Source organism: Pseudomonas sp. AC211, from assembly GCF_979258055.1.
Window position 1 is genome coordinate 3,146,211 of sequence record NZ_OZ409830.1, and the last position, 112,472, is coordinate 3,258,682.

At 60.7% G+C, this 112,472-nt stretch carries 101 protein-coding genes and 9 pseudogenes (2 of these 110 cut by a window edge); 58 read left to right on the forward strand and 52 right to left on the reverse strand.

Annotation, left to right across the window (positions count from 1 at the left end):
* Positions 1 to 506, forward strand: partial view of an arginine-ornithine antiporter gene (gene arcD / locus ACZZZP_RS14770; RefSeq protein WP_463383235.1) — the 3' end only. 922 nt of this gene lie to the left of the window's left edge; only the last 506 of its 1,428 coding nucleotides appear in the window; the start codon falls outside the window, past its left edge; its stop codon occupies positions 504 to 506.
* A 61-nt stretch (positions 507 to 567) separates the two neighbouring features.
* Here arcD and ACZZZP_RS14775 read toward each other — a convergent pair whose 3' ends face one another.
* Entirely contained in the window at positions 568 to 1,326 is a 759-nt protein-coding gene (locus ACZZZP_RS14775; protein WP_463383236.1) for an SDR family NAD(P)-dependent oxidoreductase, read from the reverse strand.
* Between the two features lie 30 nt (positions 1,327 to 1,356).
* On the reverse strand, positions 1,357 to 2,802 hold the full coding sequence (locus ACZZZP_RS14780; protein WP_463383237.1) for an MFS transporter: 1,446 nt from the start codon (positions 2,800 to 2,802) through the stop codon (positions 1,357 to 1,359).
* Positions 2,803 to 3,013: 211 nt separating this feature from the next.
* Here ACZZZP_RS14780 and ACZZZP_RS14785 point away from each other — a divergent pair, with 211 nt between their 5' ends.
* Positions 3,014 to 3,883: a LysR family transcriptional regulator gene (locus tag ACZZZP_RS14785; RefSeq protein WP_463383238.1), complete on the forward strand. Its 870-nt coding sequence runs from the start codon at positions 3,014 to 3,016 to the stop codon at positions 3,881 to 3,883.
* Between the two features lie 70 nt (positions 3,884 to 3,953).
* Here ACZZZP_RS14785 and estP read toward each other — a convergent pair.
* Positions 3,954 to 5,880 (reverse strand): annotated as a pseudogene (gene estP / locus ACZZZP_RS14790) (esterase EstP).
* Positions 5,881 to 6,190: 310 nt separating this feature from the next.
* Here estP and ACZZZP_RS14795 point away from each other — a divergent pair.
* Positions 6,191 to 6,610, forward strand: a complete 420-nt coding sequence (locus ACZZZP_RS14795) for a carboxymuconolactone decarboxylase family protein (protein WP_463384726.1) — start codon at positions 6,191 to 6,193, stop codon at positions 6,608 to 6,610.
* A 43-nt stretch (positions 6,611 to 6,653) separates the two neighbouring features.
* Positions 6,654 to 7,040, forward strand: a complete 387-nt coding sequence (locus ACZZZP_RS14800) for a MerR family transcriptional regulator (protein WP_463383240.1) — start codon at positions 6,654 to 6,656, stop codon at positions 7,038 to 7,040.
* Here the strand turns inward: ACZZZP_RS14800 and ACZZZP_RS14805 are convergent.
* Both ACZZZP_RS14805 and ACZZZP_RS14810 read right to left on the reverse strand, forming a co-directional pair.
* Positions 7,027 to 7,647 carry a LysE family translocator gene (locus ACZZZP_RS14805; RefSeq protein WP_122494810.1) on the reverse strand — a complete coding sequence of 207 codons (621 nt, stop codon included), beginning with the start codon at positions 7,645 to 7,647 and terminating at the stop codon, positions 7,027 to 7,029. The genes ACZZZP_RS14800 and ACZZZP_RS14805 overlap by 14 nt on opposite strands.
* A 1,273-nt stretch (positions 7,648 to 8,920) precedes the next feature.
* A complete protein-coding gene (locus ACZZZP_RS14810; protein ID WP_463536646.1) occupies positions 8,921 to 9,502 on the reverse strand; it encodes a hypothetical protein in 582 nt (193 codons plus the stop codon).
* A 482-nt stretch (positions 9,503 to 9,984) separates the two neighbouring features.
* Here ACZZZP_RS14810 and ACZZZP_RS14815 point away from each other — a divergent pair.
* Positions 9,985 to 11,240, forward strand: a pseudogene (locus tag ACZZZP_RS14815) (DUF3300 domain-containing protein).
* Positions 11,241 to 11,253: 13 nt separating this feature from the next.
* Positions 11,254 to 12,155, forward strand: a pseudogene (locus ACZZZP_RS14820) (DUF2950 domain-containing protein).
* 24 nt (positions 12,156 to 12,179) lie between these two features.
* Here ACZZZP_RS14820 and ACZZZP_RS14825 read toward each other — a convergent pair.
* Together ACZZZP_RS14825 and ACZZZP_RS14830 are read right to left on the reverse strand one after the other, a co-directional pair.
* Positions 12,180 to 12,548: a helix-turn-helix domain-containing protein gene (locus tag ACZZZP_RS14825; protein WP_241000559.1), complete on the reverse strand. Its 369-nt coding sequence runs from the start codon at positions 12,546 to 12,548 to the stop codon at positions 12,180 to 12,182.
* Positions 12,545 to 13,867: a HipA domain-containing protein gene (locus tag ACZZZP_RS14830; RefSeq protein WP_463536647.1), complete on the reverse strand. Its 1,323-nt coding sequence runs from the start codon at positions 13,865 to 13,867 to the stop codon at positions 12,545 to 12,547. Before ACZZZP_RS14830 ends, ACZZZP_RS14825 begins: the two co-directional genes overlap by 4 nt.
* Positions 13,868 to 14,067: 200 nt before the next feature.
* On the opposite strand from ACZZZP_RS14830, the gene ACZZZP_RS14835 reads away from it, so the two are divergent.
* Both ACZZZP_RS14835 and ACZZZP_RS14840 read left to right on the forward strand, forming a co-directional pair.
* Positions 14,068 to 14,454, forward strand: a complete 387-nt coding sequence (locus ACZZZP_RS14835; protein WP_463383243.1) for a GFA family protein — start codon at positions 14,068 to 14,070, stop codon at positions 14,452 to 14,454.
* A gap of 140 nt (positions 14,455 to 14,594) precedes the next feature.
* The gene (locus ACZZZP_RS14840; RefSeq protein ID WP_122493588.1) at positions 14,595 to 14,924 is read left to right on the forward strand and encodes a DHCW motif cupin fold protein; all 330 of its coding nucleotides are present in this window, start codon (positions 14,595 to 14,597) and stop codon (positions 14,922 to 14,924) included.
* 328 nt (positions 14,925 to 15,252) lie between these two features.
* Here the strand turns inward: ACZZZP_RS14840 and ACZZZP_RS14845 are convergent, their stop codons facing one another.
* Positions 15,253 to 15,789 (reverse strand): hypothetical protein, encoded by a 537-nt coding sequence (locus ACZZZP_RS14845; protein WP_463383244.1) that lies wholly within the window; start codon positions 15,787 to 15,789, stop codon positions 15,253 to 15,255.
* Positions 15,790 to 16,174: 385 nt separating this feature from the next.
* Here ACZZZP_RS14845 and ACZZZP_RS14850 point away from each other — a divergent pair, with 385 nt between their 5' ends.
* Positions 16,175 to 17,086, forward strand: coding sequence for an ADP-ribosylglycohydrolase family protein (locus tag ACZZZP_RS14850; RefSeq protein ID WP_463383245.1), 912 nt, complete (start codon positions 16,175 to 16,177; stop codon positions 17,084 to 17,086).
* A gap of 287 nt (positions 17,087 to 17,373) precedes the next feature.
* Here ACZZZP_RS14850 and ACZZZP_RS14855 read toward each other — a convergent pair whose 3' ends face one another.
* Positions 17,374 to 18,078 (reverse strand): FadR/GntR family transcriptional regulator, encoded by a 705-nt coding sequence (locus ACZZZP_RS14855; RefSeq protein ID WP_463383246.1) that lies wholly within the window; start codon positions 18,076 to 18,078, stop codon positions 17,374 to 17,376.
* Positions 18,079 to 18,350: 272 nt separating this feature from the next.
* Here ACZZZP_RS14855 and ACZZZP_RS14860 point away from each other — a divergent pair, with 272 nt between their 5' ends.
* The 4 genes from ACZZZP_RS14860 to ACZZZP_RS14875 are packed head-to-tail and all read left to right on the forward strand — an operon-like array spanning position 18,351 to position 21,177.
* Positions 18,351 to 19,136 (forward strand): transporter substrate-binding domain-containing protein, encoded by a 786-nt coding sequence (locus ACZZZP_RS14860; RefSeq protein ID WP_463383247.1) that lies wholly within the window; start codon positions 18,351 to 18,353, stop codon positions 19,134 to 19,136.
* 13 nt (positions 19,137 to 19,149) lie between these two features.
* Positions 19,150 to 19,815: an amino acid ABC transporter permease gene (locus ACZZZP_RS14865; protein WP_463383248.1), complete on the forward strand. Its 666-nt coding sequence runs from the start codon at positions 19,150 to 19,152 to the stop codon at positions 19,813 to 19,815.
* A complete protein-coding gene (locus ACZZZP_RS14870; protein ID WP_206000607.1) occupies positions 19,812 to 20,462 on the forward strand; it encodes an amino acid ABC transporter permease in 651 nt (216 codons plus the stop codon). The genes ACZZZP_RS14865 and ACZZZP_RS14870 overlap by 4 nt, the downstream gene beginning before the upstream one ends.
* Positions 20,449 to 21,177, forward strand: coding sequence for an amino acid ABC transporter ATP-binding protein (locus ACZZZP_RS14875; RefSeq protein ID WP_463383249.1), 729 nt, complete (start codon positions 20,449 to 20,451; stop codon positions 21,175 to 21,177). Before ACZZZP_RS14870 ends, ACZZZP_RS14875 begins: the two co-directional genes overlap by 14 nt.
* Here ACZZZP_RS14875 and ACZZZP_RS14880 read toward each other — a convergent pair.
* Positions 21,174 to 21,713 (reverse strand): DUF3833 domain-containing protein, encoded by a 540-nt coding sequence (locus ACZZZP_RS14880; protein WP_463383250.1) that lies wholly within the window; start codon positions 21,711 to 21,713, stop codon positions 21,174 to 21,176. The two genes, ACZZZP_RS14875 and ACZZZP_RS14880, sit on opposite strands and share 4 nt — an antisense overlap.
* 179 nt (positions 21,714 to 21,892) lie before the next feature.
* Between ACZZZP_RS14880 and ACZZZP_RS14885 the strand changes: the two genes are divergently transcribed.
* Complete coding sequence (locus tag ACZZZP_RS14885) at positions 21,893 to 22,774, forward strand: alpha/beta fold hydrolase (protein ID WP_463383251.1); 882 nt, start codon at positions 21,893 to 21,895, stop codon at positions 22,772 to 22,774.
* 142 nt (positions 22,775 to 22,916) lie between these two features.
* Here the strand turns inward: ACZZZP_RS14885 and ACZZZP_RS14890 are convergent, their stop codons facing one another.
* The 5 genes from ACZZZP_RS14890 to ACZZZP_RS14910 all read right to left on the reverse strand — a co-directional run bounded on the left by ACZZZP_RS14890 (position 22,917) and on the right by ACZZZP_RS14910 (position 27,348).
* Positions 22,917 to 23,186, reverse strand: a complete 270-nt coding sequence (locus ACZZZP_RS14890) for a hypothetical protein (protein ID WP_206000595.1) — start codon at positions 23,184 to 23,186, stop codon at positions 22,917 to 22,919.
* A 276-nt stretch (positions 23,187 to 23,462) separates the two neighbouring features.
* On the reverse strand, positions 23,463 to 24,392 hold the full coding sequence (locus tag ACZZZP_RS14895) for an alpha/beta fold hydrolase (RefSeq protein WP_463383252.1): 930 nt from the start codon (positions 24,390 to 24,392) through the stop codon (positions 23,463 to 23,465).
* A gap of 72 nt (positions 24,393 to 24,464) precedes the next feature.
* Complete coding sequence (locus tag ACZZZP_RS14900; RefSeq protein ID WP_463383253.1) at positions 24,465 to 25,103, reverse strand: ferric reductase-like transmembrane domain-containing protein; 639 nt, start codon at positions 25,101 to 25,103, stop codon at positions 24,465 to 24,467.
* A gap of 194 nt (positions 25,104 to 25,297) precedes the next feature.
* A complete protein-coding gene (locus tag ACZZZP_RS14905) occupies positions 25,298 to 26,611 on the reverse strand; it encodes an ATP-binding protein (protein WP_463383254.1) in 1,314 nt (437 codons plus the stop codon).
* Positions 26,608 to 27,348, reverse strand: coding sequence for a response regulator (locus ACZZZP_RS14910; protein ID WP_122493599.1), 741 nt, complete (start codon positions 27,346 to 27,348; stop codon positions 26,608 to 26,610). The genes ACZZZP_RS14905 and ACZZZP_RS14910 overlap by 4 nt, the downstream gene beginning before the upstream one ends.
* Before the next feature lie 271 nt (positions 27,349 to 27,619).
* Between ACZZZP_RS14910 and ACZZZP_RS14915 the strand changes: the two genes are divergently transcribed.
* From ACZZZP_RS14915 to ACZZZP_RS14930, 4 genes are all read left to right on the forward strand, one after another.
* A complete protein-coding gene (locus tag ACZZZP_RS14915) occupies positions 27,620 to 27,898 on the forward strand; it encodes a DUF2790 domain-containing protein (protein ID WP_463383255.1) in 279 nt (92 codons plus the stop codon).
* Positions 27,899 to 27,948: 50 nt separating this feature from the next.
* Positions 27,949 to 29,160, forward strand: a complete 1,212-nt coding sequence (locus tag ACZZZP_RS14920; protein ID WP_463383256.1) for a cytochrome c biogenesis protein DipZ — start codon at positions 27,949 to 27,951, stop codon at positions 29,158 to 29,160.
* Between the two features lie 265 nt (positions 29,161 to 29,425).
* Positions 29,426 to 30,427 (forward strand): NADP-dependent oxidoreductase, encoded by a 1,002-nt coding sequence (locus ACZZZP_RS14925; protein WP_463536648.1) that lies wholly within the window; start codon positions 29,426 to 29,428, stop codon positions 30,425 to 30,427.
* 29 nt (positions 30,428 to 30,456) lie between these two features.
* Complete coding sequence (locus ACZZZP_RS14930; protein ID WP_463383258.1) at positions 30,457 to 31,269, forward strand: SDR family NAD(P)-dependent oxidoreductase; 813 nt, start codon at positions 30,457 to 30,459, stop codon at positions 31,267 to 31,269.
* Positions 31,270 to 31,339: 70 nt separating this feature from the next.
* Here ACZZZP_RS14930 and ACZZZP_RS14935 read toward each other — a convergent pair whose 3' ends face one another.
* The 3 genes from ACZZZP_RS14935 to ACZZZP_RS14945 are packed head-to-tail and all read right to left on the reverse strand — an operon-like array spanning position 31,340 to position 33,403.
* On the reverse strand, positions 31,340 to 32,182 hold the full coding sequence (locus ACZZZP_RS14935; RefSeq protein ID WP_463383259.1) for a DUF3618 domain-containing protein: 843 nt from the start codon (positions 32,180 to 32,182) through the stop codon (positions 31,340 to 31,342).
* Positions 32,179 to 32,610, reverse strand: a complete 432-nt coding sequence (locus ACZZZP_RS14940) for a phage holin family protein (protein WP_463383260.1) — start codon at positions 32,608 to 32,610, stop codon at positions 32,179 to 32,181. The genes ACZZZP_RS14935 and ACZZZP_RS14940 overlap by 4 nt, the downstream gene beginning before the upstream one ends.
* A 1-nt stretch (position 32,611) precedes the next feature.
* Positions 32,612 to 33,403: a hypothetical protein gene (locus ACZZZP_RS14945; RefSeq protein WP_463383261.1), complete on the reverse strand. Its 792-nt coding sequence runs from the start codon at positions 33,401 to 33,403 to the stop codon at positions 32,612 to 32,614.
* A gap of 89 nt (positions 33,404 to 33,492) precedes the next feature.
* Here ACZZZP_RS14945 and ACZZZP_RS14950 point away from each other — a divergent pair, with 89 nt between their 5' ends.
* Genes ACZZZP_RS14950 through arsH form a run of 3 tightly spaced genes read left to right on the forward strand, consistent with a single transcriptional unit; the run spans position 33,493 to position 35,032 of the window.
* Positions 33,493 to 33,834, forward strand: coding sequence for a metalloregulator ArsR/SmtB family transcription factor (locus ACZZZP_RS14950; RefSeq protein ID WP_463383262.1), 342 nt, complete (start codon positions 33,493 to 33,495; stop codon positions 33,832 to 33,834).
* A 27-nt stretch (positions 33,835 to 33,861) separates the two neighbouring features.
* The gene (locus tag ACZZZP_RS14955; RefSeq protein ID WP_463383263.1) at positions 33,862 to 34,332 is read left to right on the forward strand and encodes an arsenate reductase ArsC; all 471 of its coding nucleotides are present in this window, start codon (positions 33,862 to 33,864) and stop codon (positions 34,330 to 34,332) included.
* Positions 34,333 to 34,345: 13 nt separating this feature from the next.
* Positions 34,346 to 35,032, forward strand: a complete 687-nt coding sequence (gene arsH / locus ACZZZP_RS14960; protein WP_122493609.1) for an arsenical resistance protein ArsH — start codon at positions 34,346 to 34,348, stop codon at positions 35,030 to 35,032.
* A 34-nt stretch (positions 35,033 to 35,066) separates the two neighbouring features.
* Here arsH and ACZZZP_RS14965 read toward each other — a convergent pair whose 3' ends face one another.
* Both ACZZZP_RS14965 and ACZZZP_RS14970 read right to left on the reverse strand, forming a co-directional pair.
* Positions 35,067 to 35,789 (reverse strand): SDR family oxidoreductase, encoded by a 723-nt coding sequence (locus tag ACZZZP_RS14965; protein WP_463383264.1) that lies wholly within the window; start codon positions 35,787 to 35,789, stop codon positions 35,067 to 35,069.
* A 63-nt stretch (positions 35,790 to 35,852) separates the two neighbouring features.
* On the reverse strand, positions 35,853 to 36,695 hold the full coding sequence (locus ACZZZP_RS14970) for a type 1 glutamine amidotransferase domain-containing protein (RefSeq protein WP_463383265.1): 843 nt from the start codon (positions 36,693 to 36,695) through the stop codon (positions 35,853 to 35,855).
* Positions 36,696 to 36,812: 117 nt separating this feature from the next.
* Between ACZZZP_RS14970 and ACZZZP_RS14975 the strand changes: the two genes are divergently transcribed.
* The 3 genes from ACZZZP_RS14975 (at position 36,813) to ACZZZP_RS14985 (ending at position 39,106) form a co-directional block, all read left to right on the forward strand.
* Positions 36,813 to 37,730: a LysR family transcriptional regulator gene (locus ACZZZP_RS14975; RefSeq protein WP_463383266.1), complete on the forward strand. Its 918-nt coding sequence runs from the start codon at positions 36,813 to 36,815 to the stop codon at positions 37,728 to 37,730.
* Between the two features lie 79 nt (positions 37,731 to 37,809).
* Complete coding sequence (locus ACZZZP_RS14980; protein WP_463383267.1) at positions 37,810 to 38,085, forward strand: DUF1652 domain-containing protein; 276 nt, start codon at positions 37,810 to 37,812, stop codon at positions 38,083 to 38,085.
* A 73-nt stretch (positions 38,086 to 38,158) separates the two neighbouring features.
* Positions 38,159 to 39,106 (forward strand): hypothetical protein, encoded by a 948-nt coding sequence (locus tag ACZZZP_RS14985; protein ID WP_463536649.1) that lies wholly within the window; start codon positions 38,159 to 38,161, stop codon positions 39,104 to 39,106.
* Between the two features lie 67 nt (positions 39,107 to 39,173).
* Here ACZZZP_RS14985 and ACZZZP_RS14990 read toward each other — a convergent pair whose 3' ends face one another.
* The gene (locus tag ACZZZP_RS14990) at positions 39,174 to 40,196 is read right to left on the reverse strand and encodes an AraC family transcriptional regulator (protein ID WP_463383270.1); all 1,023 of its coding nucleotides are present in this window, start codon (positions 40,194 to 40,196) and stop codon (positions 39,174 to 39,176) included.
* A 141-nt stretch (positions 40,197 to 40,337) separates the two neighbouring features.
* Here ACZZZP_RS14990 and ACZZZP_RS14995 point away from each other — a divergent pair, with 141 nt between their 5' ends.
* On the forward strand, positions 40,338 to 41,237 hold the full coding sequence (locus ACZZZP_RS14995) for a fatty acid desaturase family protein (protein ID WP_463383271.1): 900 nt from the start codon (positions 40,338 to 40,340) through the stop codon (positions 41,235 to 41,237).
* Between the two features lie 74 nt (positions 41,238 to 41,311).
* Here ACZZZP_RS14995 and ACZZZP_RS15000 read toward each other — a convergent pair whose 3' ends face one another.
* Positions 41,312 to 41,830 carry a hypothetical protein gene (locus ACZZZP_RS15000; RefSeq protein WP_463383272.1) on the reverse strand — a complete coding sequence of 173 codons (519 nt, stop codon included), beginning with the start codon at positions 41,828 to 41,830 and terminating at the stop codon, positions 41,312 to 41,314.
* Positions 41,831 to 42,113: 283 nt separating this feature from the next.
* Between ACZZZP_RS15000 and ACZZZP_RS15005 the strand changes: the two genes are divergently transcribed.
* The 3 genes from ACZZZP_RS15005 to ACZZZP_RS15015 all read left to right on the forward strand — a co-directional run bounded on the left by ACZZZP_RS15005 (position 42,114) and on the right by ACZZZP_RS15015 (position 45,498).
* Positions 42,114 to 43,106 carry a zinc-dependent alcohol dehydrogenase family protein gene (locus tag ACZZZP_RS15005; RefSeq protein ID WP_463383273.1) on the forward strand — a complete coding sequence of 331 codons (993 nt, stop codon included), beginning with the start codon at positions 42,114 to 42,116 and terminating at the stop codon, positions 43,104 to 43,106.
* 162 nt (positions 43,107 to 43,268) lie between these two features.
* Positions 43,269 to 44,183: a LysR family transcriptional regulator gene (locus ACZZZP_RS15010; protein ID WP_463536650.1), complete on the forward strand. Its 915-nt coding sequence runs from the start codon at positions 43,269 to 43,271 to the stop codon at positions 44,181 to 44,183.
* Between the two features lie 355 nt (positions 44,184 to 44,538).
* The gene (locus ACZZZP_RS15015; RefSeq protein WP_463384728.1) at positions 44,539 to 45,498 is read left to right on the forward strand and encodes a LysR family transcriptional regulator; all 960 of its coding nucleotides are present in this window, start codon (positions 44,539 to 44,541) and stop codon (positions 45,496 to 45,498) included.
* Here ACZZZP_RS15015 and ACZZZP_RS15020 read toward each other — a convergent pair whose 3' ends face one another.
* On the reverse strand, positions 45,499 to 45,960 hold the full coding sequence (locus ACZZZP_RS15020) for a RidA family protein (RefSeq protein ID WP_463383275.1): 462 nt from the start codon (positions 45,958 to 45,960) through the stop codon (positions 45,499 to 45,501).
* Positions 45,961 to 46,179: 219 nt separating this feature from the next.
* Here ACZZZP_RS15020 and ACZZZP_RS15025 point away from each other — a divergent pair, with 219 nt between their 5' ends.
* Positions 46,180 to 46,584 carry a helix-turn-helix domain-containing protein gene (locus tag ACZZZP_RS15025; protein ID WP_463384729.1) on the forward strand — a complete coding sequence of 135 codons (405 nt, stop codon included), beginning with the start codon at positions 46,180 to 46,182 and terminating at the stop codon, positions 46,582 to 46,584.
* Positions 46,585 to 46,732: 148 nt separating this feature from the next.
* Here ACZZZP_RS15025 and ACZZZP_RS15030 read toward each other — a convergent pair whose 3' ends face one another.
* From ACZZZP_RS15030 to ACZZZP_RS15045, 4 genes are all read right to left on the reverse strand, one after another.
* Positions 46,733 to 47,263 (reverse strand): DUF1569 domain-containing protein, encoded by a 531-nt coding sequence (locus ACZZZP_RS15030; RefSeq protein ID WP_463383276.1) that lies wholly within the window; start codon positions 47,261 to 47,263, stop codon positions 46,733 to 46,735.
* A gap of 242 nt (positions 47,264 to 47,505) precedes the next feature.
* Positions 47,506 to 48,327: an SDR family NAD(P)-dependent oxidoreductase gene (locus ACZZZP_RS15035; RefSeq protein WP_463383277.1), complete on the reverse strand. Its 822-nt coding sequence runs from the start codon at positions 48,325 to 48,327 to the stop codon at positions 47,506 to 47,508.
* Entirely contained in the window at positions 48,324 to 49,241 is a 918-nt protein-coding gene (locus ACZZZP_RS15040; RefSeq protein ID WP_463383278.1) for an alpha/beta fold hydrolase, read from the reverse strand. The genes ACZZZP_RS15035 and ACZZZP_RS15040 overlap by 4 nt, the downstream gene beginning before the upstream one ends.
* On the reverse strand, positions 49,238 to 50,719 hold the full coding sequence (locus tag ACZZZP_RS15045) for a flavin-containing monooxygenase (RefSeq protein ID WP_463383279.1): 1,482 nt from the start codon (positions 50,717 to 50,719) through the stop codon (positions 49,238 to 49,240). The genes ACZZZP_RS15040 and ACZZZP_RS15045 overlap by 4 nt, the downstream gene beginning before the upstream one ends.
* An 83-nt stretch (positions 50,720 to 50,802) precedes the next feature.
* Here ACZZZP_RS15045 and ACZZZP_RS15050 point away from each other — a divergent pair, with 83 nt between their 5' ends.
* The gene (locus tag ACZZZP_RS15050; RefSeq protein ID WP_463383280.1) at positions 50,803 to 51,471 is read left to right on the forward strand and encodes a TetR/AcrR family transcriptional regulator; all 669 of its coding nucleotides are present in this window, start codon (positions 50,803 to 50,805) and stop codon (positions 51,469 to 51,471) included.
* Positions 51,472 to 51,508: 37 nt separating this feature from the next.
* On the opposite strand, the gene ACZZZP_RS15055 is transcribed toward ACZZZP_RS15050, so the two are convergent.
* Positions 51,509 to 52,801 carry an MFS transporter gene (locus tag ACZZZP_RS15055; protein ID WP_463536651.1) on the reverse strand — a complete coding sequence of 431 codons (1,293 nt, stop codon included), beginning with the start codon at positions 52,799 to 52,801 and terminating at the stop codon, positions 51,509 to 51,511.
* A 145-nt stretch (positions 52,802 to 52,946) separates the two neighbouring features.
* The gene (locus ACZZZP_RS15060) at positions 52,947 to 53,501 is read right to left on the reverse strand and encodes a hypothetical protein (RefSeq protein ID WP_463383282.1); all 555 of its coding nucleotides are present in this window, start codon (positions 53,499 to 53,501) and stop codon (positions 52,947 to 52,949) included.
* Between the two features lie 144 nt (positions 53,502 to 53,645).
* On the opposite strand from ACZZZP_RS15060, the gene ACZZZP_RS15065 reads away from it, so the two are divergent.
* The 9 genes and pseudogenes from ACZZZP_RS15065 (at position 53,646) to ACZZZP_RS15105 (ending at position 62,593) form a co-directional block, all read left to right on the forward strand.
* Positions 53,646 to 54,542 (forward strand): LysR family transcriptional regulator, encoded by an 897-nt coding sequence (locus ACZZZP_RS15065; protein ID WP_463383283.1) that lies wholly within the window; start codon positions 53,646 to 53,648, stop codon positions 54,540 to 54,542.
* Positions 54,543 to 54,775: 233 nt separating this feature from the next.
* The gene (locus ACZZZP_RS15070) at positions 54,776 to 55,129 is read left to right on the forward strand and encodes a hypothetical protein (protein ID WP_122493634.1); all 354 of its coding nucleotides are present in this window, start codon (positions 54,776 to 54,778) and stop codon (positions 55,127 to 55,129) included.
* Between the two features lie 325 nt (positions 55,130 to 55,454).
* Positions 55,455 to 56,708, forward strand: a complete 1,254-nt coding sequence (locus ACZZZP_RS15075; protein ID WP_122493635.1) for a phospholipase D family protein — start codon at positions 55,455 to 55,457, stop codon at positions 56,706 to 56,708.
* 418 nt (positions 56,709 to 57,126) lie between these two features.
* Positions 57,127 to 57,897: pseudogene (locus tag ACZZZP_RS15080) on the forward strand (PAS domain-containing protein); the annotation flags it as partial.
* Positions 57,898 to 57,999: 102 nt separating this feature from the next.
* A pseudogene (locus ACZZZP_RS15085) lies at positions 58,000 to 58,437 on the forward strand (methyl-accepting chemotaxis protein); the annotation flags it as partial.
* A 322-nt stretch (positions 58,438 to 58,759) separates the two neighbouring features.
* Positions 58,760 to 59,350: an SMI1/KNR4 family protein gene (locus ACZZZP_RS15090; RefSeq protein ID WP_463383284.1), complete on the forward strand. Its 591-nt coding sequence runs from the start codon at positions 58,760 to 58,762 to the stop codon at positions 59,348 to 59,350.
* 131 nt (positions 59,351 to 59,481) lie between these two features.
* A complete protein-coding gene (locus tag ACZZZP_RS15095) occupies positions 59,482 to 60,351 on the forward strand; it encodes an AraC family transcriptional regulator (RefSeq protein ID WP_463383285.1) in 870 nt (289 codons plus the stop codon).
* A 364-nt stretch (positions 60,352 to 60,715) separates the two neighbouring features.
* Complete coding sequence (locus ACZZZP_RS15100; protein ID WP_463383286.1) at positions 60,716 to 61,486, forward strand: SDR family NAD(P)-dependent oxidoreductase; 771 nt, start codon at positions 60,716 to 60,718, stop codon at positions 61,484 to 61,486.
* Positions 61,487 to 61,861: 375 nt separating this feature from the next.
* Positions 61,862 to 62,593, forward strand: a complete 732-nt coding sequence (locus ACZZZP_RS15105; RefSeq protein WP_463536652.1) for a hypothetical protein — start codon at positions 61,862 to 61,864, stop codon at positions 62,591 to 62,593.
* A 147-nt stretch (positions 62,594 to 62,740) separates the two neighbouring features.
* Here ACZZZP_RS15105 and ACZZZP_RS15110 read toward each other — a convergent pair whose 3' ends face one another.
* Positions 62,741 to 63,628: a LysR family transcriptional regulator gene (locus tag ACZZZP_RS15110; RefSeq protein ID WP_463383288.1), complete on the reverse strand. Its 888-nt coding sequence runs from the start codon at positions 63,626 to 63,628 to the stop codon at positions 62,741 to 62,743.
* Between the two features lie 68 nt (positions 63,629 to 63,696).
* Here ACZZZP_RS15110 and ACZZZP_RS15115 point away from each other — a divergent pair, with 68 nt between their 5' ends.
* Positions 63,697 to 64,071 (forward strand): cupin domain-containing protein, encoded by a 375-nt coding sequence (locus ACZZZP_RS15115; RefSeq protein ID WP_463383289.1) that lies wholly within the window; start codon positions 63,697 to 63,699, stop codon positions 64,069 to 64,071.
* Between the two features lie 211 nt (positions 64,072 to 64,282).
* On the opposite strand, the gene ACZZZP_RS15120 is transcribed toward ACZZZP_RS15115, so the two are convergent.
* Positions 64,283 to 64,705, reverse strand: coding sequence for a VOC family protein (locus ACZZZP_RS15120; RefSeq protein ID WP_122493644.1), 423 nt, complete (start codon positions 64,703 to 64,705; stop codon positions 64,283 to 64,285).
* Positions 64,706 to 65,120: 415 nt separating this feature from the next.
* On the opposite strand from ACZZZP_RS15120, the gene ACZZZP_RS15125 reads away from it, so the two are divergent.
* From ACZZZP_RS15125 to ACZZZP_RS15135, 3 genes and pseudogenes are all read left to right on the forward strand, one after another.
* Positions 65,121 to 65,729, forward strand: a complete 609-nt coding sequence (locus tag ACZZZP_RS15125; protein ID WP_463383290.1) for a hypothetical protein — start codon at positions 65,121 to 65,123, stop codon at positions 65,727 to 65,729.
* A 206-nt stretch (positions 65,730 to 65,935) separates the two neighbouring features.
* Positions 65,936 to 66,382 carry a hypothetical protein gene (locus ACZZZP_RS15130; RefSeq protein ID WP_463383291.1) on the forward strand — a complete coding sequence of 149 codons (447 nt, stop codon included), beginning with the start codon at positions 65,936 to 65,938 and terminating at the stop codon, positions 66,380 to 66,382.
* Between the two features lie 416 nt (positions 66,383 to 66,798).
* Positions 66,799 to 67,421 (forward strand): annotated as a pseudogene (locus ACZZZP_RS15135) (cell wall hydrolase).
* 252 nt (positions 67,422 to 67,673) lie between these two features.
* On the opposite strand, the gene ACZZZP_RS15140 reads toward ACZZZP_RS15135, so the two are convergent.
* The 7 genes from ACZZZP_RS15140 to ACZZZP_RS15170 form a co-directional block, all read right to left on the reverse strand.
* Complete coding sequence (locus tag ACZZZP_RS15140; RefSeq protein WP_463536653.1) at positions 67,674 to 67,967, reverse strand: hypothetical protein; 294 nt, start codon at positions 67,965 to 67,967, stop codon at positions 67,674 to 67,676.
* Positions 67,936 to 68,715 (reverse strand): hypothetical protein, encoded by a 780-nt coding sequence (locus ACZZZP_RS15145; protein ID WP_463536654.1) that lies wholly within the window; start codon positions 68,713 to 68,715, stop codon positions 67,936 to 67,938. Before ACZZZP_RS15145 ends, ACZZZP_RS15140 begins: the two co-directional genes overlap by 32 nt.
* A gap of 265 nt (positions 68,716 to 68,980) precedes the next feature.
* Complete coding sequence (locus ACZZZP_RS15150) at positions 68,981 to 69,487, reverse strand: hypothetical protein (protein WP_463383295.1); 507 nt, start codon at positions 69,485 to 69,487, stop codon at positions 68,981 to 68,983.
* 466 nt (positions 69,488 to 69,953) lie between these two features.
* Positions 69,954 to 73,397 (reverse strand): GAF domain-containing protein, encoded by a 3,444-nt coding sequence (locus ACZZZP_RS15155; protein WP_463383296.1) that lies wholly within the window; start codon positions 73,395 to 73,397, stop codon positions 69,954 to 69,956.
* 142 nt (positions 73,398 to 73,539) lie between these two features.
* Entirely contained in the window at positions 73,540 to 74,256 is a 717-nt protein-coding gene (locus ACZZZP_RS15160) for an SOS response-associated peptidase (RefSeq protein WP_463383297.1), read from the reverse strand.
* 114 nt (positions 74,257 to 74,370) lie between these two features.
* Complete coding sequence (locus ACZZZP_RS15165; protein WP_463383298.1) at positions 74,371 to 75,564, reverse strand: GAF domain-containing sensor histidine kinase; 1,194 nt, start codon at positions 75,562 to 75,564, stop codon at positions 74,371 to 74,373.
* Between the two features lie 63 nt (positions 75,565 to 75,627).
* Positions 75,628 to 76,596, reverse strand: a complete 969-nt coding sequence (locus ACZZZP_RS15170) for a GlxA family transcriptional regulator (RefSeq protein ID WP_463383299.1) — start codon at positions 76,594 to 76,596, stop codon at positions 75,628 to 75,630.
* Between the two features lie 114 nt (positions 76,597 to 76,710).
* Between ACZZZP_RS15170 and ACZZZP_RS15175 the strand changes: the two genes are divergently transcribed.
* Entirely contained in the window at positions 76,711 to 77,352 is a 642-nt protein-coding gene (locus ACZZZP_RS15175) for an HD domain-containing protein (RefSeq protein ID WP_463383300.1), read from the forward strand.
* 21 nt (positions 77,353 to 77,373) lie between these two features.
* Here the strand turns inward: ACZZZP_RS15175 and fabF are convergent, their stop codons facing one another.
* Positions 77,374 to 78,648, reverse strand: coding sequence for a beta-ketoacyl-ACP synthase II (gene fabF, locus ACZZZP_RS15180; RefSeq protein ID WP_463383301.1), 1,275 nt, complete (start codon positions 78,646 to 78,648; stop codon positions 77,374 to 77,376).
* Positions 78,649 to 79,495: 847 nt separating this feature from the next.
* Positions 79,496 to 80,980, reverse strand: a complete 1,485-nt coding sequence (locus ACZZZP_RS15185) for an efflux transporter outer membrane subunit (RefSeq protein ID WP_463383302.1) — start codon at positions 80,978 to 80,980, stop codon at positions 79,496 to 79,498.
* A gap of 175 nt (positions 80,981 to 81,155) precedes the next feature.
* Here ACZZZP_RS15185 and ACZZZP_RS15190 point away from each other — a divergent pair, with 175 nt between their 5' ends.
* The 3 genes and pseudogenes from ACZZZP_RS15190 to ACZZZP_RS15200 all read left to right on the forward strand — a co-directional run bounded on the left by ACZZZP_RS15190 (position 81,156) and on the right by ACZZZP_RS15200 (position 86,087).
* Positions 81,156 to 82,265, forward strand: coding sequence for an efflux RND transporter periplasmic adaptor subunit (locus ACZZZP_RS15190; RefSeq protein ID WP_463536956.1), 1,110 nt, complete (start codon positions 81,156 to 81,158; stop codon positions 82,263 to 82,265).
* Positions 82,262 to 85,358, forward strand: a pseudogene (locus ACZZZP_RS15195) (efflux RND transporter permease subunit). The gene ACZZZP_RS15190 and the pseudogene ACZZZP_RS15195 overlap by 4 nt, the downstream one beginning before the upstream one ends.
* 96 nt (positions 85,359 to 85,454) lie before the next feature.
* Positions 85,455 to 86,087, forward strand: coding sequence for a TetR/AcrR family transcriptional regulator (locus ACZZZP_RS15200; protein ID WP_463383304.1), 633 nt, complete (start codon positions 85,455 to 85,457; stop codon positions 86,085 to 86,087).
* Positions 86,088 to 86,224: 137 nt separating this feature from the next.
* Here ACZZZP_RS15200 and ACZZZP_RS15205 read toward each other — a convergent pair whose 3' ends face one another.
* Positions 86,225 to 86,686, reverse strand: a complete 462-nt coding sequence (locus ACZZZP_RS15205; protein ID WP_463536655.1) for an MFS transporter — start codon at positions 86,684 to 86,686, stop codon at positions 86,225 to 86,227.
* 57 nt (positions 86,687 to 86,743) lie between these two features.
* Here ACZZZP_RS15205 and ACZZZP_RS15210 point away from each other — a divergent pair, with 57 nt between their 5' ends.
* Positions 86,744 to 86,917, forward strand: a complete 174-nt coding sequence (locus tag ACZZZP_RS15210; protein WP_463536656.1) for a hypothetical protein — start codon at positions 86,744 to 86,746, stop codon at positions 86,915 to 86,917.
* 110 nt (positions 86,918 to 87,027) lie between these two features.
* Here the strand turns inward: ACZZZP_RS15210 and ACZZZP_RS15215 are convergent, their stop codons facing one another.
* On the reverse strand, positions 87,028 to 87,993 hold the full coding sequence (locus tag ACZZZP_RS15215; RefSeq protein WP_463383307.1) for an alpha/beta hydrolase fold domain-containing protein: 966 nt from the start codon (positions 87,991 to 87,993) through the stop codon (positions 87,028 to 87,030).
* Positions 87,994 to 88,000: 7 nt separating this feature from the next.
* A complete protein-coding gene (locus ACZZZP_RS15220) occupies positions 88,001 to 88,363 on the reverse strand; it encodes a DUF5064 family protein (protein WP_463383308.1) in 363 nt (120 codons plus the stop codon).
* A 231-nt stretch (positions 88,364 to 88,594) separates the two neighbouring features.
* Between ACZZZP_RS15220 and ACZZZP_RS15225 the strand changes: the two genes are divergently transcribed.
* From ACZZZP_RS15225 to ACZZZP_RS15240, 4 genes are all read left to right on the forward strand, one after another.
* Complete coding sequence (locus ACZZZP_RS15225; RefSeq protein WP_463383309.1) at positions 88,595 to 91,150, forward strand: bifunctional diguanylate cyclase/phosphodiesterase; 2,556 nt, start codon at positions 88,595 to 88,597, stop codon at positions 91,148 to 91,150.
* Between the two features lie 465 nt (positions 91,151 to 91,615).
* The gene (locus tag ACZZZP_RS15230; protein WP_463383310.1) at positions 91,616 to 93,154 is read left to right on the forward strand and encodes an AMP-binding protein; all 1,539 of its coding nucleotides are present in this window, start codon (positions 91,616 to 91,618) and stop codon (positions 93,152 to 93,154) included.
* A 10-nt stretch (positions 93,155 to 93,164) separates the two neighbouring features.
* Positions 93,165 to 94,328 carry an acyl-CoA dehydrogenase family protein gene (locus ACZZZP_RS15235; protein WP_463383311.1) on the forward strand — a complete coding sequence of 388 codons (1,164 nt, stop codon included), beginning with the start codon at positions 93,165 to 93,167 and terminating at the stop codon, positions 94,326 to 94,328.
* Between the two features lie 79 nt (positions 94,329 to 94,407).
* Positions 94,408 to 95,706 carry an MFS transporter gene (locus ACZZZP_RS15240; RefSeq protein WP_463383312.1) on the forward strand — a complete coding sequence of 433 codons (1,299 nt, stop codon included), beginning with the start codon at positions 94,408 to 94,410 and terminating at the stop codon, positions 95,704 to 95,706.
* Here ACZZZP_RS15240 and ACZZZP_RS15245 read toward each other — a convergent pair.
* Complete coding sequence (locus tag ACZZZP_RS15245) at positions 95,670 to 96,641, reverse strand: LysR family transcriptional regulator (RefSeq protein WP_463383313.1); 972 nt, start codon at positions 96,639 to 96,641, stop codon at positions 95,670 to 95,672. The genes ACZZZP_RS15240 and ACZZZP_RS15245 overlap by 37 nt on opposite strands.
* Before the next feature lie 330 nt (positions 96,642 to 96,971).
* On the opposite strand from ACZZZP_RS15245, the gene ACZZZP_RS15250 reads away from it, so the two are divergent.
* From ACZZZP_RS15250 to ACZZZP_RS15265, 4 genes are read left to right on the forward strand one after another with little or no spacing between them, the layout of a single operon-like run.
* The gene (locus ACZZZP_RS15250; RefSeq protein WP_463383314.1) at positions 96,972 to 98,822 is read left to right on the forward strand and encodes a DUF1302 domain-containing protein; all 1,851 of its coding nucleotides are present in this window, start codon (positions 96,972 to 96,974) and stop codon (positions 98,820 to 98,822) included.
* Between the two features lie 10 nt (positions 98,823 to 98,832).
* Complete coding sequence (locus ACZZZP_RS15255) at positions 98,833 to 100,200, forward strand: DUF1329 domain-containing protein (protein ID WP_463383315.1); 1,368 nt, start codon at positions 98,833 to 98,835, stop codon at positions 100,198 to 100,200.
* Between the two features lie 60 nt (positions 100,201 to 100,260).
* Positions 100,261 to 100,644, forward strand: coding sequence for a YidH family protein (locus tag ACZZZP_RS15260; RefSeq protein ID WP_463383316.1), 384 nt, complete (start codon positions 100,261 to 100,263; stop codon positions 100,642 to 100,644).
* Complete coding sequence (locus tag ACZZZP_RS15265) at positions 100,637 to 100,945, forward strand: DUF202 domain-containing protein (RefSeq protein ID WP_463383317.1); 309 nt, start codon at positions 100,637 to 100,639, stop codon at positions 100,943 to 100,945. Before ACZZZP_RS15260 ends, ACZZZP_RS15265 begins: the two co-directional genes overlap by 8 nt.
* A gap of 93 nt (positions 100,946 to 101,038) precedes the next feature.
* On the opposite strand, the gene ACZZZP_RS15270 is transcribed toward ACZZZP_RS15265, so the two are convergent.
* The 3 genes from ACZZZP_RS15270 to ACZZZP_RS15280 all read right to left on the reverse strand — a co-directional run bounded on the left by ACZZZP_RS15270 (position 101,039) and on the right by ACZZZP_RS15280 (position 105,297).
* On the reverse strand, positions 101,039 to 103,006 hold the full coding sequence (locus ACZZZP_RS15270) for an alkyl/aryl-sulfatase (RefSeq protein ID WP_463383318.1): 1,968 nt from the start codon (positions 103,004 to 103,006) through the stop codon (positions 101,039 to 101,041).
* Between the two features lie 111 nt (positions 103,007 to 103,117).
* The gene (locus ACZZZP_RS15275) at positions 103,118 to 104,332 is read right to left on the reverse strand and encodes an MFS transporter (RefSeq protein ID WP_463383319.1); all 1,215 of its coding nucleotides are present in this window, start codon (positions 104,330 to 104,332) and stop codon (positions 103,118 to 103,120) included.
* Positions 104,332 to 105,297: an alpha/beta hydrolase gene (locus tag ACZZZP_RS15280; protein ID WP_463536657.1), complete on the reverse strand. Its 966-nt coding sequence runs from the start codon at positions 105,295 to 105,297 to the stop codon at positions 104,332 to 104,334. Before ACZZZP_RS15280 ends, ACZZZP_RS15275 begins: the two co-directional genes overlap by 1 nt.
* Positions 105,298 to 105,618: 321 nt before the next feature.
* Here ACZZZP_RS15280 and ACZZZP_RS15285 point away from each other — a divergent pair, with 321 nt between their 5' ends.
* A complete protein-coding gene (locus ACZZZP_RS15285; RefSeq protein ID WP_463383320.1) occupies positions 105,619 to 106,524 on the forward strand; it encodes a LysR family transcriptional regulator in 906 nt (301 codons plus the stop codon).
* A 259-nt stretch (positions 106,525 to 106,783) separates the two neighbouring features.
* On the opposite strand, the gene ACZZZP_RS15290 is transcribed toward ACZZZP_RS15285, so the two are convergent.
* The 5 genes and pseudogenes from ACZZZP_RS15290 to ACZZZP_RS15310 form a co-directional block, all read right to left on the reverse strand.
* Entirely contained in the window at positions 106,784 to 107,749 is a 966-nt protein-coding gene (locus tag ACZZZP_RS15290) for an XdhC family protein (protein WP_463383321.1), read from the reverse strand.
* Between the two features lie 2 nt (positions 107,750 to 107,751).
* Positions 107,752 to 109,940 (reverse strand): annotated as a pseudogene (locus ACZZZP_RS15295) (xanthine dehydrogenase family protein molybdopterin-binding subunit).
* Between the two features lie 14 nt (positions 109,941 to 109,954).
* Positions 109,955 to 110,413 carry a (2Fe-2S)-binding protein gene (locus ACZZZP_RS15300; protein ID WP_463383323.1) on the reverse strand — a complete coding sequence of 153 codons (459 nt, stop codon included), beginning with the start codon at positions 110,411 to 110,413 and terminating at the stop codon, positions 109,955 to 109,957.
* Between the two features lie 159 nt (positions 110,414 to 110,572).
* Complete coding sequence (locus ACZZZP_RS15305) at positions 110,573 to 111,484, reverse strand: AraC family transcriptional regulator (RefSeq protein WP_463383324.1); 912 nt, start codon at positions 111,482 to 111,484, stop codon at positions 110,573 to 110,575.
* Between the two features lie 120 nt (positions 111,485 to 111,604).
* On the reverse strand, positions 111,605 to 112,222 hold the full coding sequence (locus ACZZZP_RS15310) for a TetR/AcrR family transcriptional regulator (protein WP_463536658.1): 618 nt from the start codon (positions 112,220 to 112,222) through the stop codon (positions 111,605 to 111,607).
* Between the two features lie 147 nt (positions 112,223 to 112,369).
* Here ACZZZP_RS15310 and ACZZZP_RS15315 point away from each other — a divergent pair.
* Positions 112,370 to 112,472: pseudogene (locus ACZZZP_RS15315) on the forward strand (hotdog fold domain-containing protein) (it continues 339 nt past the right edge of the window).

The following is a 112,472-nucleotide window of genomic DNA, read 5'->3' on the forward strand; positions in this document are numbered from 1 at the left end:
TGTTCTCCACCGCCAAAGACAACACCATGCCGGCCTTCCTGAAAAAGGAAAATGCCAACCACGTGCCGGTCAATGCGTTATGGCTGACTAACGCGATGATCCAGGTATTTTTGCTGATCACCCTGGTGTCGGCGGGCACTTACACCAACCTGATCTACCTCGCCTCGTCGATGATTATGGTGCCGTACCTGTGGTCGGCGGCCTACGCGCTGCTCCTTAGCCAACGCGGCGAATCCTACGAGCAAGACCCCGGCGCGCGCCGTAAAGACCTGATCGTCAGCGCCATCGCCTTGGTCTATGCCGTGTGGTTGTTGTACGCCGGCGGGGTGAAATACTTGCTGCTGTCGGCGCTGCTGTACGCCCCCGGCGTGTTGCTGTTTGCTAAGGCCAAACGTGAGCAAGGCGAACCGGTGTTTACCACCATCGAGAAGCTCATTTTTGCCGCCGTTATCGGCGCCGCGGCGGTCGCTGCCTATGGGCTGTATAGCGGCGGGCTGTCGCTGTGAAACGGTTGGCGCACCACGCGACCGCCCGTTAACCGAGACAGGTGACCGCCGCCTCGCCCCGTCAGATTTGTGAAAGCCCGCCGTCGACCATCAGCTCCACGCCATTCACGTAGCCGGCATCGGCGCTGGCAAGAAACAAGGCGGCGGAGGAGATTTCATGGGGCTGCGCCATGTAGCCCAAGGGCACGATGTGCGCGACGTGCTCGCTTAGCGCCTGGATCTGGCGCTCGTCCATCTTCAAACCGTTGTCCATCAGGGGCGTTCGCGTGAAGCCAGGGCTGAGCACGTTGGCGCGAATCTTTCGGTCCTTTAATTCATTGGCCCAGGTTCGGGCAAACGAGCGCACCGCCGCTTTCGAGGCGTTGTACAAACTGAGGCCTTCCATGCCGTTGCTGGAACAGATGGACGCGGTGAGCACGATAGCGGCGCCGTCTTTGAGCAGGGGCAGCAAGGTTTGCACGGTGAAAAAAACGCCCTTCACATTGATGTCGAACAGGCTGTAGTAATTGGCTTCGCTGGTACTGCCCAACGGGTTTTTCTCGCAGATGCCCGCGTTGGCGAACACCACGTCGAGGCGGCCGTCCTGCGTTTCAACCAAGGCTTTGAGGGCATCGAGGTCGGCCTGTTGGGTGACATCGGAAACCACCGCGACGGCCTTTTCGCCCAGAGCGCGCGCAGCCGTTTCGAGGGTCGCCGCCGAGCGGCCGGTGAGATAAACACGCCCGGCGCCTTCGGCGATAAGCGCAGCGGCGATGGCAAAGCCGATGCCTGTGGAGCCGCCCGTGACCACGGCGACCTGACCGGAAAATTTACCCGACATAACAGAGCTCCTTTTGACGCGTTGATGGTTTTACGAAAGTTGATTGGGCTGCGAACACGGTCTGGCGGCATACACCGAAAGGCCGGCGGCAATGCTCAGGCACACGGCGATGCCCAGCAGCGCGGCAACGAAGCCGTCGGCCAATGACGCGGCGCTGTTGGCCGGCGCGGCCACGGCGTAAAACAGCCCGCCCAACACCGCGACACCCAATGCCGCGCTGATCTGCAATGCAGAGTTGACCAAGCCCGCCGCCATGCCGGCGCCACCGGCCGGCGCGTGGTCGATGACTGTTCGAATCAATGTGGGCAGCGCCCAGCCCTGGCCAAAACCCAGCAGCCCGACAGCCAGCACGACCACCGCATAGGCCGGGCTTTTACCGGGCGGCGCAGCGGCCACCGCCGCGCTCAAGAGCAAACAGCCGAGCACTTCCAAAGCCATGCCCAAGGCCGGCACATAACGGCCGAATCGGCGGATGGCCGCCGGTGTGGTCAACGGGCCGATCACATAACCAATGCCGAACGGCACAAACATCAGGCCGGTGGCCAGCGGCGTAGCGCCGAGGGCGTCTTGCAGGTACACCGAAAACGTCAGGAAAAAGGCCGACACCACGTAGAACAGCAGCACCCCGGTCAGGCCCGCCAGCAACCCCGGCGACTGACTCAGCTGTGGGCTTACCAGTGGCGTGCCGCCGCGCCGCTCCAAGGCAATTTCATAGCGCCAGAAGGCCATCGCCAACACCGGCGCGCTGAGCAACATCACGCACAGCCACCACGGCCAGCCCCACTCTCGCCCCTCCACCAACGGCACCACCAACAGCCCCAACGTGAGGGCGCACAGCAGCACGCCCAGGCGGTCCAGTGGCAGCGGCGTCGGGCTGCGGGTATCAGGCAAAAACGGAATGCCGGCGATGAATACCGCCGCCACGATGGGCAGATTGATCAGAAAAATGATCCGCCAGTGCAGACCAAACAGATTCGCGGCAATCAGCACCCCGCCGAGCGCCTGGGCGAGCACAGCGGCCAAGCCCAGCGCCGCGCCATATACCGCCAAGGCCCGGGCACGTTCCTGTTCGGGAAACAGCGCATGGATGGAGGCCAGGCCCTGCGGCGCCATGGCGGCAGCGCTGAGCCCTTGCAGGGCCCGGCCCGCTATCAGCAGCGTTGGCGTGGTGGCCAGGCCGCAGATCAGCGAGGCCATGCCAAAGCCTGCCATGCCCGCCAGAAACACCCGGCGTCGGCCAAACAGGTCGCCCAGCCGCCCGCCGGTAATCAGGAAAACCGCATAGGTAGCGGCGTATGCCGAGATCACCAACTGCACCTGCGCCGGGCTGGCGCCGAGCCCGCTGCGAATCGAGGGCAACGCCACATTGACGATAAAAAAATCCAACGGCGGCAAGAACGCGCCGGCCAATAGCACCGCAAAAGCCAGCCACCGATGGGGTGCTGCTGCGCGGGTTGTTGGGGTTGCAAAGGACATGGCAGGCTCCACAAAAAGGCTCAATGGCTGGCTCGCCGCCCACTGCTATCTGGCGAACCCGGCGTACAGCTACGTACACTGCACCGGCGCTTTGGAAGGCACGAACTGCGGCAGTGCCGGCTGGAACTGGAGCGCATTGTCAGCCGCAGCACAGGGCTGGCGGCACTGCCAACGCTGCACATTGCGTGTGCATTTTTGTAAGGGGTACAGCGTGGAATGGGATGACGTGCGGTTTTTTCTGGCCATTGCCAGGGCGGGCTCGCTGGGCGCGGCGGCCAAGCAACTGGGGGTCAGTCACCCGACCGTGGGCAGACGCCTGCAAGCCCTGGAGCAGGCCAGCGGGCAGCCATTTTTCCGACGCACACCCGAAGGCCTGGTGCCGACGGACATGGGTGACCGGATTCTGTGCCTGGCCGAAGAAATGGAACGCAGCGCACTGGCCATTGCCCGCCGAGTGGACGGCAGCGCTGAACACCCCGAAGGCCTATTGCGCATCTCATCGGCCGACTGGTTTGCCGGTTATGTGCTGGCACCGGTGTTGGTGGAGTTGGTACGGCGGTATCCGGCTGTGGTGCCAGAAGTGCTTGCCGGGCACAGGCTGTCCGACCTGACTCGCCGCGAAGCCGATATCGCCTTTCGCATCGTGCCGTTCGACCAGCCGGACATCGTGCAGCGTCGGCTGATGACCATGCCGTATGGCCTTTACACCAGCGCTTCGGCAACGGCGATGCCGCCGGCAGATGGCAGCGGCTGCAAGCTGATTCTGATGAACACCGCCCAGGCGCATTACCCGGACGTGCAATGGCTACAGCGCATGTTCCCCGCTGCGCAAAACGTCTTCACCAGCAGCAGCCGCACGGTGCAAGCGCAGATGTGCGCCCTCGGCTTGGGCCTGGCTGTGCTGCCGCGTTCGCTAGGCGACCAGTTGCCCACGTTGCGGCGCATCGAACTGAGCGAGACGCCGCCGTCGCGGGAAATCTGGATGGGTTATCACCACGATATGCGGCAAATGGATCGCTTGCGTGCACTGGCCGATTTGGCCAGTGAAATGCTGGGCAGCCAGTCGCCAGACAACCTCTGACACTGGCTTGGCAGCGAGGTCAGCCGCGCGCGGTTGATCCGCGTCGGCTGACCCGCAATCCGCAGCAGACTCAGATATCCCACGCCAGCGACAGGTTGATGCCCTGCTGGTCACTGTCGTCGGCGCCACGGTAGCTGTAGGCACCGCGCAGTGACAAACCGGGGGCGAGCGAATGGCTGATGCCGACGCTGGCGCGCCAGGTTTTGTCATCCGGCGTGTAGCCTTCCAGGGTGTAGCCGAGCGTCGGCAGGCTGCGCAGGGCCATGTCTACTTCGGTGGCATCGTCCTCGTACTCGCGCTCCATCGCCACTTCACCGAACAGCCGGGTTTGCGCGTTCAGGTTAAACAAACCCTGCACGCCGGCGCCCAGGCGTTTGGAGTCGCGCTTCTGGTCGCCGATGTTGAGCGCAGTGGAGCTCACGCTGTTCTCGGCGTAACCGTCCATCTCGACCCGCGCGTAGTCGGCGCTGACGAAGGGGCTCAGGTGCCACTGGCTGTCTGCGCTTGGCGCAATGTCGTAGCCCACTCGGCCGCTAAGGCCCCATAGCTCGCCATCGGTATCGCCCTTCTCGCTGCGCGTGGCCGGCCCAAGATTGAACTGGCGCTTGATGTCGTTGAAGTCCAGGTAGCCGACGCTGGCAGCCAACTCGCCCCACCAACGATTTTGCTGATACTGGGCAAAGCCGGTGGCCAGGTAGCTGCGCAGGTCGTAGTCGGAATCGGCGTCGCCGGCCTCCATGTCTTGCTGGTAAAAGCCGCCTGCCAGGCCAACGCGCCAGGCATCATTAAGTCGGTAGCTGCCGCCGACGTTCAGGTTGTAGCCATCGCCGTCGGCATCGCTTTCATAGACGTCATAGCTCTGCCGTTGCCCGCCAGCCGTGGCAAAGGACCGCCACTGGCCGACCGCTTGCCACGCCTGCCAATCGGCCTGCCACTGCGCGCGCAATTGGTCCTGGTGCGAACGCAATGCGTCGTGGGCCATCTCCGGCAACAGGCTGAGTTCCCACGGCGCTGCCAGCAGCGAGTAGGCGTAGTCGGCGATCAACCGTTGCCCGGTGACGGTCGGGTGAACGCCGTCGTTGTAAAGCAGCTTCGTGGGATCGGGGTTGGTTCCGTTAATGCCATAAATCGGGTTTTGCACCGCGCAGCTGTCGAAGCAGGTGCCGGTCAGGTTCTGACCCACAGCCAGGCCGTAGCGCCCCGGATCGGCCAGCGTTTCGGCAAGGTTCAACGGCACGTTCAGCGGAATGATTTCGGCATTGATGCCGGCCAGTTGGCTCACCAGTTCCGTGTTGAACGTGCCGCCGAGCAGGGAAATAGTGCCTGCCAACGGCGTACCCGAAATGGCCGGGGTTCTGCCCACGTCCGGCAGCAGCCAAACCATGATGTAGCGAGCGCCCGCCTGCTGCAGCGCCTCAACGCTATCAACCAGACGACCCGCCGCGGCACGGGCAGTCGCCGCGCTGACTACCTGCCCCTGGAGGAAATCGTTGCCGCCGCCAGTGATGTAGTACAGGGCATTGCGGTCGGCGCGAAAGCCCGTGTCCACCAGGTAGCCCGGACGGTTTCTGAGCACTACCCCCAGCGCCGGGGCCGCCCGGTGGAATGACGGTCTCGGAGACCGAAGTGATTGAGTTGTAAATCTGGCTGGTGGTATAGCCGCCGACTGCCCAGTTATCGCCGTCGACCCAGCCATTGGCCTGATACACCGGCGAGGTTGAAGGGCCGAGGCCACCGATGCCAAGACGCCCGCCGAGGAGCATGGGCGCAGACGCGCCAATCTCTTCGCCATTTCCCGCCAGGTAGGTCGGACCTGTGCGGTTGGTAAAGCGCAACGTGGCATTGGCCGGACCGCCGGGATCGGCAAATTGGCCGGCATCGCTCAGGCTGTCGCCGAAGACGATGAGGGCGGAATAGGGAGAGGCATGCGCGGGGGAAAACGAGACGGCGCCAGCCAGCAGACACGCTGCGGCGAGCGGGTTTAAAACACGCTTCATTGAAGGTCCTTTTTCTTGTTATTTGGATGGATCCATGGCGACTGTAGCTCGACTTTTTTCACTGACAAGGGACTGCCCGCGACGCTTATGGCGCCCCATTCATGCCATTGTTGGCACCCCACTTGCCTGACGTCGCCACGGCGTACGGCGTGTTTTTTTCACCCTTGACTTAGAGCGCGCTCTAACCAATAGCCTCCGTGTTGCACCGCCAAAAGCGGCCTTCGCCGTTGCGCGGTTTAACCACTGGAGCACTGTCATGGCATCAACCACACTCAACGTCGCCACCGGCCTTATGTTGTCTGCACTCGGCATGTCGGCGCAGGCCAGCGAACTGGACGCTCGGCGCGAGAAAGGCATCCAAACCCTGGAAAAAATCACCGGCGCTGCCGGCAACACGGTGGTGAATTCGCTAAGCGATATCTCGCCCGAACTCGGCGCCTGGATTGTCGATTTCGCCTATGGCGATGTGTTCTCGCGGCCCGGCCTTGCGCTGTGCACGCGCGAGCTGGCGACCATCTCGGCTCTCACCGCCATGGGCAACGCGCAACCGCAACTGAAGGTGCATATAGAAGGCGCGCTGAATGTCGGCTGCACGCCACAAGAGATCGTCGAAGTCATTATTCAGATGGCGGTTTACGCAGGCTTTCCCAGCGCATTGAATGGCATCAGCGCCGCCCGTGAAGTGTTTGCCAAACGGGGTATTACCATCGCGGCGGCAAGTCCTGAATAAGCGGCGCCGCCGCATTGCCAAACCGAAAACGAGGATCGCGCTTATGGATGTACACCACACCATCGAGCAAGTCGCCAAGCGCACGGGCCTGACCGCCTACACCCTGCGCTACTACGAAAAAATTGGTCTGCTGGCGCCCGTTGCCCGCGCGACGGGCGGGCAACGGCTGTATGCGCCGAGCGACATGGCGTGGCTGGAATTCCTGCTACGCCTGCGCACTACGCATATGCCCATCGGCAAGATGCAAACCTTTGCCGCCCTGCGCAGCGCTGGGGACAACACCGTGCCCGAACGCCGTGAAATGCTGGAAAACCATTTAATCGAGGTACAGGCGCAAATCGCGGCCATGCAACAGGCGATGACCGCACTGCAAGAGAAAATCGCCCACTACCGGGCGCTTGAAGCGCGGGCAACCCTTACCGCCGACTAAGCGCCAGGCGCACGGCAAACAGCACGAACACCACACCGGTCACTCGGTCCATCCAGGCCACCACGTGCTCCCGGCGCAGCCACACCGCCAACGACTGCGTCGCCGTAATCAACGCCGTCGACCACAGCAAACCCAGCACCACATGAATGCTGACCAGGCCGAAGGTCCACGCGATCATCGGCTGGCCTTGCGGAATGAACTGCGGCAGGAACGACACATAAAACACCCCGACCTTGGGGTTCAACACGTTGCCCATCATGCCCTTGAGCAACCAATTGGTTCGGGCATCGGTGCTTGTATCCGCTGTCGCAAACGAGCGCCGTGGACGCAACAGCATGGTCAGCCCCAGCCACGCCAAATACGCCGCGCCGCAATACTTCAACACGTTGAAGGCCAGCTCCGACAACGCAATCAACGCCCCCAACCCAAACGCCACCGCCGCGCCCCACAGCAAGCAACCGAGGTTAATCCCCAGCGCCACCCGAAAGCCCTGCTGCTTCCCTTCAACGGTGGCCGTGCGAAGAATAAGCGCCGTGTCGAGGCCCGGCGTGATGGTCAACAGCGTGGCGGCAAAGGTGAAGGCCAGAAGGTTGTCTGCGATGGTCATGGGAGGCAGTCGTAGGTGGGGTGGACGGTTGGGCGAGGTTAGCAGAATGGGTAAGCCGGTAGATGACGAGTGTTTCCCATACCCCACCGTCATCCTGGCGCACGCGGGGATCCGGAGTCTCGAAGACTTCGCGGCGATTCCTGCAAAGCATGAGGTCAAAAACATCGCGGCTAAAGCCGCTCCCACAGGACGGCGTGTGGATTTGAGCGACACGCTGGACTCGCGATTCTGGATTCCCGCCTTCGCGGGAATGACGAGTGTTTCCCACACCACACCGTCATCCTCGCGCACGCGGGGATCCAGAATTTCGAAGATTTAGCCGCGATGCCTGCAACGCACGGATCAAAAGCATCGCGGCTAAAGCCGTTCTCACAGGACGGGGTGTGGACTTGAGCGGCGCGCTGGACTCGCGATTCTGGATTCCCGCCTTCGCGGGAATGACGAGTGTTTCCCACCCCCCGCCGTCATCCTCGCGCACGCGGGGATCCAGAATCTCGAAGATTTAGCCGCGATTCCTGCAACGCACGGATCAAAAGCATCGCGGCTAGAGCTGCTCCCACAGGACGGCGTGTGGACTTGAGCGGCGCGCTGGAGTCGCGATTCTGGATTCCCGCCTTCGCGGGAATGACGAGTAATTCCAACACCACACCGTCATCCCCGCGCACGCGGGGATCCAGGATTTCGAAGATTTAGCCGCGATGCCTGCAACGCACGGAATCAACAGCATCGCGGCTAAAGCTGCTCCCACAGGACGGCGTGTGGACTTGAGCGGCGCGCTGGACTCGCGATTCTGGATTCCCGCCTTCGCGGGAATGACGAGTGTTTCCCACACCCCACCGTCATCCTCGCGCACGCGGGGATCCAGAATTTCGAAGGTTTAGCCGCGATGCCTGCAACGCACGGATCAAAAGCATCGCGGCTAAAGCCGTTCTCACAGGACGGGGTGTGGACTTGAGCGGCGCGCTGGAGTCGCGATTCTGGATTCCCGCCTTCGCGGGAATGACGAGTGTTTCCCACACCACACCGTCATCCTCGCGCACGCGGGGGGATCCAGAATCTCGAAGATTCAGCCGCGATTCCTGCAACGCACGGAATCAACAGCATCGCGGCTAAAGCTGCTCCCACAGGACGGCGTGTGGACTTGAGCGGCGCGCTGGACTCGCGATTCTGGATTCCCGCCTTCGCGGGAATGACGAGTAACTCCAACACCCCACCGTCATCCCCGCGCACGCGGGGATCCAGAATCTCGAAGGCGACGCAACTGTAACGGCGGTCAGCGCTGGGTGGTGACTTCCAGGGTATCGGTGTAGGTGACCCAGACACTCTGATCGACTTTCAGGTCTTTGAGCCGCGCCTGATTTTTCGGATCAAGCACGTCGACCACTTTCTGCGCGCCTGCGGGCCTTCCGAAGGTGACTTGGTTCTTTTCGACATCAATGTGTTTGATCTTCAGCTGCACCTGAACCTGGCGATAGGCGTAGCCACCCGGATGAGGATTACCTTGGGCGGCACGCACCTCGGCGTTTTGCTCTGAGGCCTTGCCGGGGGCTTTGTCCACTTCGGTGTCGAGCATCGTGGCCACTGAGCGGGTGACCACCGTTTTCACCGTGTCGCCGGGTTTCAACTGGGCGAGGTTCTTGGCGTCCTCACCGAGTTGCAATGTCACGGGTCGATCATCCGGGCCCTTCAGCACGACAACATGGTTGGCCGCATCCACCGACACCACGGTGGTCACAACCTGGCCCTGTTCAAAGGTGGCGGACAGCGGAATATTCTCGGCGTGGCCGGTTGTGATACCGGCGATTAGCAAGGCGGAAACGGTTGCGATCTGGGTCCATCTGTAAGCGGCTTTCATCGATTTGCTCTCCTTTTTTAATCGAGGCCCGACTACTGAACTGAACCCTTCGTGCGGGTGAACCACCCTGTTTTCGCTTGCCCTGAAATTGCCCGGCGCCAGAGGTTGGCCGCTCCAGAATCAGGATTGTTTACGTGCCGGCAGCGAGTGGGTTGAGGGCGAGTTACCCTCGGCCGCCGACGCGTGTCCGAAGGAGCTTAGGTACAGTTTTGGCCATTCGCTGGAAAAATTTTTTCATCGCCAAACGCTACCGGTGATGGCCACGGGCCCCATGAAGACAGCCCCTCCCCGCTTTCAACAGCGTTCGCCACACGCCTTATTTGCGGCACGGTGCGCGTAGCTGTGCTGAACCGATTTAGCCCACTGCTGAACACGCTGCGCTATTGCCGCTACCAGCAGCCTTGAAGGGCACCAGCGAAGCGCCACCGACCGTGCTGCCTGGCACAAGGAGAATCGTCATGTATGTCCTTCGCGGCATCTCGATGTGGTCGTTACTGCTCGTGTTGTCTGCGGGACAGTTCTCCCTCTGGGCTGCCGAGCCCGGTGCAGCCTGGAGCTCAGAGCCTGCGTTCGCCGAGCAGGAGTTGGATCAGATGCTCGCACCGCTGGCCCTGTACCCCGACGCTTTGCTCGCGCAGGTGTTGATGGCCGCCACCTACCCCGGCGATGTCGCCGATGCGGCCGCCTGGTCCAAGGCCAACCCGGCGGCCAAAGGCGACGATGCGGTACGCCAGGTCGCGAGCCAACCGTGGGACCCCAGCGTGCAGTCATTGGTGGCATTCCCGGCGCTGCTGGCCACGCTCGAACAGGACCCCGCGTGGGTCCAGCGAGTTGGCGATGCCTTTTTGGCCCAGCCCGACGCGGTGATGGAGTCGGTACAGCGCCTGCGTCGGCAGGCCAAAGATGCCGGCAACCTCAATTCCAACGATAAACAGAAGGTCAGCGAGCAGCCGGCAACCACTGCCAACGCATCGAGCAGCCAGACTATCGTGATCGAGTCCGCCGACCCGCAGGTGGTCTATGTGCCCACTTACAATCCGACTGTGGTGTACGGCACCTGGCCCTACCCCGCTTACCCGCCGGTGTATTACCCACCGCCGCCTGGTTATTACCTGGGCGGCGCGGTGGCAGCCGGCATCGGTTTTGCCGTGGGCGTGGCCGTCATCGATTCGCTCTGGGGCGATTGCGACTGGGGCAACAACGACATCGATATCGACGTAAACCGCTACAACACAATCAACGACAACCGCCAGCTGAACATTCAGGACAAAACCTGGAAGCACGACCCGGTGCACCGTGACGGCGTGCCCTACCGCGACCGCGCCAGCCGCGAGCAATACGGCAAACGGCTGGCCAACAGCGAACAGCGCGAAGCCCTGCGCGGACGCGACACAGCGCGTGCCGCCGAGCGCGACCGTGCCCGGCAAAGCCTGGAGAAGCGCGGTTTCGAAACCCCGGCGACCACCAATCGTCAGGCGCGTGACCGCGCCCAGACCGCAGATCGCACGCTGCGCACTTCAGACCCCACGCCACGCCGTGAAACACAGCGCTCGGATACCCGAAGCACCCGCGACAACGCGTTCGCCGGCGCGCGTTCGCCCGAGCGCGACCGTGCCTACCAACAACGCGGGCAAACCAGCCAGGCCGCCGCCCGGCGCCCCCGTCAGCGCGTGCCAGTGGCCAGCCTGTCAGCCGCCCGGCGGCATCCTCTTCACGCGGTGGCGCCCGGCGGCGCTGACAAGGAGTCCGGCATGAATACAGCCCTACGTTTTGCGCTGATCACGGTGTTGGCACTGACGACCTCGTGGGCGCACGCGCAGCAACCGTTCAAAAACCCGCAAGCCGCTGTCGACGCGTTTGTTGCCGCGCTCGGCACTGAGCGAGCAGACGAGCAACGCCTGGCCGCGCTGCTGGGCGATGACTGGCGCCACTACATTCCACTGGTGGGCGTGGAGCGAGAAGACGTCGAAGCGTTTCTCAGCCTGTACCGCGCCAAGCATGAAATACGCAGCCAGGCGCAGGGCTACTCGCTGCTGGCGGTTGGCGAACAGGGCTGGGAATTGCCACTGCCGCTGGTTCACGATAAACAAGGTTGGCGCTTCGACACCAAAGCCGGCGTGCCGCTTATTCGCCAACGTCGGATCGGGCGCAATGAAGAAGCCGTTCTACAGGCCGTACGCGCTTACCACGACGCGCAGGTGGACTACGCCGAAGCGGACCACGACGGCGACGGCGTGCTCGAATACGCGCAGAAATTCGTCAGCAGCGCGGGTCAGCACGACGGCCTGTACTGGCCTGAACAAAACGGCGAACCCGACAGCCCACTGGGCCAACTGTTCGGCGATGAGCTTCCCAACGGCGGCTGGCACGGCTACCACTACCGCATCCTGATCGCACAAGGTCCATCGGCACCGGCGGCGCCTACGACTACCGACTGGGCCCCAACATGAGCCGCGGCTTCGCCCTCATCGCCTGGCCGGTCACTTACGGCGACAGCGGCGTGATGAGTTTTATGATCAGCCACGAAGGCACCGTGTTCGAAAAAGACCTGGGCCCCGACAGCGGCAAGCACGCGCAAGCCATGACCCGCTTCGACCCCGATAGCAGTTGGCAGGCAGTGGAAGAGACCGAGGCTGGCGCCAGTGCCCCCTAACACCCGGCGCTAACGGGTCAGGCGTTACATCGGCTTGCTAGGGAAATTGAACGGCGGCCGCGCGGCAGCTGCCTCGGCAAAAACGTTCTTGTTTTTAAGGGCATCGGCCGCCGTGAGTTCCAGCGGCCCCAGGTGGGCCAGGCTGATCTTCAAGCCAAATTTTCTGAATACCGCTTCCAGCGTTGCGAGCGTTGGATTGCCGCTGTCGACCTCCAACTGCGACAGCGCGCGCTTGGAAATTTTGCACGCCATGGCGAAGCGTTCCTGGTTCAGGCCGAGCAGATTCTCACGCAGGCGCTTCACCGCGCCGCCGAGCGTCAACTTGCCTTGAGCAACCTCATCGGCCACTGCCTGAATGTAGGCCTTACGTTCTTCCAGAGGCATATCTTTCATAGCAACCCCCATTCTTTAAGGCGTATATCCAAATTATTGAGCGGGATGCTTTGCGCGTTGCGAACGCTGTCGGGCAGGTTCACGAGCAGATCGGGTAGCGCACGAAACGCCTGCGCTTTGCTACGTAGCGCGTCGAAACACAGATCGCCGTAGGCCTCGCCCGCCAAGCCATAGCAGGCCTGCCTCCAGTCCGGCGCTCCTGCTTTTTCGTGCTCCCACTTTAGAACTCTGGAAATCCCGTCCGGGTCGAGAACCATTGGCGCCAGGTCGTAGATAGGCGCCAGCTGGAGCCTGCCGCCGGCCCGAATGATCGACATGTTTCTTCCATGATTGTCCGAGTTGCCAAGTATGCGATTCAGCAAATCTCTCGCGATGTACTCAACAGCCAAGTCAAATAGCTCATCCGTTTGCCCGGCCATCGTCCAGATTTCGCCAAGCCGACCCAACACAAATTCATGGCCGAGAAATGCACCGTTTTCAGTAACGCCGCACACCGAGTAAATCGACTCCACGGGGTGGCGCACGACGCCCTGCTCAGTGACCTCTCGATCAAAGCGCGGCATCCATAGGCTGGGCTTGTGCTTGCCGTCATCGATCAGCTCAAGCCCATCCAGCGAGATGGTGTTCATCCCGATTTCGCTGACTGCGCGGTAATACTGGTATTCGGCGCGCAGGATGTCCTTGTCGATAGCAGCCGCTCGGTTTCTAGGGAACTTCACAAACCAGTGCCGCTTTGTTTGCTCAGCCGGTAGCGTGGCCTCGGGGAACATCTGGCCGTGGTGATTTTCTGCGAGCAATAGCTTCGGTGCCTCACCGCCCGCACCCGTCGCGCCGCCGATAGCTGCACCTTGTTCGTAGGCGAACTCGAGAAAGTCGGTGCTGCGCTCGGCAACGTCCTGGCGGTCAAAACCCATGGGTTTCCCCTCCTCTAAGAAGGGAAGCGACTGCTTGATTCGCATGTGGCCAATCGGCGAGGGCGTACACCGTTCCAAGAGGAACAGTTCCATGGCAATGTCATCCGGCTTTCGGGTTGCAAAACGCTTCTTCAGCGAACGAAACGCGGCGCCGGCTGGAATGATATCCAGCAGAAAAGGCGGATAGCCTTGCGAGGAAATGATGTTCAAATCCAGCCTATGCAACACGCTTACGGAATGCTCGAAGAACGAGTTTTCCTGCTCCAGGTTGTCGACATAGAACGCAGTGAGGTATCCCGCAATGCAGGTTCCCTCACGGGGATTCAGCGGATCCTCAAATCGCAGGCTATAGGCGTCCTGCCAGGCACCCTTAGCGAAGAGTTGAACAATGAGTTGCTTGGCCATAATTAGACCCACTTCAGCGCATTATAATGCGTCGAAGCATAGACTCGAGACCGAAATAGCGCAATTTAATGCGCCAGCTAAACGGTTTCCGCAAAATTTAACGCATTAAAATGCGCTAACTGTGCTGATTCCTTCGATTTGGCGCATTTAAACGCACTGCCCTAAGCTGCTCGCTACCCCCTCTTAATCCGGAGGCACCGATGTACACAGGCACTTGTTTATGCAACGGCATCCAGTTCAGCATTGACTCCGAACTGGAGCCTATTCAGGTATGCCATTACTCCCAGTGCCGCAAAGCGCAGGGCACACCATTCGCGACGAATACGCCGGTTAGCACAACTGCTTTTCATCTCCTGAGCGGCGCCGAGCTGATTACCGTTTTCGAGTCCTCGCCCGGCAAACAACGCGCCTTTTGTAGCCGCTGCGGTTCGCCGATTTACAGCAAAAGAGACAGCCTGCCCGGCGTGCTGCGCATTCGAGTCGGGCTGATCAATGAGCCGGTTTCGGTTAAGCCCGAAGCGCATTTTCATACCGGGTCGAAAGCCAACTGGTGGGCGATTGAGGATGATTTGCCGCAGTTCGAATAGCGATATGTCGCCGCCCGCCAAGCGCCAGGAACACGAAGCGCCGCTGCTGCGGAGTATTGGCGTAATCAGCCGGATCTGTATCTATTGCCCGCTTCGCCGCCCCGATAGGATTTCGCCTTCCTCCCACAGGCGAAGCACCTATGCAACTCACCGACATCCCGTTTGGCACCACCGACTGGTCCCAAATCGAACCCAGCGTTCATCCCGGCGAAACCGGCACGGCCTACTGGCGCACCTGCCAGTTCGGTAGCGTTCGCGTTCGAATGGTTGAATACAGCGCCGGCTACCTGGCCGATCATTGGTGCCACAAGGGCCATATTTTGCTGTGCCTGGACGGGCAGCTTGAGACTGAGCTTGAGGATGGCCGCACGTTTACGTTGAGTGCCGGCATGAGCTACCAGGTGGCAGACCATGCAGAGGCGCATCGGTCGTCGACCGCCTCGGGCGCCAGGTTGTTTATTGTGGATTGAGGCTTGAGCAGGAGCACGTGAATCAATGGCACTCAGTTGATAAACGACTCCCGCTTGGAGATGTTAAAAATCCCGTGCCACTATTTTCCGCGACTCAAGGTACGCGCTGGGCCGTACTTTGCCGCGTCGAACGTACGATGGCCAGAATCCGCTGGTTGCCGACATTGAACATTCGAATAACGCCGCCATCGCATGGCAGATCCTTCTGGGGTGATGAAAAGTTTGGTCGTCAAAACAGAAAATTCATGAGAAGTCGCTACCGGCAGCGGATGCGCAGACGACATCAAACGTACGACCGATGCGTTAGAACCCTGAGAGCGAGCCGTGGCTAATCCGGCAGAAACGTAACCTGCCCTAACCAGGCACCTACCACCATGGATGCCGCCTGCAGGCCAAAATACAACGTCATGCCTATGACGCGAATGCGGTAATAAATGACTTCGTTATGTACGCGGCGGTCCATATGGTCGAGCACGATTGACCCTGCTGCAATCGCGACCGAAAGCCATGACAGGGCCAGCAACAGCATGGGTGTAACGCCCTGTACTTCCCAGTGCGTGCAGCGGCCTTTGCTGCAAATGCCGCCGACAACGTGGTCGCTGATCAACGTGTCTAACGTGAGGTAACTGCAGACAGGCACGGCCACCAAACAACCCAGCAGTAATTTCCAATTGACGATATTGGAGCCGTCTCTGCGCCGAGGATCCAGCGCCGCTTTCGCCCGCGCTTTTTCACGCTGGGCCCGGGCCTGAATTTTGGCTTCATACGCTTTGTCTGCTGCGCTCTGAGGGCCGTTCTTCGCTGGCGGTGTCGCGGGGCGCGAGGAGGAAAGCCGTCTTTGAACGTGCGCGTCGCCGTCCGACACCTCGTAACAGGACTTACCGCACGTAGAACATGTTTCAGCATTCAGGTTGTTTTGTGCCTCGCAGTAAAGGCACTGCCACCGTTCTTGTCGCATCGAGGTTGCCCGTCCGTCCCTGGTTCAATCGCGCCAGACTAAAGGGCGCAATACGCCCAAGGCAAGCCGCCACATGTCACCCGCTGGCATCGCGAATTTCACGAACTGCTTTGTGCTTGGTCACGATTGAGCTACAACAGAACCCTACTTGAAAAGGGTGGCTGGCCCTTTGCAGAACGAAGTGAATAGCGGCGCTAAGCAGGGAAAAACGCGAACACATTTTGCGTAGCTGAAAACAAACGCCCTCTCATTTCTTGCCCAAGACAACCGCGTTCAACGACAGGGATATCAGATGACCATTTCGCTCGCAGATCGCTACGCAGGAAGCCTGCTGGGCCTTGCTTGCGGTGACGCAATCGGCACAACGGTTGAATTCTGTCCACGCGGTACGTTCGAGCCGTTGAGAGACATGATCGGAGGCGGCCCGTTCAAGCTCAAACCAGGACAGTGGACTGACGACACCTCAATGGCTCTGTGCTTGGCGGAAAGCCTTCTGGCGAAAAGCGGTTTCGACGCAAACGATCAGATGGTCCGCTATCTCAACTGGTGGCAGTGGGGTTATCTGAGTTCGACGGGAACTTGCTTTGATATCGGCGGCACCGTCCGGGAAGCGCTGGAAAGCTTTCAGCGGGACGGCATCGGATTTTCCGGTTCGTCCCGCCCTGGCTCTGCCGGGAACGGCTCACTCATGCGGCTTGCTCCAGTGGTTCTGTTTTTCCACCCTAAAACTGCCGACGTCGCTCGCTATGCGGTCGACAGCTCCCGCACAACCCATGCCGCCCCGCAAGCTACCGAGTGTTGCCATCTTTTTGCAGAAATGATTGGCAAGGCACTTGCTGGCTGCGCCAAAGAACACATCCTGGCAGCCTCTTCTACTGTGTTTACCGAAGCTAAAGTCAACGCAATCGCCGCTGGCGAATACCTCAGCAAAACGCGGGATCAAATTCGGGGCACAGGATATTGCGTCGATTCGCTGGAAGCCGCTCTGTGGAGTTTCGCCACCACGTCCACTTTCGACACTGCAGTGCTTGCTGCGGCCAACCTCGGCGATGATGCCGATACAACCGCCGCCATTACGGGCCAGTTGGCAGGTGCGTTTTACGGCAAGTCCGGGATCGCGCAAAAGTGGTTAGCCAAGCTACACATGGGCGAGGACATTGAGCATATCGCCATGGATCTCTTTCGACACGCAAGCTCGCGGTAATGGTGTGAAGCACATGTGGCCTGCAGGCGCCGCCTTTTTGCCAGAACGGAACCTCAGCTATGGTCTGCTCCCTTTTTTTCGCGTCCTGCGCCGGTGAGACCCCGGCACATATCATCACAGCCCCAGGCAAATCGCCTATTGAAGGATCATCTGATCCCAGCTTTCGAGGCGCCCCCCGCCCCTCGGCTCGCATGCGGTGAATGCCGTTGGTGAGGACAAGGATATCCAGTTTGTCGACCGGGCGAAGTTCCCATAAACGCCGCTAAAGTCCCCTTCTGCCGCCCCCGTCATATCGGAAAAATAATCCCCGTGCGCGACGCCGCATTGCGGATGTGTTCCTGCATGGCTTTGCGCGCAGGTTGATTGGCGTGGCGGGCGAGTTGGCGAAGGATTTTTCGGTGTTCTTGCCAGGTTTCCATGGCCCGTTCAGGGCGAATGAAGGGCAGCTTTTGGCTTTCGAGGAACACGGTTTCGTTGGCGCTAATGATGTGTTCGATGGCCAGGTTGCCGCTGGCTTGGAGCAGGCGTCGGTGGAATTCGAAGTCCAACCGTGCGGCTGCTTCGAAGTTGGCGGCGCGCAGTTCCAGGCGCATCGCTTCGACGTTGTCGTGCAGCTCGTCGATGTCGAGTGCGGTCAGGGTGCTGGCGGCGCGGCCGGCGGCGAAGCCTTCGAGTACGTAGCGCAGTTGGAAGGTATCGGCGGCCGAAACCTGCTCGGCGTAGGGCCAGGAAAACGCGCGGGCGGCCGGGCTATTGGCGGCTCGGGTCGCTTGCACATACACGCCCTTCCCCGCTTGCACGCTGACCACGCCCAACGCACTCAACGACGACAACGCTTCCCGCAGCGATGCGCGACTAACGCCCAAACGCTCAGCTAAATCGCGTTGCGAGGGCAAGGCATCGCCAGCTTGATAGCCGCCCTCGCGAATCAGTTTTTGAATGGCCTGAAGGGCCTGTTCGGGCACCGCGCCACGCACTGCTGTATCGGCCATCTGTTCAGACCAGTCAGAAGAAGTTGCTGCTTTTTACGCTGGTTTTTATCCATCAGGCAAGTCACGCACCAGCCTGGAACCCTGGCTGAAACCCGCGCCCTACATGGGTGCGATTAAATCTTGTCGACTCAATCAGGAAGCGCCAACTGTTCAGACCAGTAAGACCTTGATTCGCAACGAGCGAAGGCAATTTGCCCTTCGTTTCGGCAAAAGTGGCATGTCCCGTGCTATCGCCTTTGCACACTTTATTGCGACGCCACGAGGTTTTTCCCATGCGTACAGTTCGTCATTTGCTGCTCTCTGCCCTTCTCGCCAGCGGCGCGTTAATGCACTCGGCGGCGAATGCCGATGCGCTCGCCGACATCCAGGCCAGCGGCACATTGAAGGTGGCCGTGCCGCAAGACTTCCCGCCATTCGGTTCGGTGGGGCCAGACATGCAGCCGCGCGGGCTGGACATCGACACGGCGAAACTGATTGCCGACAAACTCGGGGTAAAGCTGGCCCTCACGCCCGTGAACAGCACCAACCGCATTCCTTTTCTCACCACCGGCAAAGTGGACTTGGTGATCTCCAGCCTGGGCAAGAACCCGGAGCGCGAAAAGGTCATCGATTTCTCCAAGGCTTATGCGCCGTTTTACCTGGCAGTGTTCGGCCCGGCTGAAGCCGACATCGCCAGCACCGATGCGCTCAAGGGCAAAACCATCAGCGTGACCCGCGGTGCCATTGAAGACATGGAGCTGAGCGCCGTGGCGCCGGAAGGAACGACGATCAAACGTTTCGAAGACAACAACTCGACCATCGCCGCCTACCTGTCCGGCCAGGTCGATTTGATTGCCAGCGGCAGCGTGGTGATGAGCGCCATTGCTGAAAAGAATCCGAAGAAAGTGCCGGTGCTGAAACTGAAGTTGAAAGACTCGCCCGTGTACGTCGGCCTGGCCAAAGAGCAACCGGCGCTGCTGGAAAAAGTGAACGGCATTCTGACCGCCGCCAAGGCCGACGGCAGCCTCAATGGCATTGCTGAAAAGTGGCTGAAACAACCGCTGCCCGTTGACCTCTGAGCGGCCGCAGCCGATGGCTTATTCATTTGATTTCGCGGCGGTGTTGGCCCATAGCGATCAGCTGCTCAAGGGCGCGTTGTTCACCCTGGAGCTGACGGCCATCGGCATGTTCGCCGGAGTGGGCATCGGCGTACTGGGCGCGGTAATGCGCGCCTGGCAGGTGCGCCCGTTCAATTGGTTGTTCAGCGCCTATGTGGAGCTGATCCGCAACACGCCGTTCATTGTTCAGCTGTTCTTTATCTTTTTCGGGCTGCCCTCGCTCGGCGTGCGCATGACGGAGTGGCAAGCAGCGTCGCTGGCGATGGTGATCAACCTGGGCGCCTACTCCACGGAAATTATCCGCGCCGGTATCCAGGCTATTCCGGCCGGGCAGATCGAAGCGGCGTCGGCGTTGGCGATGACGCGCTATGAAATCTTCCGCCATGTGGTGTTGCGCCCGGCGTTGGCCAAGGTGTGGCCGGCGCTGTCGAGCCAAATCATTATCGTGATGCTCGGCTCGGCGGTGTGTTCGCAAATCGCCACCGAGGAGTTGTCGTTCGCCGCCAACTTTATTCAGTCGCGCAACTTCCGCGCGTTCGAAACCTACCTACTGACCACCCTGCTCTACCTGTGCATGGCCATCGCCCTGCGCCAGTTGCTGAACCTGGTGGGCCGCCACGTGATTGTGGGGAGACGCTGATGGATTTCACCCTTTGGGACATCATCCGCAACCTGCTAACCGGGCTGCAATGGACGGTGCTGCTGTCGCTGGTGGCCTTTGTGTGTGGCGGCGTGGCCGGGCTGCTGGTGATGCTTGCGCGCATCTCGCAACTGACCGCGCTGCGTGTTCTGGCGCGCGGTTACATCGAGTTGTTCCAGGGCACGCCGTTGTTGATGCAACTGTTTCTGGTGTTCTTCGGCATCGCCTTGCTGGGCGTGGATGTGTCGGCCTGGCTGGCCGCTGCCGTGGCGCTGACGTTGTTCACCAGCGCGTACCTCGCCGAAATCTGGCGAGGCTGCGTCGAGTCGGTCACCAAGGGCCAATGGGAGGCGTCGGCGAGCCTGGCGCTGAATCGATTGGAACAACTGCGCTATGTGATTTTGCCGCAAGCGCTGCGCATTGCCGTGGCGCCAACGGTGGGTTTTTCGGTTCAGGTGGTTAAAGGCACCGCGGTGACCTCGATCATCGGTTTTACCGAGCTGACCAAGACCGGCAGCATGATCGCCAATGCCACCTTCGAACCTTTCCTGGTTTATTCGCTGATCGCCCTCGGCTATTTCCTGCTGTGTTTCCCGCTCTCTATGGGCGCCCGCTACCTAGAAAGGAGGTTGCATGTCGCTGCTTAGTATTACGGGCCTGCACAAGTATTACGGTTCAAATCACGTGCTCAAGGGCGTCGACCTCAAGGTAGAGGAAGGTGAAGTGGTGGCCATCATCGGACGCAGCGGCTCGGGCAAAAGCACGCTGCTGCGCGCGCTCAATGGTTTGGAGTCGATTAACGATGGCGTGATTGAAGTGGACGGCCAATACCTCGACGCCCAGCGCTCGGACCTGCGCGCACTGCGGCAAAAAGTGGGCATGGTGTTTCAACAATTCAATCTGTTCCCGCACCTGAGCGTCGGCGAAAACGTGATGCTCGCGCCGCAGGTGGTAAAGAAAACCGACCGCGCTGAATCGCGCCGGCTCGCGGAAAAAATGCTCGAGCGCGTGGGCCTGGCGGATAAATTCAATGCCTTTCCCGAGCAGCTGTCCGGCGGTCAGCAACAGCGCGTGGCCATCGCTCGCGCCTTGGCCATGTCGCCGCGCGTGCTGCTGTGCGACGAGATCACCTCGGCGCTCGATCCGGAATTGGTCAACGAGGTGCTGAGCGTGGTGCGCGAACTGGCCAAGGAAGGCATGACGCTGATTATGGTCACCCACGAAATGCGTTTTGCCCGCGAGGTGGGAGACAAGCTGGTGTTTATGCACCAAGGGCGCGTGCACGAAGTGGGCGCGCCCAAGGAGCTGTTCCAGGCGCCAGGAACCCCGGAGCTGGCGAATTTTATTGGGAGTATCGGTTAGTCCTGCGCGAGCGGCGCGCCTCGGCGGAAGAACAGGGTCACCTGGCCCAGCTCGACGCCGAGCTTGCTCATGCTGGAGCGGTTGATAAGGGTGTCCGGGTCCATGAGGTACATCCAGTCGTCAAAGTCGACCACCCAGGTGGAGCCGTCCACGTCCAGGTTCAGCTTGTAGCGCCAGCGCAAGGCGTTGCCGGCGATCTCGCCCTCGGCTTCGCCAACCACATCACCAGCGGTGCCGCGCCAGTGGCCGTCGCCGGTTGGCACCAGAGTCCAAACGCGTTGTTGGCGGGTGCCGTCGCTGTAGAGGAAACGCTCGTCAAGAATCAACTTTTCACCGTCGCGACGGCTGCTGATGTTGACGGTGAAGCGCTTCACCACTTCTCCCGAGCGATTCTGGAAAATGCCCCACGCCTGGACGGGCTGGGAGAAGTAGCCGGGCAAGTCGAGCTGAGGGCGTTCTTGGGCGTAGTGCTCAACGCCCACGCCACCACAACCACTGAACAACAGGCAGCACAGCATTAGTAGTGCGACACGCATGGTCGACGTCCTCATGGTTTTTTCTGGGAAAGGCCGGTTTGGCGGCAACGGGAACAGCTCGAATACTTATACAAATTTCATTTTTTGCATAGGTTTTTGCTTGCCAGCGCCACCGCTGGAAATTGCCCCGCCAATTCATGCATGGTGTGGCCCTTCGAACCGTGCATTTAAGGCCCCCCATGCGTACCGGCATTGCCCACTGCAACGACGTTGACCTGGCATATGAAGATTGGGGCGACAGCGCCGCGCCGCCGCTGGTGTTGATCATGGGCTTGGGGGCGCAGTTGGTGTTGTGGCCCGATGGCTTTTGCCAGCGCCTGGTCGATTGCGGCTTCCGGGTGATTCGCTTTGATAACCGCGATGTCGGCTTGTCGAGCCGCGTGAACAAGCCCTACACCACCGCGCAGTGGAAACTGTTCGCCCGCGCGCAGTTGGGCTTACGGTCGCCGACGCCCTATTCGCTCGAAGACATGGCTGACGACGTGGCGCAGCTGATGGCCGCGTTGGAGGTGCCCACCGCGCACATTGTCGGTGCTTCGATGGGCGGCATGATTGCGCAGGTCTTCGCCGGCAAATATCCCGACAAAGTGCGCGCGCTGACCATTCTGTTTTCCTCGACCAACCAACCCTTGCTACCGCCACCAGCGCCGAGCGTGTTTTTCAAACTAATGTCGACACCGCCTGTGGGCGCCAGCGAGGACGTGATTGTGCAGCGCCAGCGCGACCTGATTCGCACGATGGGGAGCGCGGCGTATCCGATGCCGGAGGCGGAGCTGAATGCCTTGATTCGCCTGCAAATCACCCGTGGCGCTGACTTCAAAGCCACCGCCCGGCAATTCGCGGCGGTGCTGGGTAGCGGCGATTTGCGACCGTATTGCAAACGCGTGCAGGCGCCGACGCTGGTGATTCATGGCCTGGCCGACAAACTGGTGCGCCCTGCCTGCGGCCGCGCGATTGCACGGGCGATACCTGGGGCGCGGTTGCAGTTGATCCCCGACATGGCCCACGACCTGCCCGAGCCGCTGTGGCCGCAGATTATTCAGGGAATTTGTCGGGTGTAAGTCAGGGGGATTGATAGCGTTTGCGGGAATCGCGGCTAAAGCCGCTCCCACAGAAAGATGAAGTCGTAGTTACTTTTGTGGGAGCGGCTTTAGCCGCGATTGGCCGGGCCTGAAAACGGCAATGGTGCTGATCGTTCCGACGCTACGAAAACTGTTCCACATCCAGCAACGCCCATACCACCAGCCCTTGCCGTTTGATTTCTTGCTCGGCTTCAAGCTTGGCGATGTCGGTGCTGATGGAACGCGATTTGTGTTGGTATTTAAAAGCCGGCCCGCCGCTGGCTTTTCGCACGCTGTAGGTGATCAGCGTGTGGGGAAGCTCCACTCTCTTCTTCTTCACGTCTTCCTTGACTGGAGTAACCACCGGCTCCAATCCAAGGGCGCGGCGCATTTCGTTTTCAGTCAGTTGCATGTGTTGCACTACTCCGGGCTGTCAAAGCCACCTTCATTTAAGCGAATCGTCTGGGTTCGCCTGGCCAGCGTGCGTATCTCATGGCATAGACAGGTCAAAGGTCAACAGTTCAGTAAAAACTTAAGCGCTATTACTCGACTATTTACGACGATTAACGCCAGCAAGAAGACTTTTCATACGCAAAAACCCCGCGTCACGTGAGTGAGGCGGGGCTCCGAAAGCCGCGTTGCAGAGCGGCTAGCCTGGTAAAAGCCCCGCTTTCGCGAGGCGCTGTTGTTACTTTCGTTGCAGGAAGGCCAGCAAATCCTGGTTCAGACGGTCTTTGTGCGTGTCGGCCAGACCATGAGGGGCGCCGGGGTACACGATCAGTGTGGCGTTCTTGATCAGCTTGGCAGCGGCGTGGGCGGAAGCATGGATCGGTACGATCTGGTCGGCATCACCGTGAACGATCAGGGTCGGCACATCGAACTTGGCCAGGTCCGCCCGGAAGTCGGTGGCCGAGAACGCCGCGATGGAGTCGTAGGTGTTCTTGTGACCGGCTTGCATACCCTGCGCCCAGAACGAGTCGATCAGCCCTTGCGACGGTTTTGCGCCTTCGCGGTTGAAGCCAAAGAACGGGCCGCTGGCGATGTCGCGGTACAGCTGCGAACGGTTTTCCAGCGACGCTTTGCGCAGACCGTCGAACACCTCCATTGGCAAGCCGCCTGGGTTGTCTGCGGTTTTCAGCATCAGCGGCGGAACAGCGCTGATCAGGGCCGCTTTCTTCACCCGTTTGGTGCCGTGCCGACCGATGTAGCGCGCCACCTCGCCACCACCGGTAGAAAACCCAACCAGGGTCACGTCTTTGAGATCGAGCGTTTCAATCACAGTCGCGAGGTCGTCGGCGTAGTGGTCCATGTCGTTGCCTTCCCACGGCTGGCTGGAGCGACCATGGCCGCGACGGTCGTGGGCAATCACGCGGTAGCCTTTGTCGGCCAAGAACAGCATTTGCGATTCCCAACTGTCGGAATTCAGCGGCCAGCCGTGGCTGAAGGTGACGATCTGGCCGTCTTTGGGGCCCCAATCTTTGTAATACAGCTGCACGCCGTCGCGAGTGGTGATGTAGCTGTTGCCACGGGTTGGCGTGCTGTCTGCCAGGGTGAAGTCGGCGGCCAAGGTGGCGAACGCTGCGCTAACGGCCAGAAGTGCGTGGGTGATTTTGCTCATTACAGTTTCCTCAGGTTGATGATCGAAAAGATCGGTTCAAGCGATTACATAGGGGTGTGAACAACGGACTCGTCAGGAGGCGACGGCGGCGCGGCGAATGACGGTTTGGCGGCGGCTGTTGGCTTGGGCCAGCTTGCCGACCAGGCGAATCGCAATGGCGGCGCAAGCGATGCCGAACGGCAGCACGTACCAGTCGCTCATGGGGATGCGTTTGAAGTTGGAGTAGGTGAACACCGCGACGATGATCCACATGCCGTTCACGTGCAGCGCCTTCCAGGCCTTGGGCCCGATCAGCCGCGCCGGGCCTTTGAATGAGGTCAGGGCCATCAGCAGAATGAACACGTACGCGGTGCTGCCCGGAATGTTGTTGGCCACGGTGCGGCCGGGCCAGAACTCGGTGTTCACTTGTCCGTAGAAGTAAATGAGCACTGCATGGACGAGATGGGAAAAGGCAAACGCCAGGCCGATAAAGCGGCGCTCACGCACCAGCGATTTGGTCAGTGGCGAAGGCACCAGCACGGCGAAGGCCGAGGCGGTGAAGGCAACAACGAACAGCACGAACGAGGAACGGGCGGTGGCGCGGATGGCGCTGCGCAGGCCTTCAACCAGTTCAGGTTGGGCGGCGACGGCCAGGGCGCTCATCACCACAACCAAGGCGGCGATAAAACCGAAAAGCGTCCAGCCTCGAAGGCTGTGGGGTGGGTTGTTCATAGCAAGTTCTCCTTGTTTTGGCTCGCTGTTCGAGTAGCGAGTCGACGGGGAGAATTCTTGCTGGCGCGTGTATACCGGCTATGTCGGCAAGGCGCCGTTATGCAAGCGCATGCGTATGGAGGGGCGTTGGATACAGTGGCTTACAAAACCCTACCCGCGCGCCCTTTCTTAAGGGCGGCGCAGGCAGGAAACGCTCAGGCCGTGGCGGCCAGCGTGAGGGTGACGCACAGGCCGCCGCCGTCGCGGTTGCTGACGCGCAGCGAGCCGCCAATGGCGACCGCCAGTTGCTGAGCAATCGCCAAGCCCAGGCCGGTGCCGCCAGTGCTGCGGTTGCGTGAGCTTTCGACGCGGTAGAACGGCTTGGTGACGTCGGCCAATACCTCGTCAGGAATGCCGGGGCCGCGGTCGAGCACGCTGATGGATAGGCCGGCCTGCTCGGTGCCAGCAATTTCCAGTTCAGCAGTGCCGGCGTACTTGAGGGCGTTGTCCACCAGGTTCGCCAGAATGCGCCGCAGGGCATGGGGGCGGGTTTCAACAACGGCGCCGTTCTTGCCGCTCAGGCTGACGTCGTGGCCGGTGTCTTGGTAGTCGAACACTAGGCTGTCGAGGAACGAATCGAGGTTGATGCGGCAGCTGCTTTCCGAGGCGCCATGCACGCTGCGCGCATAGGCGACGCCCTCACGCACCAGGTGTTCGATTTCGTTGAGGTCGCTGTCGAGTTTGTCTTTCTCCGCCGAGTCGGCCATGAACTCGGCGCGCAATTTCATGCGCGTGATGGGCGTTTGCAGGTCGTGGGAAATGGCCGCCAGCAGTTGCATGCGTTCCTTTAAGTAGTCAGCGATGCGCGCCTGCATGGTATTGAAAGCCCGGGCAGCGTAGGCCACTTCCCGAGGGCCGTTTTCATCCAGCGGCACGGGGTGGGCGTTGGGGTCGAGGTTCTCCACCGCCTCGGCCAGACGACTGAGCGGGCGCGTGGCAATGCCCACCGCCAACCCCGTGCAGATGACCATCAGTACCAACTGGCCGAACAACACCACCGGCAGCCACGGCGCCAGTGGCCGAACGGTGGGCCGCACGTCGATGGTGACCGGGCTGCCATCGGCCAGGCGCAGTTGGGCCTGGAAGTGTTCGCGCGGGCCAGGAATCTGTACCACGGTCAGGTCATAGTCGCGCCCCAGCGAGGCTTCGAGTGATTGCGCGACGGTGGCCGCCAGGTCGTCTGAGGTCAGCGGTATGCCGGCGTCGTGCTCGCGCAGCAGGTAGTCGTAGTTGCGCCGCTGCAGGCGTTTGGTCCAGGCCGGACGCTCGGCGGCGGGCACGCGGTTGAGAATGGCGATGGAGGTGGCGGTGTCGTGCTCAAAGTTGCCGAGCATGGCGTCTTTGGTGCTTTGGTAGCGCTCGTAATATTGCGCGCCGAAGGTCAGCGCCTGGGCCAATATCAGGCCGACCAGAAAAATCAGCCACAAGCGCGAGGCCAATGTGTGCGGCCAGTGCAGCACTCGCCTCATACCTGTTCCTCAAGCAGCTCCACGGGGAAGGTGAACACATAGCCTTCGCTGCGCACCGTCTTTATATAAGCCGGCTCGCGGGCGTCATCCAGCAGGCGTTGGCGCAGGCGGCTGACCAGCAGGTCGATGGAGCGGTCGAATAAATCAGCTTCGCGGCCCTGGGTCAGGTTGAGCAGTTGGTCGCGGCTAAGCACGCGCTGCGGGTGATCGAGGAACACGCGCAACAGGCGATATTCAGCGCCGCTGAGGGCGACCAAGGTGTCGTTGTCGTCGAGCAGATGACGGGCCGTGGTATCCAGGCGCCAACGACCGAAGCGCAGCAGCCGACCGCTTTCGGTCACCACCAGATTAGGCGGCAACATGCGCGTGCGCCGCAGCACGGCGTTGATGCGCGCCAGCAACTCACGGGCAGCGAAGGGTTTGGTCAGGTAGTCATCGGCGCCCATCTCCAGGCCGATGATGCGGTCGGTTTCATCGGTGCGCGCGGTGAGCATCAGCACCGGCGTGGCCTTGTGTTTGCCCACCCGCAATTCGCGGCACAGCTGCAAGCCGTCATCGCCCGGCAGCATGATGTCGAGCACGATCAGGTCGACCTGGTTGGCATCCAGAAACGCGCGCATCTGGCGGCCGTCGGCCACTACGGTGGTGCGCAAGCCGTTCTTTTGCAGGTAGTTGCCGACCAGCTCCCTGATTTCACGATCATCATCAACGATCAATACGTGATCGGTGTGTGCCATTCCTTGTTCTCCGAAGTGTGCGCATGGGGTGAAGTGCCGGCTGCTGCGGGCGTGCTCAGTCTATCTACCGAACCGCGCACCTGCGCGCCAGCAAAAACGGTTGCGATTGTATCGCTGTGTATCTCAGCCGACCGCAGACACGTAACGAATTTAACGGGCGGGTTTCTCGACACAGGCGAGATACCTCAGCGGCATTCAATGAGCCCCATCGAGCGCACACATCCGGCCTCGACAAACCACAACGAACTCATTGACTTAAAAGGACACCACCATGAACTTCAAAGCCCTCTGCGCCGCTTGCCTGCTGACCGTTCTGAGCGCCGGCGCCCTCCCCGCCTTGGCCCAGGGCGTAAGTGCCGCCAGCCATGTTGCCAACGAAACCTACACCTACGGCACGCAGCTGGACATCGACCGCGTGTTGTCCGTCAGCGAAGACAGCAGCCATTCCTGCGGGGTAGTCAGTGCGCAAATGGTTTACCTCGATTCCATGGGCGACAAGCGCGCGCTGACGTACAGCAAGCTCGCCGACGCTTGCAACAGCGGCAACTAGTCGCCGCTCGCGCCCCTTCAGGCTTGGTCTTTTAACTCAGAGGTAGCGCCATGCTGCTTATCGCATTCCTGGGCGGGATGCTCACCGTCCTCAGCCCCTGCATTCTTCCGGTGGTGCCGTTGTTGTTTGCCGGCATCAGCCATTCACGCCGCTCCATCGCCTTGGTGTTAACGGGCATGGCGCTGACCTTCGCCCTGGTCTCAAGCCTGGCGGTGGTCAGCAGTGAATGGGTGGCGCAAGCCAACGTCGCCGGGCGCCAGGTGGCGTTGGTGATTCTCGGGATGTTTGCCCTGTCGCTGATTTCTGCTCGGCTAGGCACCTGGCTGGCCACGCCCTTTGTCGCGCTGGCCAACCGGCTCGGTTCCGGCGGCAATGGCGGACCGTTTGCAGCGCTGACGGTCGGCGTGACCACCGGCCTGCTGTGGGCGCCGTGCGCGGGGCCGATTCTGGGCGCGATTCTGTCCAGCGCCATGCTGCAAGGCGCCAATACGCACACCAGTTTGCTGCTGTTGGCCTACGGCGCCGGCAGTGCCTGTTCGCTCGGTGTGCTGCTGGTAGCCGGACGCGGCTTGGTCACGCGGCTAAAACCGCTGCTGCCGATTACCTCGTGGTTGCGACGCGCCACCGGTGTGGCGGCGTTGCTGGCCACGGTCGCGATTGCTACCGGCGCCGACCGTTACCTCTATGAACAGGCGTCGTCGCAACGCAGCACAGCAATCGAACAGAGCGTGCTGGAGAACGCACCGAAACTCATCGACTACGTCATCAGCAAAGCCAACGCCGTCTCGCTGATGCCGGCCGACGCCAGCCAGCCAATGCCGTCGCTAAACGGCGCCGTGCAGTGGCTGAACGCCGAGCCGCTTACCACCGAGTCACTGCGCGGCAAGGTGGTGCTGGTCGACTTCTGGACCTTCGACTGCATCAACTGCAAACGCAGCCTGCCCTACGTGAACCAATGGGCGAAGAAATACAAAGACCAGGGCCTGGTAGTGATTGGCGTGCACACACCGGAATACGCCTTTGAAAAAATCATCAGCAATGTGCAGCGCGAAGTGCAAAAGCGCGACATCGCCTACCCGGTGGCGATCGATAACAACTATGCGATTTGGCGCGCCTTCGACAACCAGTACTGGCCCGCTCATTACTTCATCGACGCCAAAGGCCAGGTGCGCTTCAGCCACTTCGGCGAAGGCCGCTACGAGCAGCAGGAACAAGTGATTCAGCAACTGTTGGAGGAGGCCCGTACAGCCAATACGCCGTAAAAGGACGCGGTTTTGATGTCGGCCGCAATCAAAACCATTCACAGCTTAGATTACGAACAACATCATTAGCCGCATGTGCCGCTGACCGTCAGGTTCAGCGGCTTTTCCTCATCACAACGGGAACGGTGAAATGAGTCAGCCAACGATGCTGCACAACCAGCAGAAATTGGCCTGGACGCAAGCGCTCGATCTCAAAGAAACCTGGTAACGCCTCCCCGCGTGCCGACCCGCATTCCACTTACCCGTCCAGAGAGCAGTAGCCACCATGAAGGCGTTCACCATTGATCGTTACGGCAAGAAAGAGCCCGGCCGCCTCGCCGACATGCCCGAGCCTGAAGTACGCGACGATGACGTGCTGATTGAGGTGCACGCCGCCAGCGTCAACCCGCTGGACGGCAAGATCAAAAGTGGCGAATTCAAGCTGATTCTCCCCTACCGTCTGCCGCTGATTCTGGGCAATGACGTGGCCGGCAAGGTGCTGCGCGTCGGCGCCAAGGTGAAGGCTTTCAAGCCGGGCGATGAGGTGTACGCACGCCCCGACGATGACCGCATTGGCACCTTCGCCGAGCGCATTGCCATCAAGGCTTCGTCTGTGGCGCACAAGCCTAAAAGCCTGAGCATGATTGAGGCCGCTGCCATGCCGCTGGTGGGCCTAACCGCCTGGCAAGTGCTGGTCGAGACCGCGAAGTTGAAGAAGGGCCAGAAGGTATTTATTCAAGCCGGCTCCGGTGGCGTCGGCTCGGTCGCCATACAGCTCGCCAAGCACCTGGGCGCGTTTGTTGCCACCAGCACCAGCACGGCCAACGTCGCCTGGGCAAAAGCCCTGGGCGCGGACCTGGTGATTGACTACAAAACCCAAGACTTCGCCACCGTGCTGCACGACTACGACGTAGTGCTCAACAGCCTCGGCAATGACGAGTTGAACAAGTCGCTGAAGATACTCAAACCCGGCGGTCACCTGATCTCCATCTCCGGCCCTCCCACGCCCGCCTTCGCCACTGCGCGCGGGTTGGCCTGGCCGCTCAAGCAAGTGCTGCGTTTGATCAGTTCCGGCATCCGGCGCAAGGCGAAACAGCGCGGCGTCGCGTACAGCTTTGTGTTTATGCGGGCCGATGGCGCGCAGTTGCGTGAGCTGGCGGCGCTGATCGATGGCGGCGCTATTCGGCCAATCATTGACACCGTTTTTGCCTTTGCCGACACACAAAAAGCCCTCGCTTATTCAGAGAGCGGGCGCGTGAAAGGCAAGGTTGTGGTGCAGGTTTTTTAGCGGCGCAACCCTTACTACTGGAGAAGCACATGACCACCACACCTATCCTCGGCACGCGCGCACTGGTCACTGGCGCGTCCAGCGGCATTGGCGCGGCCATCGCGCAAGCGCTCGCTAAACGTGGCATCAACTTGGTACTCACGGCCCGACGCCGCGACGCACTGGAGGCAGTGGCCGCCACTTGTACTGGCGTCAACGTCGAGATCATTACCGCCGACCTCGGCCAGCCCGATGCGGCTCACGCGTTGTGGCGCGCCGCTACGGTGAACGGCCCGGTAGACATCCTGATCAATAACGCCGGGTTTGGTTATTTTCGCCGTTTCGACGAGGTGGACTGGGCGCGCGATGCGGAGCTGATGCAACTGAACATGACTTCGCTGGTGGCATTGGCGCGCTGCTTCGTTGATGCCCACAGCGGCAACAAGGCGCCGGCGCACATGGTCAATATCGCCTCCACGGGCGCCTATCAATCGGTGCCGAATATGGCGCTGTACGCCGCGTCCAAAGCGTTCGTGCGCAACTTCAGCGAAGCCCTGCATGACGAACACCGGGGTACGTCGCTGTCGGTGACGTGCATTTGCCCCGGTGGCACCGAAACCGCGTTTCATGCCAGCTCCGGCGGAGGCGATTATTCGTGGATCGCCAACGCCTCGACCAAAAGCGCCGACTTCGTGGCCCACGCCGCCATCGAGGCGATGCTCGACGGTAAGCGCACCGTGGTGCCGGGCGTGTTCAATAAGTTGACGTGCTTTGGCGTGCGCTTGTTGTCCCGCCCGGCAGCCTCGTGGGTGGCCACGCAGGTGCTGGGCAAGCCACGTTTGGCATTGCCAGCGCGCGCATAAAAAAGGACGGATTTAGTCCACGGCGCCAGACGCAGCGCCGCTGAATAAATCCGTCCCTGTGGTTATCGCCTCAGGAGCGAATGCCCAGCCCGGCAGACAAGTCCGTACCCGCGTCATTCTTCGCGGGCGCCGTGCCCTTGGTGTCGTCAGCCTTTCCCTTCATCGCCTGGGCGACCGGCTTGGCCTGCTCTTTCGCCGCCTCGTACACCTGCTCACCCTTGGCCTTCACCGAGGCCAGGGTTTTGTCGCTGGCTTTGCCGAACAGCTGGTCTTCGCGCTTGCTGGTAGGCAGCGCGGCGCCAATGGCAGCGCCCAGGGCGATGCCGATGGCGGCGAGCACCAAGGGCTGCTCTTTCATCACCTGATTAAGCTGACCCTTGAGCTGACTGGCTTGCGCGTTGAGCTGGTTACCCATGTGGTGGACCTTGTCGTTGAAGGCAGTGGAAGACTCGTTCAGCGAGTCGCCGGTGCGGTGCAGCGAGTCGCTGGCGCGGTCGCGCATGTGCTGCCCTTTCGCCTTGGCGGAATCTGCGGCGTTGCGCAGGCCATCACCGGCAGACGACAACGCACCGGTCACACTCTGAAACGCGTCGCCAATCTTCTCGCCCAAACCGGGACCGGAATGCGCCGGGCCGGGGTTGAACGGCTTGTTTTGATTCATCGCCAGCCAGGCCAGGCCGAGGCCGGTCAAGGTGGTGGGCACAGGGTTGTTTTTAAGCGTGGTGCCCAAGTTCTGAAAGAACTCGCCGCCATTGCCTTTGGTGTACGCCAATGCCTGATCAATCAGCTGACCTGGCGTGAAGCGGCTTTCCAGTGAGTCGACAATATTATTGATGCTGCGGCGTTTGGCGTCGATTTCCTGTTCCAGGACTTCCGGGCTTTTGTGCGATTCGTTTTGAAATGAAGTGCTCATGAGACTTTCCTCTTCAAAGCGTCCTTGTCTTGCTGCACGGCATGCAGCGTTCGCTCAGGCGTGAAGTGCGAAGGCTCGAATTGTTTTTTGCCGGCCTGCACCATGACAAACCCGACCACCAACGTGACCACCCCGACAATCAGCGCGGCGAGCCAGAGCTGCATCAGGGTGCCCAGGCCGTACACCGCCGCCATGAGCAAAATGATCAACCCGGCAAGCAGCACCATGGCGCCACCCGCAACCGCCGCGACGCCGGCTTTGAGCGTGGTGAGGCTGTGCTGTAACTCCGCCTTGGCCAGAGCAATTTCCTTGGTGAACAGCTCCGGCACTTCGCGGCTGAGCTGGCGCAACAGCGCGCCGATGGAGGCGTTGTCGTTGGCGGCAGGTCGTGCACTTGATGACGCGGTATCAAACGGATCAGTGTTCATTTCAAATACCTCGCACATCGCTATCAAGCAGTGGATCGGAAGCCGTGCCGGCGGTCAGCCCCGCCTCACCGTTGGTAAACGAGGACGACGAGGTGGTCGTCCCGGCAGGCGTGGCGGTCGGCGAGCTGCTGAACGAGGTAGCCGAGGCCGAGGGCGAATTGTCTGTCTGCGCTTCGCTGCCATGCTCGGCACTGGCGCGCAGGAAACGTGACAGGCCAAAACCAATCGCCACGCTGCCCGCTACGAACAGCGCGGGGTTATCGCGGGCCAAACGCGCGCCTTCGTGAAGCAGGTCTTCGGCGCTCTTGTCGCGCACACGGTCGGCGAATGCGCCCAGGCCGTCAGCGAGTTGCCCCAGGTAGCTGGAAATGCCTAAGGCGTCTTTTCCTTCAAGGGCAGAAGCTGCTGAATGCGCGCCTTCGGCCAGCGAGTCGATCTGCTCGGTCGCGCGCTCACGCAGCTGTTCGAACTGCGCCTCACCTTGACCGGCCGCATCGTTCAGCGTCGCGCCGGCGGCATCGGCAAGGCCCTGAAGATGATGTTGCGTCGAGTCGTTCGGTGCACCTGCACCCGACCCCTGCTGTGGTTGTCCCGATATGCTCATTTTTCGTTCCCCATCGTTTGAAACGCTGGGCAGACTGCACGGCTTGCCGAGCGCATTGGTTTCACTACAGGCATAGGGAAGGACGCCGTTTTTTTGCTGGAAGTTCAGAACATTTGATAGGCGAAGAAGTGCGAGATAGAGCGGCTCGCTTCGCTTAAGCGAAGCGGCGAAGAGTAAAAATAGGCGCAAAAAGAGCCCCCCAACGCGCAAAGAACTTTACCCCTATATTCGTTTACCCATATATTCGCGATCCCGCATTTACCCGGTCTGGCGACGTCATGAATCCCACCCTCTTATTCAAATGCCTGGCAGACGAAACCCGCCTTCGCGCCACGCTATTGGTTGTGAGCGAAGGTGAGCTTTGCGTGTGCGAGCTGATGCATGCGCTGGAAGAAAGCCAGCCCAAAGTGTCACGCCACCTGGCGCAATTGCGCGCCAGCGGCCTGCTGCTCGACCGCCGCCAAGGCTTGTGGATTTACTACCGCGTTAACCCTGAGGTGCCCGCCTGGGTTCAGGCCGTGCTGCGCGAAGCGTTGCTGGCCAACACCGATTGGCTGTACGAAAACACCTCGCGACTTCAGCACATGGGCGATCGCCCCGTCCGCGCGGCCTGCTGCTAACACCCCTTCCAATCCGGAGACGCCATCGTGAAAGTGCTGTTTATGTGCACGGCCAATAGCTGCCGAAGCATTCTGTCCGAAGCCATGTTCAACCACCTGGCCCCGGCCGGGTTCGAAGCCGTCAGCGCCGGGAGTTTCCCAAAAGGCCAGGTGCTGCCGCGCACCTTGGTGACGCTTGAAGAAGCCGGCATTTCGACCGTCGGACTTTCAAGCAAAGGCAACGACGCCTTCGAAACCAGCGTGCCCGACGTGGTGATCACCGTATGTGACAAAGCCGCCGGCGAAGCCTGCCCGGTGTACTTCGGTCCCGCACTGAAAGCGCATTGGGGGCTGGATGATCCGTCCGATGTGAAAGGCGACGAAGCGGCTGTCAGCGCTGCGTTTAGCGCCACCCTGGCAACCATTGAAAAGCGCTGCCGGGCGTTTCAAGCGTTGCCATTCGAACGTTTGAGCCGCGATGAATTGCAGCGCGAGCTTGATCGCATCGGCATCCTCTAGTCCGGAGACAACCGTGAGCCACGACCTTCCCAATCTGAACGACACGCTCCTTACGCCCATCGAGACCTCCGCCTCGCGCCCACGCATTCTGCTGCTGTACGGTTCGACCCGGCCGCGTTCCTTCAGCCGTCTTTTGGTGGAAGAAGCGGCACGACTGCTCGAACACCTGGGCGCCGAAACACGCATCTTCAACCCCAGCGGCTTGCCCCTGCCGGATGACGTCCCAACGGAGCACCCCAAAGTGCGCGAGCTGCTCGACCTCATGGTCTGGTCGCAGGGCCAGGTGTGGTGCTCGCCCGAGCGCCACGGCGCGCTGTCCGCCGTGTTCAAAGCACAAATTGACTGGGTGCCATTAGCCCTGGGCGCAGTGCGACCCACTCAAGGCAAAACCCTGGCTGTGATGCAGGTGTGCGGCGGTTCGCAATCGTTCAACGTGGTCAACCAGTTGCGCGTCCTCGGCCGTTGGATGCGCATGTTCACTGTCCCGAACCAATCGTCGGTACCGAAGGCGTTCCTGGAATTCGATGAACACGACCGCATGAAGCCGTCGGCGTATTACGACCGCGTCGTCGACGTGATGGAAGAACTGATGAAATTCACCCTGCTACTGCGCGACCGCCCTGACTTGGTCGACCGCTATTCAGAGCGCAATGAGTCGGCACACGCGCTGTCAGCGAGGGTGAATCAGCGGGAAATTTAGGTGAGCGCACGCGCAACGTCGCCACCGACAGCGATTAAAACCCCGCCTTGCCAATGGACGCACCACCATCCACGAACAGCGTCTGGCCGGTAATAAAGCCGCTGTGTTCGGACAGCAGAAAGGCAATGGCTGCGGCAATTTCTTCGGGCTTGCCGAGGCGCGCCACGGGCACGCCGGCCAGGTAGCGCGCTTCACCGTCGCTGCCCACCGGGTTGCCGGCTCGGAACAGCTCAGTTTCCGTTGGCCCTGGCGCAACGGCGTTGACGGTGATGCCAGTGGTTGCCAACTCCAGCGCCCAGGTGCGGGTAAAACTCACCATGGCCGCTTTGGCGGCGGCATAGGCGGTGCGTTCGGCAACGCCCAATACCGTGAGGCTGGAAATGTTGATCACGCGGCCCCAGCCGCGCTCGCGCATTCCCGGTAGCAGGGCTTGTGTGGCTTGCAGCGCGGCGTGCAGACTGAGCCTCATCACCGCATCAAAATCGTCAAGCTCGACCCTGCCCAACGCCTGCGGTCGCACTAGGCCGACGTTATTGACCACGCCGTCGAAGCGGTATTGCCGGGCTAATGCATCGAGTGTGTGCTGGGTCTGTTCGCGGTCGCCCAGGTCGAGCGGCAGCAGAACGCCGGGAAATTCGGCATCGCCAGCCTGGCGAGCAATACCGACAACAGTGTGCCCAGCGTCTGCCAAGGTGTGCGCCAGCGCGCAGCCGATGCCCTTGCTGGCACCGGTAATCAAAAACGTACGGTTGCTCATGCAAAACCTGCCTGTTCGACGATTTAAAAAGGGCGTGCATTCACGCCCTGCGGCGCACCTGCGTTACTTCAAGCGCTCAAGCAGCGCCTTGCCAACATCCACCGCCGAGGCCGGGTTTTGTCCGGTGATCAACTCGCGGTCGGTGACCACATGCGCCGTCCAGTTGCTGGTATTGCTGCTGTACGAGCCGCCGGCTTTTTCCAGCGCAGTTTGCGGGTAGAACTTCATTTCGCCGCCGTTGAGCAGCGCTTTGGCGGCTTGCTCTTCGTTGTTGCTGATGACGGTCATTTTGTAGCCCGCGTAAATCCAGTCGGCGCTGGCGCTCGCCGGTTTCGCCGTCTGCAATTGCGCGGTAAAGCGCTCGGCGTCCGGCAGTGTCGACAGCAACGCAATCGGGCCATGGCACACCAGTGCCGTGGTTTTTTTGTGGGTATGGAAGTCGGTCAGCAAGCGCCCCAGGGCACGGCTATGCAGCAGGTCTTGCATGGGCGCATGGCCGCCCGGAATGTAAACGGCGTCGAACTGCTCGTAGCCGATCTGTTCGACCCGCGCGAGGCTGATAACCGGCGAGTGCTCGGGTTGGGTCAGTTGCAGTTGGTCCAGCAGGTGCTGGTAGGTTTCAAGCGTGGCCGCGTCGTTGTTGAAATACATTTTATCGATGGAGCTTTTATCTACGGTCGGCGCCTTGCCGTTCGGGGTCGCGAAGGTGACGTGATGGCCGGCGTCGAGCAGCATTTTCACCGGCTGCAACGCCTCGTTCAGGTAGAAGCCGGTGGCGAATACTTTGCCGTCTTTCAGGTCCAGGCTGGCGGAGTCGGAGAGCACCACGAGTACGTTCGCGGCGTGGGCCGTCAGGCTGCTGCCGACCAAGGCGGTGGCCAGGGCGATGCGGGTCAGTCGTTTCATGTCGAGTCCAGAAATACGCAGGTGATCGGGCGTCACCTCTTGGCTAGACACTGTATTGATGCGTTAAATGACGATAAACGACCTCGACCGCAAATCATTTGGCCCCAGGAAGCAATAATGCCGCGTAAATTCGATCACTTGGGTGATGTGGAAGCCTTTATCCGCGTGGTGGAACAAGGCACCGTCAGCGCCGCCGCCGTTGCGCTGGGCACCACGCCCTCGGTGCTCAGCCGGGCGTTGGCCCGGCTTGAAACGCGCCTGGGGGTGCAACTGCTGCGACGTACTACCCGCCGATTGAGCCTGACCGACGCCGGCACGCTGTATCTGGAGCAGACGCGTCAAGCCTTTGCCCAGATTGAGCAGGTGGAACACACCATTCGTGGCCAGGACGGCGAGTTGAGCGGCCGCGTGCGCATGAGCGTGCCGACTACATACGGGCACTACCGCCTGCCGCCGCTGCTCAGCGCTTTTGCCCACCACTACCCTGCCGTGCAGGTGGAACTGAGCATCACCAATCGCAACGTCGACCTCGTTGCCGAGGGCTACGACCTTGCCATTCGCCTGGGCCAGCTGCCTGACAGCGGCCTGGTGGGTCGCACCCTGGAAGCGGCGCGCTTGGCGCTGGTGGCCTCGCCCGACTACCTGGCGCGAGCGGGCGAACCTGCGACGCTCGAGGCCTTGAGCGAGCACGTGTGTTTGCCCTTCATCATGCCCAGCAGCGGCAAAGTCGCGCCGTGGTTGTTTCGGGTTGAGGGGCAGGACGTGGACTGGATACCGCACGCCAACGTGGTGGTCTCGGACGACGTGCTGGGCGTGGTTTCCCTGGCGCAAAGCGGTATGGGCATTTGCCAAACGTACGACTTCATCAGCCGCGAGCGTGTGCAGCGCGGCGAACTGGTGGAAATTCTGCTGCCGCTGGGTGGGCGCAGCAGGCCTTTCTCCATCATCTATGCGCCGCACCGCCAGCTGTCTTCGGCGGCTCGGGCGTTGATTGATTTTATGGCCGGCACTAGCCAACTGGAACGCGGCGACTAGCGTCACCGCCAACGCTGACAAGCAAGTGGATATGCCCTCGCGTATCCTTGGGCCTCTTCACCCCACCTTAGGATGACCCATGGCGAAGATGACGTTTGCCTTTGCGTGTTCCCGGCTTAAAGACTACTTCTCACCGTTAGGCTTCGAGGCGGCGCTTGAGTCGCCGACCGCGATGAGCGTACGCGTTTTCGATATCAAGACCGGCGAAGATTTCGCCGTCCTGGCCGGGTTGCCGTGGAGCGCCAGCGCCACGCAAGACGACCTGGTACCGATCGTGGAAGCGATTGAACAGGAGATGGAAATTCGCGAGCTGGTCTTCGACCCGCCCTCCGCCAACTTACCGCCGCAAACCTAAAAAAACGAGGCCTTTGGGGTCAGCTTGCGGCACCGCAAGTTAAGCGCTGAAACGAGGACAGGGAGTTCGTTGAATGTTGGTTGGTCATCGGTTTGAACGCACCCCGCAGGGTGACCTGCATATCCACTCGTACAACCGGACACAAACGATCGCCATCGTTCTGGCAGGCGCGGTCTCCGTCGCCGCGCCCGTGGCGTTTGTGGTGTTTGCCATCGTCAGCGACATTCCGGGACAGATGCACCCGCTGCACCTGCTCACCCTCATTCTGGCGCTGCTGCTGATTCCCGCGATCTCGCTGATGATGACGATATACATCGGCTCGCGTGAGACGTTTGTGTTCTCCCGCGATGAGGGTGTGGGCAAGCAGCGTATGCAGAACTTTTTCGGCCGCCGCGAACGCATAACCACCTTTAAAATTCGAGGCCCCAAGCGCCTTGAACTTCGCCGCAATCGAGACGCCAAGCCGATTTACACCCAGCTGTGGCTGGTGATGCGCGACGGCCCCGAGCACCGTCTGACAACCTCCACGGTGCCAGTGGTGCCGGGCAGTAAACGCACGGATACCTGGCTGCGCGAACTTGCCGACTACCTGGAAGTGCCGGTGCCTACCGAAGTCGTCGAGGTGGCCCCAACAGGCTTGGCAGCCGCCTACCAGCCGGCTCCCGCACCGGCCCGAATGGCCTCAGCCAAGCGCACCCAACACAAGGGCAAAAAGCCGCCGGCGCAGCAAGGGCGCACGGAAAAAATAGGCGTGCCCGGCCGCCTTCTCCTCGCCCTGATCGGCGCGTTCGTGGCCGTGCTGGAGCTGACACAGGTGATCGCCTTGGTGCGTGCGCTCTTTACCGGGGAGCTGCGCTTCAGCGGCGTGCGCTCGGGCACGTCGCGCTTCTTCTTCGCCGAGCAACCGTGGACCTTTTCGTTCAACGTCCTGGTCGGCATTGGCGAGGTGTTGCTTCTTGGATTCATCGCCTGGGGCTGCCTGCGTATGGCAGTTCAGGGACGGATGAAAGCTGAACCTTGATGGGCGGGTTTAGCCGTTGGGCGAAAGGCAGGAAGACCATGAACTGCCCAGTGGACAACCGACCCGTTCAGCGCGTTACGGCTTTGCGATACTCGCTTGGTGACTGTCCAAACCAGCGCCGAAATGCGCGCGCGAAAGCCGTGGAGTCGCTGTAGCCCAGCTGAAATGCCAGCTCGTCCTGCTTCATCTCGGTGTTTTGCAGTAGCAGCCCAGCCAGTTGCTTGCGCTCGGCTTCAACCAGGTGGCGGAAGGTGGTGCCCTCCTCCGTCAGCCGGCGATGCAGGCTACGCGGCGCCAACGCCAACCGATGGGCCACATCCTCAAGCGATGCCGCCAACCCCGCCGGCCCGAGCAGCAGTTGTCGAACCTGGCCGGTGGCGCCGCCGACCTGCCGTCTTTCCAACTGCGTGCGGCATTGCTCTTCCAGCAGCCGTGCCAAATGAACGTCGTACATCGGCAACGGCAACTCCGCATCCTGGCGCCGCAGCACGATAGCGTTGCGCGAACAGCCATAGCGCGGCGCGATGCCGCTGAGTGCTTCTATCCGATCCGCGTGCGCTGGCGGCCTGCCCTGGAACTCCAGCCGAAGCACATGCAATCCCGACAAGGCGAGTTCGTCAAAAAGGCGAATGGAAGTGGCCATATCGCGCTCCAGCAAAAACTGCCGCAGAGGAAGGGGAATCGCGGAGGCGTCGACGCTCGTACCGTATTCGTGCTGATCGGAAAATATCGCCAAACGGCAATACGCCGTGCTCAATGGCAGATAACGCAGCGCACACTGGATAGCCTCGCGCAGATTGCGGCTGGTTCGCAGTGCAAATCCCCAAATGCCGAAGGTCGCCACGTTGTAGCGCAGGCCCAGTTCGAAGCCCAGCGCCGGAACGTCCGGCAACGCGAGCATCAGGTTTTCGATCAGGCGCATTTCCTGCTCGCGCGCGATCAAGGCATCTGCGTCGTGCAACTGCGCTTCGGTGAGGCCGGTGCCAGCGAGGCAGGTGTGCACATCGACGCCGTAGCGCGCAGCAAAATTGACCATCACCTGACTGATGACGATGGGGTGCCGAAAGCTCGCGTGCGTTGGTATGCCCATTCCGCTTCTTCTGAAACTACGGTGCGATACGACCTGGCCAGAAATGCATGGCAGTAGGCCGCCCCTGTCCTCCCGAGGGTACACGACTACTCGCTAAGGTGGCGCAAACGAAAAACAACAAGAACGTCCGGGAGGACGACCATGGATTTGGATCTCAATGCGCTGAACAAACAGGCCATCGCCACGGCACGCGAATACACCACCGAATTGGCGTGGCCGACTCTGGCCCTGGTGATAGGGGTGTGGACATCGCTGATTGCGGACCTTTATCTGTTCGCCACAGGGCAGCTGCCATTGTTAGCGGCAACCCTGATTTACGCCGTGGTCACCTACCTTTCATACACGCCCTTGCACGAGGCCGTGCATGGCAACCTTCACGGTCGCCATGACCGACTGCAATGGCTCAACGACCTGTGCGGGTATCTGGTCGCGCCGGTGATCATGGTGCCGTTCTCCACCCACAAAGTTGAACATTTCACACATCACCGCTACACCAACCAGCCGGACAAAGACCCCGATTACGTCGTGAGTGGAATGGCTGGCGGTTACCTCGCGTTCGTGGTGAGCGGCTTTCGTTTTCTGTGGATTCAGAACACCTTCCTGTTCCGCGACTATTGGCCAACCGCTTCGCGGCGAGTGAAGGCAACCTACATGACCGAAGTGGTACTCGCGGTCGGCGGGCGTATTGCGATCATCGCTATGGTGGGGCGAGAACATACCTGGGCCTTGCTGATGATTGGCTACTTGGCCGGCGCGTTCTTCGTGGCCTACTGGTTCGCGTATCGCCCCCACCTGCCCTACCAGGACTCAGCGCGCTACCGCAACACCAGCAGCCTGATCATGCCCAGCTGGATGAAGCCGCTGGAATGGTTCTGGCTCGGCCAGAACCTGCATTCCGTGCACCACCTTTTCCCAAGGGTACCGTTCTATCGCTACCACGCTTTGCATCGCCGTATCGAGCCGGCGATGCGCGCCCACGGTACGCCGATGATTGGCATCTTCCATCGACGTAACGTGGAAGCCGAGCGGTATGAGAAGTAGCAAGCGGCGCGACGATTGGAGCGCAAACCCGAAAGCGCTTGCCCACGTTGCGCCTCGTAGACGGCGCTGCGTCGTTACTTGACCTCAACCAGCCGCTGCGTCTGCGAGCCTTCCAGCGACAGATGAATAACCGCCGCTTTGCTCGGTGAATTCGCCTGGTCGTCGGGGGTATTTTCCATTGCCGGAATGTCGATCAGCGTTTGTTCACCCGCCGGGTCGCTGACCAGTTTCGCGTCCAGCGTTTCAATCGCTCGCCAACTGTCGCCACCGATTCGCACCACATCGAGCAGGCTGTAATAGGGCACGCCTTGTTCGTCCTCGTCCGGGGTAAATGCCGCCAGGTATTGGCTGTAATTGTTGCCCATGCCGAAGCCCTCGACCGTGAACACCACCAGCGTGACCTGGCTTTCCTCGCCGGTGTTGAGTGTTTGCGTCATGGCCGCTTCCGGGTAGCCGGTGGCATAGCTGTCTTTAACCAGCGCCACCAATCGCTCGACCTGCTGCTCCAACGCTTTAGGAAGCGGCGCAGGCTCGGCGCCATGGGCAACGGTACAAACGAACAATAGGCTGGCGGCAAGCACACGCAGGTTCATGGCGAGAATCCGAAGGCGTTGAAGGGGATGGGAATGCTAGCGCTTGGCACAGGCAACGTGCAGTGGCGCGTGGACGTTATTGTGAGGCTGCGCAAGGTCTGCGTTCGGCAATGGCAAGCTGACCTATAAGTTCGCCCGCCTTGCTTGCCCACTGATTAGTTCTCGGTGGATAACAGATTGTGAAGCGTGCAGCGCTCTATCCGGTGAGTAAGAGGCCGTAGCATGGCGACAACTTTTCCAGATGTCGCACTTCCTTTCGACATCATCACTCACGAGGTGAGCCATGCCTAAAGTCGTCCGATTTCACCGTACCGGTGGCGCTGACGTTCTGTCACTCGACGACGTTGCCGTACAAGCGCCGAAAAGCAACGAGGTTCAGATCGAGGTGAAAGCCATCGGCTTGAACCGTGCTGAAATTATGTATCGCACTGGGCAATACGTAATCGAGCCGCAGTTTCCAGCAACGCTTGGCTATGAAGCCGCTGGCATCGTGCGGGCCGTTGGCAGTGACGTCAGCGGCTTTGCTGTGGGCGACGCGGTAAGCGTCGTTCCGGCGTTTTCTTTTGCCGATTACGGCATGTACGGCGAAGTGGTCAATGCGCCCGCCCATGCCGTGGTAAAGCATCCTTCCAACCTGAGTTTCGCGGAGGCGGCAGCCAGTTGGATGATGTTCGTCACGGCCTACGGTGCCTTGATTGAGTACGGCAACCTGCAAGCTGGCGAAACGGTTTTGGTCTCAGCCGCATCGAGCAGCGTTGGCCTGGCGGCTATTCAAATCGCCAACATGCAGGGTGCCATCCCCGTCGCACTCACGCGCACCAGCGCCAAGCGTCAGGCTTTGCTGGATGCTGGCGCCAAACACGTCATCGCCACCGAGGAAGACGATCTGGTTGCCGAAGTGGCCAGGATCACAGGCGGCAAAGGCGCGCGCATCGTCTTTGACCCGGTGGGTGGCCCGCAAGCGACCAAACTGATTCAGTCGATGGCCAACGCCGGCATCTTCTTTCAGTACGGTGCTCTTGATCACCGCGATATACCTGTTCCGGTATTCGACATTCTTGGCAAGCACCTGACCGTGCGCGGCTACGAGCTTTTCGAAATCACCATGGACATGGACAAACTCGCCGCTGCCAAGGCTTTCGTAACCAAAGGGTTGGCAGAAGGCACGCTCAAGCCCTTCATCGACAAGGTGTTTTCACTGGCTGACATCGCCGATGCTCATCGTCGAATGGAGTCGAATGCACAGATCGGCAAGATCGTCGTTGTCGTGGATTGATTGTTCTCTGACAACCAATTGTTTGCCATAAAGCCATCGCTGTTTGCTTCTGACGGCGGTGGCTTTTTTGTGGTTATGCGGGTGGGTCAGGTAAACCTGCTCGGCTATCATCCTCTGTGCCCAAGCCCCCCAGCCCGGTGCACAACCCTGTAGAGGATGGCGATGAATTTAATTGAAGCCATGGAAATGTTTGTGGCGGTGGTTGAGCGTGGGAGCTACACAAAAGCCGCCGAAGCGCTCCATGTCCATCGCCCTGCGCTGTCCAAGGTCATCCAGAATCTGGAACAGGAACTGGGCGTGCAGTTACTGCACCGCACCACGCGCAGAGTGAACACCACGCCGGCCGGCGATGAGTTCTACGAACGCAGCCTGAGGACGCTTGCCGACCTGGCGGAAACCCTGGACTGGTTCTCCCCGACCCGCCCCCCGCGAGGAAAGCTCAATATCGACTTGCAGACCGTACTGGGCCACGCGGTGCTCATTCCGCGCTTGCCCGAGTTCATGGAACGCTACCCTGGCCTGGAGATTTCCTTAGGCACCTCCGACAGCCTCAATGACCTGATTGAGCAAGGGATTGACTGCGCCGTGCGCCTTGGTGATCTGGTTGATTCGAGCCTGATTGCCAAGCGTGTAGGCGAGGTCGCACTGGTTACCTGCGCAGCTCCCGTTTATGTGAAGAAACACGGCTTACCAAACCAGCTGGACGATCTAAAGGAACATAGGGCCGTTAACTTCATGGTTAAACAGCGCCGCCAGATCATGCCCTGGCGGTTCATCGTCGACGGCGAGACTACGGATGTGAAAATGCGCAGCGGCATCGTTGTCGATAATGCCGAAGCCTTGTTGTACTGCGCGCTGGCGGGAATCGGGATTGTTCAGGCGCTACGCCCCGCGTTGCAGCGACACATCGATAGCGGGCGCCTCGTAGAGGTTCTACCGAACGTACCAACGGAGCCAAAAACGGTTTCCGTCCTGTTTCCGGATCGACGAAACCTGTCGCCTAATGTCCGCGTGTTCGTGGACTGGGTGAGCGCCGTGTTTCAGGAACAAAGCGCCAATCCAACTGCGGCGGTGTGAGGGCACGTCATGCGCTGCTTGGAGCGTCCATTTTTGGCAGATAGCTGCGGCGTAAACTAGGAGCTATCGGCCATAAGCGGCCTCTGTCCCAGTAAGCAGAACCAGACCTGTCCGGTTCAAACACGCGACTACGCCAACAGTCCCCTTTTTCCTTCGACTGAGTGCTGGCGATTATCGCCGCGCACGTACGATCCGGAGTCATCACCGAACAGCTCGATCAAAGTAGTAACGAGCACATCGTTAAGGCCCACCGCGCGTTCCCGCAAACAAGCCGTTTCCGTATGATGACCGAACGGGATATTTGAAAGGCTTCGACGTGAAATCGGCAAAAGGCGCTCCATCCGCAAAGTCTGTAATTAGCAGCTCTAAACTAGACTCGCCTGATGCATTGAGCCAGTTTGCTTGGGACGATCTGCGCATCATCAAAACGCTCAGCGAATGCGGTAGCCGATCCGCAGCTGCAAAGAAGTTGGGCGTCAACGTATCTACAGTTACTCGTCGTGTGGCTCAGGTCGAAAACACACTCGGGATTTCGTTATTTGACCATCGGTGTTCCGGCTACATGCTCACCGCTGAGGGAGCAGAGCTGAAGGCACTCAGTGAGCGTGTGGAGCTCGACATCGTAAGCGTCACCCGACGCATTTCCCGCTCAGGAAAAGGGACCAAAGGCAAAATTCGTATCACCACGAGCGACTCTCTGCTGCTCCATTTTCTCACTCCCATCATTGCTGACTTCAAAGCCGCGAATGAGGGAATAGCAATAGAGGTTCTCGTGGGGAACGAAACACTGAGTCTGGCGCGCGACGAATCTGATATCGCGGTCAGGGCGACGAAGAAACCAGCAGACAGTCTTGTCGGACGTAAGCTCGCAACGATTGCGTGGGCGCCTTATGGCCGGGCTTTGACTCCATTCACATCTTTTCCAGAGCTGTTCGTTGACGGCCAAGCCTGGGTCTCTTACTCCGCAAGCCTCTGCAATTTAAAAGCCGCACGTTATGTCGAATGCAGAGTTAGGGCAGATGATATTTCTTATCGAACCGATTCGGTTGCTGCGGCGTGCGCCGCAATTGAGGCGGGGTTGGGTTTTGGTTTTCTGCCTTGCATGCTAGGCGACATAACGCCTGGATTGGCGCGAGTGGGTGCATCAGTCGCCGAACTGAACGATGAGCTTTGGTTGCTCACCCATCAAGACATTCGCAAGTCATGGCGTGTTAAGGCATTCATGGCCTTCTGCTCCGCTGCAGTAGCCGAGCAAAAGGCCTTGATTGAAGGGCAGTTACCTACCCGGGTTGGCGAGTTTGAAGGGGGCGAGTAGCTACTGGGCTTTGACACCAATTACAGCCCTGCAGGCGATCTCAATCAGCTGTGCACGCTGCGCCAATCTCGATACGCCGATAATGTTGCTCGCGCACTGAGGTCGGTCAGTGCCGAAAGCAGTTTTACGAACTCTGCCAACGACGGCGAACGCAGCATCCATATCCAGCACAAAAAGCGTCTCTTCAACGACGTCCTGCAGAGTTGCTCCGTATAACGCCAGCAACTTGGAAATATTGTCGTAGGCGGTACGCATTTGCTCTCCCATCGCCGAAAAATCACTAGGTCGACCCTCGCCATTCAGCGGTGCCGGCGCGACCAGATTTCCCTCTTCATCGTGATTGAACTGCCCGGACACGTAGATATCGTTTCCTACCTTTCTGACCTGAGGATACCCATACGCTTCTTCCCATGGGACGCCCCAGTACGCGGTGTCTTTATTGTCCAAGTGCCTTGCTGCCATCGCATTTCTCCATCTGAAAAAAGGCCGCCTCGTTCTGCGAAAAGCGGCGTTGTCGGGACGAAAAGGCTAGCACCGCTGACGCAGCAATAATGGCGCAAAAAAGCGCCACCGAGAGTGCAAAAACGCAAACATGTCTGCTGTGATCATCCGCTAACTTAAGCGTTCTCACCGCCAACCATTTCAGGAGACTCTGTTGTGGCGAACTCATCGCGCTCGGACATTTGTTCCAAATCCAAACCTTTAAGTGAGCCTAAACGGGTGCCAGCGGGCGGAGGGTTGGCTTCCTGGCGGGAGCGCATGGCCAAAAGGATGATTGCGGATAATATCGGCACCAAGCTGACGGTATCGGAGCTTGCGAAAGCATGTCTGATGTCCAGAAGTCATTTCTCCAGAGCATTCAAACGGACCACTGGAATGTCGCCGCAGGAATGGCGACAGCTGCATCGAATCCGTCAGGCGAAGGAAATGATCGTACGAACAGAAAAGACGCTAACGGAGATCGGGGCCGAATGCGGCTTTTGCGATCAGGCGCACTTTTCCCGCTCTTTTCTGAAAGCTGAAGGCACAAATCCGAGCAATTGGCGCGGGGACGCGGTTGGCTGCCAAATAGTACGTCCAGCGTAAGACGGCCGATCTAACTTTCCTCAGTGACTGCTTCTGGCCGATTGCTGCCTGTCGTCAACGTCAGTAAACAGTACATTGAGCAGAGAACACATCTGCCACTATCCACCTGTCCATTCGCAGGGGGTTTCGCCTTTACTCGCACGCCAGATCAAGCCGGTCGAATGAGGCTCATGTGGTTATAAAGGTGCATCACGTGCGCCTCAACGTAATCAGCATGACTCAACGCGCCATAGGCGAAGTGCGGCTGCAATTCGCCCTGATACTGGCTGAAATCGCTAAAGGCCTGCTGCAAACGACTGAGGGCCAAGGCTTGGCTAGTCGGTTCACTAAGCGGCGCTGCACCTGGAATGGCCTCGTGCAACGGATGCCGCATGGCCCCACGCGCGGCAAATACGCTGAACGCCAGCGGGCCCACGCTGCTGCGGAACCAACTTGGTTTGAGCTCGGGATAGCCACTGATGGAGTACTCGATGCTCTGCGCGCAGTGGTTAAACACTTCAGCCGGGGTCCAGCCCTGAACGCTGACCAGCGCCTTGCCCTCCAGTGTACGCAACAGGTCTTGCGCGCCCTCAATGTTCAGCGCCCCCGCGCGGTCGCCGGTCGGCAACGCCCAGAAACCTGCGCCGAGCGCCGCCGCACCGCCGATGGCGCCCAACGTCAAAACTTGTCGTCTGTTCATTCCAGCTCCATAAACTGCGATCAGTGTCAGCCCCAAGGGCGCCGGGCAACCCATGCGCTCGCAGTAGCCCCCCTCCAATTGGCGCGCCATGATATAGGACGGTGCCGCGGTAGGCAGTGTCTGGATACAAATGTGTTTTTTACCCACACGGTGCACCTAGCGAGGGCTGGGCGCACGCCCTGTACTCGCTGAGTAGCAGGACAATGGGGACGGATTTATTCCCGTCACAGCGCGGCTAATTCTTAACGCTGCGGCTGCTTCATCAACCGCTCCACCAAGCCCCAATGGCTCACCGGCATCAGGCGTTCGAATATCGACAGCAGCAACGCGTCCGCTCCCACGATTACCCTGCCCTTATCGCTTTCAATGGCCCGCACGATGATGCGGGCGGCTTTTTCTGCAGGCATTTTCAGCACTTTGTTCATTTCTTTTTTATGCCGTTCGATTTCCACGGCATCAACGCCTTGCGGCGCTTTCGCGTTGTTGGCGATAGAGGTGGCGATGCCGCCGGGGTGCACCACGGTGACGCCGATCGGGGTGCGTGCTAGCTCGTGGCGCAGGCTGTTTGAAAAGCCCCGCACGGCAAATTTGCTGGCGCTGTAAGCGGCCTGGCCCGGTGGCGATACCAGCCCGAACAGGCTCGACAGGTTGACGATTCGGCCCGGTGCGCCGTTGCCGCGCAGAATGGGCAGGAAGGCGCGCGTGCTGTCGACAACTGCGCGGAAGTTGATGTCCATAACCCAGTCGAAGTCTTCTTCGCTCACCTGCTCGAACGTGCCGCCAAGCGCCACGCCGGCGTTGTTGATGACCAGGTGGACGGTCGGGTGGATGTTGAGTACTTCGCCTGGCAAGTTGCGGATGGCCTGACGATCAACCAGGTCGACCACGTGCGTGCTGTACGTTTTGCCGCGCTGTGGAAGTAAGGCCAGGGTTGCACGCAAGCCGGCTTCATCACGGTCAACCAGTGCCAGGTGACATCCACGCTCAGCCAACACGGTCGCCAATGCGCGACCAATCCCACTGGCTGCACCGGTCAGCACTGCCACCTGATTGTCGAGTTTCATTGTTGTTGTCCTGCATGGCTGTGAATGTGGTTGAGGATCAGCGCTGCAAGGCGTTCACCTTGAGGGGCATCGATTTGATGACGCATGTCTGCGATGACTTCATGGCTTGCGCCGGGTATCGCCCGGGCACTGGCGAGGCCACCGGTGGGGTTCACCATGCGGTCCTGGCCGCCGTGCACGATCAGGGTCGGCGCTTGAATGGTTGTGAGATGCGGGGTGCGGTCGCCGGACTTCAAAATAGCGCCGATCTGGCGGAACAACGCACGGGCATCGGCCCGCTCGCCGTTACGCGTCCAGGCAAGCCGTGCGTAGCTGTCCCACAACGCGTGAGCGCCGGTGGCCGTGGCATCGCCGATGTGCATCATCGTTTGACGAAAGCTTGTTATCGCGTCGGCTTCTGTACGCGGCGCCTTGGCCCGCGCCATACGCCACAAGGTCGACGCTGCGGGCTGGCCCACCTTGCGATTGCCCGTCGTGGAGAAAATGGAAACCAGTGACCTGGCCCTGCGCGGATGGCGATACGACAAGGCCTGGGCAATCATCCCGCCCATCGACATGCCCACCAGGTGCGCGCTCTCGATACCCAGATGTTCGAGCAGAAGCGCGCTGTCGTCAGCCATGTCCTCCAGGCCATAGGCACCCGCCGGCGCTTTGCCGGTGAGCTGATGCCATTTGCTTGGATGAGGCGTCGCCATGCGGGACGACCGGCCGGCATCGCGGTTATCGAAGCAGATGACACGAAAGCCCCCGGCGACGAGTTGGTCGATCAATGTTGCCGGCCAGTAGACCAGCTGCAGCCCCAGCCCGACGATAAGCAAAATGGTGGGAGCCGCTTCATCGCCATGGCTGGCGTAGCAGAGCTTCAGCCCGTTGGGCAGCGTGGCGAACTGTTCGTTATGGGCGGCCAGGCTCATGGCGTCACCGCCTTGGGCAGAAATTGCAACGCCGGGTGATCGACCTCACCGTTGCGCAGAATTTTTACGTCCGCCGCGTAGTTCCACGACATGGTCCAGGGGTACGCCTTGCCCTGCCGCGGCAGTTGCGCCAACGAACGCTGCACGTAACCGGCACCAAAATTCAGCAGCGGCTCGGTTTCCATAGTCGGGTCAGCCTTGGGCGTACATACGGCGTAACCGCGCGCCTCCATATACCCGAGCAGGCGGGTGAAGTGCTCGCAGAGCAGGCCAATCTTCAGGGTCCACGAGGACGCGGTGTAACCCACCGCAATGGCGAAATTCGGAATGCCGCTGAGCAGCATGCCTTTGTAGGCGACGTGCTCGGCCAAGCGCAGCTGAACCCCGTCAATCTTCGGCACAATGCCGCCCAACGGCTGCAGGTTCAGCCCGGTCGCGGTGACAATCACATCAGCCTCGATATGCTCGCCCGAGCGCAGTTGGATACCGGCGGGCGTGAAGCGCTCGATCTGGTCGGTGACGATAGACGCCTCGCCGCTGGAGATCACCTTGAACAGATCACCACCGGGCACCGCGCACATGCGCTGCTCCCAAGGGTTGTAGGGCGGATTGAAGTGCACGTCCACGGGGTAGCCGGCCGGCAGCATCTTGGTGTTCATGCTGCGGATCAGCTTGCGGGCGGCCACCGGGTAGCGCTGGCAGAACGCGTACACCCAACGCTGCTTGGCAATATTGAAACGACGCGCCAGGGAGTGGGCGATGGTGGTCCCCAACAGTGGGCGGATGCGCCGCGCAAGCGGGTCTCGGGACGGTACGGGCAGTACATAAGTCGGCGTGCGTTGCAGCATAGTCACGTGCGCCGCCTGCTCCGCCAGCGCAGGCACCAGTGTCACGGCGGTCGCGCCGCTGCCGATGACCACAACACGTTTGCCGGCATAGTCCAGGTTTTCGGGCCAGTGCTGCGGGTGCACGATCTGACCTTGGAACAGCGCCTGATCAGCGAAGGCCGGGGTAAACCCCTCCTCATAGCGGTAATAGCCGGCAGCGTTGAAAATCCAGCGCGCTTCGAGAGTCGCCTCCTCGCCCGTGTCTTCCTCGCGCAAGGTGACCTCCCAGCAGCGTTTGGCGCTGTGCCAATTGAGATCGACCACCCGCTGACGGAAGCGAATGTGCTGCGCGATTCCGTTCTCGCGCGCGGTTTCAGCGATGTAGGCCTTGATCGACGGGCCGTCGGCGATGGCTTTTTCGCCTACCCAGGGTTTGAAGTCGTACCCGAACGTGAACAGATCGGAGTCGGAGCGAATGCCGGGATACTTGAACAGATCCCAGGTGCCGCCCAAATCAGCGCGAGCCTCGATGATTGTGTACGACAGCGTTGGGCACTGCTTGCCCAGGTGATACGCCGCGCCGATGCCAGATAATCCGGCACCAATAATTAATACATCGACAGGCGCAAGGCCACGGTGTGCTTCGGTCATGGGGCTCACTCTTATTGTGACAACGTTTGTTCTCACTACTCTGATTGTGGCAACAAGCGTTGTCAACGCTGTACGATTCGCGAATGACAGACACCGCCAATTTCCCAATCGAAAGTTCGACCGAGCGCACCTACTCCGGCATCGCCGTGACCGAGCGCGCAGCCGCCAGGCGCCAACGCTTTATCGAAGTCGGCATCGAACTGTTTGGCACCGTGGGTTTCCACGGCACCACCATGCGCACCCTGACGGCCACGACGGGCCTGACCAATCGCTACTTTTATGAGTCTTTCGAGACCATGGAAGACTTGTTGGTGGCCTGCTACGAACACCTGGTTGGCGACTATCGAGCGCATTTGAGCGAAGTGTTGAGCGACGCCGACGCCGACGTGGAAGCGCGCACGCGGGCCGGCCTGACCTGTTTCTTCGAAGCCATGGCCAACCCACGCTTCGCGCGAATCACCCATAGCGAAGTGCTGGGTGTGAGCCCGCGGGTGGATGCCTTGTACATGCAGTCTGTCTCTGATTTTGCGGCGCTGATGATGGATTTTCTGGGCCGCGCCGGCGTGCCGGTGGCGACCCATGACCCACGGGAGATGCAGCTGGTTGGCACCGCACTGGCCGGCGCGGTCATACAGACCGGCATGCTCTGGGTACACAGCCGCTACGAATTGCCCATCGAGCTGGTGGTGGAATCCAACGTGAAGGTGATTCTGGGAACCGTCAGCCAGCTGCACACAGCGCCCGGTAAATAGCGCCGGTTTCTTTTGAAGGCTGCTGGGCGACTCGCCCTCAAGATGGGTAGCCGTATGTCTGTCTGCTTTGCAGTGTGCTCATCAGGGCTGCCAACAAGGTCAACGTAGCGCCCACGCCGAGGGCAAGCTGAGGCGCAGCATCGACAGGAACCAGATCGAATATCAGCGCCATGATGACTGCGCCAGCAGTTTGCCCGAGCAAGCGAGCGGTGCCCTGCACTCCCCCGGCCGCCCCACTTCGGCTTATCGGAGCCGAGAGGAACATGTTGCGGTTATTGGCCACGTTAAAAAGCCCGAAGCCAAAACCGCAAAGCATCGTCAATGGCACCAGCGCCATGAGGCTTTCCTGCACAGGCCAAAGCGCAGCTCCCGCGAGCCCTGTCGAAAGACCCATGCCGCCTATCAAACAAGACCAGGCGGGCGAACATCGGTTTGAAAAGCGACCAGCCAATGGCGCTATCAGCGCGACGGTTAGCGGCCAGGGGATCATGTAAAAGCCTGCTGTCATCACCTCTTGGCCTAGGCGGTGCTGAAGGTAGAAAGGCAGCGCCACCAGCCCTGCAGTCTGCCCGGCAAAGCAGAGCACAGAGGCAATAACTGAAATGCGGAACGCGCTGGATCTGAGCAGATCAAGCGGAACCAGTGGCGCCGCCTTGTGCCCTTCCCGCCTGACCAAAAGCCTCATCTGAATAACTGAGATGGCCAGCAATGCTGCAGCCAATAGAGGGTGGCTAGAGATGACGCTTGCGCCTATGACCAGCGAAGCAAAGGCGCCGACATTCAGTGCAATGCTCAACAGATCGGGTACGCGCGCGGTGCCGTCCACCGCGGGTAAAGCCCGACTCGCCAGCATCACCCAAAGCCCCAAGGGAAGCAGTGCAACAAACAGCCAAGGCCAGGCTGCCACGCTGAGAATTGCTGCGCCCATCGCGGGGCCTGCTGCTGATGCCAGGGCGACCGCAAGGGCATTCCATCCAATGGCGGCGCCCAGTTGCTGGCTCGGTATCACGTGGCGAAGCAGTGCCACCGCGAGCGCCATGATCGCAGCACCGCCAAGCCCCTGAAGCAATCGCGCAGCTATAAGCCAATACAGCGTAGGGGCCAGTGCACACATCAGCGTGGCGCCGAGAAAAAGCACCAATCCCCACCTGAATACTTTGCGGTAACCAAGGCCTTCACCTAGCGCTGCACAGGGCAGCAAAGCCACCAACAGCGCCGCCTGGTTGGCCGTGATGATCCACATGGACAGCGCAGGTGTCACGTGCAGCGATTGGGCGATGGCCGGCAACGCCATGTTGACTATCGCCGTGTTGAGCACCACCAGCACCATGGCGGCCAGCACTGAGCTAACGGCAGCCAGCTGCCTCGGTTTTGCGCCGACAGATATCGCCTCGACGGCATGCTCCGATGAGGCTGTGCGTTCAATCTGCGTGCCGAGGCGGCCGGCTCTTGAGGCTGGGCGGCGCGGCACGATTTCAACCATTGCGCAGTGCGCTGGTCTGCGGAACCCAATCACCACCCTGCTCGATGTACCGTGTCAGCTTGCGGGCCTGTTTATCCTCAATCCTCAAATCCCGCTCGGTGAAGCGAAAGAGCAAAGCCGGTCCGCAGATGCATTGCGTATCGTGAATATCGCCCGGCAGGTAGACCTGCGTTTGGCCGGCGCTCACACGGGTGGAACCGCGTTTTACCAGTTTCACCCGGCCATCCGGGGCCTGCACGCTGGCATAGCTACCCATCTCGATTTCACCGCACTGCACGGCGTAAATGACCCAGCCACGACCGTGATCATGTGGCGGCCGGTAGAGCCCTTCAGGTTCGGCGTGTGCCAACAGCAAAAAACCGTTTACCGGATCTCGATACAGCTCTTGCTGAGCCAATGCCTGCTGGTGAAGGTCGCTCAACCACGGTTCGGTGACAGGCGTTTCTACGAGCTCACCTAATTGCTGCTGGCAGCCTGCGATCACTTCAGAGCTGAGCGGGCCCCACACTGACTGGACACGCTCAACAAACCTGCTTAACGAATTCATACACCACCTCTTCGTCCGCATCGGTACACATGTGCCGATGCAGCGAACTGTATGAAGCTTCCAGGCATGGCGGAAGGCGCACGGTTTGCACTTTATTGTTGCGCCTGACGCCATGCCTCGAACGAGCTGGGCTACCATACAACCATGTCAAATCCAGACCTCAATCTACTCATTACCCTCGATGCGGTGCTCGCTGAAGGTAGCGTCACGCGCGCAGCCAAACGCCTACGGCTCAGCCCGTCGGCGATGAGCCGAGCACTTGCGCGACTTAGAGAAACCACAGGTGATCCACTATTGGTCAGGGCCGGACGTGGGCTCGTTCCTACTCCCAGGGCGATCGAACTGCGTGAACGTGTTGCTCAGCTTGTTCGCGATGCGCAGGAAGTTTTGCGCCCAACCGAGCTTCTCGATCTGAAAAAACTCGACCGGACATTCGCGATCAGGACCAGTGAAGGTTTTGCTGAAAACTTTGGCCCCGCGCTTATCGCGCGTATTGGAGAAATGGCTCCGGGAGTGCGGCTGTTCTTTATGCACAAGCCAGACAAAGACAGTAAGCCATTACGGGACGGAGTCGTTGATCTCGAAACCGGCGTTATAAATCTAGCCTCGGCTCCCGAGCTGAGGGGCCAGTCTTTGTTCAGGGATAAATACGTGGGTGTTGTACGAGCCGGGCATCCGCTAAGTCGCGGCAAAATTACGCCGGAAAGGTATGCAGAAGGTATGCACATCTCCGTGTCGCGGGAAGGGATAGATAAAGGCCCCATAGATGACGCGCTGCGGCCCCTCGGACTGGAGCGGAAGATCGTTACGATTGTCGGTGGTTTTTCGATCGCGCTGGGGCTGGCTCGCGGGTCAGATCTGATCGCCAGTGTTCCCGAGCGCCATACCGCGAGCTTGCGCGAGGGCATGCATAGTTTCCCGCTGCCTTTGCCTGTTGCGCAGTTCAGCGTTTCATTGCTTTGGCATCCGAGATTCAGCGCTGATCCTGCTCATCAATGGCTCCGAAACCTGATCCTGGAGGTTTGCGGACGGAGTGAATAGGCGTGCTTACAGTGTGCCCACAGTGAATTTATCGGGCAGTACGATGAAGTGTGCTTCTAGCCGTTTGCAGCCCATCGCGGCAGGCTGCTAACGGCCAGAAGTAGCCGGTGGTACGGCTGCGATGAGATTCGGCTGTGACTACAAAACCAGAGGCGATTCAACCAGCAGACGTCTCCCCAAATTTGAGTAGCACGTCGCTTTAGAGTCCAATCCCATCAGCAAGGAGATTGGACATGAGGAAGCGTTTTACTGAAGAGCAAATCATTGGTTTCCTGCGCGAAACCGCGCAAAGAGCCCACCCCGAGATCCAAGTAACGAGAAAACCCATTATCACCATCAGGCACGACGACGCGCCGAGCCACACGCCTGCTGAGCCCTGCGCACTTTGCACCACGCCGACTCGCTACTGGTACACCCCCAAGGGCGTGGCGGTCTGCCAAGAGTGCGCCGCGACGCACAATGCCAGCGACGTGCCAAGCAAGCTGGAATGGTTGATCGCCAACCGCGTGGATGGCCAGGCCCTGCTTCCGCTCGACTGGCAGTGCAATGCTGGCCGCCGCGCAGAAAGCTCCGGCGCCGAAAGCTGAGCGTCAGGGTACTGAGGGAGACAAAAAGGTACTGCTGCTAGCAAGTCTTCAGGCGTCTGCTGGCCCATCTTCGCGGAATGCCCCAGTGACCGCCTGGACTGCCGCGTCCCACACCCCAAGTCGTTTGAGCACCGGCATTTCCTTCGACAGCACGTTGCAAGGCGGATTGGGCGAGTTTGCCGCTGGCGCTACAGCGGGTAGAAAGCGATGATCGCTACAACTGGGTCTTGCCGACCGGGCTGTGCAAACCGATGCGCTACGTCGTGGCTGGCAGGGCAATGATGATCTCACGCTGAGCTAAACCCAGCCTTATGGAAGACCAAGGATGACCACCATATCGCCGGTAACCGGCTCCAAAGAAACCAGTCAGAAGTTGCTCAAACTGATCAAGCAGTGCAAGTCGTTCTCTTGGGCTAGCGCGTGGTGCACGGAAAATCCGGTGTTTAAGGCGGCGATCGCCAACAAGGCGAAAATGACCCACCTGGTTATCGGTACCACGCGCTATTTCAGCGATACGAAGTGCCTGGTGGCCTGCAAAGACTTCACCCCGGCCAAGGTTTTTGCTCCGGACGCCGCCCCGATGTTTCACCCGAAGGTCTACAGCTTCGACCTGGGTGATGAGCTCTGCGTCTATGTGGGTAGTGCAAACCTCACCGGCGCCGGCATGGCCCGCAACATCGAAGCCGGCGTGTTTCTGCAGGGCGGCCGAAAAGACCCTGCTCTGGTGTCGTTCCACGACTTCATCCGCCAACAGTGGGCCCGCGCCGAGTCGATCGACGACGATTTCATCCAGTCCTACGAGGCCAACAAGGCCCGGGCAAAGGACGCCTTGGAGGAGCTGAAGGCATTCACCCGCATCAGGAAGCCTTTCGTGCGAAGCGGGTCAGGTAATAACGCTGATCTCAATGGCATGAACTGGAAGCACTACGTGGCCAGCGTCCAGGCGGACAGGGCCAACGACCTGCCGGGGCGGATACAGGTGCTCTCGCAAGCCCGGCAACTGTTCGCCGACACCACCACTTTTGCTGACCTGCCCATAAACGACCAACGCCGGATCGGCGGCTTACTGCACCGCTCTTCCGTAGAGGATCTGGATTGGGGGCTCTTCGGGCAAATGAATTCGTCTGGCCGGGCCTTCGCTGCCCTGCAAAACGAACCCGTGGCAATCTCATGCGCCCTGGACCAGATACCGTTGCTGGGCCCCGTGAAGCGCCGCCACTACGAAGCATTCGTTAGCAGATTCCTACGGGTACCCGGTGCGGCGGCGACGTGGATTGGCATTGGCACGCGTCTGCTGGCGATGAAGCGGCCGGACTACTTCTTTTGCTACTGTGGCCCGAATGAACTGGGCCTAGCTGCCGCCTTCGGTACAGCCTTCTCGACCGTCACCTTGCACAACTACTGGGACCGGTTCATTGAGCCCATGCAGCTCATGCCTTGGTGGCAGGAAGAATTGCCAGAGTCCGATGAGGAACAGCAACTGTGGTATGGCCGCGCCGCATTGCTCGATGCGATCTACTACGACCCGGACAGGCGTAGCAGTGTGGCCGAAGCTCGCGCTTCCCGCCGGCGGGGCTGAGGGCTAGACGAGGCTACAGGGCGCCACTGGAAAGCGGCCCATCGCCCTATTCTTACAGCTCACCATCCTGAGACAGCGAAGGTGTTGATCGAAAACCGACAAAAAAGCCAGTTCCTAAGAAGTGGCTCAGGTGTATCAAGCAAACTGAGTCGCTCCTAGTTTCGTAGACACATCCGAGCTGCTGCTTCTGGCCGACTCCGGCCTGACACGACAGGCTCAAAGCGGCCAAAAACGGACCTTTAGAGGCCTCTGCGCGGTCGTCGGATAGCGCCGCGTAGTTCCAGCGCAAAGCTACGCTGATTCATACGCGCATTCAGCGTCGTTACAGGACGTGCTCGGGCTCATTTTTGAAGGCGCTGTTGCGGATGCGACAGATGCCGAAACCAGAAAATGCCCGGTGTTATTTCAGGAGATGACAATGTTCAATCGGCGGCTCAAACAAGAACTTCAAGACGCAAAAAAACAGATAAAACTGCAACAACAGCTGCTGACAGCTTTTACAGAAGAAACCCTGGCGCTTACGGTTGATGAACATTTCAACATCATCGAAGCCAACGCTCAGTTTCTTAATGTGCTGGGTTACGCGGGCGCATCCATCAGCCGCCCGTTAAGCGAGATAGTTCCCAGCTACGTGGTGAATCTCCCTTGCTATCGCAACCTGCGTGAAGCAGTGGCCAAGGGGCACTCCACCAGCGACAACTACCGTTTCCTGCACACCGATGGCAGCCTGATTTGGCTGTGGGGATTATGGCAACCGGTGAAAGATGAGGCGGGCAAACTTCTTCACATCAAATTCTTCGGCAAAGATGTGACGGCCTCGATGGATCTGGCCCGGGAAAACGAAGCGTTCCTAAAAGCCCTCTCGCGCTCGACCGCCATCATCGAATTTGACACCAATGGAACAATCCTAAGCGCGAACAAGCCCTTTCTTCAGGCCGTGGGCTACAACCTGGAGCAAATCAAGGGCAAGCATCACCGCATGTTTTGCGACCACGACGAATCCTCATCTCCCGCCTACACGGCCTTTTGGAACGCATTAAACAAAGGCGAGTTTGTCGCCGGGCGGTTTAAACGGCTTGATAGCCACGGGCGCACCATTTGGCTGGAAGCCTCGTATAACCCCGTCTACGACGCGCAGGACCAGCTGTATAAGTTCGTCAAATTCGCCACCGTTATCACCGACCAAGTGGACAGGGAATCTGAAGTAAACGAAGCAGCAGGCATCGCCTACGACGTTTCGCAACATACCGACACTACGGCCCAGGAAGGTGCGTCTGTGGTTCGCGAAACGGTTGAAGTCATGCGCCAGATATCGCTGGAGATGCAGTCTGCATCCAAAAGCATCGAAGACCTCGGCAAGCAGTCACACCTGATCAATTCGATGGTGCAAACCATCAGCAGCATCGCCCAGCAAACCAACCTGCTGGCACTCAATGCAGCTATCGAGGCTGCCCGAGCGGGCGAACAAGGGCGAGGCTTTGCAGTTGTTGCCGATGAGGTGCGGCAGCTGGCGGGACGCACCAGCGCAGCTACGGAAGAAATCGTAGGCGTGGTAAGCAAGAACCAGGATCTGGTGACTAAAGCTGTACAAGATATGGCAGGCAGCAAACACCTGGCAGAGCAAGGTTTGTCGCTAGCCAATAAAGCTGGCTCTGTGATTGTGCAAATACAAGACGGTGCGAAACAGGTCGTCAGCGCCGTGGGGCGGTTCGCTAATCAGCTGAAATAGCGATCATCTGCGCTTCAGGCCGATAGCTGCCTGTGATGGCGGGCCGCAAATAGTCAGGCGCGAACGTTTAAAGGGAGGAAAACCAAAATTCTTACCCTATGGGCAACAGCAAGAACTGGACGCGTCTTTAGGCGCGGAGCCAATAGTACAGCTTGCTTATGTCGCGCTCATGTTGAGGGTGTGATGTGTCGTGTTGAGGACCCGGGGTCTCAACTCGCTTAGCCCATCACAGTAGGGGAATAATTCAGAGAGATCCCAAGTATGAGCATCTACTTTTGAATTAGCATGAGTGCCCCTCCAGCCTGTTAGAGAAGCCGCCACCATGCACCTTGTGGATACTTACCTTGTTGGTCTGCAGCAGGCTCTCTCGTCGGAAGAAAGCGTAGAGCAGCTGCAGCGTGTCCACGGTGCATCGACCGAGGATTTACAGCGGCTCACCGCGCGCTACCCGTTGTGCCCAGCCAGTCTGTTGGAACTGCTAAGCAAGATTGATGGCACGCATTTTCGGGAATACCCAGGCGGCACGGTGACGTTGCTGATGCTCGGCTCCGACGTATTCGAATACCCCTACTACCTGCGCTCCGTAGAGCAAATTCTCGAGGACGCGGACGCTTACACCGAAAGCATTGCGCAGATTTACGGGGATTACCTGAAAGAAGAACCCGACACCGTCGGGGCTGGTGTCAACATTGAGTTGAGCATGGCCGACCGGCTGTGTTTCTCGCACTGCATGAACAATGGCGGGACCTCAATGTTGTACATCGACTTCAATCCGGCGCCTGGCGGTACCGTGGGGCAGGTCGTGCGTTTTTTACATGATCCCGACAGCTACATAGTGATAGCCGAGAGCTTCGATCAGTACCTGCAACAGCTGATTGACGAGGGCTATGCGTTTATCTATGAGGAAGAGTAGCTCGCGCTTGAATCGGCACGGGCGAATGCCGATGGGTGATCGCGACGCCCCTTTGAGCAACTGCGGCTAGGCACGGACAAGGCGCTGTCGTCGACGCTAGCGCTGACCTTATTTCCAGGAATCTCTGCACCGTGTCTGATCTGCCGCTCCCTTCTGCTTACACACGACGCTTCGACGCCGTGCTCGCTTATATAGACGCCAATCTCGATGGCGATTTGTCGGTGAAGACGTTGAGCCAGGTGGCGAACTTTTCAGTGTTTCACTTCCACCGGCAATTTAGCGCGTTCGTCGGCGTAACGGTTTCGCGCTATGTGCAACTGATGCGGTTGCGGCGCGCGGCACATTGCCTGGTGGCCAGGGCAGATCACTCGGTGCTGAGCGCCGCACTCAACGCCGGTTTTGAAAGCCCTGAGGCCTTTAGCCGAGCATTCAGCCGAGCGTTTGGGTTGTCACCCAGCGCATTCAGAAAGGCGCCCAGTTGGCAGGTGTGGAATACGGTCTTCGCTATCCCTCACTTCTCAAGGACCGTCATCATGCACGTACACATCGTAGAGCTCCCGCCTGTGCGCGTCGCCGCATTGGAGCACCGCGGCCCTCCCGAGCGGGTCGATGAAAGCGTCAACACCTTCATCCAATGGCGCATGCACAGCGGGCAATCCCCAGTGGCCTCAAGCCGCAGCTTTGGCATCCCGTACAGCAACCCCGATACCACCCCGGCGCACGAATTTCGCTTCGCTATCTGCGGCGAGATTCAGCAACCCGTGGCAGCGAACGAATTCGACATTCACGAACTCACTATTCCCGGCGGGCGCTACGCCGTGGTGCGGCATACGGGTTCCCCGGATCATATCGGTGAAACCATCTACCCCATCTACCGCGACTGGCTACCCACCAGCGGTGAGGAGCTTCGCGATCAGTCACTGTTTTTCGAATACCTTAGCGTTTACCCGCAGACGCCCCAGGATCAGTGGCTAACGGATGTGTACGTGCCGCTGCGCTAGAGACGAAGAGGCGTGAAGCAACAAAGGGGACTGATTTATTAAACGACTCTAAATTAGAGCAGCTTAATAAAGCTGTCCCCTTATCCATGTTTGCGTGTTGCGCAGTTCAGCGTTTCATTGCTTTGGCATCCGAGATTCAGCGCTGATCCTGCTCATCAATGGCTCCGAAACCTGATCCTGGAGGTTTGCGGAAAGAGTGAATAGGGGTGCTCACAGTGTGCCCACAGTGAATTTATCGGCCAGTACGATTCAGTTTGCTTTTGGCCGTTTGCAGCCCAGCGCGGCAGGCTGCTAAGGGCCAGAAGCAGCCATAACAAAGGCTTCGAAGTCGTCAACATTTCCGCCATGCTGCTCAAGGTGCCTTATGAGTTTGATACCCGAATTGAACAGCGAAGCCCATGTGCTGATATGCGGCGCCAGCCGAGGCATCGGCTTGGCGCTGTGCGGGTCTTTGCTCGCTCGCCATGATGTGGCTCAGGTATGGGCAGTAGCGCGAAAAGCTAGCACCTGCGCTGAACTGGCAGAGCTTGCAGATCAGTATGGCGAACGCTTGAAGCGAGTCGACTGCGACGCGCGCGATGAGCAATCCCTCGAAGCACTTGTGAGCGAGACGCTTGAGGGATGCGACCATCTGCACCTTATCATCAGTACCCTGGGCATTCTTCATCAGGACGGCGCAAAAGCAGAAAAGGGCCTGTCTCAACTTACCCTTGCGAGCATGCAAGCAAGCTTTGCGACCAACACGTTTGCTCCAATCCTGCTGCTTAAGCACCTACTCCCGTTATTGCGCAAACAACCTTATACCTTCGCGGCGCTCTCGGCGAGAGTTGGCTCTATTGGCGACAATCGACTGGGTGGCTGGTACAGCTACAGAGCCAGCAAGGCCGCGCTGAATCAGTTGCTACATACGGCCAGTATCGAATTGAAACGTCTGAACCCTGCCTCGACTGTCCTGGCAATACACCCAGGCACGACTGACACGCAGCTGTCTCAACCCTTCCAGGCGAACGTGCCTGATGGCCAACTGTTCGAACCGGCTTTCTCAGCGGCTTGCATAATTGATGTAGTGGGAAAGCATGGGCCGTCCGACAGCGGAACCTTCTGGGACTGGAACGACAAAGCCATTGCCTGGTGATTCTTTTAATCGCTGAACGTTAAGAGCTGTCAACCCGCCCTGCCTCGTCTGACCAGCTGTCCACTTTGTTCCCACTCCTCTTTGTTCCCATCCAGGAAGTTTTGGCTCGCATGATCCCCGTCGCACTGCCCTCAGTCGAACTACTGCTTTACCTCTCCTTTTTCTTCGCCGCGACGCTTTTCTGGTTCGGGTGGACGATAAGGCTGGTGGTTCGATATTCCACAGGTCGCCGGCGCCGCCCCGTCCTCCTGCCCTACGCGCTTATCACCGCGTGTGCGCTTTTTTACCCTGTGGCAGTGCGCGGCTTTTTATCTTCAGATGCGTAGTTCTGAACGGCAGAGAGAGGCAAGTTATCGGCCGGAACTGCAGGAGCCGATGCGCCTTGGCCAGATCGACATGCCCAAAGGCACCAAACTCGAACTAGCCGTTGCGGATCAAACGGAATCCTTCAAGCGAGCCGTATTTCCAAGCCCGGTGCGAATGGTCGACATCGATGCCATCGAAGTAGCCCGCTACATCGCGATTCAAACCAATGAAAAATATGAAACTGTGGGCTTCACACCACAAAACATGCGGATTACCGGCCACGGCACGACGATGCAGAACGGCTGGCGGTGCGATGCGCTGCAACCGGTGGAGTTTGAGCTCAAGCCTGATGGCGGCATTTCGGCTTTCAGCAGCTGTACGCTTGCCGAGGGCAATGCAGTCGATGGCATCAAATTCCCCAAAGGCACGTCGCTCCGTGCTTCCACCGGCAATGTCTATACCGATGGGTTTGTAGATTCCGACCGCTGGGTTCTCGATACGCCAGAAGGCGTGCCGGTGCGTATCGATAGTTTCGAGCTTGCGGATGCCAGCATTGCGCTCGACGCAGAGCGAAAGCTCTATGAAGTCAAAAGTGCGGTGCTTTCGAACGATGCGGCACTCGCAGAGCGCCGGTATCTGGCGGCAAGCGCTATCCGCTTCAATCCGCGGCATGTTCGGGAAGACTATGCGGATGCCTGGTTGATAACCCCGCCTCCGGGCGCCGACGGCTCACAGCCCGTAGCGCCTAAGACCATCGTGCAGCGCAGAGACGGTAAGGTGTTGGCCACGCTTACTGACTAAACGCGTGATCGCTAATGCATTTCTGCATTTGCGTTTAAGCGCTGTGCGAGAGTGAGGGAACTGATCGGGCGGCCGATGAATTTATGCGGGCGTTCATGGCAGCTGGATATGAGGTTAATGGCGGCCCCCTTTTCGCTCACGCTTCGATCAAGACAACTGCGCACGAATGATCTCCGCCATATCCAATGCCCCCTGAGCAGCGCTCTGCGAAACATGAAGCTCGACCGCGAAATCTGGCAACTTCGGCAGTCCTGAATCATCGCCCAGCACCTGAAAATCATCCGGTACAAGCGAGCGAAGCCACGGCGTCAGTGCCAGGCCGCTTTTTACCGTGGCGAGAGTGGTTTCAACCGAGGAGTTTTCGAATATCACGCGCCAGCTGATGTTGGATTCGCCTAGCAGTGAAAACACGGGACGGCGAAACGCGCAGGTCGGCGTGATGAAACATAGCGGCAAGGGTCGTTGGCTAACCGGCTCTTGTGAGCCGCCTATCCAGACCAGCGACTCCACAGACAGGCGCTCGCCGACCGCTTCGTTCGCCAGGCACTGACTGACCGTCAAATCGATCTGCCCCTTGGAGAAAGCATTCATCAGCTCGAACGATGAGCCAGGCACAACAATGACTTCGACCTCGGGATGCCTGGCGGCAAAGGCTTTTAGCACGTCCGCAAAATGCGATCCGGCCATGTCATGGGGCACGCCCACCTTGACCGTCTCCGGCACGCTTGCGCCGATCATTTCGCGGCACAGGCTGTCGTTGAGGTCGAGCAGACGCCGCGCGTTAGGCAAGAAGTCCAGGCCCCGATTTGTCAGCCTTGCGCCGCTGGAGTCTCGTTCGAGAAGCTGACATCCGAAGAAGGTTTCGAGCCGTTTGATCTGCTGACTGATGCCCCCTTGCGTCAGATGCAACTGGCGAGCGGCGGCGCTGATGCTGCCTGTTTCAGCGATGGTGACGAAGCTGCGAACGAGCACTAAATCGACGGTACGGAGAGGTGCGGGCATGCCGGCATCCATTAGGGTTACTAATGGCTTCATTATAAACATTCGATATGGGGCGTCGCGCGGCGCACGTATGGTGGGGCTCCTTTTTTGGAGTCTTATTCATGATGCTCAGCGGCAACAGCACCAATATCGCAGCAGCTTTGGCCAACGTCACCGAGCATTGGTCTCCGCAGGTTATTGGCCATGTCAACGACCAGTACATCAAAGTGGCCAAGCTCAAAGGCGAGCTGATGTGGCACGCCCACGCGGATGAAGATGAGATGTTTATGGTGGTCTACGGGACGCTGAATATTCAGCTGGAAGACCGCGACGTCGTTTTGCAGCCCGGCGAATTTTTCGTGATTCCAAAGGGTGTCCGTCACAACCCGGTAGCTTCTGAAGAATGCGGCATTGTGCTGATCGAAACCGTTACCACGCGTCATACGGGAGAGGAAGTCAGCGCCCGGACCGTACCCATCGAGCGCCAGCTGAGATAAGGGACGTCGCCTTCAAAAACGCGTTTTTGATTGAGCAGAGCGCAGATTCAATTTGCGCATTCGAGACGTCGGATTTTGGTCGAAGGCTGCCTGTCGATTAGTGAAAAAGGGGACAGATTTTCTGCGCTAAGCCTCCGCTTTTGGCCGATTGCGGCCGTCTACGACGGGCAGCTTCCGGCCAGAAGCGGACATTCGTAAGCGGGCTCGCCGCTTAATCTTTCGGCATCATCTGAGGGTTAAAAACCACCTCCCACAGATGTTCGTCTGGGTCCATGAAATAGCCAGCGTAACCCCCGTAGAAGGTGTCTTGCGCTGCTTTTACCAGCGTGGCGCCAGCCTCGGTGGCCCGTTGCATCACCGCGTCGACGTCCGCTTTTGAAGATACGTTGTGACCAAGGGTGAATTGAGAAAGACCGCCGGGCCTATGCGGAAGTCCCGTGTCAGCAGCCAGGCTGGAGCGAGGCCACAGTGCCAGTTTGAGCCCGCCTTGCAGGTCGAAGAACGCGACGGCGCCGTTGATAAATTCTGTGCCGACGATTCCGTTGGTCGGCAGTCCTAGGCCGTCTCGGTAGAAAGCCACGGCACTGTCCAAATCGTCGACACCGAGGGTGATGACTGAGATTCTAGGTTGCATATGCGTTCCGGAAAGTAAGAGCAACAAAGGGGACAACAAAGGGGACAGATTTATTTAATAGCTCTAATTTAGAGTCGTTTAATAAATCTGTCCCCTTTGTTTTCATCAGCATTTTGCGCAGACCACGCACTCGCGCGCTGCTCGACCGTGCGTTCCAGCATTTGCCAAGGCGGGGGGTTCGCCAGCCGAGTAGCGAGGGGGCTATCGAGACGCGGCAAAGAGTGGGCAGCGTCAACGCGCGAATAACGGGCAGAAGCTGTAGAGTTATTTTCCCGGGTCCGAATGTTCACCCCAATAGACAGGGCGCTGCAAAAATAAATCCACGCGCACGTTTATGTGCCTACTTGAGCGCTTATCATCGCGACCTTCCACACGGCGCTACAGATCACAACGCGCAATCGCTAAGGAGCGGTAGATGTTCGATATATCCAAAGTCAGAAGAACAAGAATAGAGTGCCGTAATTTTCGCAGTGTATATTTTCTGGTTATGTTGTCGGCTGTGCTCGCGGGCTGCGCGAAAACAAATATTCACGCGCCGAAAGAAACAAGGCTACCGCCCGGCTTCAAGGTTTCAAGTTACTCGCAAGTGATGGTTGCCCCTATAGACGTCCATCCTGATTACAAAAGCGACGCAGAAAACGTTCGGGCAATAAAAAGAATACAAGAGGTTTTTAACCAGGAGCTTGCAGTACAGGCATCGTTTATTGAAAACATCCATGGCGCGGAGTCTGTTGACGCGGCGCGCGGCCTGGTAATTGTTCCAGTAGTTGAAAAGATAAAGTATGTCAACGGGGAAAAACGATTTGCTTCAGGTTCCTCCGCCGGAAGTTCAGCCGTTCTGTTGAAAGTCACTTTCTACGAGTACCCTGCGAAGAAAATCGTGCATGAAACTCACATCTATCACAACTCGATGGAGTATGGCGGGATCTTTGCGCTGGCTGGTGCAACGGGTGGTGCTGCCGATAATCGGATGCTTTCGGACAGCGGAAGAGATCTGGCAAGTTTCCTTGCTGACTGTAAGTAATGACGCGGGGGATAGGGGGGTGGTTCAACCTGTCCCCTTTTGCGGCTGATGCAGTCTGGGCTGACCGACGCTCTACTTCTGCTCAGGTCAAACCTGTCGTGCGTATGCCTGAAAGCACTGCGACGGTCACCTACCTTGGCAGATTCACCTGAGCAGCTCGATTAGTCCGGTGTCCCGGTTTTCACGATTCACGTCTCGGATTGATCATGGCCTCAACTCTCAATAATCGAACAGCCAAGGCTCATGTTTTAAACGACGCCCCAAGGTTTCCTACCTGGGCACATCCAGCGACTCGGATAGCTAATGGGCATCTTTATGTTTGCTTCGAAGACCAGATCGATGGATGGTTTTCGGTCGTGGTGTTCAAGCAACTGATCGAACATCGAATTCTGAACATCACAGATGAATCGCTGTCGAGACATCCGCATTTTAAGGCGGGTTTATCCCCGTATGAGTTTCACTTGATAGAGCATTCTCCAGCCACGTCGCCGAACACATCCGATGCCGAGAGACATTGGGTCGTGACGTTTAAAGATGTCAGCCTCGATGTGATCGCCACGGCCCTGGAGCTTCGGCTGCCCTTGTATGAAGGGGAGTCCCCAGATCAAGCGCTTGATGCGTGCATCTGCACATCTGGACTCGATATCCCATAGGGGGCGAGCCTGGACTGCTCAGAAAAACCGGCCGGTTGCTGCCGTTTACGAGAAGCTGCGAGCAGCTAGAAACTGATATTTACGATATGAACGCAAGGTCGCTTTTTATAGGGTGCGCAGTGCGCACCAAGCCAGATCGGTGATCGCTTCGGTGCGCACCGGACACCCTACGGGGATAGCGTCCGGCAGGAGATTTCGATGTCTGCTTCGGGCAAAAGGGGACGGCAAAAGGGACAGATTTATTAAACGACTCTAATTAGAGCTACTGAATAAATCTGCCCCCTTTTCCGAACGGTGATCGCTGCGGTGCGTAAAACACATCGTATGGGAAAGAAAACGGAACTAGGCTGTCTGCTTTGTGCGCAGACTGTGCTCGGCGCTCTCACTGCCATGCGGTTTAACAGGAAGAACCGATCATGCAACTCCTCTCAAAAATCATTGGTATCAGCCTGGTGTTGTGGGTGGCCCAGCTCCAAGCCGCCGAAGTCCAGCCAGCGGTAAAAGCCGCCGCCGAAGACAAGGCCGAAGTACTGGAGCAGAAAGCCGCCGACAAGGACAGCCTCAAGGCTGCCCCGCAGGCGTCACCCCTGAGCAAAGCCGAAGTCCAGGCAGTCGACCCCGCCGGCAAGGCGCCGATGGACGACGCCATCACCTGCCTGTCGCGCACGATTTACTGGGAAGCCAAGGGCGGTGCCATTGAGGACATGGAGGCCGTGGCGAATGTGGTGCTCAACCGCCTCGGTCGCAAGGAGTTTCCCGATACGGTCTGCGCGGTGGTCAAGCAGGGCTCGGAAAAAGCCCTTGTCAGTTTTCCTGGTGGTGTGACGGTCGACCCGATCAGGTCGAGGAAGAAAGCCGCTACGCCGTCGCCAAGGAGATCGCCCGCAAAGCCCTCAACCAGCAACTGCCCGACCGCACCAATGGCGCGCTGTTCTTCCACGACCGCAGCGCTTCGGTGGACTGGTCCAAGATCTATATCAAGACCAAGGAGATTGGCAGTTTCAAGTTCTACAAACCCAAGAGTGTGGCGGCGCGTTAGCGGCGCGGGTAGAGCAACAAAGGGGACTGTTTATTAAACGACTCTAAATTAGAGCAGCTTAATAAATCTGTCCGCTTTTTTTGTCCCCTTTTTTCTACTAACTAGCACCTGCTCGGCAGCTAATCGCCATGGTTCAACATGTACTGAAGTAGTTCTTCATCATCGAACATCTGCTCTTTGCCATCCCCAAGAACGGGCGCAAGATGCCAATGCTCCGCGTCTATATGAACAATGCGCAGCAGTTCCCCGGACTCAAGCCAAAGAACCGGGGGACTTCACCACGCAACCAGCAGTTTGAAGCGAAACTATCAGTTCATGGACCGGCGAGTGGTCGAACTCCACGTTCCAGCCCACTTGCGCGGTGAACGCATCCACACGATGGAAAGTGACGGGCTCAGCGGCATATTCAAGAGCATTGAATACCGAACGCAGCTCAGCGCTCACATCGTCATCAAAAAGCGGTCTGGCTTCACTAATGTAAAACTCGACGAGCGAAGAACCTGTAGCGGTTTCGTTACGCAGCAGGCAATAAAATGCGCTTTCCATCAAAGGTTATCCGCTCAGATTCATTGATCGATTCGTAAACGCCGTCGAAATAGGCTTGTAAGTCCGGCGCGAAATCGCGGGTAAAAAAGCGGCGACAGAAATCTATAAACCAAAGATCTTCGTAAGCAGATGACGCCCCACCCCCCCCGCTGAAAAGAGCAAACAGGAATTGACTGGCCCCTTCGTCAAACGCCTCTCTGTCGGCATCGAGTAACTCTAGCGTGAAATTTTTTTCGACCTCATTGAAAAGGACTGGTGAAAGACTTTCGGCAGCTTTCCCCCGATAGGCGAGGTGCCAGAAGACCCCTTGCAGGCGTCTGCGCAACTGCGACGGAGAAGCTAGAAAATCTCGATGAACGTACGCGATCATTTCCCAACGTTCTAGAAGCAGTGGGTACTCCAACAGCTTCCCGAACTTTATTGGAGAATCCATAAGATCCGTAATGGTCTCGCGGGAATGGGCTGATCCATACGCATCGAAATAGCGCCTGAACTCTTCCTCGGAGATAGTCGGTGCGCTGAGGCACAGAACTAAAGGCGCGAAAGCAGGAGTCATCCCTTCACCCCCTTCGCGCTGTAATCGCAACTCCCCTGTAAAGTGCAGGTGCTTCAGGCGTGTATCGAACTCTTTAGAAGCGCGCCCTACAAAACGGTCGCAAAATTCAGACACTTGATCGTATAAAGCACGACGCTCTGCCGAATTCGGATCGTCAAGATTTTTGTAAACCTGCGAAATAGTTTCTGTCATCAATCATCCTCCGTGTACATGCCGGCGCGTTCAGCGACGCTCTCAGCCAACTTTTTGCCCCGGTCAACCAGTTCTTCAGCAATAGTATCTTCGAGGTCCACCCCAATCAGTCGCTCAACAACCGATAAATAATAGAGCGACAAAGGGGACTGATTTATTAAACGACTCTACTTAGAGCATTTAATAAGTCTGTCCCTTTTGTTTGCATCCAAAATCGATCTGCTCGAATCCACCATCGAGTTTAGCTTCGTAGGTCTAGTAAACCCTACCGAGCCGCGTTCGCCCAATATTCGTAAGTTCGTAACGCCTGATCGGAGAGCCTGTAGCTATCCAGGGTCGAGGCGCGGGTTTCGATAAAGTGTGCAAGGAAGGCGCTGATCGCTAGACGCTGAGCTAACGAGCAGTAGACGATCAGCGCATTGTCCTCTCCATCGCCTTCTAGGTGACCTATTAATTGCATGGCATACGTGCTGTTGTCGTCGGTGCCTTCCAGCGCGAAGCACACCAGGCTGGGCAGGTAGTAAGCCTTGGCCTGTGGGGTACAGAAAGCGAAAGGATCGGCGGCGGGATTGGCGACGTGTTCGCCGGTCAGCGTTTGCCGGTCATGGGTTTGCAGCAGCTCATCGTATTCGGTGCACTCTTCGCAATGTTGATGGTTGGCGACGCAGTGTTCGGGTCGTTCAATGGCAGCAAATGCTTGGTTTACCTGGGCGATGATTGCTTGGTCGATAGGGCTGAGAGATGGCGTAGTGTGGGGCTGGCAATGGTCCATGTAGAGTTGTAACTCCTGCGGCTCAACGGCTTGTCGACGTGTTTAACAGAAAAACCGACAGATTTATTTTTCTACTCTAACCATCCGCTCCTGCCGATAGCGAACACCGCGAAGAGCACGTTATATTCCGCTGCTGCATGGTAAGGGATCGAGTTTTACAAAGGTTCTAGCAGCCAGATAGAGATTTTGAATCTGCCCATTCTTCTGACCGAGCTGATCAAAAACCCCTATTTTTCGTGGAACCCAGTTTCTTATGAAGCCCAATCGACGCCCAGTTGGGAGAACAATTCCCCAAGCCCTCTGTGGCCGGGTTGATTCTCTCTGCAAAAGTCGAGTGGAAGTGCAGTTTTTCCGCTTGCTCTGTTTTTCAGATTGCTATCCCGCGGCACGGCACGCGAATGGCCACTTCTGGCCGATCTCTACCTATTGCCCCAACAGCGAGTGAAGCTTTCTCCCGCCATACCTCTCAAGCCCCATTACCGAGCGCCGATAACGCGATTTCAAGCTCGACCTTACGGAACGGTTTGGCGAGCCGCGCGAGGCTCGGGTCAAGTTCGTCCAGTTCGGCATAGCCGGAGACCAGCAGGATGGCAGTGGCGGGTCTGGAGGTGCTCACGCGTCGGGCTAGATCAGTCCCGCTGATGCCGGGCATCAAGTGGTCGGTGACGAGTAAATCGAATTGCTGCCCGGTGTCCAACAGGCGTAACGCTTCCTCGCCTGAGGCGGCCTCGATCACGCAATAGCCGAGCTCGGTCAGCATGTAAGCGGTACTGGTGCGAACCAGTTCCTCATCGTCGACCAGCAGCGCCACACCGCGTGTGGATAGCGGCTCTGGTGCCAGGTAAACGGGGGCTGCGGTGGCCGGCGCTGCTGAGCTGCGGGGCAGCCAAAGCTCTACGGTTGTGCCTGATCCGGGCAAGCTCTGAATGGTCAGCGCGCCGTCCAGCTGCGATGCCAAGCCATGAACCATCGAAAGCCCGAGGCCGGTGCCTTTGCCGATGCCCTTGGTGGAAAAGAACGGTTCAACCGCACGCGCCAGCGTGGCCGCATCCATGCCTACACCCGTGTCTGTCACGCACAGGCAAAGGTAGTCACCCGGTTCCAGACCGGAGCTGTGACCTGCGCTCACCCACTCCACGCGAGCGGATATACGCAGAATGCCGCCCTCGGGCATGGCGTCACGCGCGTTGACGGAGAGGTTCAGTAGCGCCATTTCGAGTTGATTGGGGTCGGCCATCGCGGCAGGAAGGTTGTCCGCCGCATCGACCACCACTTTTATCTGCGGCCCGCTGGTGCTGGCGATCAGTTCGCCCATGTCGGTCACCAGCTTCACCACGTCGACCGGAACCGCTTGCAGTGGCTGACGCCGGGCGAATGCCAGGAGCCGGTGCACCAGGGTTTTGGCACGGTCGGCCGATTGCATAGCGCCGCTGATCAGCCGCTGTTCGCGCTCGCCGCCTACGCCCCTTCGTTGCAGCAAGTCGAGGGTGCCAACGATTGGGGTGAGCAGGTTGTTAAAGTCGTGGGCAACGCCGCCGGTAAGCTGCCCCATGGCTTCCATTTTTTGGCTCTGACGCAGTGCCGCTTGCACTTCTTCGCGCTCGGCAACGGCCCGGGCGATTCTGCTTTCGAGGTTGGCATTGAGCTCGCGCAGTTGCTCTTCCGCCGCTTTGCGCGCGGTGATGTCGACTGCCGTTCCGGTCACTCGCAAGCAGCGCCCGGCGGCATCGAACACGCCCCGGCCCTTGGCCGCTACCCAGCGAATAACGCCATCCTCTCTGCCGACGGTGCGGTAGTCGACGTCATACAGCGCGCGCAGTTCAGGGTCAGCGGCGGCGGCGAAGGCCTCGAGGGTGGCTTGTCGGTCTTCGGGGTGCAGGCCGTTGTAAAAGTCGTCGATGGTTACCGGCACGTCCGGTGAAATACCAAATATCGCTTTGGTGCGCGCCGGCCAGATGAGCGCGTTCTGAACGTTATCCACGTCCCAGAAGCCCACCTCGGCATGGTCGACGGCCAGGCGCAAGCGCTCCTCGCTCTCGCGCAGGCGCATCTCGGCCCCTACCCGTTCGACATGCGCCCAGCAGCGCTCGACCACTTCACGAATCAGTGAAATTTCAGCCGGTGTCCAGTCTCGTGGCTGGTTGTGATGCACCGCCATCATCGCCGTGAGCCGGCCGTCTTTCACCAGCGGGCAGCAGATGATGGCGTTGATGCCGATGGCTTGAAACGTTTCGCGCCCATCTTCGGCTGCCAACTCCGCAGTAACGTCGTGGACCACCAGCGTGCGGCCGGTGCGCATATCCGCCGCCGCCCTTGAGCCGAAGAGATCGAGGCTATACGCACCGACCGAGCTGTCGATGTTTGGCGCTGTGTAGTCGCTGCGAATCCAGAAGCGGTCCTGGTCGGCATCCACATCGGCATAGGCGCAGCGCGACACGTTAAGCCTGCGCCCCAGCAGGCTGGTCGCGGCGAGCATCGCGTCTTCGGCATGGCGAATGTTGAACAGTTGGTTGTCGAGTTCATCCAGAAACCGCAAGCGCGCCGCGCTCTCTTGCAGGGCCGCGTCCGCTTCGTGCTCGACGGTACGGTCGCGGAAAATTTTCACGAAACCGCCATGATCCATGGCAAGCGGCATCATCAGCCCGGAACCCCAGAAGCGCGTGCCGTTTTTGCGCACATGCCAGCGCTCGTTAATGGCGCGCCCCTGATGCTGAGCAAGTTCAAGCTCGCCGTAGAACACACCCGCGGCCCGATCGGAGGCCGTATAGAACAGATCCCCCGCGCAGCCCAACACCTCCTGCCCGTTATAGCCGACGATCCGCTGCGCGCCGATGTTCCAGCTGGTGACCGTGCCTTGGGCATCAAAGGTGATGATGGCGAAATCCTCGGCGCCCTCGACAATCTGGCGGTAGCGCGCCTCGCTGATCCGAATCGCGGCTTGCGCGCGAGCCCGGTGCACGATCAGGCCGATTGTCTGCACAACGAAGTCAACGATTTCGGTGTCTGCCGGCAGCGGCTTGCGGGGTTCCGGGTGAAGCAATACGAACGTGCCGAGCACACCGCCCTGCGCCGAACAAATTGAGGTGGACCAGCACAGGTTCAGCCCCTGTTCGCCGGCCAGCGCGTGGAATCCCGACCATAACGGGGCGTGCTCAGCATCGGCGTCAGGGCGTATGACCATGGCGGCGGGGTCGGCGCACGCCGGTGGCAAGCTAGGCGCGGCGCAGTGCTGCACCTGCGCGCCCTCCTCGTCGAAGAGCAGAATGGCACCGACAAAACCGGACGGCGACAACACCTCAACCTCGCGGACCATGGCGTCCAGCGCAACGTGAAGTGAGTGTTCCTCTACCGCCACTTCCAGAATGCGGTTCTGTGCAGCTCTTTGTTCAGCTGCACGGTTGCGTGCTTGGGTGAGCCGCGCATTTTCAATGGCAATGGTGGCCAGCCGCGCCAGACTTTCCAGGCGCTGGATCGTGGCGTTGTCCGGGGTGTGAACCTCGGACCAGTACGCACCGAGCGCCGCGACCGCCGCTGGCCTACCGATCGGCACCATCACCAGGCTGCGAACGAAAGTCGGCGCGTAGGCTTCTTGCGGAATGCGGGAGTCCAGCCGAATGTCAGGGATGACCACCGTCTCACCGTGACGCATGGCCCAGCCTGAAATGCAGTGGTCAGCGGGAAAGCTCTGGCCTTGCCACAGCTCAGCCACTGCGTCTTCGGCTACATACGAACAGAAGCCGTCGTCAGCGATAACCACGGTAATGCCTTGCGCGCCGACGGTAGCTCGCGCCGTGTCGCGCAGCACCTGCACCACCTCGTCTACCGTGCCGGCCATTACCAGCCGCTCACTGGCGTGCAGCACATGAGACAAGCGCTCATCGCTGTCTATATCTACCGGAACAGAAGGCAAACCGATCTCCCAAGGAACGCCATAGAATTCTTTCCACAGACTGCAAACGTCCGCAGAACAGGCCCTTCCCCTGCCGGGCAGGACCGGGAATCAGTTTCGCAGAAAAGCGTTCAGGGCGTCATTCACACGTTGAACATCCCGGCTAAATCGGTCCAGCCACGGTAACCACCGGGTCGTTTATGCGCTGTATCAACTCGGCCCCCTCGTTACGCGGATTGCCGACCGCCTTGGGTACGGGATACCAGGTGAAGGCCTCTGCACCCAGCCCGTGTTCGGCGGCGATGATCAGTGCTCGAACCGGATCGGTTTCGGCGTTGAGCCATTCAGCAGCGAGGGCTGGCGGCAGCACCACGGGGCGGCGGTCGTGGATGTCGAGCAGCCCTGCGTCGGCGGCGCCGGTGACGATGGTGAAGCCGTCGTCTTCGCCCTGCTCCAGGCCTTGCGTTACATGGCACAGCGAGGCAAAGAACAGCGGTGAAGCGTCCCGGGCCTTGATGAAGTAAGGCTGCTTGAGCTTGGGGTCGTCCGGGTGTTTAACCCACTCATACCAGCCATCAGCCAGCGCCAATGCGCGCTGCTTCCAGATGCCACGGAAGAACTTACCGGTGGCCAGTGTTTCGACCCGGGCATTGATCGCCCGTGGCATTTTCCCCTTCGCCCAGTGCGGCGCGTAGCCCCAACGAACATTCTCCAGCGCCAGGCCATCGCCCGTGTTGTAGATGATCGGCGCACGCTGGGTGGGCGCGATGTTGTAGCGCGCACCGGCTGCGGGGTCAGTGCGATCGTCAATGGGCTGCATGATGGCCAGCACGTCACGCCAGCGGTTGAGGTCTTGCTCTTTTGCGTATCGGCCGCACATGTCAGTGGTCCTGCTGGTTGCCTTAAAGGTCAGACCGGCCAGCGCGTCAGGCGTGCGTAAAAGCGACAGGTGCGACCGTCACATGAGTGTTGAAAACGGAGTTCCGCGAACCCTTTAGGCCCAGCGAACTTGCGCCGGGAACCGCGCCACAAAGCACGTGCCTTCCTCGGCCGTCGACACCACGCTCAAGCTGCCGTTATGCCCGCTCGCAATTTCCGAGGCGATGTACAAGCCCAATCCCAAGCCTTCGCCGCGGGCGCCGCCTTCGGAGCGGGTGAAGGGTTTGAACAGCAGCGGCATCAGTTCGGGCGGAATCGGTGTGCCCTGATTGGTGACGCACAGGACAACTTCCGGCCCCTCGGCATAAGCGTTGATGGTGATTGGCGCATCGATGTCGCCGTGGGTGACGGCGTTGCCGACCAGGTTCGACAACAGTTGGCTCAGGCGCAGCGGGTCGCAATACACGCCGGCCGGCAGGGTCATGTGGCGAACAAGGGTGGCGTCGGGGTACGAGGCGCAAATTTCGTCGAGGGTGAGTTGCAGGGTGTGGTCAAGATCATCGACGACGGTCCGGTGCACCGGTATGCCATCGCCCAGCCGGCCTCTGGCGAAGTCCAGCACGTTTTCAATCAGATGGCCCATGCGCACCGAGCTGTTGCGGATGGCGGCGATCAGTCGCGATGAGCGCGCGTCGGTGGGCTTGCTGTCCATCAGGTCGGCGCTCATACGAATGGCGCTCAAAGGCGTGCGCAAGTCATGGCCGAGCACGGCAATAAATTGTTCGCGCAGGCGGCTGGTGTTGTGCGCTTCGGCCAGGTCGGCGCGCGAGGTGCTGAGCTGGCCCTGGGTGTCGAGGTTCATGGCGATGAGCTGGGCGAACAAGGTCAGCGTCTGCACGATGGTCGGGTCGTCGAGGTTGGCGGGCACCGAATCAATCGCGCACAAGGTGCCGAAAAAGTCGCCATTGGCGGTGATGATGGGAATGGAAATGTAGCTTTCCAGGCCATACAGCAGCGGGGTGTGGTGGGTGGCGTATTCGGGGTGGACGCTGGCGTGACCAAACACCACCGGGTTGCGGTGGCCGCGAATCTCGTGGCAAATCGTCGAGTCCAGCACCAGCTCGCCGCCAGGCTGCAGGCCGAACTCAATCGAGTCGTCGACGGCGCAGGCCACCCAGTACTTCTCCGTCACCCGCGCCACAGCGGCGAAGCGCATGCCGGTGAGGTTTTTGACCATTTTGAGAATCAGCGGCACCGCTTCGATATGGGCGATGGCCTCGACGGAGGCGGCGTATTCGGGGTTGATCACTGGCTGAGCCTCGGGATGCGAGGCGCGAGATTATCACGCCGACCGAAGCGCTCGAAGCACCGCTCAGCCGTACCGCCGACGGTAATCGGCGGGTGTCACGCCCACGTGTTTAACGAACGCACGGCGCAAGGTATCGACGTTGGCAAAGCCGCATTTTGCCGCCACCTGCTTTGGCGCATCGCCAGCAGTTTCAAGCAGGGCGCGGGCTGCAGCTATGCGTGTGGCTTCAACCCAGGCGGCCGGCGTGACGCCGACTTCGGCGTGAAACAGCCGAGCAAAATGGCGCGGACTGAGCCCGGCATGGGCCGCCAGGCTTTCGACCGAGTGCGCCAGTTGCGGATGAGCGGCGACCCAGCGCTGCACTTCCTGCAACGCCGAGCGCCCGGATGGCCCCGCCTCGCCCCGGCGGCTGAACTGCAACTGGCCGCCCGGCCGCTTGAAAAACATCACCAATTGCGCGGCCACGCCCATGGCCACGTCACGCCCGAGGTCTTCCTCCACCAGGCTCAAGGCCAGGTCCAGGCCCGCTGTCACGCCGGCTGAAGTGCGCAACTTGCCGTGACGCACATGCAGCGCATCCGCCTCAACGGTCACGCGCGGGTACTGGGCGCGCATAACGTCGACAGACGCCCAGTGCGTGGTAATGCGCCGGCCATCGAGCAAGCCGGCGGCGGCCAGCGCAAACGCCCCCGTGCACACCGAACCGAACCGCCGTGCCTGCCGCGCGCTGTGCTGAATCCAGGCGAGCAGTTCGGGCTTGTAATGCAGGCTCGCGGCATGCGGCGCGCCGGCCACGATGAAGGTATCGAGCTCACCCAGCGGCTCGCCCACCACGGCGTCGGGCAAGAGCCGCGCGCCGGATGAACTGCTAATGGGCCCCGCCTCGCACGCCACTACGCGAAGCGCATACACCTCGCGCCCGGCTTCCAGATTGGCCTGGGCGAACACATCCAGCGGGCCGGAAACGTCGAGCAACTGCATACCCGGCAAGGCAAGAATGGCGATGGTTTTAGTGTTTTTCGAAGCAGGCATGGTGCACGTCTCGGTATCACGCGAAATGGCAGTATATGACGCTACACGCCGTTTGATGCCATAGCCGCCGATCATGAAACTGACAACGCCCCCTACTCTTCTCTGGAGCGTGTCATGAACCCGAACATTGCCGGCATCACCATCCCCGACAGCCAACTGGCGCGGGAAATCACCGAATGCGTACGCGACAACGCCTCACCTTTGCTGTTTCACCATTCCAGCCGCGTGTTCTATTTCGCCGCGCTGGCTGGTCAGCGCATGGGCCTGAAATTCGACCCCGAGTTGCTCTACTGCGGGTGCATGTTTCACGACATGGGCCTGACCCATCAGCACAGCAGCGCCTGCGAGCGCTTCGAAGTGGACGGTGCCAACGCGGCGCGCGACTTTTTGCAGCAACGCGGCATCGCCCAACCCGACATCGACACGGTGTGGACCTCCATCGCGCTGCACACCACGCCGGGCATTCCCCAACACATGCACCCGGTGGTCGCGCTGGTGACCGCTGGGGTGGAAATGGATGTGCTGGGCCTGACCTACCCCAACTACAGTGTCGAAGAACGCGAGGCGATCACCCGCCTACACCCGCGCGGCGCGCAATTTAAGGAGGACATCATTCAAGCGTTCTACGACGGCATTAAACACAAGCCCGACAGTACGTTCGGCAACGTCAAAGCCGACGTGCTGGCCGACAAAGACCCGCGCTTTACCGCCGGCAACTTCTGCGAGGTAATCCGCACCTCGCAGTGGCCGAGTTGAGGGTCGGCTGCATCGTCGGCATCACGCAACCCAGCGTTTGAACAACACGCTGGCGTTCACGCCGCCAAAACCGAAGCCGTTCGACAGCGCGTACTCAATGGGCATTTCCCGCGCGCCGCCATGCACGATGTGCAGCCCGCCGACGGCGTCGTCCGGGTCGCTGAAATTGAGCGTGGCGGGCACCAACTGATCGCGGATGGCGAGGATGGTGAAGATCGCTTCAAGGCCACCGGCCGCACCCAACAAGTGCCCGGTGGCCGACTTGGTCGACGTCACCGCCACGCCCGAATCCTCCCCGAATACCGCTTTGATGGCGGCCAACTCCCCTTTGTCGCCCACCTGCGTCGACGTGGCGTGGGCATTCAAATGCTGAATCTGGCTTGGCGTAATGCCCGCTTGGGCGATGGCCTGCTGCATAGCCCGGCGCGCGCCGTTGCCGTCTTCCGGGCCGGCGGTCAGGTGATAAGCATCGGCACTGGTGCCGTAGCCCACCAGCTCGGCAATCACCGTGGCGCCGCGCGCTTGGGCATGTTCCAGCGACTCAATCACCAACAGCCCTGCGCCCTCGCCCATGACAAAACCATCGCGGGCTTTATCGAAGGGGCGCGAGGCTTTGGCTGGCGTGTCGTTGTACGCGCTGGACATCGCCCGCGCCGCCGCAAAGCCGGCCAGGCTGACGCGGTCGATGGACGCCTCGGCGCCGCCGCAAACAGCGATGTCCGCTTCGCCGCTGCGGATCAACCGCGCGGCATCACCAATTGCCTGAACGCTGGCAGCGCACGCCGTGACTGGCGCACCGATGGGGCCGCGCAGGCCGTGCTGAATCGACACATGGCCGGCGGCGAGATTGGCGAGAAAGGACGGAATGGTGAACGGCGACAAGCGCCGTGGGCCTTTGCTGTCGGTGGTGCGCACCGCATCGGCAATGGCGCCGAAGCCACCAACGCCGGTGGCAATGATGGTCGCTGTACGCTCGCGCTGGGCGTCAGTGCTCGGCTGCCAGCCGGCTTGCGCCAACGCCTGCTGGGCGGCGGCCAGGGCGAACATGATGAAGCGGTCCATCTTTTTCTGTTCTTTGGCCGGGATAAAGGCGTTGGGGTCGAAGCCGGCTTCTGGGTCTTCTTCGAGCGTGGGCACGGTGCCGGCGATTTTGCAGGTGATGTCGTCGACCGTTTCGGCCGGCAAAGCACGAATGCCGGAGCGGCCGGCGAGCAGACGTTGCCAGACGGGTTCAATGCCAAGGCCCAGGGGCGAGACGAGGCCCATGCCGGTGATGACGATGCGGGTGTGGGGCATAACGGGGTTCCTTTTTTTCTTCGTTTTTGGGCAACCGCCGACGTGTACGCAGTGGTCGCTGCACGTCGGCTAGCGGGATGTTCGGTTGTACGCAGCTACTAACCTCTCCACCGTCATTCCCGCGCAGGCGGCGGTCCGACGATTCGGGATCCAGAATTTCCAGTCGTACACCGACTGAAGTGCGCAGGTATTCATTACCGCGCGTGCTGAACGATCTGTTTCCGCCTTACGTGCATTTCAACCAAACCCCCCGTCATCCTCGCGAACGCGGCGGTCCGACGATTCGGGATTCAGAATTTCCAGTCGTACGCCCGAGCTGGCCTAACGTATTCATTACCGCGTGCGCTGAACGTTTTGTTTCGCGCCTTACGCGCATTGCAACCACCCCCTCCGTCATCCCCGCGCAGGCGGCGGTCCGACGATTCGGGATCCAGAATCTCCAGCCGTACACCGATATGAAGCGCGCAGGTATTCATTACCGCGTGCGCTGAACGTTTTGTTTCGCGCCTTACGCGCGACTCACTTTTTCCAGTCGCCGGTATGCCGGACCATGAAAAAGTAAGCAAAAACGCTCGCCCCTACCTTGGGTCTCCGCTGCGCTCCGACTTTTCTCATTCCATCGCCGCTCCGGGGGCCGGACTAGGCGTCCCCGCGATAAAGGCCATCCTTGGCCCGACACGCCTTTCTCGGCTCCCGGCCGCTCAACCCCCTACACGTCGACTCCATTCGGCCTGCGATGAATGGGGCGGGTAGATCACAAGCGGTAAATCAAAAGCCAGATCAGGGTCACAAGCATCGCGGCTGAAGCCGCTCCTACAGAGACGATATAGATACTGTGGGAGCGGCTTTAGCCGCGATGCTTTTGATCACTAACTGCCACTTCCCCCGGTGCATTCCATCCACCCCCCAAAGCCTTGAAGCAGTCCACCGCCGCACTGGCTGCCGCCGCTCGCGCGAGCAGGTGCTGTTCCTGGGCTTGTTGCAGGCGGTCGTCGGCGTCGAGGGCTTCGAGGAAGCTGACGCTGCCTTGTTGGTAGGCGGTATACGCGGCGGTGCGGGCGTCGGTCAGGGCGGTTACGCCGGCTTCGAGTAGCGCGGTTTGTTGTTCGCTTTGCACCAGTTGGGTCATGGCGGTTTCCACGTCGGCGGTGGCTTGCAGCAGGGTCTGTTGGTAGGCGGCCAGCGCCTCGGCGTCGCGGCCTTTGGCGTAGTCGACTTCGGCACGCACACGGCCAAAGTCGAACAGGCGCCAGCGCAAGCCGAGCACGCCCTGGGCCAGGTTGGCGTCGCTGGAGAGCAAGTTGCCACTGACGGTGGTGGCCGAGCCAAGCAAGGCGCCCAGGGAGAACGAGGGGTAGTAGTCGGCTACGGCGGCGCCGATGCGGGCATTGGAGGCGGCGAGGGTTCGTTCGGCGGCGATCACGTCGGGACGACGGCGCAGCATCTGGGTTTGCCCGCCCGCCGTGTCGATGCCGGGTGCGGTCGGAATGGCGGTAGCGACGGCAAGCGTGCTGTGCAAACTGCCGGGCGCGACGCCGCTCAATACTTCCAGCGAGTTGAGGGTGCTTTCAATGGCGCTGCGCAGCGGCGGCACTTGCGCCGACACCGTGGCCAGCACGCCTTCGGCCTGTTTGAGTTGCAGGTTGGCGATTACGCCTTTGGCGTATTGCAGTTGCATGAGTTGGACCAGCTCGCTTTGCGTGCGAACGCGGTTTTCCACGACGGCTTGCCGCGCTTGCAGGGCGCGCAGTTGGATGTAGCCGCGTGCGGCCGACGAGGTGACCATCAAACGCACAGCCGCCGCTTGCGCCACGCTGGCTTGCTGCTCGGCATCGGCCGCTTCCAGCTGTCGGCGCAGGCCGCCAAACACGTCAACTTCCCAGCTGGCGCCAATGCCCACTTGGTACAGGCTGGCGTTGCGGTCATAGCCGGGCGCGGAGCTGGCGAGCCGGCCCATGGGGTCTTCGAGGGATTGATGGGCGCGGCTGGCTTGTGCGTTGAGGTCACCGGAGGGCAACAGGGCGGAACGGGCCGACAGGTTCAGGGCGCTGGCTTGCGAGACGCGAGCCACGGCTTGCGCGAGGTCGAGGTTTTGCGCGAGCACCTGATTGACCAAGGTCACCAGCCCGTCGTCGGCGAAGCCAGTCCACCACTGCGTCATATCCGCCGCCTGGCCGGCCGCGGAGCGTTGGTCGAGCAGGGCCTGGTTGCGAAACGGCGCCGGCGCCGGCGCTGACGGCGCCTGGTAATCGGGCCCCACGGCACAACCGGCTAGCAAAAAAACGGGCAACAGACGCGCCATCCAGAGGGGGCGCAAGGCAAAGGGCGGCATGGTGATTCCTGTGGTCACGTTCGGCTTTTTGTTTACCAACCTGCAAAACAGTAACCTGCAAAAATGGTTATGCCAATGCATACCCCATCAAAATAGCTGATCTTCGACATCAACGAAAAGCAATCGAGTTACGCATTTACAATACCGTAAACAACCACGAATAATGCGAGCCTGAATTTTCCGGAGCTCGTCATGTCGATACGTCCCGCTGCCCTTCTCTCTCGCTGCCAGCGCGCTGGTGTTATCTGGCTGCGGTCAGCCGCCGCAAAGCGACCCGCGCGTGGCCGACCCGTTGGTGAGCACGGCGCTGGTGCGGCCCGACACTTCGCGCAGCCAAACCTTTACCGGTGTGGTGGCTGCGCGGGTGCAAAGCGATTTGGGGTTTCGCGTGTCGGGCAAGGTGGTTCAGCGCCTGGTGGATGTGGGCCAGCGGGTGCGCAAGGGGCAGACGCTGATGAAGATCGACCCGGTTGATCTGAACCTTGCCATCACCAACCAGAAAGGCGCGGTGGCCGCCGCCAAAGCGCGCTTTGTGCAGGCGCAAGCGGATGAAGCGCGGTTGCGCACGCTGGTGACGGCCGGGGCCATTTCGGCGATGAGTTACGACCAGTCGGTAGCCGCGCTGAACAGTGCCAAGGCGCAGGTGGACGCCGCGCAAGCGCAGGCCGATGTTGCTGCCAATGCCAGCCACTATGCCGAGCTAAAAGCTGACGTCGACGGCCTGGTGGTCAATACCGCCGCTGAGCCCGGGCAAGTCGTGATCGCCGGACAAACCGTGGTGCAACTGGCCAAAGACGGCGCCCGCGAGGCCGCCATCGAGTTGCCGGAAACCCTGCGCCCTGCCCTGCAATCTCGCGCCGATGCGCAGCTGTATGGCAGCCAGGGCCAACCGGCCAGCGCCACGCTGCGCGAGCTGTCGGAAGCGGCCAATCCCATCACCCGAACCTTCGCGGCCCGCTATGTATTGGACGACACGCTGAACAACGCACCGCTGGGCGCCACCATCAAGATCACCCTGCGCGGCGACCCGGCGAACACGCCGGCGGCGCTTACCGTGCCCCTCAGCGCCCTGCGCAATGACGGCGGCGCGTACAGCGTGTGGGTGGTCGACCCTGTGGCGCTGACGTTGCAGGCACGGGCTGTCACCGTCATCGGCCTGAGCCTTGAAACCGCGCGCATCAGCGGCGAACTGAAAGCCGGCGAAACCGTGGTGGCACTGGGCACACACTTGCTGCACGCCAACCAGAAAGTGCGCCTGGGTAATGCGCTGGCGGTGACGCCATGAGTGGTTTCAACCTCTCCGCGCTGGCAGTACGCGAACGCTCGGTCACGCTGTTTTTGATTATGGCCGTCACCCTTGCCGGCCTGATCGCCTTTATGAAACTGGGCCGCGCCGAAGACCCCGCCTTCACCGTCAAGGTGATGACAGTCACGGCCGTGTGGCCCGGCGCCACGGCGCAAGACATGCAAAACCTGGTGGCCGAGCCGCTGGAAAAGCGCCTGCAAGAACTCAAGTGGTACGACCGCGTGGAAACCATCACCCGCCCCGGCCTGGCGCTGATGACCCTGACCTTGCTCGACACCACGCCGCCCGCCGCCGTGCCCGATCAGTTTTATCAGGCGCGCAAAAAGCTCTTCGACGAAACCCGCAAGCTGCCGCAAGGCGTGCTCGGGCCGTTTGTGAACGACGAGTATTCCGACGTGTCGTTCGCCCTCTATGCACTGAAAGCCCATGGCCTGCCGCAGCGCTTTTTGGCGCGCCAGGCCGAGGACATTCGCCAGCAGGTGCTGCAAGTGCCGGGGGTGAAGAAAGTCGACATTCTCGGCGAGCGGCCAGAGCGAATTTTCGTCGAGTTCTCCTATGCCCGCCTGACCACCCTGGGCGTGAACCCGCAGGCGATTTTCGATCAGTTGCACAACCAGAACGCGATCACGCCGGCCGGCTCCATCGACACCAAAGGCCCGCAAGTATTCGTGCGCCTGGACGGCGCCTTCGATGACCTGGAGAAAATCCGCAACACGCCTATCGCCGCGTCCCAAGGCCGCACGCTGAAGCTCAGCGATGTGGCCGAGGTGAAACGCGGTTATGAAGACCCGGCAACCTTCCTGATTCGCCACAACGACGAAGACGCGCTGGTGCTAAGCGTGGTGATGAAAGAAGGCTGGAACGGCCTCGACCTGGGCAAATCGCTGCAAGCCGAGGAGCAGAAAATTTCGGCCAATTTGGCGCAGGGCATCAGCTTTACCAAGGTGACGGACCAGGCGGTGAACATCACCGAGTCGGTCGATGAATTCATGATCAAGTTCGTCGTCGCGCTGGCGGTGGTGATGATCGTCAGCCTGCTCAGCCTCGGCTGGCGGGTCGGCATTGTGGTGGCGGCCGCTGGCCGCTGACGCTCGCCGCCGTGTTGATCGTGATGCTGGCCACCGACCGGGTGTTCGACCGCATCACCCTGGGCGCATTGATTCTAGGCCTCGGCCTTTTAGTGGACGACGCCATCATCGCCATCGAAATCATGGTGGTGAAACTGGAGGAAGGCTATTCGCGGGTGGCGGCGGCGTCTTACGCCTGGAGCCACACGGCAGCGCCGATGCTGGCAGGCACGCTGGTGACCGTGATCGGCCTGATGCCGGTAGGTTTTGCCCGCTCCACGGCGGGCGAATATGCCGGCAATATTTTCTGGATTGTTGGTTTTGCACTGATCATCTCGTGGGTGGTGGCGGTGTTTTTCACCCCCTACCTGGGCGTCAAGCTTTTGCCGGACATCAAGAAAATCGAGGGCGGCCACGCGGCCATTTATTCCACGCCGAACTTCCAGCGCCTGCGCCGGCTAGTGAGCGGCGCTATCAAGCACAAATTCCTGGTGGCAGGCAGCGTGCTCGGGCTGTTCGTGCTCGCGGTGGGGGGCATGGGCGCGGTGAAGCAACAGTTTTTCCAAGCTCCGACCGCCCCGAGTTATTGATTGAAGTGCAACTGCCCGAAGGCACCTCGATCAACACCACCAGCGAGGCAACGAAAAAGGTCGAAGCGTGGCTCAAGGCCCAGCCGGAGGCGAAGATCGTCACCAGTTATATCGGTCAGGGCGCGCCGCGGTTTTTCCTCTCGTACAACCCAGAGCTGCCCGACCCCTCGTTCGCCAAAATCATTGTGCTGACCGACGACCAGACGGCCCGCGACACCCTGAAACAGCGCATGCGCGTGGCGGTGGAAAACCAGCTGGCGCCCGAAGCGCGGGTGCGCGTCACGCAACTGGTGTTCGGTCCGTACACACGCTTCCCGGTGGAGTTTCGCGTCATGGGCCCAGACGCCGAGAAGCTGCGCGGCATCGCCCAGCAGGTAGCCGAGGTGATGCGCAAAAACCCGAACATGCGCCAGGTGAATACCGACTGGTCGGAGAAACAACCGACCCTGCATTTCGTGCTCGACCAAGACCGTTTGCAGGTCATGGGCCTGACCTCCGCCGAGGCTTCGCAACAGCTGCAGTTTCTGCTGACCGGCACCACCGTGACGCAAGTGCGTGAAGACATTCGTACCGTGGAGGTGATGGCGCGCACCGGCGATGAAGAACGCCTGGACCCCTCGCGTATAGAAGACATGACGCTGACCAGCCGCACCGGCCAGCGCGTGCCGATCCGCCAGATTGGCCATGTTGAAGTGCGCGCCGAAGACCCGGTTCTGAAACGCCGCAACCGCATGCCGACCATCACCGTGCGCGGCGATATCAACGAGCTGATGCAGCCGCCGCAGGTGTCCATGCAAGTGCTGGCCGAACTGAAGCCGGTGATCGATGCCCTGCCCCTGGGCTATCAGATTCAAATGGGCGGCAACATTGAGGAGTCGCTCAAAGCCAACAACGCCCTGGCACCGATTTTCCCAATCATGCTGCTGTTCACCCTGGTGGTGATCATGATTCAGGTGCGCAGTTTTGCCGCCATGACCATGGTGGTGCTCACCGCGCCCCTGGGCCTGGTGGGCACGGTGCCGGTGCTGCTGCTGTTCAACCAGCCGTTTGGCTTTAACGCGATTCTTGGGTTGATTGGCCTGTCGGGCATTCTGATGCGCAACACGCTGATTCTGATTGGTCAGATTCACACCAATCAGGCAGAAGGGCTCGACCCGTACCACGCCGCCGTCGAGGCCACGGTGCAACGCGCGCGACCGGTAGTGCTGACGGCGCTGGCTGCGGTGCTGGCGTTTATTCCGCTGACGTTCTCGGTGTTTTGGGGCTCGATGGCTTACACACTGATTGGCGGCACGGCCATCGGCACGGTGCTGACGCTGCTGTTCCTGCCGGCGCTGTATGCGATCTGGTTCAAGATCAAACCGCCGCCGGCCCACGTACCAGCAGCGTCGGCAGCGCAACCCGCCGCCAGCTGAGCGCATTAAGCGGGCGTTGCCGACGCGGCGCCCGCTGGCCGGTTTGCGCTAGAATCGCCCACCTGCCACCGGCTCCCTTATTCAGTTACCAGGCCTATGCACAGCGAACTCGACTCCAGCGCCCTTCCCACCTCCGGCCAACGCGGCCCGGCGGAGCATGATCGCCGCGCGCAGATCATCACCGTGGCGGAAGGCTTGTTTCGCGAGTTCGGCTACCGCAAAACGTCGGTGGCCGACATCGGTAAAGCCCTGGGCATTTCCACGGCGTACATCTACCGTTTCTTCGAATCCAAACAAGCCATCGGCGAAGCCATCTGCGCGCACACGCTGGAGAAGATGGGCGACAAATTACGCGCCATTGCCGATCAGGATTTATCCGCCACTCGGCGCCTGCGTCTGTTTATGAAAAGCGCGCTGAAATTCAGCTACGACTTGCTGGTGGTGGAGCGCCGCGTGAATGAAGTGGTGGTGGAAGCCATTAATGGCGACTGGTGCACGGCCGCTGGCCACCAGGCGCAGCTCTACGCGATTCTCGAACGCCTGGCTGACGATGGCCGCAAAGCCGGCGAATTCGAAAAGAAAACGCCGCTGGATGAAGTTACCGACGGCCTGGCCGAAATGATCTTGCCGTACACCAACGCCCATTGCCTTAACCAACGTTCTTGGGAAGACCTGGAGAAAGGTGTCAACGCGGCGACCAATCTGATGCTGCGCAGCCTGGCGCCCTAAAGCGCCGGCTAACCGCGGCCCTCACCCCAGCCCTCTCCCGCAAGCGGGAGAGGGAGCCGATCGCGGCAGGTCTCCCCTCGCCCGCTTGCGGGAGAGGGGCTGGGGTGAGGGCCGGCCGCAACGAAGATCCCACCTCATCAACGCGTCACGACCCAAAACCCCATCGCCACCGCACTGATCCCCGCCCCCAACCCGCACACACCCTGCCACCCAGCGCTCGCGTACACCCACGTCGTAGCCAAGGCCCCCGCGCCACTGCCCACCGCATAAAACAGCATGTACAGACCAATCAGCCGGCCGGGCGCCTGCGGATGGTTACGCAAGATCAGGCTTTGATTGGTTACGTGCAGCATCTGGCCGCCGAGGTCGAGCAGCACGATGCCGAGCATCAACGCCCAGAGCGACGTATCCAGCATCGACAACGGCCACCACGCCAGCAGCAGCGCCAGCAAGGCGGCAAAGGTGCTGCGCTCGGCGAACCCTCTGTCCGCCCAGGCGCCGGCGCGAAACGCCGCCAGCGCGCCGATCACGCCAACCAGGCCGAACGCGCCAATGGCCGTGTGGGAAAACCCATAGGGCGGCGCGCTCAGCGGCAGCACCAAGGCACTCCAGAAAACGTTCAACGCCGCGAACAACGGGGCGAACAGCTGTTCGCCGTGGTGGTGGCGTTACGCCAATGGGGGGAAGCGCAGTTGTTTGGCGAGGGCGAAGTGCATTCACAGCTGGTCGACAAAGCCAGCCGCCAGACGCTGGCACCGCTGATACCGACCACATTGAACGGCACGCCCGTTGCGCCGAGCGATACCGAAGTGGTCAAGGTAAACGACTAGCCCTAATGTTTTTCGTAGGAGCCAGCTTGCTGGCGAATCCTGCAAACGCGATTCGTGACCGATGTTTCCAGGGTTCGCCAGCAAGCTGGCTCCTACAAAGAGTGTGGGCGCTACGCCAGCCTTTGATTGATCCAGCTTCTGGCATAGGCCGTGACGCGTTTGCCCATCACCGTTGGAAACTGAACCACGCCGTGGGGCCCTTCTGGCAGCAGATTGGCCTCGACGTCGGCCACCTCGCCCCAGCGTCTGGCCATTTCGAAGGTGTCGTCGCGCAGCGGGTCGAGCTCGCCGGCAAACATCAGCGCTGGCGGCAGGCCGTTCAGGTCGCCGTACAGCGGCGACAGCGGCGGTTTCTGCCGTTGTTCGTCGGTAAGTCCAGGCGTCAGCAGGCGCAGCGCATCGACCATGCCGGGGCCGTCGAGCACCAGGGTGTCGGGGCCGGCGTTGCGAACGCTGGAGGTTCCGGTCAGGTCGTAGACGCCGTAATAGAGCACCGCGCCCTTCACCCGCTGGAGTAACTCTGGCGAGGTTTTAAGCGCCAGCAACGTGGCCGCCGCCAGATGCCCGCCGGCCGACTCGCCCACCACAATCACCGGCAAACCTTTGAACAGCGCCGTCTGGTCGCTCAGCAGCCAGCGCGCGGCGGCCAGGCAGTCAGCCAGTAAACCTTGAATAGGCGTTGATGTAGCCAGGCGGTAATCCACCGACACCACGGCGACATCGCAGTCGCGCACCATGGCGCTGTTCAAGTGATCGTTCATTTGCGCGTTGCCGATCACCCAACCGCCGCCGTGAAAATCCAGCACCACGCCTTTGACCGGCCCTTTGGGCTGCACAATACGCAACGGCACCCGACCCTCCGGCGTGGTGACGTAACGCGTATGCACGCTCAGCCCATGACGCGCCAATTTCGCCCCGCCGCCGACCTGGCCGAGCCGCAACAGCGCTTGCAGCAGCGTGGGGGCAATGCGGTTGCGGATGCGAAAGCGCGGCATCCATTTCAGTTTGGAGTTGAAGCGCTGAATGTCTGCCAGCTCGCGTGCATCCGCTGGCCAGCGCTGTTCGGTTAACGCCATCGGTTACTCACTCAAAATGCTCAGGGTTTACCGGCTCGCCTGGTTTCATCGCCAGTTGCGCGCGTACGTCTTCGAACATGGCGTCGTAGTGTTTGTGGATTGAGCCAATGCTGCTCTGGCTTTTCGGGATGCCGTATTTTTCGGCGATTTTCGTCACGTTGCTGGCGAAGTTGTACGCCTCGTCCCGTGGCAGAAAGAAGCTCTCGCGCACGTCTTTGCCTTGAATGCTGCCATGGAGGGTGAAGAGCATGCCCTTGCCTTTTTGCTCATCAGAAGAAACTTCGTAGTCGATGCAAATGTTGTAACTCACATCGTTGGGCGTCAGCGCGTGGCGCTCGATGTGCAGGTGACCGGGGGTAAACGTAGCCATGTTTTTCTCTCCTGAATAACGGTAGCCAGCGCCGGCAACGGCGGAATATGGGTGGGCCCACAGGGTGTGTACGCTAGTTTTTTTCCCTGATTTGTAAAGCGCAAAGCGCCACGTCAAGCCCCCCAGCGCAAGGCCGGGTGATGTTTCAACATTCTGCCCCTAGCGCTCTTATGACGGTTGCATAAACTGAAGGTGCATTAGAAAAGCCGAATCAAGAGTTGTAACTAGCCTATGACCCAAGCCAGACCGCCCCAGCCTGTCGCTCCCCTTAACCGCACCAGCGTGGCCCTCACGCGTATTTCACTGTTCAAATTTATCGGCTTGCTGGTCAGCGTGTTCCTGCTCGCCGGGTATCTGCTGGTCTACCTTGCCCGTGACATGGATCGCACGGAGGAAACCGAAGGCGCTTTCTACACCGAGAAGGCTGTGCATTCGTTCGAAAAATCCCTGCGCTCGGTGGTCAAGGACTATGCCTTCTGGGGCGATGCCTACAAACACCTGCACGTTACGGTAGACACCGATTGGGCCTACGTGCGGCAGAACATCGGTCCCTCGCTGTACGACGATTTCGGTTTCCAGGCGCTGTTCGTGGTCGATGACACCGACCGCACGGCGTACGCGGTCGTCCGGGGTCAACTGCAACAGGTGCCAGCCGACGACTGGCTCAAGGAGTCGCTGGCGCCCATCGTCGCCGAGGCCCGTGCCGGCGCCGAAGACGAATCGCCGACCACCCGGTTTATCAACATTGATGGCGCGCCGGCCTTGGTGGCCGCCGCTGCCATTACGCCCGGCACCGACCCAACGGTGAAGGCAGACGAGCGACAGAACTCGGTACTCATCTTCGTCGACATTCTCGACAACGCCCGGTTGGCCACCGTCGGCCGCGAATTCGGCGTGGAAGGCTTGCGCCTGGCAACCCCGAACGAATTGAACGAACGCTCAATTTTGCCGCTGGGTGAAAACGGCGTCGCCGGGTACCTGCATTGGCAACCCGAGCAGCCGGGCAAACGCCTGCTCGGCCTGGGCCTGCCGCTGCTCGGCGGCGTAGCGCTGCTGGTGTGCCTGATGGCCTGGGTTCTGCTGCGCCGCACCACGGCGGGGGCCAAGGCGCTGGACGCAAGCTATCACTCGTTGCTAAGCAGCGAGAGCGCCCTGGCCGTAAGCGAAGCGCGGTTTCGCGACATCGTTGAAATCAGCTCTGACTGGATCTGGGAAATCGACCAAAGCGGCCACTTCACCTACCTGTCCGAACGCTTTGAAGCGGTCACGGGGCTGTCGCGCGGCACGTGGCTGGGCAGCCACATCGACGCCCTGTTGACCACCGAACACGGCACCCTGTCGCAGTGGCTGAGCAGCGGCCACCGGCGCACCGACACCAGCATCCACTGCCGCTATGTCGGCACCCAAGGCCAGCAACGCATCACCCGCGTGTCGGCCCGCGCCATGACCAGCGCTGGCTTTCGCGGCACCGCCACCGACGTCACAGGCGAAGTGGAAGCGCGGCGACAGATCGAATTTTTATCCCAGCACGACGCCCTCACCGGCCTGCCCAACCGCACCCGCTTGCAGAAGTTTCTCGACGGCAAACTCAAGGCCGTGCCGACCCGTGAAAAACCCTTGGTCATGCTCAGCCTCGACCTCGACCGCTTCAAGCCGGTGAATGACCTGCTCGGCCACGCGGCCGGCGATGTGGTGCTCAACGTGGTGTCGGCGCGGCTAACCGAATGCGTGCGCCAGGACGATCTGGTGGCCCGCTTTGGTGGCGATGAGTTCGTGCTGATCCTCACCGACCTGACCACCCAGGGCCATGTCGAAACCCTGTGCCAACGTTTGCTCGACTCCATCGAACAGCCCATCGACGTCGACGGCCAGCAAACCTTCGTCAGCGCCAGCATTGGCATTGCCATGGCGCCCAACGACGCGATGGAAGCCAGCGAACTGCTGCGCTATGCCGACATCGCGCTTTATGAAGCCAAAGCCGGCGGGCGCAGCACATGGCGTTTCTATTCGGGGGAAATGAACACGAAAATCATCGAACGCCGTCGCTTGGAAACCGACCTGCGTTTTGCCATTCAGCACAACGAACTGCGCCTGCACTACCAACCGCGCTACTGCATCGCCGATGGCCGCCTGGTCGGCGTCGAAGCCTTGGTGCGCTGGCAGCACCCAGAGCGCGGGCTGATACCGCCCGACACCTTTATCCCGATTGCCGAGCAAACCGGTTTGATCATCGCGCTGAGCAACTGGGTCATCAGCACCGCGTGCCGCCAGGCCGCCACCTGGCCGGAAAGCGTGTTTATCTCCATCAACTTGTCGCCCATCGAATTCAAAAGCGGCGACCTGGTCGAGCGCATCGAAAGCGCCCTGCGTGAATCGGCCATCAGCCCGGGGCGCGTCGAATTGGAAATCACCGAAAGCGTGATGATCGAAGATGCTGCCGGCGCCCTGGAAATGATGGACACACTGAAACAGCTGGGCGTACGCCTGGCCATGGACGACTTCGGCACCGGCTATTCGTCCCTCAGCTACCTGCGCACCTTCCCCTTGGACGGCCTGAAAATCGACCGCAGCTTTCTCAACTGCATCGAAGGCAGCGAAGAAGACAGAGCCATCATCCTCGCCATCGTTGGCCTGGGGCACGCGCTGTCGCTGACCGTCACCGCCGAGGGCATCGAAACGGCCGAGCATTTGGCCATGCTCAACGCCGTGGGCTGCGACGAAGGTCAGGGGTATTTCCTCAGCCGGCCGCTGGAAGCGGACGCCATTACTGCGCTGTTGTTCCACTAAACCTCGCCCCTTCAAATTCAACAGCCCCTCACCCCAACCCTCTCCCGTAAACGGGAGAGGGAGCTGACCGTGTACGCCGATCCGTTCCCCTCTCCCGTTTACGGGAGAGGGGCTAGGGGTGAGGGCCAGCCGTTACTCGGGCCCAGATATTTCCAGGAATCGCGACTAAAGTCGCTCCCACAGAAACACGCGGTATAGCGGGCTTCTTGGCTAGAGCCAGGCAAGGCGAAATCACGCCGGACCGCGCAGCGTACCGCCTTTGTAGGAGCGACTTTAGTCGCGATCCCTGCATACGGAATTCGTGACCGCCGTTTCCAGGAATCGCGACTGAAGTCGCTCCCACAGGTTGAGAAAAACACGGCCATTCCGAAACGTTATGGCCTGCATCGTACTGTTGTATTGGTTCTCTTAAGCCCCCCCCTCAGTAGCATCGGCGCACATTTCCTGCCGGTGAGAACAACAACAGTGAACTTAGGAAAAATCGTCAGCCGCAGCGCGTTGTACTGGCCTGACCACATGGCGCTGATCGACAGCCAACAACGCCTGACCTTCGCCGAACTCGAACGTCGCACCAATCGCCTGGCTTCCGGCCTGTCGGCGCTCGGCCTGGCCGAAGGCGCGCATGTCGCCATCCTGGCGCCCAATCGGGTGGAGCTGGTGGAGGCGGAAATCGCGCTATACAAGCGCGCCATGGTCAAGGTGCCGATCAACGCCCGCCTCTCGCTGGATGAAATCATCCAGGTGCTCAACGACTCCCACAGCCAGGCGGTAGTCGCCGATAGCCGTTTCGCCGCTGCGCTCAAGGCGCGTCGTGGCGAGGTGGCGCGGTTGCAGTGGATCATTTCGCTGAACGACGAAAGCGGCGATATCAGCTACAGCGCCGTACTCGCCAGCGGCAGCGAAGCGCCCGTGCACGCCGACCCGGCCGACGACGCGCTGGCCGTGCTGCATTACACCTCGGGCAGCTCCGGTGTGCTAAAGGCGGCGATGTTGTCGTTTGGCAACCGCAAGGCGCTGATCCGTAAGAGCATCGCCAGCCCGTCGCGGCGCGCGGCGCCGGCCGATGTCATGGCCCATGTCGGCCCCATCACTCACGCCAGCGGGATGCAGATCATGCCGCTGCTGGCGGTGGGCGCCTGCAATTTGCTGCTGGAAAAATACGACGACCGTTTGTTGCTCGAGACCATCCAGCGCGAACGCGTGACCCGGCTGTTTTTGGTGCCGGCGATGATCAACCGCTTGGTCAATGTGCCGGGGGTGGAGCAGTACGATTTGTCCAGCCTGCGCGTGGTCATGTACGGCGCGGCGCCCATGGCGCCGGCGTTGGTGCAACGAGCCATCGAGGTGTTCGGGCCGATTCTGGTGCAAGGCTATGGCGCCGGGGAAACCTGCTCGCTGGTCACCGTGTTGACCGAGCAAGACCACCTCGACGACCCCCGCCTGTTGGCCTCGTGCGGCCGCTGCTATTTCGAGACCGATCTGCGCGTGGTCAATGACGACTTTGAAGACGTGCGTCCCGGTGACATCGGCGAAATCGTGGTCAAGGGCCCGGACATCATGCAGGGCTACTGGCAGTCGCCCGAGCTAACTGCCGAAGTCATGCGCGATGGCTACTACCTGACCGGCGACCTGGCCACGGTGGATGAGCGCGGCTACGTGTTTATCGTCGACCGCAAAAAGGAAATGATCATTTCCGGCGGCTTCAATATCTACCCCACCGAAGTCGAACAAGTGCTCTACAGCCTGCCCGAAGTGTTCGAAGCCGCCGTGGTCGGCGTGCCGGACGAACAATGGGGCGAGGCGGTTCGTGCGGTGGTGGTGCTCAAGCCAGGCCAGAGCCTCAGCGCCGAAGCCATCATCGAACACTGCGGGCAATCGCTGGCCGGTTTCAAGAAGCCGCGCGCGGTGGACTTCGTTCAGGAGTTGCCCAAGAACCCCAACGGGAAAGTCGTGCGCCGCCTGATTCGCGAAGCGTATTGGCAGAACAGCGAACGCCGCATTTAAGGGGACGACCATGATTAACGTAAGCGAAAAAGCCAGCGACCTGATTGCCGGCATTCAGGCCTTTGTGCGCGATGAACTGGATGCCTTGGTAAAGCGCGAAGGCATCGTTTGGGGCGAGCCGGTGGCTAAGCCGCTGCTGCGCCAGGTGTGGCAGCGCTCCTGCGAGTTGGGCTTCTACAACGCCATGCTGCCGCAGGAACTCGGCGGCGCCGGGCTGACCGTTGCCGAGCTGTGCGCGGTGAAGGAAGCAGCTGTGCTCACCGGCTGCCCGCTGGCGCCGCATATTCTTGGCGAGCTGTCCGGCCCGCCACGCGTGGGGCATTTGTTCAAGGTGGCGAATGAACACCAGATCGAGGCGTTTCTGCGCCCCATCTGCCACGCCGAAAAAGCCGTGTGTTTCGCCCTCACCGAAGCCGAAGCTGGCTCCGACGCCACGGCCATTACCACCTCGGCCGTGCGTGACGGTGACGACTATGTGCTGAGCGGCGCCAAGCGCTATATCTCCGGCGCCACCTACGCCGATTTGGCGGTGCTGTTGGCCGTGACCGAGCCGGGCCGTGGGCCGAAAGGCATCTCGGCGTTCTTTGTCGATTTGCATGCTGAAGGCGTGCTGGTGGACAGCGATTATTCGGTGATGTCAGGCGGCGGCGCCCACGGCAATATCAGCCTGAACAAGGTGCGCGTGCCGGCGGCCAACCGCATTGGCGAGGAAGGCGAAGGCTTCAAACTGGCGATGGGGCGCATTACCCTGAACCGACTGCTGCACTGCCCGACCATGCTCGGCATGGCCGGCCTGGCGCTGAACCTGTCGCTGGATTACGCCCGCACCCGCAAGCAGTTCGGCCAGCCGATTGCCATGTTCCAGAGCATCAACCATATGCTCGCCGACATGGCCACCGAGCTGTATGCCGCGCGCAGCATGATGTACGCCACGGCCGCCAATAACGATGCCGGCGGCGACATCAAGGTGCAGGCGCCGATGTGCAAATTGTTCGCCTCGGAAACCGCGTTTCGCATTGCCGACAAGGCGGTGCAGATCCATGGCGGTGCCGGGCTGATTCAAGGTCATCCGGTGGAGTGGTTATTCCGCGCCACGCGCATGATGCGCGTGCTCACCGGCACCAGCGAAATCCAGCGCAACACCATCGCCAAAGGCATCTTGTTGCCGGGCTAAACGCCCGCCTCGCCCCGTCGCACCAGGGAGGAACGACGGGGCCGTTTCACCTTCCGAATAACAACAATGAGATCGCGCCATGACGCTCCCTACTCCCGCCTACCGCCCCGCCACGGCCTGGACCATCGCCGTGCTGCTGGCGCTGATGATGCTGGTCAACTTCCTCGACAAAGTGGTGATCGGCCTGGTCGCCGTGCCGATGACCGAAGAACTGCAACTGACCCCCACCGAGTTCGGCCTGATTGGTGGCGCGCTGCATTGGCTGTTTGCCGTATCGGCGGTGGTCGGCGGCTTTCTCGCCAACCGTCGGCCCACCCGCACCCTGCTGCTGGGCATGGGCCTGTTCTGGGCGCTGATTCAGCTGCCGATGCTGCTGGTCAGTTCGCTGTGGATGATCGTCGCCTGCCGCGTGTTGCTCGGCATCGGCGAAGGCCCGGCCTCGCCGGTCGCCACCCACGCGCTGTACAAATGGTTTCCCGATAACCGCCGCAATCTGCCGGTGGCGTTGCTGCATTCGGGCGGCGCGCTGGGCCTGTTGGTGGCCGGCGCGATGATTCCCTGGATCAGCCTGAATTACGGCTGGCGCGCCAACTTCGCGGTGTTGGCGGCCATCGGCCTGGTGTGGTGCGCACTGTGGTTGCTGCTCGGCCGCGAAGGCACGCTCGACACCCTGCGCGCCACCCAGCTCAAGCCCGACAGCCACCGCGTGCCCTATCGCCGCTTGCTCACCGACCCCACCGTATTGGGCAACTACGCCTGCCACTTTGCCGCCAACTGGTCGCTGGCGCTGACGCTCACCTGGGTGCCGAGCTACCTGCAAATAGGCCTGGGTATCGACCCGCTGAAGACCGGCAAAATGTTTGTGCTGTTCGTGGTGGTCACCACGCCGCTGAGCCTGTTTATGGCGTGGTTGTCGCAGCGCCTGATGCGCCGTGGCGTGCAATCGCGGGTGGCGCGCGGCACGTTTGTGTCGCTGTGCCTGATTGTCAGCGGGCTGTTTTCGGCCAGTTTGATGATGCATGAACTGTCCGTAACCACGCGCATCATCACCCTGACCTTGAGCGGCGGTTTCGCCTTGGTGATGTACTCGGTCGGCCCGGCAATGCTCGCCGAGTTCACCCCCAGCAGCCAACGCGGCGGCATCCTGGCCATCGGCAATGGCGTGGCCTCGCTGGCCGGGTTGTCGGCGCCGGTAGTCACCGGTTTGTTGGTGCACGGCGCAGGCGCCAATCACCCGGAAGGTTACGCGCTGGGCTTTCTGGTGTGCGGCGTGGTGGCGCTGGTGGCCGGGCTGATCGGGCTGGTGACCATGAACCCGCAACGCTCGCAGCAGCGCCTGGCTCAGGACGACGCGCTGGCAGCCGGCTCCATCGCCTGAGTGAAGTCGTCGGCGCTGCGCTCGATCAAGCTGCCGCGCCACCGCCCCTCGCGCACCGCGTCGAGCAAAATGGTGCGCACCAGGTCGTGCATGCACGAGGCGGCAAACGACAGCGGCTTGTGAATGGAGTGAGCAATCGACACCGTGCGGGTGATGCGCGGCTCGACAATCAGCCGCGCCGACGTCGGCTTGAACAGCTCTTCCAGCGGCGGCCAATTGCTGATGGTCGCCGCCAGGCCGGTGCGCACCAGACTGCCGATACCCGGCGCCGACTGCTGCTCATAGGCCACATTCAAGTTCACCCCCGCCTCCATCGCCGCCTGTTCGATTCGGCGGCGCAAGTGCAACGCCCGTGGCGCCATGACCAAACGGGTGGCGCCCGCTTCGGCGAGGGTAATCGGCTCGTCACTCTCCAACCCCGGACCGCGCCCAACCCAATACAAATCCTCGGTGAAAATCGGCTCGGCGGTAACGTGCTCCAGCTCCTCGGCATTGGGCACCACGCCGAAATCCACTTTGCCCAACTCAATCGCCTGGCCGCCTTCGCGGGTCAGCCCGTCCCACACGGTGAGAATGATGTTGGGGAATTTTTCCGCCGCGCGGGAAATGATTTCCGGCAGCAGCAAGGTCGAGGCCGTGGCGGGAATGGAGATGGCCACCTGGCCTTTCGGATCGCCTCGCGTGGAGCTGAGTTCGTCCTTTACCGAATCGAGCTTTTGCACCACCGAGCGCGCCACTTCATAAAGCCGGCGCCCGGCGTCGGTGAGCACCACGCCGTCGTGCTGGCGTTCAAGCAATTGCAGCTCCAGCTCGCTCTCCAGCAAGCCGATCTGCCGGCTCAGTGCCGGCTGCGCGATGTAGGCCCGGCGCGCGGCCGAGGAAAAGCTGCCAGCCTCGGCGATGGCGATCAGGTAGCGAAGCTGTTTTAAGGTCATAACACCCTTCTCTCAAGCCATGCCAAAGCGGTATGGCAAGTATGCAAAGACACTATTTGTGGGGCTTTTCGTGCGCCCATAGTATCGATGAAACACAAGCGATCAACTATTAAACCTTGGAGTTTTCCACCACCGCTTTATAACGCGAACCTCACCGCGCAGAACAATAAGCCTGGAAACAAGGCATAACTTTCGTCCGCCTTTCAACCGCGTCGAACCCCCGTACCCCGCCGCTTACGGCGAGGCCTGGCAGTGCCTGCTGATTCAACTCTTATTGCCTTTGCGCCTGAACTTTTAACTCACTCGACAACAACAAGAGGATAGAGAGTGATGAAATTCAAGCGATACGGCGTTATCACGCCAGCCTATTTGTTATTGCCGCTAAGTTGCCTGTTCGGTAATGCCATGGCCGTGGATTTCCAACTCGGCGAAGTTGAAGGCCAGCTGGACTCTTCGTTGTCCATTGGCACCAGCATTTCCACCGCCAACCCCGACCCCAAGCAACTGCAAAGCGCCACCGGCGACGATGGCCGCCGCAACTTTGCCTCTGGCGATGCCTTCTCCGGCTTGTTCAAAGGCAACCACGATCTGGAACTGCGCCACGGCGACATGGGCGTGTTTTTGCGCGGCAGTTATTGGTACGACTACGTGCTGCGCGACGAAGACCAGCGCTTCAAAAACGTGGAAGACAACAACCGCAAACAGTCAGCGAAATCGGCCGGCGCCGAACTGCTGGATGCCTTCGCTTATTACAACTACACCCTCGCCAATCAACCGGGCTCGGCACGCCTCGGCAAGCAAGTGGTGAACTGGGGTGAGAGCACGTTTATCCAGGGCGGGCTCAACGTGGTCAACCCGTTCAACCTGTCGGCCCTGCGCCGCCCTGGCTCGGAAGTGAAAGAAGGCCTGGTGCCGGTGAATATGTTCTACGTGTCGCAGAACCTCACCGAGTCGCTGTCGAGCGATTTCTTCTACCAGTTGGACTGGGAACAGACCCAGCTCGACAACTGCGGCACCTTCTTTTCCAGCAACGACTTTCTCGCCGACGGCTGCGACGGCCTGGACGTGGGCAACGTGCTGACCGGCAACGCCACGGCGGTGCGCGGACTGACGCCGTTTGGCGTCAACCTGACAGATGAAGGCATCCGCATCCCCCGCGCCAAAGACGACGACGCGCGCAACAGCGGCCAGTGGGGCATGTCGCTGCGCTGGTTTGCTGCCGAGCTGGACACCGAGTTCGGCGCTTACATCGCCAACTACCACAGCCGCTTGCCGTACATGGGCACCATCAGCAGCCCCTACGCCACCAACACCGCGTTTGCCGGCCGCCTGTGCAGCAACGCCGGCATACCGCTGGGCAACTGCAATGCGTTTCTGGCCGGCGCCGGGCAAACCCTGGCAGGCGCGTTGCGCATGGGCACCTCGCAATACCTGGCGCAGTACCCGGAAGACATTCGCCTGTACGGCCTGAGCTTCTCCACCAATCTGGACACCGGCACCGCGCTGCAAGGCGAGATCAGCTACCGGCCAAACATGCCGATTCAGCTCAACGGTACCGACATCATCCAGTCGCTGCTCAACAACGCCTCGCGCTCGCCGCTGGTAGCAGACGGCACACGCCCGCCGGCCAACAGCGCGCTGTTCAACGGCTACCGCCGCAAGGAAGTCAGCCAGGCGCAAGTCACCGCCACGCACTCGTTCAGCCAGGTATTGGGCGCTGATCAGATGGTGGTCGTGGGCGAAGTGGGCGCCACCTATGTCGGTGGGTTGGAAGGCAAATACGGGCCGCGTTACGGCCGCAGCGGCACCTTTGGCAGCGGCGTATTGGCGAACAACAGCGTATGCCTGAACAACTCGCGCACGCCGGAACATTGCAACGACAAAGGCTTCCTGACGCCGTTCTCGTGGGGCTACCGCCTGCGCACCAACCTCAGCTACCCGAACGCGATCGCCGGCGTGGACCTGCGCCCGAACCTGTCGTGGCAACACGACGTGGAGGGCAACGGCCCCGGCGAAGGCTCGGCCTTCAGCGAAGGCTCCAAGGCCATCAGCGTCGGCCTCGATGCCTCGCTGAACAACACCTACAACGCGAGCCTGGCTTACACCGACTTTATCGACGGCGACTACGGCACCCGCGGCGACCGCGACTATGTGTCCATCAGCGTCGGCGTGAATTTCTGAAGGAGTTCCCATGAAACCTGTTTACTGCCTGATTCAACGCTGCCTGTTACTCACCAGCCTGTTGGCGAGCGCGGCCCATGCTGCCGTCACGGCGGACGAAGCGGCGCACCTGAAAAGCGACTTGACCCCCATCGGCGCTGAGCGCGCCGCCAGTGCCGACGGCAAGATTCCGGCCTGGGACGGCGGCCTGAAGAGCACCAAGCCGGCGCTGACCAGCAACGGCACGCCGGCCGATCCGTATGCCAACGAGAAGCCGCTGTTCACCATCGACGCGCGCAACTACAGCCAATACAAAGATCAACTCAGCCCGGGGCAAATCGCCCTGTTGCAACACTTTCCCGAGACCTTCCGCCTGCCGGTTTACCCGAGTCATCGCTCCGTGGCCGTGGACGATCAAGCCAGCGCCGCCGCTGCGCGCAACGCCACCGAAGCCAAGCTGATCAACGACGGCAACGGCGTGCAAGGCTTTGCCGGCGTGGTCGCCTTCCCCGTGCCCAAAACCGGCCTGGAAGTGTTGTGGAACCACCTGACGCGCAACCGCAACCCCAGCTTCAGCCTGACCACCGACAGCGCCGCGCCGCAAAAAGACGGCGCCTACACCCTCATGACCACGCTGCAATACTTCAGCCGCCGCGAAGCCGTCAGCGGCCTGAAACCGGACGAAGCGGGCAACATTCTTTACTACTACAGCCACAAGATCACCGCGCCCTCGCGCATGGTCGGCGAGGTGGTGTTGGTGCACGAGACCCTCGACCAAGTGACTGAGCCGCGCTTGTCGTGGGTCTATAACGCCGGCCAGCGCCGAGTTCGTCGCGCCCCGAGCGTGGCATACGACACCGCCGGCCCCACCACCGCCGGCATGCGCACCGCCGACAGCCGCGACATGTTCAACGGCGCACCGGATCGCTACGACTGGAAACTGGTGGGCAAGAAAAACCTCTATGTGCCCTACAACAGCTACCGCCTGGCCTCGCCAGACCTGAAGTACGAAAACCTGCTGACGCCCGGCCACATCAACCCCGACGCCACCCGTTACGAACTGCACCGTGTGTGGGAAGTGATCGGCACGCTGAAACCCGGCATGCGCCACATCTACAGCAAGCGTCACTACTTCATCGACGAAGACACCTGGGCGATTCTCGAAGCCGACCACTACGACAACCGTGGCGAACTCTGGCGCGTGGGCGAAGCGCACAGCTACTACCACGGCGTCGGCCAGGCGGCGGTGAACGCCATGGAAATCACCTACGACCTCAACAACGGCCGCTACCTGGCCTCGGGCCTGACCAACGAACAGCGCCAGCCGTTCGACTTCACCTACAAAGCCAGCGCCTCGGATTACTCGCCGGGCGCACTGCGTAGCAAAGGCCTGCGCTGATCCCTTCCCCACGTCGTCGGGTGTGAGAGCCCGGCGGCGTTTTTTTATTCCAGGTCACCCATGAACCCACCTGCCCCACGCAAACCCTTGGCGCACACGCTACTCGGCGGCACCGAGCCCGACCCGCGTTTTACCCTCGCCAACGAACGCACCTTTCTCGCCTGGATCCGCACGGCGTTGGCCCTGCTGGGCGGCGGCATCGCCGTCGAAACCTTTGCCACCCACGCCTTCGAACCGTTGCTGCGCCTGGCCATGACCTTGAGTCTGTTGGCCCTGAGCATGCTGGTATGCGGCGGCGCGTGCTTACGTTGGCTGGCCGTGGAACGCGCACTACGCCACGGCCGCCCGTTGCCATTGGCCGGGCTGGTGCCGCTACTGGCCCTGTGCTGCGGGCTGGCGGCGCTGCTGTTGTTGGCTTTGTTCTGGCTGCGCGGCCATGGCTGAAACCGACCTCGGCCTGCAAGCCGAACGCACCGCCCTGGCATGGCGGCGTACGCAATTGTCGCTGCTGGTGGTGGCGTGTCTGGCGCTGCGCGGGCATCAGGTATGGGTGCTGGGGCTCGCGCTGGGCACGGCGGCGTGGTTGGCCGTTAGCGAAGGCCGGCGGTACCGGCATAGCGTGGCGATGATGCAACGTGAGCTGGGTGAAGCGCGGGTTTGGATGGTGTTGGGGACGGGGTTGGCGGTGGCGGTAATGGCGGGTTTTTTGGGCTTTGCTGCGTTTAGTCCGGCGTCTATTGATTAAAAGCATCGCGGCTAAAGCCGCTCCCACAGGGGATCATCGGCCTACTGTAGGAGCGGCTGGGCGGCACTCCGCTTCAGCCGCGATGCTTTTTGCTTACGGTGTCACCAAATTAAACGGCGAATTCGCCTCATCCAAGCCGCCGAGCAGTTTCAGTAATTTGAGTTTCCCGCCCTCAATGTCGATGCCGCCAATCATCGATTCTTTTAGAAACCCGGTTTCCTTTAAGGCGATGCGATCAAGCAGTTCCTTGCTCATGCTGACGTTGATGTCGGCGTGTTCGTGGCGGCTGCCGTTGCGGTGGGTGAGCACGCCGTTGCGCAGGGTCAGGGCGTAATCCTCGTTGAGGTCGGTGAAGTGCCAGTTAATAGTGAGGTCTTCGTCGGCGGCTTTCAGGGCGTCGATGCGCACGGCCAGGTAGTCGAAGAACAAACTCGGGGTGAGTGCGCGAACCATGTCCGGCGCGGTGCTGCGCGGTTTGCTGGTGGCCACGCCGTTGCGCAGTTCGAAAGCGCCGCTGAGGTAGACGTTGCGCCAGGTGGCGTTCTCGCTCTGGTAGCCGAGTTGTTCCAGTACATCGGCTTGCAGGGCACGGGCCTGTTGGTTGTCCGGCTCGGCGAATACCAAGTGGTTGAGCACTTGCGCGGCCCAGCGGTAGTCGCCGCTTTCGACCGATTGACGGGCGAGATTCAGCACCGCTTGGGCGCCACCCATGGCTTGCACATAGCGCACGCCAGCCGCTTGCGGCGGCAACGGATCAAGAGTAGCCGGGTTGCCGTCGTAAAAGCCCATGTAGCGCTGGTACACGGCGCGCACGTTGTGGCTGAGGGAACCGTAGTAATCGCGGCTGTACCATTTGTTGGCCAGACGCGGCGGCAGCGAGGTGAGCTGCGCGGCGATTTCAACCGGGCCCAAGCCCTGGTTGATCAGCCGCAGCGTCTGGCTGTCGAGGAACGCGTACATGTCGCGCTGATCGGCCAGGTAACTGCCGATGCCTTGCGCGCCCCAGGTGGGCCAGTGGTGTTGGGCGAACAGCACGTCGGTTTTATTGCCGTAGCGCACCAGCGCGTCGTCGAGGTACTGCGCCCACACTTTCGCATCGCGCACCTGGGCACCGCGCAGCGTAAGGATGTTGTGTTGGGTGTGGGTGGCGTTTTCGGCCATGCACAGCGCTTTGAATTGCGGGAAGTACAGGTTCATTTCCGCCGGCGCTTCGGTGCCGGGGGTGAGCTGGAATTCGATTTCCACGCCGTCGACCGTGCGGGTTTCCAACGGCTTGCTGACCACTTCGCTGGGCGCGATCAAGGTCACTCGCGCATTGCTCGGCGTGCCTTTGCCCAGGCCTGCGTCCACCTGCCCCTGGGCGCTGCGCGGCAGCAGCGCGCCGTACATGTATTGCGCCCGACGCATCATGGCCGGGCCGGCCAGTACGTTCTCGCTGATGGCATGTTCGTAGAAGCCGTCCGGCGCTATCACGCGCACCTTGCCGGCCTTCACGTCGGCCTCGTCGATCACTCCACGCACGCCGCCGAAATGATCGACATGGGCATGGCTGTAAATCACTGCCACCACGGGTTTGCGCGGGCGGTGCTGGAAATACAGATCCAGCCCGGCGCGGGCGGTTTCGGCGCTGATCAACGGGTCGATGACAATCACGCCGCTGTCGCCTTCGATCAGCGTCATGTTGGACAAATCCAAGCCTCGAACCTGGTAGATGCGTTCGCTCACCTGAAACAGACCGGCGAGGTTATTCAACTGCGCGATACGCCACAGGCTCGGGTTCACGCTGTCTGGCGCGGCGGCGTTGTCGATAAAGTTATAGGCGGCGCGGTTCCACACCGGCTGCCCGGCTTCGTTGTTGATTACGCCGGTGAACGGTGCGACCAGGCCGCGACGGGCGTCGTCGAAGTCGGCCGTATCGGCGAACGGTAAACGCTGTAGCCACGCCTGATTGAGGGCGCGGGTGGCGGGCGAAGCGGGTTTCGATTCGAGCGGTGTATCGGCAAACGTGGCAGACGAAAACACCAGCGCCACAGCAAGGGCGCTCAGGCGGAAACGAGGCATGGCTAGACTCTTCTGATCTTGTTGGAATGGGTCGCCGCCCGACTCTAGGGAGCCCACGGCGCCCACGCCAATATCAGAGGCGCATGGCCGCTATAACAGCTTGCAATGGGCCTAGACCGCCGGCTGATCCATCGCCCGTAAACGGCTGTTGCGCGTGCAGGCCGCGGCCCAGACGGCCAGCACCGCCGCCACCACCAACATGCCGGCACTCAGGCCGAAGGTGGTTTGGTAGCCGTGGGCGTCGAACACCACGCCACCGGCCGTGGCGCCAAACGTAATGGCCAACTGCACGATGGCGACCATCAGGCCGCCGCCCGCTTCGGCGTCGTCGGGCAGGGTTCTGGCCAACCAGGTCCACCAGGCCACCGGCGCCGAGGTGGCGACCAATCCCCACAGCGCCAGCAAGCCGGCGGTGAGCAGTTGCGAGTCGCCATACCCGGTGAGCACCAGGGCAATCACCGCCATCAGCAGCGGAATGATCACCAGCGTCGGGAACAGCGTGCGGTTGAGCAGCAACCCTATCAGCGCCGTGCCAATAAACCCGCACACACCAAGCACCAACAGCATCAGCGACAACCCCGACGGGCTGACATGGGTGACGCTTTCCAGAAACGGCCGCAGGTAGGTGAACAAGGTGAACTGGCCCATAAAAAACAGGCTCACCGCTAACAACCCAGACAGCACTTCCCGCCGTTTCAGCACCGTCAGCAGCCCACGCGCATTGGCGCCTGCCAGAGGCACCAAACGCGGCAGCGTCAGCCACTGCCACAAGAACGTAATGGCCGCCAGCGGCACCACGGCGAAGAACGCGCCGCGCCAGCCGATGATCGCCCCGAGGTAACTGCCCACCGGCGCTGCCACCACAGAAGCCAGCGCGTTGCCGCCGTTAAGAATCGCCAGGGCGCGCGGCACGTTGGCCGGCGCTACCAGGCGAATCACGGTGGCGGCCGACATTGACCAGAAGCCGCCAATGGCCACGCCAATCAATGCGCGCCCAAGCATGAAAATCGGGTAACTCGGCGCCACCGCCACCAAGGTGCCGGAGACCACCATCAGCAGCGTCAGCCACAGCAGCAACACGCGGCGATCCATCTGCCGCGCGAGCTTGGCGATGCTCAAGCTGGTGATCACCGCAAACGCGCCGGACACCGCGATCGCCTGCCCCGCCTGGCCTTCGCTGATGTGCAAATCCGTGGCGATGGGCGTGAGCAAGCTCACCGGCAAAAACTCGGAGGCCACCAAGGCGAAGGCGGCCACCGACATTGCCAGCACAGCACTCCAGCCGTGCGCAGCGGGTTGGGTGGCGGGGTTGTCGGCAACAGTCATTATTTGAGGTTCGCTCGGAAAAAGTCAGTGAGGGTGGCGAAAGGAATCAGCTCGACGCGGTCGTACAGATCCACATGCCCGGCGTTAGGGATGACCACCAGTTGCTTGGGTTCGCCGGCCAGCTTGTACGCCGCTTCGCTGAACTCACGGGAGTGCGCGTTGGCGCCGGTAATGAACAGCATGGGGCGTGGCGAAATGGTCTCGATGTCGTTGAACGGGTAGAAGTTCATGAACTTGACGTTGCTGGTCAGCGTCGGGTGAGTGGTCAGTTCGCCCGACTGGCCAGCCGGCGTGAACTCGCCGCGCGGGGTGCGGTAGAAGTCATAGAACTCGCGTTCAATCGCGGTGGAATTGGCGTCGAGCTTGTGCACGGTGCCGCTGGTGTAGGCCTTGTCGCCGCCGGTGAATTCCACATAGCGATGCTCCGCCGCCTGGGCGATGGCGCGTTTGCGCTGTTCCAGGCTGAAGCCGTGGTTGAGGCCGTTACGGTTGGCGGCGCCCATGTCGTACATGCTGACCGTGGCGATGGCTTTCATACGCGGGTCGATTTTCGCCGCGCTGATCACAAAGCTGCCGCTGCCGCAAATGCCGATCACGCCGATGCGTTGTTTATCCACCAGGGCGTGGGTGCCGAGAAAATCCACGGCAGCGCTGAAGTCCTCGGCATAGATGTCGGGCGACACCGCATTGCGCGGCTGCCCTTCGCTTTCGCCCCAAAACGACAAATCCAACGACAAGGTGACGAAACCCTGCTCGGCCATTTTCGTGGCGTAGAGGTTGGCGCTCTGCTCCTTCACCGCCCCCATCGGGTGGCCGACGATGATCGCCGGATTCTTGCTGCCAGGCTTGATGCCCTTGGGCATAAACAGATTGCCGGCAACGCGCATCTGGTATTGGTTGTTGAACTGCACCTTCTGCACCGTGACGTTTTCGCTGGTGTAGAAGTTATTGGCACCGTTGGACATGTCGGCTCCCATGGCGGTAAACGAGCTGAGCAAAAAGGCAAAGCAGAACGCTGAATCGATTCATCGGACGCACCTGTTGAAGGAGTGGGCAAGCACGCATTGCCGCGCCGGCTGAGGGCTTCGGTTTTACGAGTGGCGATTGTGACGGTCCTGGCAGCTAATGATTAGCTGATGAATGCTTACTTGGGCTATAAGCTGGGCTGATGAATAACTGAGCCATTAATGGGCGAGAATTTCGTTGCCAGGGATCGCGACTGAAGTCGCTCCTACAGGTTGGTCAACACCCGCGATCTCGTTGCGGAACACAGGGCGCGTACGGCGATGACTAAACACAATTTCAACGATCTGCTGGCCTTCGTGACGGTGGCGCGTGAGGGCAGTTTTACCCGGGCGGCGGCGCATTTAGGCGTCACGCAGCCGGCGATCAGTCAGGTGGTGTCGGCGTTGGAGGCGCGGTTGCAAATCCGCTTGCTGACCCGCACCACCCGCAGCGTTTCGCTCACGGCGGCGGGCGAACGGTTGCTGGAAGCCATCGGCCATCGTTTCGACGAAATCGAAGCCGAGCTGGATGCCCTCACCGAACTGCGCGACAAACCGGCGGGCACCGTGCGCATTTCCTGCGGCGACCACATCATCAAAACCACCCTGCTGCCCAAGCTGATGCCGGTGCTGCGCCAGTACCCGGATATCAAGCTGGAGCTGGACGTGAACTACGGTTTTCGCGACATCGTCGCCGACCGCTTCGACGCCGGCGTGCGCTTCAGCGAAACGGTGGCGCAAGACATGATCGCCGTCGCCATCGGCCCGGACGTACGCATGGCGGCGGTGGCTTCACCGGATTACTTCGCCGACAACCCGATCCCGAAAACGCCGCGCGACCTGGCCAATCACCGCTGCATCAACATTCGCTTTCCCACCTATGGCGGCGTCGATGCCTGGGAATTCGAGCGCCGTGGGCAGCCGGTAAAAGTGCGGGTCGACGGCCAACTGGTGTTCAACACCACCACCCACGTGGCCGACGCGGTGCTCGGCGGCATGGGCATCGCGTATTTGCCAGAGGAAGAATTCGAGCCTTACCTGAGCCAGGGCTTACTGCGCCGTGTGTTGGAAGACTGGTGTCCGCCGTTCTCGGGGTATCACTTGTACTACCCGTCACGCCGCCAGCCTTCGCCGGCGTTTTCGTTGATTCTGGATGCATTGCGGGTTGAGCAGCCGAAACGGAAATAGCCAGCGCGGGCAGCCGCCCCTGTAGGAGCGGCTTCAGCCGCGAGATCTTGATCTTCCGCTTTTGACCTACCCCGCGTAATGAATACGTTCGCCGATCTACCGTGTACGGCTTGAAATACTGGATCCCGAGTTTCTCGTCTGGCTCAGTTTTGAATTCTCATTCATTACCGCGTGGGCTGAATGTTTCGTGAACGGTGCAGGGTAGATCACGAGCGATAGATCAAAAGCTCGCGGCTGAAGCCGCTCCTACTAAATCAATTCATCTACCGCGCCGTACCCGCACGATATCGGCCATCACGGCCAGGGCGATTTCGGCTGGTGTTTTGCTGCCCAGGTCCAAGCCAATCGGCATGTGCAATCGGGCAATGTCGGCGTCGCTCAAACCACCAGAACGACGCAAACGCTCAGCGCGTTTTTGTGAGGTTTGCAGCGAGCCCATCACGCCGATGTAAAACGCCGAAGTACGCACCGCCTCGATCATGGCCAGGTCGTCGATGCGTGGGTCGTGGGTGAGCGCGACGATGGCGGTGGCGCCGTGGCAACCGCCGGCGGCGATGAACGATGACGGCAGTTCCTTACGCACCTCAATGCCCGGCACCGTGAAGCCGGCCTGCGCCTCTTCGCGCGGGTCGCAGACGATCACTTCAAAGCCCAGGGTGCGGGCAAATTCGGCGCAGGCCACCGAGACCGGTGAGATGCCGGCAATGATCAGCCGGGCCGCCGGGCCAACGCGGATATGGACTTGATGCTGGTCGGGCAGTTCGGTCACCCGTTGCCCCAGTCCGTCGTCGGCGAGCACCGTTGCCGCGCCGCTGCGCACGTCGATCTGGCGGATCACGTGGCGCTGGCCGAGCAGCGTGTCCAGCAGCGTTTCCAGTTGCTCGCGGGTAGCAATGGTTGGCGCCAGACGTTCCACCAGCACGTTGAGAATGCCGCCGCAGGGCAAGGCGATTCGCGCGCCTTGTGGGCCATCCGGGTCGCCGTAGCGCACGGTGCTGACGTCACGCTCGAAGGCACCGGCTTGCAGACGTTCGAGAAAGTCTTCCTCTACACAGCCGCCCGACAACGAGCCGACGTGCTGGCCATCGGCGCGCGCGGCCAGCATGGAGCCGGGTTCACGGGGCGATGAGCCGAAGGTGCTGAGCACGGTGCACAGCCACACCGTTTCGCCAGCGCTAGCCCAGGCCAGCGCCTGCTCGGCGACGTGCACGTCGAGGTGCTGCATGGTCAACCGACCAACTGGTTGCCAATCGGCAGACGCCGGATGCGCTTGCCCGTCGCCGCCGCCAGCGCGTTGGCCACGGCAGGTGCCAGTGGCGGCAACGGAGGCTCGCCAATGCCGGTGGGCGCGGCGGCCGACGGCACGATGTGCACTTCAACGACGGGCATGTCGTTGATGCGCAGCGGCGTGTAGTTGTGGAAGTTGCTCTGCTCGGCTTTGCCGTCGGTAAAGGTCACGGCTTCGCTCAGTGCCGCCGACAAGCCGTAGCCCACGCAGCCTTCCACTTGGGCGCGGACCACGTCGGGGTTGACGACAATGCCGCAGTCCACGGCGCACACCACGCGGTCGACTTTGAAGCGGCCGTTGCTTTGCACGGTCACTTCCGCCACCTCGGCGACAAACGAGCCAAAGGCTTCGTGCACCGCGACGCCACGGCCCCGGCGCTCGCCGTCTTTGCCGGGCGGCAGCGGTTTGTCCCAACCGGCTTTCTCGGCGGCCAGTTTCAGCACACCGGCATGGCGCGGGTGTTTGTCGAGCATGCCCAGGCGCCAGGCGACGGGGTCTTGCGCCGAGGCCTGGGCCAATTCGTCGAGGAAGGTTTCGGTGGAAAACGCCGTGTGCGTGAAGCCCACTGCGCGCCACCACTGCACCGGTACGGGGATGTCGTCGGGGGTGTGCAGATCAACCAGCATGGCGTCGATGCTGTACGGCAGATTGGACGCGCCCTCGACGGAGGTGGGGTCGATGCCGTCTTTCATGCCGGCGCCGAATGGGGAACCGGCCAGCACCGATTGGCCAACCAGACGATGCTGCCACGCCAGCAATTGCCCTTGTCGTCCAGACCGGCACGCAGGGTGTGGTGAAACATGGGGCGATAGAGGCCAGCCTGCATGTCGTCTTCGCGCAGCCACACCATTTTCACCGGGGCGCGGGCGTTGATGGCTTTGACGATGTGGGCGGTTTCCAGAATGTAATCGGCATTCTTGCTGCCACGCCGCCCAAAGCTGCCGCCGGCGTACAGGGTGTTGATTTTGACTTGCTCGACCTTCAGTCCGAACAGCTCGGCCAGCACTTGCTGGTTGTAGGTTTGCATCTGCGCGCCAAACCAGGCTTCGCACAGGTCTTTGCCTACGCGAATGACGCAGTTCATCGGCTCCATCGCGGCGTGGGCCAGGTACGGGAAGTCGTACGCGGCCTCCTGCACGTGCTTGGACTGGGTCATGGCGGTGTCGGCATCGCCTTTCTTGAGGGCCACGGCGCCGGGTTTTTCGGCGAGTTTTTGAAGCGCGCCTCCAGCTCGGCCGAACTGGATTTGAACGCGGCCGTCTCATCCCACTGCACCACCAGCGCGTCGCGCCCACGCTTGGCGCTCCAGGTGTCGCGTGCGAGCACGGCGACGCCGCTGGGAATCTGCACCACGTCGACCACGCCGGGCACCGCCAACGCCGGTTTGGCGTCGAAGGATTTCACCGTGGCGCCAAAGCGCGGCGGGTGGGCAACCACGGCGGTGAGCATGTCGGGCAGGTGAATGTCCTGGGTGTACTGCGCGGTGCCGTTGACCTTGGCGGCGGAGTCTTTGCGCGGTATCGCTTGGCCGATCAGCTTGAAGTCTTTCGGGTCTTTGAGCTGCACCTGCGCCGGCACTGGCTGTTCGGCGGCGGCGTTGGCCAGCTCGCCAAAGGTGGCCGTTTTGCCGCTGGCGGCGTGGCTGACCACCCCATCGGCAACCGTGATGGCACTCGCCGGCACCTGCCAGCGCTGGGCAGCGGCTGCCACCAGCATGGCGCGCGCCGAGGCGCCGGCGTTGCGCAGTTGTTCCCACGAGTTGGCGATGGCGCTGCTGCCGCCGGTGCCTTGCGAGCCCCACTGCAAGTTGCTGTAGCGACTGGCGTCGGCGGCGGCACTTTCGACCCGCACTTGCGACCACGCGGCGTCCAGTTCTTCAGCCACGATGGTCGCCAGACCGGTAGTAGGCGCCCTGCCCCATTTCCAGGTGCTTGGCGTACACGGTGACGCTGTTGTCCTCGCCGATTCGCACAAACGCGTTGGGCTCGAATGCCGGCGCGGCGGCTTGGCCGTCTGCGAGGGCGAGCTGCGGTTTCATCGCCCAGGGGAAGTACACCGCCAAGGTCAGCCCCGCAGCGGAGCCTTGCAGGAAGCGGCGACGGCTCTGGTTTTCTATCGATTGGCTCATGGCCGATCCCTCGCTTACGCCAGCGTCTTGGCGGCTTGGTGAATGGCGGCGCGGATGCGCACGTAGGTGGCGCAGCGGCATACGTTGCCGGCCATGGCTTGGTCGATATCGGCATCGGTGGGCGTGCGGTTTTTCTCCAGCAATGCCACGGCGCTCATGATCTGGCCCGACTGGCAGTAACCGCACTGCACCACATCCAACTGTTGCCAGGCTTGTTGCACCGCCTTGCCCGTGCCGTTGTCGCCGATTTGCTCGATGGTGTGCACCGGCTTGCCCACTGCCGCCGACACCGGCGTTACGCAGGAGCGAATCGCCTGCCCGTCGAGGTGCACGGTGCACGCGCCGCACATCGCCATGCCGCAGCCGAACTTGGTGCCGGTGAGCTGCAAGGTGTCGCGCAGAACCCACAGCAGCGGCGTATCGGGGGCGACGTCGACACGCATTTCTTGGTTATTGACGGTGAGCGTGAGCATGAAATCCTCCGGCGTGAAGAACGCGGTGCGGCATGGTCGAGGGAATAGCTGGCGGCCAGTATGCGCGGGCGAGCACGCGGATCACTTGCCTGATCCACGCGCGCAATTGCCTGATTCAACGAAATTTCCAGACACAACCGCTGGGCTGCAAGCCCCGCGTTATAGGCGTATGCGACGGATGTCGCGCTGCGGCGGCGCGCCGAACAGGCGGCTGTATTCACGGCTGAATTGCGACGAGCTTTCGTAGCCGACCATGGCACCGGCGCTGTTGGCGTCGACGTTCTGGCTGAGCATCAATTGCCGCGCTTCCTGCAGGCGCAGTTGCTTTTGGTACTGCAGCGGGCTCATGCCGGTGACCGCGCGAAAGTGCTGGCGAAAGGTGGAAGGACTCATGTGCGCGCTCTGCGCCATGTCGTCGACGCGCAGGGTTTCGCGGAAGTTTTTCTTCAGCCAGGCGACGGTCTTGGCGATGTGCTGCTTGGGCGAACCCGCCGCCACAATGTGCAGCAACTGCGGGCCGTGAACGCCGCTAAGCAAGCGCACGATGATTTCGGTTTGAATCAGCGGCGCCAGCGGGGCCAACAGCTCCGGGTTGTCGAGCAAGGCGACCAGGCGGATCAGGGCATCCACCACATCGGTATCCAGGGCTTGCACGGTAATGGGCCGGAAGCGCTCGTCTTTCATGCGCGGGGCCAGGTTCAGGGTTTCCGCCACTTGCATCACCAGCGCGCGGTCGAACGTCAGCATCAACCCGAGGTACGGCTTGGCCGCACTGGCTTCGGTGACATGGGCCAGAACCGGCAGGTCGACGCTGGTGACAATCGATTCGCCCGGCCGGTAATGCAGCACCTCGTCGCCGACCATCACCCGCTTGGCGCCCTGCAATGCCAAGCCAATGCCCAGGCCGTACAGGCAATGCATGGGCTCGGTAACCGAGCGGCGGCGGAACAGGCTGAGGGCGGGATAGGCCGTTACCAGGTCGTCATCGGCACGCAACAGCCGGGCCACGGCGTCCGCCAATACGGCAACGTTGGGGTTTTCACCTGCAGGGGATTTGACGGCTTGTTTCACAGGCGACTCCTACGAATGGATCGCGGAAGTATGCGCACGGCGGCTGGCGGCTTCTTGCCTGATTTGTTTCGTTTCTTGCCCAATATGACGAGAGTCGCCTGGGCCGGCCTTACAGCCGCGCTACACCCGCCCCACCGCCCGCCACGCCGCCTCGGCCAATGGCTGGCGATAGGCGTCGGGACTTTGTTTGACCCGCGCCGAAAGCCAGGCGCGGCGGTAGTTTTCGGCCGGGCCGATGATGAGCGAGGGAATCAGCTCGCGCGGCAGATCGAGCAATTCTTCGCGGTGCGCGGCGTCGCTGAACCAGTCGCGCAATTGCGCGCTTCTGGCCAGGTTGGCCTCCTTGAGCTGTTCACTGAAAGCGCCCTGCGCCACGCTGTGGCGGGCCTGGTATTGAAAGCGCGCCCAGTCCGGCTCGCTCACTACCCAATCCACATAACTGTGCACCAGCGCATGCACCCATTGCTGGGTGGACGTGATGCCCGCGAGGTAACTGTCGCGTAGGCGCGCCTGGTCATCGAGCGCAGCCATGAACAGCGCGGCCACAAGCCCTTCTTTATTGCCGAAATGGTGATAGATCGAACCGACGCTGCTTTGGCTTTCGGCACGCACGGTGTCGATGGTGGTGGCTTCAATACCCTGGGAATTGAACAGCGCCAGCGCCGTGCGCAGGATTTGCCGCTTGGTCTCGGCGCGACGCCCAGGGTAGCAGCGCTCAAGCAGATCAACAGGTTCCATGGTCGCGTCCGGAAAAAGCGCGATGGTAAGACAAACGTACCGACCCGACGAGTGATTGACAGCGTCGAGTGCCAGAATAATGTTCTAGAACAGAATTCTACTTCTGTGTTTATTTTCGCTTTCTTCACTCGTTAAAGGTCACCGTCCATGAGTCAGACACTCAGCATGTACCAAAGCGTTGGCGCCTCGGCGTTCAGTTCCATGGCCTGCCAAATGGCCCCGTACTTCAGCACCATTACCCCGGAAATTT

Excerpts from the sequence above, each read along its gene's own strand:
- ACZZZP_RS14905 (WP_463383254.1), bottom strand. The coding sequence starts at position 26,611 with ATGAGGCGAGTGCTGCACTGGCCGCACACATTGGCCTCGCGCTTGTGG.
- ACZZZP_RS14910 (WP_122493599.1), bottom strand. The coding sequence starts at position 27,348 with ATGGCACACACCGATCACGTATTGATCGTTGATGATGATCGTGAAATC.
- ACZZZP_RS14830 (WP_463536647.1), bottom strand. The coding sequence starts at position 13,867 with ATGGCCAAGCAACTCATTGTTCAACTCTTCGCTAAGGGTGCCTGGCAG.
- ACZZZP_RS15270 (WP_463383318.1), bottom strand. The coding sequence starts at position 103,006 with ATGCCTCGTTTCCGCCTGAGCGCCCTTGCTGTGGCGCTGGTGTTTTCG.
- ACZZZP_RS15055 (WP_463536651.1), bottom strand. The coding sequence starts at position 52,801 with ATGGTGCTGGTGGTGCTCAACACGGCGATAGTCAACATGGCGTTGCCG.
- ACZZZP_RS14855 (WP_463383246.1), bottom strand. The coding sequence starts at position 18,078 with ATGGCCGATACAGCAGTGCGTGGCGCGGTGCCCGAACAGGCCCTTCAG.
- ACZZZP_RS14850 (WP_463383245.1), top strand. The coding sequence starts at position 16,175 with ATGACCATTTCGCTCGCAGATCGCTACGCAGGAAGCCTGCTGGGCCTT.
- ACZZZP_RS14810 (WP_463536646.1), bottom strand. The coding sequence starts at position 9,502 with ATGAAAGCCGCTTACAGATGGACCCAGATCGCAACCGTTTCCGCCTTG.
- ACZZZP_RS15125 (WP_463383290.1), top strand. The coding sequence starts at position 65,121 with ATGTTCGATATATCCAAAGTCAGAAGAACAAGAATAGAGTGCCGTAAT.
- ACZZZP_RS15060 (WP_463383282.1), bottom strand. The coding sequence starts at position 53,501 with ATGAATTCGTTAAGCAGGTTTGTTGAGCGTGTCCAGTCAGTGTGGGGC.
- ACZZZP_RS15145 (WP_463536654.1), bottom strand. The coding sequence starts at position 68,715 with ATGACAGAAACTATTTCGCAGGTTTACAAAAATCTTGACGATCCGAAT.
- ACZZZP_RS15050 (WP_463383280.1), top strand. The coding sequence starts at position 50,803 with ATGACAGACACCGCCAATTTCCCAATCGAAAGTTCGACCGAGCGCACC.
- ACZZZP_RS15010 (WP_463536650.1), top strand. The coding sequence starts at position 43,269 with ATGAATTTAATTGAAGCCATGGAAATGTTTGTGGCGGTGGTTGAGCGT.
- ACZZZP_RS15280 (WP_463536657.1), bottom strand. The coding sequence starts at position 105,297 with ATGTCCAACGGTGCCAATAACTTCTACACCAGCGAAAACGTCACGGTG.
- ACZZZP_RS15200 (WP_463383304.1), top strand. The coding sequence starts at position 85,455 with ATGCACAGCGAACTCGACTCCAGCGCCCTTCCCACCTCCGGCCAACGC.
- ACZZZP_RS15170 (WP_463383299.1), bottom strand. The coding sequence starts at position 76,596 with ATGCCTGCTTCGAAAAACACTAAAACCATCGCCATTCTTGCCTTGCCG.
- ACZZZP_RS14780 (WP_463383237.1), bottom strand. The coding sequence starts at position 2,802 with ATGTCCTTTGCAACCCCAACAACCCGCGCAGCAGCACCCCATCGGTGG.
- ACZZZP_RS15255 (WP_463383315.1), top strand. The coding sequence starts at position 98,833 with ATGAAACCTGTTTACTGCCTGATTCAACGCTGCCTGTTACTCACCAGC.
- ACZZZP_RS14840 (WP_122493588.1), top strand. The coding sequence starts at position 14,595 with ATGCAACTCACCGACATCCCGTTTGGCACCACCGACTGGTCCCAAATC.
- ACZZZP_RS15240 (WP_463383312.1), top strand. The coding sequence starts at position 94,408 with ATGACGCTCCCTACTCCCGCCTACCGCCCCGCCACGGCCTGGACCATC.
- ACZZZP_RS15285 (WP_463383320.1), top strand. The coding sequence starts at position 105,619 with ATGACTAAACACAATTTCAACGATCTGCTGGCCTTCGTGACGGTGGCG.
- ACZZZP_RS15065 (WP_463383283.1), top strand. The coding sequence starts at position 53,646 with ATGTCAAATCCAGACCTCAATCTACTCATTACCCTCGATGCGGTGCTC.
- ACZZZP_RS15235 (WP_463383311.1), top strand. The coding sequence starts at position 93,165 with ATGATTAACGTAAGCGAAAAAGCCAGCGACCTGATTGCCGGCATTCAG.
- ACZZZP_RS15075 (WP_122493635.1), top strand. The coding sequence starts at position 55,455 with ATGACCACCATATCGCCGGTAACCGGCTCCAAAGAAACCAGTCAGAAG.
- ACZZZP_RS15160 (WP_463383297.1), bottom strand. The coding sequence starts at position 74,256 with ATGTGCGGCCGATACGCAAAAGAGCAAGACCTCAACCGCTGGCGTGAC.
- ACZZZP_RS14975 (WP_463383266.1), top strand. The coding sequence starts at position 36,813 with ATGCCGCGTAAATTCGATCACTTGGGTGATGTGGAAGCCTTTATCCGC.
- ACZZZP_RS15070 (WP_122493634.1), top strand. The coding sequence starts at position 54,776 with ATGAGGAAGCGTTTTACTGAAGAGCAAATCATTGGTTTCCTGCGCGAA.
- ACZZZP_RS15265 (WP_463383317.1), top strand. The coding sequence starts at position 100,637 with ATGGCTGAAACCGACCTCGGCCTGCAAGCCGAACGCACCGCCCTGGCA.
- ACZZZP_RS15045 (WP_463383279.1), bottom strand. The coding sequence starts at position 50,719 with ATGACCGAAGCACACCGTGGCCTTGCGCCTGTCGATGTATTAATTATT.
- ACZZZP_RS15105 (WP_463536652.1), top strand. The coding sequence starts at position 61,862 with ATGCGCCTTGGCCAGATCGACATGCCCAAAGGCACCAAACTCGAACTA.
- ACZZZP_RS14985 (WP_463536649.1), top strand. The coding sequence starts at position 38,159 with ATGTTGGTTGGTCATCGGTTTGAACGCACCCCGCAGGGTGACCTGCAT.
- ACZZZP_RS15225 (WP_463383309.1), top strand. The coding sequence starts at position 88,595 with ATGACCCAAGCCAGACCGCCCCAGCCTGTCGCTCCCCTTAACCGCACC.
- ACZZZP_RS15245 (WP_463383313.1), bottom strand. The coding sequence starts at position 96,641 with ATGACCTTAAAACAGCTTCGCTACCTGATCGCCATCGCCGAGGCTGGC.
- ACZZZP_RS14970 (WP_463383265.1), bottom strand. The coding sequence starts at position 36,695 with ATGAAACGACTGACCCGCATCGCCCTGGCCACCGCCTTGGTCGGCAGC.
- ACZZZP_RS15300 (WP_463383323.1), bottom strand. The coding sequence starts at position 110,413 with ATGCTCACGCTCACCGTCAATAACCAAGAAATGCGTGTCGACGTCGCC.
- ACZZZP_RS14775 (WP_463383236.1), bottom strand. The coding sequence starts at position 1,326 with ATGTCGGGTAAATTTTCCGGTCAGGTCGCCGTGGTCACGGGCGGCTCC.
- ACZZZP_RS15260 (WP_463383316.1), top strand. The coding sequence starts at position 100,261 with ATGAACCCACCTGCCCCACGCAAACCCTTGGCGCACACGCTACTCGGC.
- ACZZZP_RS14995 (WP_463383271.1), top strand. The coding sequence starts at position 40,338 with ATGGATTTGGATCTCAATGCGCTGAACAAACAGGCCATCGCCACGGCA.
- ACZZZP_RS15020 (WP_463383275.1), bottom strand. The coding sequence starts at position 45,960 with ATGGCAGCAAGGCACTTGGACAATAAAGACACCGCGTACTGGGGCGTC.
- ACZZZP_RS14795 (WP_463384726.1), top strand. The coding sequence starts at position 6,191 with ATGTCGGCGCAGGCCAGCGAACTGGACGCTCGGCGCGAGAAAGGCATC.
- ACZZZP_RS15310 (WP_463536658.1), bottom strand. The coding sequence starts at position 112,222 with ATGGAACCTGTTGATCTGCTTGAGCGCTGCTACCCTGGGCGTCGCGCC.
- ACZZZP_RS14885 (WP_463383251.1), top strand. The coding sequence starts at position 21,893 with ATGCGTACCGGCATTGCCCACTGCAACGACGTTGACCTGGCATATGAA.
- ACZZZP_RS15185 (WP_463383302.1), bottom strand. The coding sequence starts at position 80,980 with ATGCCGCCCTTTGCCTTGCGCCCCCTCTGGATGGCGCGTCTGTTGCCC.
- ACZZZP_RS14940 (WP_463383260.1), bottom strand. The coding sequence starts at position 32,610 with ATGAACACTGATCCGTTTGATACCGCGTCATCAAGTGCACGACCTGCC.
- ACZZZP_RS14930 (WP_463383258.1), top strand. The coding sequence starts at position 30,457 with ATGACCACCACACCTATCCTCGGCACGCGCGCACTGGTCACTGGCGCG.
- ACZZZP_RS15110 (WP_463383288.1), bottom strand. The coding sequence starts at position 63,628 with ATGAAGCCATTAGTAACCCTAATGGATGCCGGCATGCCCGCACCTCTC.
- ACZZZP_RS15220 (WP_463383308.1), bottom strand. The coding sequence starts at position 88,363 with ATGGCTACGTTTACCCCCGGTCACCTGCACATCGAGCGCCACGCGCTG.
- ACZZZP_RS15115 (WP_463383289.1), top strand. The coding sequence starts at position 63,697 with ATGATGCTCAGCGGCAACAGCACCAATATCGCAGCAGCTTTGGCCAAC.
- fabF (WP_463383301.1), bottom strand. The coding sequence starts at position 78,648 with ATGCCCCACACCCGCATCGTCATCACCGGCATGGGCCTCGTCTCGCCC.
- ACZZZP_RS14865 (WP_463383248.1), top strand. The coding sequence starts at position 19,150 with ATGGCTTATTCATTTGATTTCGCGGCGGTGTTGGCCCATAGCGATCAG.
- ACZZZP_RS14965 (WP_463383264.1), bottom strand. The coding sequence starts at position 35,789 with ATGAGCAACCGTACGTTTTTGATTACCGGTGCCAGCAAGGGCATCGGC.
- ACZZZP_RS14805 (WP_122494810.1), bottom strand. The coding sequence starts at position 7,647 with ATGACCATCGCAGACAACCTTCTGGCCTTCACCTTTGCCGCCACGCTG.
- ACZZZP_RS14925 (WP_463536648.1), top strand. The coding sequence starts at position 29,426 with ATGAAGGCGTTCACCATTGATCGTTACGGCAAGAAAGAGCCCGGCCGC.
- ACZZZP_RS15215 (WP_463383307.1), bottom strand. The coding sequence starts at position 87,993 with ATGGCGTTAACCGAACAGCGCTGGCCAGCGGATGCACGCGAGCTGGCA.
- ACZZZP_RS15275 (WP_463383319.1), bottom strand. The coding sequence starts at position 104,332 with ATGACTGTTGCCGACAACCCCGCCACCCAACCCGCTGCGCACGGCTGG.
- ACZZZP_RS15250 (WP_463383314.1), top strand. The coding sequence starts at position 96,972 with ATGAAATTCAAGCGATACGGCGTTATCACGCCAGCCTATTTGTTATTG.
- ACZZZP_RS14825 (WP_241000559.1), bottom strand. The coding sequence starts at position 12,548 with ATGAAAGATATGCCTCTGGAAGAACGTAAGGCCTACATTCAGGCAGTG.
- ACZZZP_RS14800 (WP_463383240.1), top strand. The coding sequence starts at position 6,654 with ATGGATGTACACCACACCATCGAGCAAGTCGCCAAGCGCACGGGCCTG.
- ACZZZP_RS15175 (WP_463383300.1), top strand. The coding sequence starts at position 76,711 with ATGAACCCGAACATTGCCGGCATCACCATCCCCGACAGCCAACTGGCG.
- ACZZZP_RS14895 (WP_463383252.1), bottom strand. The coding sequence starts at position 24,392 with ATGAGCAAAATCACCCACGCACTTCTGGCCGTTAGCGCAGCGTTCGCC.
- ACZZZP_RS15090 (WP_463383284.1), top strand. The coding sequence starts at position 58,760 with ATGCACCTTGTGGATACTTACCTTGTTGGTCTGCAGCAGGCTCTCTCG.
- ACZZZP_RS15030 (WP_463383276.1), bottom strand. The coding sequence starts at position 47,263 with ATGAACAGACGACAAGTTTTGACGTTGGGCGCCATCGGCGGTGCGGCG.
- ACZZZP_RS14835 (WP_463383243.1), top strand. The coding sequence starts at position 14,068 with ATGTACACAGGCACTTGTTTATGCAACGGCATCCAGTTCAGCATTGAC.
- ACZZZP_RS15130 (WP_463383291.1), top strand. The coding sequence starts at position 65,936 with ATGGCCTCAACTCTCAATAATCGAACAGCCAAGGCTCATGTTTTAAAC.
- ACZZZP_RS14935 (WP_463383259.1), bottom strand. The coding sequence starts at position 32,182 with ATGAGCACTTCATTTCAAAACGAATCGCACAAAAGCCCGGAAGTCCTG.
- ACZZZP_RS15005 (WP_463383273.1), top strand. The coding sequence starts at position 42,114 with ATGCCTAAAGTCGTCCGATTTCACCGTACCGGTGGCGCTGACGTTCTG.
- ACZZZP_RS15100 (WP_463383286.1), top strand. The coding sequence starts at position 60,716 with ATGAGTTTGATACCCGAATTGAACAGCGAAGCCCATGTGCTGATATGC.
- ACZZZP_RS14880 (WP_463383250.1), bottom strand. The coding sequence starts at position 21,713 with ATGCGTGTCGCACTACTAATGCTGTGCTGCCTGTTGTTCAGTGGTTGT.
- ACZZZP_RS14920 (WP_463383256.1), top strand. The coding sequence starts at position 27,949 with ATGCTGCTTATCGCATTCCTGGGCGGGATGCTCACCGTCCTCAGCCCC.
- ACZZZP_RS14890 (WP_206000595.1), bottom strand. The coding sequence starts at position 23,186 with ATGCAACTGACTGAAAACGAAATGCGCCGCGCCCTTGGATTGGAGCCG.
- ACZZZP_RS15150 (WP_463383295.1), bottom strand. The coding sequence starts at position 69,487 with ATGGACCATTGCCAGCCCCACACTACGCCATCTCTCAGCCCTATCGAC.
- ACZZZP_RS15000 (WP_463383272.1), bottom strand. The coding sequence starts at position 41,830 with ATGAACCTGCGTGTGCTTGCCGCCAGCCTATTGTTCGTTTGTACCGTT.
- ACZZZP_RS14980 (WP_463383267.1), top strand. The coding sequence starts at position 37,810 with ATGGCGAAGATGACGTTTGCCTTTGCGTGTTCCCGGCTTAAAGACTAC.
- ACZZZP_RS14860 (WP_463383247.1), top strand. The coding sequence starts at position 18,351 with ATGCGTACAGTTCGTCATTTGCTGCTCTCTGCCCTTCTCGCCAGCGGC.
- ACZZZP_RS14990 (WP_463383270.1), bottom strand. The coding sequence starts at position 40,196 with ATGGGCATACCAACGCACGCGAGCTTTCGGCACCCCATCGTCATCAGT.
- ACZZZP_RS14875 (WP_463383249.1), top strand. The coding sequence starts at position 20,449 with ATGTCGCTGCTTAGTATTACGGGCCTGCACAAGTATTACGGTTCAAAT.
- ACZZZP_RS15140 (WP_463536653.1), bottom strand. The coding sequence starts at position 67,967 with ATGGAAAGCGCATTTTATTGCCTGCTGCGTAACGAAACCGCTACAGGT.
- ACZZZP_RS15120 (WP_122493644.1), bottom strand. The coding sequence starts at position 64,705 with ATGCAACCTAGAATCTCAGTCATCACCCTCGGTGTCGACGATTTGGAC.
- ACZZZP_RS15035 (WP_463383277.1), bottom strand. The coding sequence starts at position 48,327 with ATGAAACTCGACAATCAGGTGGCAGTGCTGACCGGTGCAGCCAGTGGG.
- ACZZZP_RS14900 (WP_463383253.1), bottom strand. The coding sequence starts at position 25,103 with ATGAACAACCCACCCCACAGCCTTCGAGGCTGGACGCTTTTCGGTTTT.
- ACZZZP_RS15040 (WP_463383278.1), bottom strand. The coding sequence starts at position 49,241 with ATGAGCCTGGCCGCCCATAACGAACAGTTCGCCACGCTGCCCAACGGG.
- ACZZZP_RS14915 (WP_463383255.1), top strand. The coding sequence starts at position 27,620 with ATGAACTTCAAAGCCCTCTGCGCCGCTTGCCTGCTGACCGTTCTGAGC.
- ACZZZP_RS14950 (WP_463383262.1), top strand. The coding sequence starts at position 33,493 with ATGAATCCCACCCTCTTATTCAAATGCCTGGCAGACGAAACCCGCCTT.
- ACZZZP_RS15290 (WP_463383321.1), bottom strand. The coding sequence starts at position 107,749 with ATGCAGCACCTCGACGTGCACGTCGCCGAGCAGGCGCTGGCCTGGGCT.